This is a genomic window from Bacteroidota bacterium (genome assembly GCA_037133915.1).
GTDB lineage: Bacteria > Bacteroidota > Bacteroidia > Bacteroidales > CAIWKO01 > JBAXND01.
In genome coordinates this window covers 1-114,855 of record JBAXND010000007.1, presented here as the reverse complement: position 1 = coordinate 114,855, position 114,855 = coordinate 1, and the positions used below count along the sequence as shown (strand labels likewise).

Annotated in this window: 73 protein-coding genes; 29 read left to right on the top strand and 44 right to left on the bottom strand. The window is 43.4% G+C overall.

Annotation, left to right across the window (positions count from 1 at the left end; translation table 11 throughout):
* On the bottom strand, positions 1-10,585 hold a 10,585-nt coding region (locus tag WCM76_04175; protein ID MEI6764814.1), incomplete at its 3' end, for a glycine-rich protein.
* Between the two features lie 892 nt (positions 10,586-11,477).
* Here WCM76_04175 and WCM76_04170 point away from each other — a divergent pair.
* The 3 genes from WCM76_04170 (at position 11,478) to WCM76_04160 (ending at position 15,197) form a co-directional block, all read left to right on the top strand.
* Complete coding sequence (locus WCM76_04170; protein MEI6764813.1) at positions 11,478-12,185, top strand: 3'-5' exonuclease; 708 nt, start codon at positions 11,478-11,480, stop codon at positions 12,183-12,185.
* Between the two features lie 107 nt (positions 12,186-12,292).
* Entirely contained in the window at positions 12,293-13,828 is a 1,536-nt protein-coding gene (gene dnaB, locus WCM76_04165; GenBank protein MEI6764812.1) for a replicative DNA helicase, read from the top strand.
* Positions 13,829-14,015: 187 nt separating this feature from the next.
* Entirely contained in the window at positions 14,016-15,197 is a 1,182-nt protein-coding gene (locus tag WCM76_04160) for an asparagine synthetase B (protein MEI6764811.1), read from the top strand.
* 37 nt (positions 15,198-15,234) lie between these two features.
* On the opposite strand, the gene WCM76_04155 is transcribed toward WCM76_04160, so the two are convergent.
* The 7 genes from WCM76_04155 to WCM76_04125 form a co-directional block, all read right to left on the bottom strand.
* A complete protein-coding gene (locus tag WCM76_04155; protein MEI6764810.1) occupies positions 15,235-15,732 on the bottom strand; it encodes a dihydrofolate reductase in 498 nt (165 codons plus the stop codon).
* A 5-nt stretch (positions 15,733-15,737) separates the two neighbouring features.
* Positions 15,738-16,979, bottom strand: a complete 1,242-nt coding sequence (locus tag WCM76_04150) for a hypothetical protein (GenBank protein MEI6764809.1) — start codon at positions 16,977-16,979, stop codon at positions 15,738-15,740.
* Between the two features lie 82 nt (positions 16,980-17,061).
* Positions 17,062-18,483, bottom strand: coding sequence for an MBOAT family protein (locus tag WCM76_04145; protein MEI6764808.1), 1,422 nt, complete (start codon positions 18,481-18,483; stop codon positions 17,062-17,064).
* Between the two features lie 28 nt (positions 18,484-18,511).
* Positions 18,512-19,306, bottom strand: coding sequence for a thymidylate synthase (locus tag WCM76_04140; protein ID MEI6764807.1), 795 nt, complete (start codon positions 19,304-19,306; stop codon positions 18,512-18,514).
* A 50-nt stretch (positions 19,307-19,356) separates the two neighbouring features.
* On the bottom strand, positions 19,357-20,433 hold the full coding sequence (buk, locus tag WCM76_04135) for a butyrate kinase (GenBank protein ID MEI6764806.1): 1,077 nt from the start codon (positions 20,431-20,433) through the stop codon (positions 19,357-19,359).
* Between the two features lie 65 nt (positions 20,434-20,498).
* Complete coding sequence (locus tag WCM76_04130) at positions 20,499-21,407, bottom strand: phosphate acyltransferase (GenBank protein ID MEI6764805.1); 909 nt, start codon at positions 21,405-21,407, stop codon at positions 20,499-20,501.
* Between the two features lie 87 nt (positions 21,408-21,494).
* Complete coding sequence (locus tag WCM76_04125) at positions 21,495-22,763, bottom strand: M64 family metallopeptidase (GenBank protein MEI6764804.1); 1,269 nt, start codon at positions 22,761-22,763, stop codon at positions 21,495-21,497.
* A 143-nt stretch (positions 22,764-22,906) separates the two neighbouring features.
* Between WCM76_04125 and WCM76_04120 the strand changes: the two genes are divergently transcribed.
* Entirely contained in the window at positions 22,907-24,304 is a 1,398-nt protein-coding gene (locus WCM76_04120; GenBank protein ID MEI6764803.1) for a cation:dicarboxylase symporter family transporter, read from the top strand.
* Between the two features lie 69 nt (positions 24,305-24,373).
* On the opposite strand, the gene WCM76_04115 is transcribed toward WCM76_04120, so the two are convergent.
* Positions 24,374-25,972 carry a glycine-rich protein gene (locus WCM76_04115; GenBank protein ID MEI6764802.1) on the bottom strand — a complete coding sequence of 533 codons (1,599 nt, stop codon included), beginning with the start codon at positions 25,970-25,972 and terminating at the stop codon, positions 24,374-24,376.
* A 90-nt stretch (positions 25,973-26,062) separates the two neighbouring features.
* On the bottom strand, positions 26,063-27,682 hold the full coding sequence (locus WCM76_04110) for a PKD domain-containing protein (GenBank protein ID MEI6764801.1): 1,620 nt from the start codon (positions 27,680-27,682) through the stop codon (positions 26,063-26,065).
* 139 nt (positions 27,683-27,821) lie between these two features.
* On the opposite strand from WCM76_04110, the gene WCM76_04105 reads away from it, so the two are divergent.
* Together WCM76_04105 and rsmD are read left to right on the top strand one after the other, a co-directional pair.
* The gene (locus tag WCM76_04105) at positions 27,822-28,691 is read left to right on the top strand and encodes a DUF3822 family protein (protein MEI6764800.1); all 870 of its coding nucleotides are present in this window, start codon (positions 27,822-27,824) and stop codon (positions 28,689-28,691) included.
* Complete coding sequence (gene rsmD, locus WCM76_04100; GenBank protein ID MEI6764799.1) at positions 28,679-29,230, top strand: 16S rRNA (guanine(966)-N(2))-methyltransferase RsmD; 552 nt, start codon at positions 28,679-28,681, stop codon at positions 29,228-29,230. Before WCM76_04105 ends, rsmD begins: the two co-directional genes overlap by 13 nt.
* A gap of 63 nt (positions 29,231-29,293) precedes the next feature.
* On the opposite strand, the gene WCM76_04095 is transcribed toward rsmD, so the two are convergent.
* Positions 29,294-31,807 carry a putative LPS assembly protein LptD gene (locus tag WCM76_04095; protein MEI6764798.1) on the bottom strand — a complete coding sequence of 838 codons (2,514 nt, stop codon included), beginning with the start codon at positions 31,805-31,807 and terminating at the stop codon, positions 29,294-29,296.
* 160 nt (positions 31,808-31,967) lie between these two features.
* On the opposite strand from WCM76_04095, the gene WCM76_04090 reads away from it, so the two are divergent.
* Both WCM76_04090 and WCM76_04085 read left to right on the top strand, forming a co-directional pair.
* Positions 31,968-33,131, top strand: coding sequence for an N-acetylmuramoyl-L-alanine amidase (locus WCM76_04090; GenBank protein MEI6764797.1), 1,164 nt, complete (start codon positions 31,968-31,970; stop codon positions 33,129-33,131).
* A 176-nt stretch (positions 33,132-33,307) separates the two neighbouring features.
* The gene (locus WCM76_04085) at positions 33,308-34,306 is read left to right on the top strand and encodes an MlaD family protein (protein MEI6764796.1); all 999 of its coding nucleotides are present in this window, start codon (positions 33,308-33,310) and stop codon (positions 34,304-34,306) included.
* Between the two features lie 9 nt (positions 34,307-34,315).
* On the opposite strand, the gene WCM76_04080 is transcribed toward WCM76_04085, so the two are convergent.
* Entirely contained in the window at positions 34,316-36,394 is a 2,079-nt protein-coding gene (locus WCM76_04080) for an AIR synthase-related protein (protein ID MEI6764795.1), read from the bottom strand.
* A 194-nt stretch (positions 36,395-36,588) separates the two neighbouring features.
* On the opposite strand from WCM76_04080, the gene WCM76_04075 reads away from it, so the two are divergent.
* The 5 genes from WCM76_04075 (at position 36,589) to WCM76_04055 (ending at position 42,963) form a co-directional block, all read left to right on the top strand.
* On the top strand, positions 36,589-37,854 hold the full coding sequence (locus tag WCM76_04075; protein MEI6764794.1) for a hypothetical protein: 1,266 nt from the start codon (positions 36,589-36,591) through the stop codon (positions 37,852-37,854).
* Positions 37,841-39,769 carry a TonB-dependent receptor gene (locus WCM76_04070; GenBank protein MEI6764793.1) on the top strand — a complete coding sequence of 643 codons (1,929 nt, stop codon included), beginning with the start codon at positions 37,841-37,843 and terminating at the stop codon, positions 39,767-39,769. Before WCM76_04075 ends, WCM76_04070 begins: the two co-directional genes overlap by 14 nt.
* Before the next feature lie 10 nt (positions 39,770-39,779).
* Positions 39,780-40,541, top strand: a complete 762-nt coding sequence (locus WCM76_04065) for an SDR family NAD(P)-dependent oxidoreductase (protein ID MEI6764792.1) — start codon at positions 39,780-39,782, stop codon at positions 40,539-40,541.
* Positions 40,542-40,602: 61 nt separating this feature from the next.
* Positions 40,603-42,390 carry a long-chain fatty acid--CoA ligase gene (locus tag WCM76_04060; GenBank protein MEI6764791.1) on the top strand — a complete coding sequence of 596 codons (1,788 nt, stop codon included), beginning with the start codon at positions 40,603-40,605 and terminating at the stop codon, positions 42,388-42,390.
* A gap of 12 nt (positions 42,391-42,402) precedes the next feature.
* Positions 42,403-42,963, top strand: coding sequence for a hypothetical protein (locus tag WCM76_04055; protein MEI6764790.1), 561 nt, complete (start codon positions 42,403-42,405; stop codon positions 42,961-42,963).
* A 12-nt stretch (positions 42,964-42,975) separates the two neighbouring features.
* Here the strand turns inward: WCM76_04055 and WCM76_04050 are convergent, their stop codons facing one another.
* The 4 genes from WCM76_04050 to WCM76_04035 all read right to left on the bottom strand — a co-directional run bounded on the left by WCM76_04050 (position 42,976) and on the right by WCM76_04035 (position 49,529).
* A complete protein-coding gene (locus WCM76_04050) occupies positions 42,976-46,740 on the bottom strand; it encodes a transglutaminase domain-containing protein (protein MEI6764789.1) in 3,765 nt (1,254 codons plus the stop codon).
* A 301-nt stretch (positions 46,741-47,041) separates the two neighbouring features.
* Positions 47,042-47,644: a ribosome biogenesis GTP-binding protein YihA/YsxC gene (gene yihA / locus WCM76_04045; GenBank protein ID MEI6764788.1), complete on the bottom strand. Its 603-nt coding sequence runs from the start codon at positions 47,642-47,644 to the stop codon at positions 47,042-47,044.
* Positions 47,645-47,696: 52 nt separating this feature from the next.
* Positions 47,697-48,638: a GNAT family N-acetyltransferase gene (locus WCM76_04040; GenBank protein MEI6764787.1), complete on the bottom strand. Its 942-nt coding sequence runs from the start codon at positions 48,636-48,638 to the stop codon at positions 47,697-47,699.
* 12 nt (positions 48,639-48,650) lie between these two features.
* Positions 48,651-49,529: a 1-acyl-sn-glycerol-3-phosphate acyltransferase gene (locus WCM76_04035; GenBank protein MEI6764786.1), complete on the bottom strand. Its 879-nt coding sequence runs from the start codon at positions 49,527-49,529 to the stop codon at positions 48,651-48,653.
* A 194-nt stretch (positions 49,530-49,723) separates the two neighbouring features.
* Here WCM76_04035 and WCM76_04030 point away from each other — a divergent pair, with 194 nt between their 5' ends.
* From WCM76_04030 to WCM76_04020, 3 genes are all read left to right on the top strand, one after another.
* Positions 49,724-52,990 (top strand): T9SS type A sorting domain-containing protein, encoded by a 3,267-nt coding sequence (locus tag WCM76_04030; protein ID MEI6764785.1) that lies wholly within the window; start codon positions 49,724-49,726, stop codon positions 52,988-52,990.
* A gap of 120 nt (positions 52,991-53,110) precedes the next feature.
* Positions 53,111-53,920: a T9SS type A sorting domain-containing protein gene (locus tag WCM76_04025; protein ID MEI6764784.1), complete on the top strand. Its 810-nt coding sequence runs from the start codon at positions 53,111-53,113 to the stop codon at positions 53,918-53,920.
* Positions 53,921-54,049: 129 nt separating this feature from the next.
* On the top strand, positions 54,050-55,996 hold the full coding sequence (locus WCM76_04020) for an ABC-F family ATP-binding cassette domain-containing protein (protein MEI6764783.1): 1,947 nt from the start codon (positions 54,050-54,052) through the stop codon (positions 55,994-55,996).
* Here the strand turns inward: WCM76_04020 and WCM76_04015 are convergent.
* From WCM76_04015 to WCM76_03945, 15 genes are all read right to left on the bottom strand, one after another.
* A complete protein-coding gene (locus WCM76_04015) occupies positions 55,993-56,502 on the bottom strand; it encodes a hypothetical protein (GenBank protein ID MEI6764782.1) in 510 nt (169 codons plus the stop codon). The genes WCM76_04020 and WCM76_04015 overlap by 4 nt on opposite strands.
* Positions 56,503-56,619: 117 nt before the next feature.
* On the bottom strand, positions 56,620-57,270 hold the full coding sequence (gene upp / locus WCM76_04010; GenBank protein MEI6764781.1) for a uracil phosphoribosyltransferase: 651 nt from the start codon (positions 57,268-57,270) through the stop codon (positions 56,620-56,622).
* Between the two features lie 26 nt (positions 57,271-57,296).
* Positions 57,297-58,235 carry a hypothetical protein gene (locus WCM76_04005; protein ID MEI6764780.1) on the bottom strand — a complete coding sequence of 313 codons (939 nt, stop codon included), beginning with the start codon at positions 58,233-58,235 and terminating at the stop codon, positions 57,297-57,299.
* 23 nt (positions 58,236-58,258) lie between these two features.
* Positions 58,259-59,572 carry a polysaccharide deacetylase family protein gene (locus WCM76_04000; protein MEI6764779.1) on the bottom strand — a complete coding sequence of 438 codons (1,314 nt, stop codon included), beginning with the start codon at positions 59,570-59,572 and terminating at the stop codon, positions 58,259-58,261.
* Positions 59,573-59,637: 65 nt separating this feature from the next.
* Entirely contained in the window at positions 59,638-60,882 is a 1,245-nt protein-coding gene (locus WCM76_03995; protein ID MEI6764778.1) for a folylpolyglutamate synthase/dihydrofolate synthase family protein, read from the bottom strand.
* A 44-nt stretch (positions 60,883-60,926) separates the two neighbouring features.
* Complete coding sequence (locus tag WCM76_03990; GenBank protein ID MEI6764777.1) at positions 60,927-61,739, bottom strand: hypothetical protein; 813 nt, start codon at positions 61,737-61,739, stop codon at positions 60,927-60,929.
* Positions 61,723-62,133 (bottom strand): biopolymer transporter ExbD, encoded by a 411-nt coding sequence (locus tag WCM76_03985; GenBank protein ID MEI6764776.1) that lies wholly within the window; start codon positions 62,131-62,133, stop codon positions 61,723-61,725. Before WCM76_03985 ends, WCM76_03990 begins: the two co-directional genes overlap by 17 nt.
* A 66-nt stretch (positions 62,134-62,199) precedes the next feature.
* Entirely contained in the window at positions 62,200-62,919 is a 720-nt protein-coding gene (locus tag WCM76_03980; protein MEI6764775.1) for a MotA/TolQ/ExbB proton channel family protein, read from the bottom strand.
* A gap of 148 nt (positions 62,920-63,067) precedes the next feature.
* The gene (locus tag WCM76_03975) at positions 63,068-63,808 is read right to left on the bottom strand and encodes an energy transducer TonB (protein MEI6764774.1); all 741 of its coding nucleotides are present in this window, start codon (positions 63,806-63,808) and stop codon (positions 63,068-63,070) included.
* 141 nt (positions 63,809-63,949) lie between these two features.
* Complete coding sequence (locus tag WCM76_03970; protein MEI6764773.1) at positions 63,950-65,899, bottom strand: KUP/HAK/KT family potassium transporter; 1,950 nt, start codon at positions 65,897-65,899, stop codon at positions 63,950-63,952.
* 273 nt (positions 65,900-66,172) lie between these two features.
* The gene (locus tag WCM76_03965; GenBank protein ID MEI6764772.1) at positions 66,173-67,264 is read right to left on the bottom strand and encodes a mechanosensitive ion channel family protein; all 1,092 of its coding nucleotides are present in this window, start codon (positions 67,262-67,264) and stop codon (positions 66,173-66,175) included.
* Positions 67,265-67,365: 101 nt separating this feature from the next.
* Positions 67,366-68,433: an anhydro-N-acetylmuramic acid kinase gene (locus WCM76_03960; GenBank protein ID MEI6764771.1), complete on the bottom strand. Its 1,068-nt coding sequence runs from the start codon at positions 68,431-68,433 to the stop codon at positions 67,366-67,368.
* 9 nt (positions 68,434-68,442) lie between these two features.
* Complete coding sequence (gene murF, locus WCM76_03955) at positions 68,443-69,717, bottom strand: UDP-N-acetylmuramoyl-tripeptide--D-alanyl-D-alanine ligase (GenBank protein MEI6764770.1); 1,275 nt, start codon at positions 69,715-69,717, stop codon at positions 68,443-68,445.
* A 67-nt stretch (positions 69,718-69,784) separates the two neighbouring features.
* A complete protein-coding gene (locus tag WCM76_03950; protein MEI6764769.1) occupies positions 69,785-71,263 on the bottom strand; it encodes an SUMF1/EgtB/PvdO family nonheme iron enzyme in 1,479 nt (492 codons plus the stop codon).
* Between the two features lie 36 nt (positions 71,264-71,299).
* On the bottom strand, positions 71,300-72,289 hold the full coding sequence (locus tag WCM76_03945) for a type IX secretion system membrane protein PorP/SprF (GenBank protein ID MEI6764768.1): 990 nt from the start codon (positions 72,287-72,289) through the stop codon (positions 71,300-71,302).
* 303 nt (positions 72,290-72,592) lie between these two features.
* Here WCM76_03945 and porU (WCM76_03940) point away from each other — a divergent pair, with 303 nt between their 5' ends.
* The 4 genes from porU (WCM76_03940) (at position 72,593) to ispF (ending at position 81,798) form a co-directional block, all read left to right on the top strand.
* Positions 72,593-76,462 carry a type IX secretion system sortase PorU gene (gene porU, locus WCM76_03940; GenBank protein MEI6764767.1) on the top strand — a complete coding sequence of 1,290 codons (3,870 nt, stop codon included), beginning with the start codon at positions 72,593-72,595 and terminating at the stop codon, positions 76,460-76,462.
* 64 nt (positions 76,463-76,526) lie between these two features.
* Complete coding sequence (gene porU / locus WCM76_03935) at positions 76,527-80,009, top strand: type IX secretion system sortase PorU (GenBank protein MEI6764766.1); 3,483 nt, start codon at positions 76,527-76,529, stop codon at positions 80,007-80,009.
* Positions 80,010-80,077: 68 nt separating this feature from the next.
* Positions 80,078-81,322: a type IX secretion system outer membrane channel protein PorV gene (gene porV, locus WCM76_03930; GenBank protein ID MEI6764765.1), complete on the top strand. Its 1,245-nt coding sequence runs from the start codon at positions 80,078-80,080 to the stop codon at positions 81,320-81,322.
* Positions 81,322-81,798 (top strand): 2-C-methyl-D-erythritol 2,4-cyclodiphosphate synthase, encoded by a 477-nt coding sequence (gene ispF, locus WCM76_03925; GenBank protein MEI6764764.1) that lies wholly within the window; start codon positions 81,322-81,324, stop codon positions 81,796-81,798. Before porV ends, ispF begins: the two co-directional genes overlap by 1 nt.
* A gap of 658 nt (positions 81,799-82,456) precedes the next feature.
* Here the strand turns inward: ispF and WCM76_03920 are convergent.
* The 5 genes from WCM76_03920 to WCM76_03900 form a co-directional block, all read right to left on the bottom strand.
* On the bottom strand, positions 82,457-83,881 hold the full coding sequence (locus tag WCM76_03920; GenBank protein ID MEI6764763.1) for an AAA family ATPase: 1,425 nt from the start codon (positions 83,879-83,881) through the stop codon (positions 82,457-82,459).
* Positions 83,882-83,902: 21 nt separating this feature from the next.
* Positions 83,903-86,020 carry a ComEC/Rec2 family competence protein gene (locus WCM76_03915; GenBank protein ID MEI6764762.1) on the bottom strand — a complete coding sequence of 706 codons (2,118 nt, stop codon included), beginning with the start codon at positions 86,018-86,020 and terminating at the stop codon, positions 83,903-83,905.
* A 167-nt stretch (positions 86,021-86,187) separates the two neighbouring features.
* Entirely contained in the window at positions 86,188-87,960 is a 1,773-nt protein-coding gene (locus tag WCM76_03910; GenBank protein ID MEI6764761.1) for a hypothetical protein, read from the bottom strand.
* A 117-nt stretch (positions 87,961-88,077) separates the two neighbouring features.
* Positions 88,078-89,232 (bottom strand): SpoIID/LytB domain-containing protein, encoded by a 1,155-nt coding sequence (locus tag WCM76_03905; GenBank protein ID MEI6764760.1) that lies wholly within the window; start codon positions 89,230-89,232, stop codon positions 88,078-88,080.
* Between the two features lie 94 nt (positions 89,233-89,326).
* Complete coding sequence (locus tag WCM76_03900; GenBank protein ID MEI6764759.1) at positions 89,327-90,565, bottom strand: THUMP domain-containing protein; 1,239 nt, start codon at positions 90,563-90,565, stop codon at positions 89,327-89,329.
* A gap of 99 nt (positions 90,566-90,664) precedes the next feature.
* Here WCM76_03900 and WCM76_03895 point away from each other — a divergent pair, with 99 nt between their 5' ends.
* Positions 90,665-90,880, top strand: coding sequence for a hypothetical protein (locus tag WCM76_03895; GenBank protein ID MEI6764758.1), 216 nt, complete (start codon positions 90,665-90,667; stop codon positions 90,878-90,880).
* Here WCM76_03895 and WCM76_03890 read toward each other — a convergent pair.
* The gene (locus WCM76_03890; protein ID MEI6764757.1) at positions 90,877-92,622 is read right to left on the bottom strand and encodes a YfiR/HmsC family protein; all 1,746 of its coding nucleotides are present in this window, start codon (positions 92,620-92,622) and stop codon (positions 90,877-90,879) included. The genes WCM76_03895 and WCM76_03890 overlap by 4 nt on opposite strands.
* Before the next feature lie 196 nt (positions 92,623-92,818).
* On the opposite strand from WCM76_03890, the gene WCM76_03885 reads away from it, so the two are divergent.
* Both WCM76_03885 and WCM76_03880 read left to right on the top strand, forming a co-directional pair.
* A complete protein-coding gene (locus WCM76_03885) occupies positions 92,819-94,057 on the top strand; it encodes an ABC transporter permease (protein ID MEI6764756.1) in 1,239 nt (412 codons plus the stop codon).
* Positions 94,058-94,083: 26 nt separating this feature from the next.
* Positions 94,084-96,435 (top strand): BamA/TamA family outer membrane protein, encoded by a 2,352-nt coding sequence (locus WCM76_03880; protein ID MEI6764755.1) that lies wholly within the window; start codon positions 94,084-94,086, stop codon positions 96,433-96,435.
* Between the two features lie 11 nt (positions 96,436-96,446).
* On the opposite strand, the gene mscL is transcribed toward WCM76_03880, so the two are convergent.
* From mscL to WCM76_03850, 6 genes are all read right to left on the bottom strand, one after another.
* A complete protein-coding gene (mscL, locus tag WCM76_03875) occupies positions 96,447-96,866 on the bottom strand; it encodes a large-conductance mechanosensitive channel protein MscL (GenBank protein MEI6764754.1) in 420 nt (139 codons plus the stop codon).
* Positions 96,867-96,942: 76 nt separating this feature from the next.
* Positions 96,943-98,502 carry an NAD(P)/FAD-dependent oxidoreductase gene (locus WCM76_03870; protein MEI6764753.1) on the bottom strand — a complete coding sequence of 520 codons (1,560 nt, stop codon included), beginning with the start codon at positions 98,500-98,502 and terminating at the stop codon, positions 96,943-96,945.
* Between the two features lie 147 nt (positions 98,503-98,649).
* Positions 98,650-99,261: a hypothetical protein gene (locus tag WCM76_03865; GenBank protein MEI6764752.1), complete on the bottom strand. Its 612-nt coding sequence runs from the start codon at positions 99,259-99,261 to the stop codon at positions 98,650-98,652.
* 112 nt (positions 99,262-99,373) lie between these two features.
* The gene (locus WCM76_03860; protein ID MEI6764751.1) at positions 99,374-104,164 is read right to left on the bottom strand and encodes an excinuclease ABC subunit UvrA; all 4,791 of its coding nucleotides are present in this window, start codon (positions 104,162-104,164) and stop codon (positions 99,374-99,376) included.
* Positions 104,165-104,224: 60 nt separating this feature from the next.
* Positions 104,225-105,400, bottom strand: coding sequence for an SAM-dependent methyltransferase (locus WCM76_03855; GenBank protein ID MEI6764750.1), 1,176 nt, complete (start codon positions 105,398-105,400; stop codon positions 104,225-104,227).
* 55 nt (positions 105,401-105,455) lie between these two features.
* On the bottom strand, positions 105,456-106,136 hold the full coding sequence (locus tag WCM76_03850; protein MEI6764749.1) for a Crp/Fnr family transcriptional regulator: 681 nt from the start codon (positions 106,134-106,136) through the stop codon (positions 105,456-105,458).
* A 145-nt stretch (positions 106,137-106,281) separates the two neighbouring features.
* Between WCM76_03850 and WCM76_03845 the strand changes: the two genes are divergently transcribed.
* From WCM76_03845 to WCM76_03820, 6 genes are all read left to right on the top strand, one after another.
* On the top strand, positions 106,282-106,827 hold the full coding sequence (locus tag WCM76_03845) for a DsrE/DsrF/DrsH-like family protein (protein MEI6764748.1): 546 nt from the start codon (positions 106,282-106,284) through the stop codon (positions 106,825-106,827).
* A 20-nt stretch (positions 106,828-106,847) separates the two neighbouring features.
* A complete protein-coding gene (locus WCM76_03840) occupies positions 106,848-107,099 on the top strand; it encodes a sulfurtransferase TusA family protein (GenBank protein MEI6764747.1) in 252 nt (83 codons plus the stop codon).
* Positions 107,100-107,242: 143 nt separating this feature from the next.
* Positions 107,243-107,671: a hydrogenase iron-sulfur subunit gene (locus WCM76_03835; protein MEI6764746.1), complete on the top strand. Its 429-nt coding sequence runs from the start codon at positions 107,243-107,245 to the stop codon at positions 107,669-107,671.
* 32 nt (positions 107,672-107,703) lie between these two features.
* Entirely contained in the window at positions 107,704-110,451 is a 2,748-nt protein-coding gene (locus WCM76_03830) for an FAD-dependent oxidoreductase (protein MEI6764745.1), read from the top strand.
* Between the two features lie 32 nt (positions 110,452-110,483).
* The gene (locus WCM76_03825) at positions 110,484-112,691 is read left to right on the top strand and encodes a CoB--CoM heterodisulfide reductase iron-sulfur subunit A family protein (GenBank protein ID MEI6764744.1); all 2,208 of its coding nucleotides are present in this window, start codon (positions 110,484-110,486) and stop codon (positions 112,689-112,691) included.
* A complete protein-coding gene (locus WCM76_03820; GenBank protein ID MEI6764743.1) occupies positions 112,688-113,815 on the top strand; it encodes a 4Fe-4S dicluster domain-containing protein in 1,128 nt (375 codons plus the stop codon). Before WCM76_03825 ends, WCM76_03820 begins: the two co-directional genes overlap by 4 nt.
* Before the next feature lie 12 nt (positions 113,816-113,827).
* Here the strand turns inward: WCM76_03820 and WCM76_03815 are convergent, their stop codons facing one another.
* Positions 113,828-114,424 carry a class I SAM-dependent methyltransferase gene (locus WCM76_03815; GenBank protein MEI6764742.1) on the bottom strand — a complete coding sequence of 199 codons (597 nt, stop codon included), beginning with the start codon at positions 114,422-114,424 and terminating at the stop codon, positions 113,828-113,830.
* Positions 114,425-114,855 lie beyond the last annotated feature (431 nt).

Below are 114,855 nucleotides of genomic sequence, written 5' to 3'. Positions count from 1 at the left end.
TTGCCGAAAGGTTAGAGTTTCCGCCGCACCAGATAGTGTCGGGAGAAGCCATAACACTTGAAGGCATAGCCGGCGGAATTACAGTTACTGTAACCGGTGTTCTTGATGAGCTGGTACAGAGCATATTACTCCATGAAATGGTAAGTGTACCATTGCCTGAACGTGCACCTTGAGTATGAGTAATGGCTGAGGAACCTGTAGGAGTAACCCACGAGCTTCCACCGCCGCCGCCACCGTAATAGTAGCCGCCGCCGCCGCCGTAGTAACCACCACCGCCGCCGCCGGCATAATTATAGTAAGCAGCGTTACCGCCGGTACCAAATGAACCATAGGACCCGCCACCATTGGCACCTTGTCCGCCAGATGATTGAGTAGCACCACCACCGGCATAATAAGCGTCGTAAGAACTGTTAGAATAACCGTTACCTGCATTTGACGGACCGCCACCGGCACCACCATTGCACATACCATTGTTATAACCTGAACCGCCACCGGCACCTGCCACGAGAATACGGTCGGAATATGATGTGCCGTTTACGCGGATATCAGTAGCGCCACCGCCACCACCATTAGACCAGGAGTTGTTGGGTGAGCCATATCCACCACCGTTGAATCCCGGAGAATAGGTCTGACCTTGTCCGCCAACATATACATATAATGTTTGTCCCGGAGTAACGGTCAGAGTTGCCTGAACGCGACCACCATAACCGCCAGTATAATAAACTGAACCACCCTGAGCACCGTAAGCATCCACATTAATAGCTGTTACCCCTGCAGGAACAGTAAAAGTCTGCTGGCCTCCATTGTAGTTGAATGTCTGCGAACCTGAATTTAAAGAAACAGCTTCCGCATAATACGTTGTTGTTGAAATCGGGAGAACGTTATAATTTGCACCATTAGAGGTTGTTGAAAGAAGATTTCCGCCTGTAGGAGCATCATACCAATAAATGATGTTGCCAAAACCTGTTGCATTGAGGTTAGCAGTGCTACCGCAAGTTACTGTATCGGGTGTAGCCGTAACAGGAGCGGGCGCGATAAGTGTCTTAACATTCACGGTAACAGCTATCCTTGTGGGATTAGCACATGTACCATTGTAAGCTTCCGCATAATATGTTGTTGTAGAAAGAGGTGCAACATTGTAATTGCTTCCACTGGGAGATGTCCCAAGCATTGTACCACCAGTAAGAGAATCGTACCAACGGATTGTATTACCGGTAGAAATAGCCGAAAGATTAGAGTTTCCACCGCACCAGATAGAATCGGGAGTAGCTATAACGCTTGAAGGAATAACCGGAGGAATTACAGTAAGAGTAACCGGAGATCTGGAAGCACTTGTGCAAAGCAGCGAGCTCCATGAAATAGTAACATATCCGTCACCGGAATTAACGCCTGCCTGGAACGAAGGATTGCTGAGTGTACCAGTCCATGAAGAACCGCCGCCGCCCTGTCCGGCGCCACAGTTACCACCGGCAGCACCACCGCCACCGTAATAACCGCCGCCGCCGCCGCCAACGCCTGCATAAGAGCAGTATCCTGAATTACCATTTCCGCCAACACCGAGAGAACCATTTCCACCTGTGTAACCATAGCAATTTGCATAAGCGCCTGAACCGCCACTATAGAGGCCGCCGCCGCCGCCGCCGCCGCCATGACAACCTGATGAACTAGAGCCGCCATTGGTTCCGCCATCGGAACCACAGAATCCATAACCTGATCCACCGGCACCACCGGCATAATTGGCGCCAACGGTTCCGCCGCCGCCATGTCCAGTAGCAGATGAGCAACTGTAACCATCACCACCGGCACCGCCACCGCCACCGGCAACGATAACACGGTCAGAAAGGTTTGTGCCGCCAATACGGATATCAGAAGCGCCACCGCCGTAACAATTATTAACACCCCAGCCACCGCCGTTGAAACCACTCTGTCCGCCAACAAAGACGTAGAGCGACTGTCCCGGAGTAACGCTAAGGTCGCCTTTGGCTTTACCACCATAACCGGGAGTATGACCATTGCGGCCGGTACCAGCGGCACCAACAGCTTCAATCGTTACCTGAGTAATACCGGCAGGAACAGTAAATGTTTGCTGGCCACCGTTATAGTTAAATGTCTGAGAGCCGCTGAGCATAGAAACTGCTTCAGCATAATAAGTTGTTGTAGAAACAGGAAGAACGTTAAAATTAGCACCGTTGTTAGAAGAACCTAATAATGTTCCACCCGAAGAAGCATCATACCAATGGATTATACTTCCGTAACCTGTAGCTGCAAGATTTGAAGTGCTTCCGCAGATAACCGTATCCGGCGAAGCCGTAACAGGAGTGGGAGCAGTAAGGCTCTTAACATTCACAGCAATGGCAACCCTTGTAGGATTGGCACACGTACCGTTATAAGATTCGGCATAATATGTTGTTGTAGTAAGAGGTGTTACATTATAATTACTGCCACTGGGTGAAGTTCCAAGCATGGTACCACCTGTAAGAGAATCGTACCAACGAATTGTGTTGCCAACAGAAGTAGCAATAAGATTTGAAGAACTGCCACACCAAACTGTATCAGGGGTTGCTGAAAGGTTCGAAGGAACAGTAGGCGGAATTACAGTTACTGTAACCGGTGTTCTTGATGAACTGGTACAGAGCATATTACTCCATGAAATGGTAAGTGTACCATTGCCTGAACGTGCACCTTGAGTATGAGTAATGGCTGAGGAACCTGTAGGAGTAACCCACGAGCTTCCACCGCCGCCGCCACCGTAATAGTAGCCGCCGCCGCCGCCGTAGTAACCACCACCGCCGCCGCCGGCATAATTATAGTAAGCAGCGTTACCGCCGGTACCAAATGAACCATAGGACCCGCCACCATTGGCACCTTGTCCGCCAGATGATTGAGTAGCACCACCACCGGCATAATAAGCGTCGTAAGAACTGTTAGAATAACCGTTACCTGCATTTGACGGACCGCCACCGGCACCACCATTGCACATACCATTGTTATAACCTGAACCGCCACCGGCACCTGCCACGAGAATACGGTCGGAATATGATGTGCCGTTTACGCGGATATCAGTAGCGCCACCGCCACCACCATTAGACCAGGAGTTGTTGGGTGAGCCATATCCACCACCGTTGAATCCCGGAGAATAGGTCTGACCTTGTCCGCCAACATATACATATAATGTTTGTCCCGGAGTAACGGTCAGAGTTGCCTGAACGCGACCACCATAACCGCCAGTATAATAAACTGAACCACCCTGAGCACCGTAAGCATCCACATTAATAGCTGTTACCCCTGCAGGAACAGTAAAAGTCTGCTGGCCTCCATTGTAGTTGAATGTCTGCGAACCTGAATTTAAAGAAACAGCTTCCGCATAATACGTTGTTGTTGAAATCGGGAGAACGTTATAATTTGCACCATTAGAGGTTGTTGAAAGAAGATTTCCGCCTGTAGGAGCATCATACCAATAAATGATGTTGCCAAAACCTGTTGCATTGAGGTTAGCAGTGCTACCGCAAGTTACTGTATCGGGTGTAGCCGTAACAGGAGCGGGCGCGATAAGTGTCTTAACATTCACGGTAACAGCTATCCTTGTGGGATTAGCACATGTACCATTGTAAGCTTCCGCATAATATGTTGTTGTAGAAAGAGGTGCAACATTGTAATTGCTTCCACTGGGAGATGTCCCAAGCATTGTACCACCAGTAAGAGAATCGTACCAACGGATTGTATTACCGGTAGAAATAGCCGAAAGATTAGAGTTTCCACCGCACCAGATAGAATCGGGAGTAGCTATAACGCTTGAAGGAATAACCGGAGGAATTACAGTAAGAGTAACCGGAGATCTGGAAGCACTTGTGCAAAGCAGCGAGCTCCATGAAATAGTAACATATCCGTCACCGGAATTAACGCCTGCCTGGAACGAAGGATTGCTGAGTGTACCAGTCCATGAAGAACCGCCGCCGCCCTGTCCGGCGCCACAGTTACCACCGGCAGCACCACCGCCACCGTAATAACCGCCGCCGCCGCCGCCAACGCCTGCATAAGAGCAGTATCCTGAATTACCATTTCCGCCAACACCGAGAGAACCATTTCCACCTGTGTAACCATAGCAATTTGCATAAGCGCCTGAACCGCCACTATAGAGGCCGCCGCCGCCGCCGCCGCCGCCATGACAACCTGATGAACTAGAGCCGCCATTGGTTCCGCCATCGGAACCACAGAATCCATAACCTGATCCACCGGCACCACCGGCATAATTGGCGCCAACGGTTCCGCCGCCGCCATGTCCAGTAGCAGATGAGCAACTGTAACCATCACCACCGGCACCGCCACCGCCACCGGCAACGATAACACGGTCAGAAAGGTTTGTGCCGCCAATACGGATATCAGAAGCGCCACCGCCGTAACAATTATTAACACCCCAGCCACCGCCGTTGAAACCACTCTGTCCGCCAACAAAGACGTAGAGCGACTGTCCCGGAGTAACGCTAAGGTCGCCTTTGGCTTTACCACCATAACCGGGAGTATGACCATTGCGGCCGGTACCAGCGGCACCAACAGCTTCAATCGTTACCTGAGTAATACCGGCAGGAACAGTAAATGTTTGCTGGCCACCGTTATAGTTAAATGTCTGAGAGCCGCTGAGCATAGAAACTGCTTCAGCATAATAAGTTGTTGTAGAAACAGGAAGAACGTTAAAATTAGCACCGTTGTTAGAAGAACCTAATAATGTTCCACCCGAAGAAGCATCATACCAATGGATTATACTTCCGTAACCTGTAGCTGCAAGATTTGAAGTGCTTCCGCAGATAACCGTATCCGGCGAAGCCGTAACAGGAGTGGGAGCAGTAAGGCTCTTAACATTCACAGCAATGGCAACCCTTGTAGGATTGGCACACGTACCGTTATAAGATTCGGCATAATATGTTGTTGTAGTAAGAGGTGTTACATTATAATTACTGCCACTGGGTGAAGTTCCAAGCATGGTACCACCTGTAAGAGAATCGTACCAACGAATTGTGTTGCCAACAGAAGTAGCAATAAGGTTTGAAGAACTGCCACACCAAACTGTATCAGGGGTTGCTGAAAGGCTTGAAGGAACAACCGGAGGATCAACAGTTACAATAACCTGTGTCCTTGAAGCGCTTGAGCATAAAGTTCCTGACCATGAGATGGTTATTTGTCCATTACCTGAACGTACACCACCATTCATTGTTCCGGCAGTTACTCCGCCGATATATGAGGAGCCACCACCACCGGCGCTACCACTACCGCATGATTCGCCGCCACCGCCGCCATAATAGCCGCCGCCGCCGCCGCTTCCGGTTCCGTAAGAAGAACAACCGTCGTCACCGTGACCACCCTGTCCAAGTGAACCATCGGTCATTTGATCGCCACAGTTGTTACAACCTGAACCTCTTATCCCACCTGAGCTTTGTGTACCGCCTGTAGGCTGTGTACCGCAGCATCCTGCGCCATTACCACCTGTCAGACCACCACCAATACCACCGGCATAAGCTGTCCATGATGAACCTGCAGAACCACCGCCACCGCCACCGGCAGCAACAATAACGCGGTCGGTAAGTGCTGTTCCGCCAAGGCGGATGTCAGAAGCACCACCACCGTAAACTCCCGGCCATGAACCACCGGAACCCGGCACTCCACCGCCATTAAATCCGGCCTGTCCGCCTACATATATATATAAGGTCTGACCGGCAGTAACTGAAAGCGTACCCTGCGCCTGGGCGCCGTAGCCGCCCGGCTGCTGATTATTTGAACCCTGTGCGCCGTAGGCATCAATAGTAATACTCGTAACGCCCGTAGGTACAGTCCAGGTTTGCTGAGATCCGGTATAGGAAAATGACTGAGATCCGGAATTTGCTGTAATTGCTTCAGCGTAATATGTAGTTGTAGAAGCCGGTGTAACATGATAGTTTCCACCGTTCGATGTGGTAGACAATAACGTACCACCGCTTGAAGCATCATACCATTGGATAGCTGTGCCGTATCCGGTGGCTGAAAGGTCTGTTGAGCCACCGCAGTATATTGTTGAGGGGCTGGCTGTAGCTGGTGAAGGTGCAGTAAGCGATTTTACATGAACGGTAACGGCTACCCTTGTGGGGTTCGCACAGGTCCCGTTATATGACTCTGCATAATATGTTGTTGTTGTTGTAAGAAGTGTTACATTATAATTAGCACCACTTGCTGATGTTCCGAGGAGAGTTCCTCCTGTGCTTGCATCATACCAGCGAATCGTATTGCCGGTTGAAGTTGCATTAAGATCTGATGAACCGCCACACCAAGCGGTGTCAGGTGTTGCTGTAACCAGACTAAGACCGGCAGGAGGGTTAACTGTGACAGTAACCGGAGTTCTGGTTGCACTCACACAAAGAGGTATGCCGTATGTGATAATCACTTTACCGTTACCGGAATTATTACCAGCTATATTATTCTGGTTAGTACCGGCATTGTATGAACCGCCGCCGCCACCACCGAACTGGCTGCTTGTAGAAGCACCGCCGCCGGAGTAACCGCCGCCGCCGCCGCCGCCCCAGCCACCACCGTGGGTTCCGCCGCCACCGCCGTATCCGCCGGTGCAATTGTTTGAAGTACAGCCACCGGCTCCACCATTCAGGAATGACTGACCACCGTTGCATCCACTGCTGCACGAAGGACCGTTTTGACCGTTAGATGAGAAACCACCACCGGCACCGGCACATCCAACAGACTGACCACCGTTTCCGCCACTTCCACCAGAACCGCCATTTGCTCCGGAAGTACCGCTGGTCGACGTTGTGCCATCAATACCATTGGTCGGTCCGGAATAACTGGCACCACCACCGCCACCGGCAATAATAAGAGGAGTATTTGTGTTGTCAACAACGAAGGTCCCGCCACCGCCGCCACCATCGTTTCCTTGCGATGGACCTTGCTGACCTACCATAATTGTTAATGTCTGACCGGGAGTAACATTGAAATTGCCACTCATTTTTGCACCCTTACCACCAGTGCCATAACTGCTATTACCGCCCTGTGCACCGTAAGCATCAATATTAATATTAGTAACACCCGAAGGAACTGTCCAATACTGGAGGGAGCCATATTGTCCGGTACTAGTATTATTAAAGGTAGCCGTCAAATTTGAAATTGAAACGGCCTCAGCATAATAAGTTGTTGTCGATACTGGCAATAAATTATAATTCGCTCCGTTTGCCGTCGTCGAAATAAGGTTGCCGCCTGTAGGTGCATCATACCAATAAATAATATTTCCGCTTCCTGTTGCATTAATATCAGTTGTACCACCACACACAATAACTGAAGGTGTTGCGGTTGCACTGCCTGGTGCAAGCATCGAAGAAACAGTTAAAATAACAGATACTCTTGAAGAAGAACCGCAGTTGGAGTTATATGCTTCTGCATAATATGTGGTCGTGGCAAAGGGAGCAACATTGAAGTTAGCACCGCTTGCCGAAGTACCCAGTAATGTGCCGCCTGATGCAGCATCATACCATCGAATTGTATTTCCGGCCGAGACAGCCGATAAATCTGATGACTCACCACAAGCAATAGATGAAGGACTTGCCGTTTCACTGGTTGGAATACTTATTGGATCAACAGTTAACGTTACAGGTGTTCTTGTTGTGCTTGAACACAACGGGAGATCCCATGAAATAGTAACTGACCCATTTCCACTTTTGTATCCAGCAGTCATTGATGTGTTTGTGCTTCCTGAATATGAAGTCCAGCTGGATCCACCGGCACCGCTGCTGGAGTAACCTCCACCGCCGCCATAGTATCCGCCGCCGCCGCCGCCACCCATGCACATTACAGATGTTGGGCCACCGTCTCCACCTGTTCCCAGGCTACCTGCACCCGCATAGGTACCATTATTTTCACCGGCATTTCCGCCGCCTGTTTGAGTACCACCTGTTGGTGCTGTTCCATAAGGAGCAATACCTGAACTACCGGTAAGACCTCCACCATCACCACCAACTCTGTCTCCATATCCGGTTCCACCGCCTCCTGCTGCAACAATAATCCTGTCAGAAAGAGATGTTGTTAATCTGACATCGGAAGCTCCGCCTCCGCCCCAGCCATCGTTTGTCCCACCGCCGCATGGCAGTGCCATTATACTACCGCCGCCATTGAAGCCGCCGCTTCCTGCTCCCGGCCTAGTTGTGGGCTGACCACCAACATAAACATATAATGTAGACCCCGGAGTAACCGGCATTGTTCCAATAGCACGTCCGCCTAATCCGCCATATGCCCCGCCACCCTGTGCACCTTGTGCATCAATAGTGATATTCGTGACACCTGCCGGAACAGTCCATGTTTGCTGGGAACCAGTATACGAAAATGTTTGGCTGTTTACGGCTATTGAAACGGCTTCAGAATAATATGTCGTAGTTGTAAACGGCTGAACATTAAAATTTGCTCCGTCTGCTGTCGTCGCGAGCAAAGTTCCTCCTGATGCAGCATCATACCAGCGAATGAGGTTACCGGTTGAGGATGCTGAAAGATCAGAATAAGCTCCACACGTTATTGTCGACGGTGTTGCACTTGCACTTCCCGGTGCCGAGGGAGTTGTCCCCGCTTGAACCGTAATGCTCTGGCAATTTGTACTGAAACAAGCACCATTGAAGTTTCTAGAATAATATGTAGTTGCTGTAGCCGGACCCGGAGTAACAACAAACGACGAGCCGCTGCCAATGGCACTTCCGGTATTAGAACCGCAAGAGCCATCGAACCAGTATATCGTTCCGCTCCCGGAGGCCGATAAGGTAACATCAACCTGATCGCATGTTGTTAACGGAGAGGCTGACGTACTTGTCGGATCAGAAGGAATTGGGTTAACCGTTACAGAAATACTTCCGCATCCCGTTGACCATTGCGCGTCTGAACTCCTGTAAGACCTGATATAATAAGTACCGCTTGAGGTGGCTGTATAAGTTGTGCCGCTTCCCCGTGAGGTGGATGTACCGCAACTTGTTCCCTGCCAGTACCATACTTCTCCACCAGGAGCCGTACCGTTAGCTGTTATTGTTACCGAACCGCATTGAGGAGAGTTGGATGTAGGAGTAGCTGGGTCGACGGGAGGAGGAGGAACGGTATATGTTATACTAAGGTAAGGAGGATTTGTTGCACCATAACCATAATGAGACATCGTCGTGGCTGTATTACCGGAAGACCAGTTAGCACCGACAGCGGTCCACCCCTGTGAAATCCTATTCTGAACATCGGTGTTGGCATTTGTTCCAAGTGTTGCATTTTTCCATCCGTAATATGCTGATGTGTACCCGAAGTAATAATTGGTAACATAGTAGTCGTTTGCATTGACTGCAGTGGTAACTGCTGATGCAGAGGCAGAGACAGGATCTGTTGCGTTCATGTCATTGAGCCTTGCATATTTGATAGAAGTGCCGCTAGGAGTATAAAAATACGAGTTGAACACTACACTACTGACTGTTGACCCGGCCTGAATAGATGAAATATTAAATTTTGCCCAGGTGTCATAGGTTGTACTAAGAAGTCTAAGTACACCGGAAGTCTTAGCTCCATTAGCGGTTGTTTGATATCCTGTCCACATCGAGGTATTGGATGGATAGTAGCTGGTGGTTGGGTCAATAATTACCGGATAGGTTCTGGAATTATTTTTTAACCAAGCATAAGGTACTGAAATTTTTATTTTGTAATTTCCATTATTTCCATCGGCGGTGATAGCGCCATTTGTTTCGGCAGGACCATCATCAGATTTTGAATTATCAGATACAACCGGGCAGGGATAATTTAAAATCCATTTGCCCTTCTCATCGTAAATATTTATTTCGCGTCCGCTAACGCTTAAAGTCCATGAAGCAGGTATAGAAATATTTTCTTCAATCACCAAAAATTCGGGAGTGAAATCGAGGTTGTCAAAAATGGTTTTATTGGCGAGTAATAAATCCATTTTTCTGCTGTCGTTATTTTGAGTAAAACGAACAGAGATTCCGTTTGCAATTCCTGAAAATGTAATTTCGTTTCCGGAGATGTTTCCGCTCTCGTTCCATTTGTCGGTGAGGATGTGTTTTTGTTCACCACCTTCCCAATAAACAACCGGCGACATCCAGTCGGTAACTTCGCCTTCGGGAAGAACCGTTTTGATACCTGCGCCACCGCCCTTGTAATAGGTCTTAAATTCGTTGGCCGTATTTTCATACAGGTATCCGGGTAAACCCGAATGTGAAAGTATCTCGTTTGAGATATCATTCCACTTACCGTTTTCCAGGTAGTGCAATGAAGTGCCTGATGCAATGCAGGCGGTAATACTCCCGTCACTGTTTTTAAAATGCTTCGACTCTCGTGTACGCAAAGCGGTTATTTCATTATCCGAACCATAGTCGGCATACATCTTTGCGTAGATGTCTTTTGTTTCGGTTCCACGGGCGTCCTGTGAGAAGACGGCCGAAGTATTCCCGAATACGAGAAGCAAGAAAGCTATTGCCGCTGTGTTCATCCGCATGTAATGGCTGAGGTTTGCTCCGATTGAATTCCTTAAAAACGCGAACAGTATTGCGGCTGTCAGCTTCAGTTTAAGAGTAATGGACTTTTGCATATGCTTTATTTATTTTGTAATTTCAAATAATTAGACAAAAACAAGAAGAATCCCATTAATACAGGGGTTTCTTGCTTTTGTGTGTTGCTTTTACTTGTTACAGGTCAATTCATTTGTTCTTTCATCTTTCGTCGGAAATGCGCTGTAGCAAAGGGGCAGAGCAGCGCATTTTTGAATCAGTTTTCGTAGCATCAACTAGTTTATTTTGATATTATGTCGTGAAATAGTAAGCGTTTAACTACAAATTCGTCTATTTAGTTACAAAAGTACTCCATTATAATAATGAATTGTTGAAAATTATGTTAATAAATTCATGTACAATCTTACACAAGCGGTAAATAATAAAATTACATTTTGCCGCCTAATTTGCCTTTGATGAGTTCGGATTATTATCTTAAAATATTGATTTAATAGATAATAGCACTAATTGTTCAATTGAATTAATGCTACTTGTCAATTATTGTTAGTGGGCGATATTACATGCGATTTTTAAAGTTATTAGAAACTTATTAGAAAATTCTAATAAGTTAAAAATGCCCATGACCCAAGTTTGGGCTCTTTTATCCCTTAATCCCCTGATGGTGAAATGGTCATAATTATTTATATTATCATGTTTACTCAACATACAGAGTTTACAGAATAAACATAAATTATGGCATATAAAATGTGCTCGTTCCATTGCAAAATATTCAGGCTATTTATGGGCAAAAATTTCAAGAAAGAATGCCAAATACTGGACAAAAAATTGATAGATTTTCCTGTCAATTATTTATTGTTTTTTGCTATTGTTGTTTCGTAAAAATTAGTCTAAATTTGTTCCGATAATCAGCCATAAATTTGAAGGCTTTTTATAGTCTGTTTTTCTTTCATAAAAAAAATAAAATACAACAAAATGCTTAAATCATTTAACCCCGAAAACATCCTTTTTATCGACATCGAAACGGTGCCTCTTTCACCCTCTTTTTCGATGCTGCCTGCAACCTATCAAAAGTTGTGGGAAAAGAAATCAGCCTTGCTAAAACACGTAGAAGGAGAATCGCCCGAAACACTTTACGAACGTGCGGGAATTTATGCGGAATTCGGTAAAGTAATTTGTGTCTCCACTGCTTGGTTGCACAATGGAATCATTACGTGCCGGTCGTTTTATGGCGATAATGAATTGACACTACTTGCCGCATTTAATAGCTTCCTGAAAGAGTTCTTTGGTAAACGCGAACAGATTCTTTGCGCTCATAACGGCAAGGAGTTTGACTTTCCATATCTCTCGCGCAGGATGCTGATTAATGGTATCGAATTGCCTGCCGGCCTCGATATTGCAGGCAAAAAGCCCTGGGAAGTAAACCTGCTGGATACTATGGAACTGTGGAAGTTTGGCGATTATAAAAGTTATACTTCACTGGCACTGCTTACGGCCGTATTCAATATTCCGTCACCTAAAGACGATATCGATGGAAGCGATGTGGGACGTGTGTACTGGCAGGAGCATGATATTGACCGAATTGCGCGGTACTGCGAGAAAGATGCTGTGGCTGTTGTTCAATTATTTCTGAAATACCAGGGCCGCAACATCATTCCTGCTGAAAGTATTATAATTGCTTAATCATCGCAGCTTCCGGCTAACCCCTTATTCCTGTTGCTTTTGGTCTGTTGATAAAAAAATATCCGAACGGAGGGGTCAGGATTGCAGGGTTTAATTATTTTTGGAATATGGAAAATATGAATGAGGATTCACGCGACGGAGTACGCAAAAAATATAGGAAACAGTCTATCACACAGGTTTTAATAGAACAGGGAAAAGTTCCGCCACAGGCTACTGAACTTGAAGAAGCCGTGCTCGGTGCCCTGATGCTTGAGAAAGATGCTCTGACAAGTGTTATCGACAGCTTAAAACCGGAAGTCTTTTATAAGGAAACTCACCGAATTATTTTTCATGCTATTCATAATCTGTTTAAACGCTCTGAACCTGTTGATATTCTTACGGTAACCAATGAACTTAGGACTTTAGGGGATTTAGATCTGGTGGGTGGTCCTTATTTTATTACGCAGCTTACAAACCGTATTGCATCATCGGCCAATGTTGAATATCACGTAAAAATTATTACTCAAAAGTTTATTCAGCGTGAGTTGATTCGTATATCTAATGAGATAATACGCGATGCTTACGAAGACACAACGGACGTATTTGACCTTCTTGATAAAGCCGAAAAAAATCTTTTTTCGGTAAGCGATAATAATCTGCGCCGCAATTATCAGGACATGCAGACACTGGTGTCTGAAGCCATAAAAGAAATTGAAGCTTCTATAAAAGATGGTGCGCATATGCGTGGCGTGGCAAGCGGCTTTACCGAGCTCGACCGCGTTACTTCGGGTTGGCAAAAATCTGATCTTGTAGTGTTGGCGGCTCGTCCGGGTATGGGTAAAACTGCTTTTGTGCTGAGCATGGCGCGTAATATTGCTGTTGAATACAAGAAAGCCGTTGCGTTCTTTTCTCTTGAAATGTCGGCCATACAGCTTGTAACACGACTGATATCAAGCGAAAGCGAGCTTCCTTCCGAAAAATTAAAAAAAGGAAATCTGAAAAATTATGAATGGGAGCAACTCAACGCCAAGATTAAAGACCTTATTGATGCTCCTTTATTTATAGATGATACGCCCGCACTTTCTATTTTCGAACTTCGCGCCAAGAGCAGAAGGCTGATGCAGCAGCACGGCATCTCACTTATTATTATTGACTATCTGCAGCTGATGTCGGCTGGAAGCGATAATAAAAATGGAAACCGTGAGCAGGAAATCAGTAATATTTCACGTTCGCTGAAAGCTCTTGCCAAAGAATTGAATATTCCTATCATCGCCCTGTCGCAGCTGAGCCGTGCTGTTGAAACCAGGGGCGGCAGCAAAAAGCCGATACTATCCGACCTTAGGGAATCGGGTGCTATAGAACAGGACGCCGATATTGTAATGTTTATCTACAGACCCGAATATTATAAAATATTTGAGTTTGAAGACGGCACACCTACAAATGGCATTGGTGAAATTATCATTGCAAAGCACCGTAACGGGGCGCTGCGCGACGTGAAACTGCGCTTCATTGAGCAGTTCGCAAAATTTGCTGAACTCGACGCGCTGAATGTGGAGATTGATGACAGTATTCCTGCGAACGAGAACTTTTTCAATGAACAGCCAACCACACGGATAGTTCAATCAAAAATGAATTCAGACCAGAACAAAGATGTTCCGTTCTGATTTTTCGCACCCTAAGAAATTTGACTTCCGGGTAAAATTTTGATTAATTTTGTATTGGTCAAATAATTAACCGTGTAATGCGTTCTAGTTATCATACAAAAATAAATTCTCTGTGAAGCGATTTTTTCTGATACTGATTTTCTTTGTTGTAGCCCTGAGTTCACAGGCTTCTTATCTGCTTATCCCCATGGATAAATCGCAGAAAGACCATCTGAAAGCCTATGGAATTGCATACTGGGTGGTTACTCACGAAATAGAGGTGAGCTGGCTGCTTAACTACAGGGGCGGCAGTTTTATGATGAAATACAACAAGCTTTTTGAAGATGAATGCAATGTTCGTGGTGTTTCGTACGAAGTTATTGCCGATGCACAATCAACAGCTATTTTAATGGAGATTGCTGATCCGCAGGTAAACATGGATGAGGTTAAACTTGTGAAAGCCCCTAAAATTGCTGTGTATTCACCGAAAAACAAATTACCGTGGGACGATGCTGTTACGCTCGTTTTAAAGTACGCAGAAATTCCGTATGATGTTATTTATGATGAAGAAGTACTTGCCGGTGACCTGCCTAAATACGACTGGCTTCACATGCACCATGAGGATTTTACCGGCCAGTATGGAAAATTCTGGGCGCAGTTCCGGAATGTTGAATGGTATCAAACGGATGTAAAACTTTCGGAAGAAAGTGCTCACAAATTAGGCTATGCCAAAGTTTCGCAGCTTAAGTTGGCCGTGGTAAAAAAAATCCGCGATTTTGTTGCAGGCGGCGGCTACCTGTTTGCCATGTGTTCTGCTCCCGACAGCTTTGATATTGCCTTAGCTGCCGATGGTGTTGATATTTGTGATGTGATGTTTGACGGAGACCCTATGGATCCTAACGCTCAAGCCAAACTGAATTACGACAACTGCTTTGCGTTTACCGGATTTACAATTTGTAAAAATCCTTATGAATACGAGATCTCAAATATAGATGTAACACACGTTCGAAACATTCCACAAAATCAGGACATGTTCACGCTGTTCGAGTTTTCGGCAAAATGGGATCAGGTACCTACGATGCTTTGTCAGGATCATGAACAGATTATTAAGGGGTTTATGGGGCAGAGCACGGCGTTCAACAAGCAGTTGGTGAAGCCGAATGTATTGATATTAGGTGAAAATAAGTCAGCCGGTGAAGTGCGCTATATTCATGGCGATTACGGCAAAGGTACCTGGACTTTTCTGGGTGGTCACGACCCGGAAGACTATCAGCATTTCGTGTATGACCCGCCAACAGAGCTTAAGCTGCATCCTAACTCGCCGGGCTACAGGCTTATTCTGAATAATGTGTTATTTCCGGCGGCGAAAAAGAAGAAGCAGAAAACCTGATTTGCAGAAATCGAAATGGATGCATTTTAGGGATGCGTCAAATACGTTCGTAAGTGAGAAAAGCGTAACGCAAACCGCTGGCATCGTCAGTTTCAAGAGGTGATTCCTCTGTTAGTTTCCAAAGTTTCATGTCAATTTCAGGAAAGAAAGTATCAGCATCAAAGCATTTGTAAATTCGTGTAATATAGAGTTTGCTTGCCAATGGCATCATCTGCCGGTAAATACTTGCACCGCCAATCACAAAATTTTCATTATCTGAATCGCATTTTTCAATTGCTTCTTCAATGCTCCATGCAATCAGACAACGCGGTATAAGCTCTCCCGGAACATCGCTGATAATAATATTGCGTCTGTCTTTGAGCGGGCGGAATGGTAATGACAAGTAGGTATTCTTCCCCATCAGTACGGTATGCCCGATGGTAATCTGGCGAAAACGTTTAAGGTCTTCCGGAAGGTAACACAACAATTTATTGTCTTTGCCTATGGCACCATTCTCGGCAACTGCAGCAATGATTGAAATGGGTTTGTTTGTCATGTCGTTTATTTTTTCTTCTCTTTTTCGACCATGAATGCAGCATCTTTTTCTATCATTTGCTCAACTGTAATGTCGTTTTCTATAGCTTTTTCACGAATGCTTACCATCCAGTTCGCGTCGTTTCTGATCATGTTTTTGTAATAATTTAAACGGTCATCAGGTGAGGGGCATGAAGGGCCAATATCCGTTTTGTCTTTTGCATAAATCCTGTAAAGATTATCAATAAATCCAAACGAGAAATTGGAAAGATTTGTCTCGGTTGATATCAGCATAATGATATCTTGCTTTTCAACTTCTTGCTGTAAATTAAGCGATGAAACAGGCTTCATTCCTGAGTTATCCATGGGATGGCATTCCCGGTTATAAAACCAGAACGCCCCATCACTAAATAGCTGATGTGTGATTCCGTTTCCGAAGATAGTCCAGTAATAGCTGTCGCCCACGGTAAGCATTTTAGGCTTTATTTTTTCGGGTGTACAATTAAAACGAAGTATTGGATATGCGTACTGCGGATGCGGTAATGGAAACAATAAATTCATCCCTTCAGCCACATCGCAGTCGGTATCGCGTGCGGTATCCGGCAAATCAATTTTTGCAGTAATCATTTCCGGCATGTCGATGTTACGCATTTTCTCAAAAGTATGTATGAGCGTGTCAACGGCAATGGTCATTCCATAGTATGTCCAGTGAATGCCCGGTGGCGACATAAGCGGGTATTTTGCTGTCGGCTTGAGCGAAACAAAGTAGCTGTTCAGGTCAAGAAAGTTCACTCCTAAACTCCTGCAGGTTTGCGTGTAGCATTCGTAGTTTGAAATATTTTTTTTCATGCGATTGTACGGCGATGGAAAATCGTCGGGAAAAAAGCTTGCTTTGCCCGGAGCAAAAACGATGATAAAATCAATTCCCTTTTTTTTCAGAGTGTCCTGTAAGTACTTTGCACGCTGCATTTCCTTTCGTATTCCATCCCTGCCTTTAAACTTGATGCCGAGATATTCTTCGACATAATTGCGTTCGTACAGACAGCCGTTTTTCCCGATAAGTATATCGCGGGTTTTTGCCATATTAAAAACGCTGTAGTAGATTTGATTGTATGCGCGAATAATAAACGGTCGTAGCCCGATATGGTCATTTATATAGCGTTCATATTCTTTCTGGAAGCTGAGATGTTTCCATGATTTAATTGTGAAGACCGGTTCTGCGGCAGGCACAAAATCTCCCTTCAGGGGCTTGAATGTGAAAAGCTCCAATTTTTCCTGAATGTTCGGTAAAATGAACAGCAAACAGAAAAATGCGAATACGCCGGTCTTTATATGTTTTTCAAATTTCACGTCAGAACCTAAAATAAATGAACGGGTTAAACCCGGATGATGTAATGGATCCAATACTGAATAACAGCAGGAATGTGCCTAAAAGAGTCATGAGCAGCAATCCTTTTATATTGTAATTCTTTTCAAAAACACCTGCTTGTATGCGCTCGCCGAATTTGAATGCACACAAAAATGAGAACACTGCAGCAACAACCATGATGGTCCAGAAATCAGGTTTGAAAGTTATCCGGGTTGCATGCATGTCGAAGCAGAACATTTTTTTCAGGTATAGCCCGATGTGTTTCATATTTTCAGCACGGAACAGAACCCAACCAATGAGCGTAAGAAAAAATGTGATGGCGATGGATGGAATTCTGCCAAGTTTTTTCAGCACTTTAATCAGGAACAGTCTATCGGCAATAAGCAATGCTCCGTGGTATCCGCCCCACAACAAAAAGTTCCATGCAGCACCATGCCAGAAACCTGAAATCAAAAAAACGATACTCAAATTAACGTACATACGGGGTATCGAAACTTTGTTCCCACCTAATGAAATGTAGAGATAGTCGCGCATCCAGCGGCTTAGCGACATATGCCAACGCCGCCAGAATTCTGTAATATTCTGTGAAATGTACGGGTTGTTGAAGTTCTCAGGAAAGATGAAACCCATCATGCGTGCAATGCCGATTGCCATATCTGAATAACCCGAGAAATCGAAATAAATCTGGAATGCGTATGCAACAATTCCGATCCATGCAAGGGGCGTAGTAAGGTCGCCACCGTTCAGCGCAAAGATGCTGTCTACCGAAGCACCGAGTACATTCGCGATAAGTACTTTTTTAGCCAATCCAATAATGAAACGGAATAACCCAAGCAGTTTATTGTCGATGGTGTATTGGTATGTTCGTTCTTCAATCTGGTCAGATATTTCGTTGAAGCGGATGATGGGGCCGGCAATGAGTTGTGGGAAATATAAAATATACAGTGCGTAATTCCAGATATTTTTCATGGGCGGTTTTACACCACGATATACATCAATAATGTAACTCATTTCATGAAAAGTGAAGAATGATATTCCTATAGGAAGTGCGACCTTAGTCCACGCAACATGCCTCATTCCTAGCGTTCCAAGCAGTTCATTGAAATTGCCTACAAAAAAATTAGCGTATTTGAAATAGATAAGAACGCCAATATTTAGCGCAATCGCAGAAATCATCAACAAGCGTTTTTTCTTTCCCTCACTTTTGTGAATATAGCGGGCAAAAAGAAAATCACAAATAATAGAGCCGAAGATTACAAAGATGAATAGGGGTGCGCCCCAGGCATAAAAGAACACGCTGGCAGCAAGGGCTACATAATTTTTATATTTTCTGTCGGCAAGAAAATAAAGTGCGAGAACTGCCGGCAAAAAGTATAATAAAAATATGTTACTGCTGAATACCATACGTGTAGTAAGTTTTACAGAGCCCTTATCAAATGGCTATTTCTGCTTTGATGTGCGGGTGAGGATTGTAATCCGATAATTCAAAATCGCTGAATGAAAATGAAAAAATGTCGTTAATGTTTTTGTTTATTTTCATCAATGGAAGTGGACGTGGTTCACGCGAAAGCTGCAACAACGCCTGTTCCCGGTGGTTTGAATAAAGATGCGCATCACCAAGAGTATGAATAAAATCACCTGCTTTGAGTCCGGTTACCTGCGCCATCATCATTGTGAGCAGCGCGTATGATGCAATATTGAAGGGAACTCCGAGAAAAATATCGGCGCTGCGCTGATACAGTTGACAGGATAATGTGCCGTCGGCAACATAAAACTGAAACAGTGCATGACACGGTGGGAGCGCCATTTTATTGATTTCGCCAACGTTCCAGGCGCTTACTATCATTCTGCGTGAATCGGGATTGGTGCGGATGGTGTGCATTACCTCGCTTATCTGGTCGGTAACACTGCCATCGCTGCCGCGCCATGAGCGCCACTGACTGCCATATACAGGACCGAGGTCGCCTTGTTCATTGGCCCACTCATTCCATATCGATACGCCATTATCATTTAAGAATTTAATATTGGTTTCGCCTCGAAGGAACCACAATAATTCATAAATAACAGACCGTAGATGAATTTTTTTAGTTGTTAGTAATGGGAATCCATGCTGTAAAGAGAAACGCATCTGATATCCGAAAACACTGGTTGTTCCCGTACCTGTGCGGTCACTTTTTTCTGTGCCCTGGGCGATTACATGATCAAGCAGATCGAGATATTGTTTCATGAATTGTTCTTCTGATTGTCAAAAATAATCATTATCGCTGAGAACGTCTTTTATATATACTCACGCGGCGTAACCTCGCCGGTGAGCACCATCAGACCATTTAAAGCCAGAGCGCTCATTTCGTCCTCGCCCGGATAAACGTGTGTAGGCGCCATTTTATACACCCGGTCAATGATATCGTTCACGAACCATTTGCTGTTCGCGATACCGCCGGTAATGAGAATGGCATCCACTTCGCCTCTGAGAACAGCGAACATGGCACCCACTTCTTTCGATACCTGATATGCCATAGCTTTAAACACAGCAGTGGCAAATTCATCGCCGGCGATTGCTTTCATTTCTGCATCGTATGCATTGTTGGTGCCCAGAAATGCAACCATACCACCTTCGCCTTTAATCATTTTCATCACCTCTTTCAACGTATATTTTCCGCTGAAACAAAGACGTGCAAGATCTCCGGAAGGCAATGTGCCTGCGCGTTCCGGAGAAAAAGGTCCGCTTCCATCCAGCGCCTGATTCACATCAACTACCTGTCCTTTTCGATGTGCGCCTACGCTGATGCCGCCTCCAAGATGTACTATAATCAAATTCAGATCTTCGTACTTACGCATGATGGATTTGGCGTGACTTCGCGCAATGGCTTTGTGATTCAGTGCATGAAAGATACTGATGCGTTTGAATAGTGGATGTCCCGAAAAACGGGCAATATCTTCGAGTTCGTCAACAACAACGGGGTCTGCTATGTAGGCTTTCGCATCGGGCAACGAACGGGCAAGGTCGTCGGCAATCAGGCCGCCCAGATTGCTTGCATGTTCGCCAAACGGACTATTGATGAGATCGCGCTTCATGGCTTCGTTCACGGGATACACGCCCGAATGAATGGGTTTCAGCAGTCCGCCGCGACCAACAACGGCCTTGATTTTTTCAAGTTTTATGTCGGCTTCAGCCAGATGCTTAAGGATAATATCTTTGCGAAACTGGAACTGGTCGGTAATTTTTTCAAATTGCGAAAGTTCTTCGTTGGTATGTCTGATTGTTTTCACAAAAACCGGATTTGCCGAGTGATAGACAGCAATTTTGGTAGATGTGGAGCCTGGGTTGAGCGCGAGTATTCCTATCGTTTCCATAAAAATGATGAAGCGGTAAGTTTGTAAAAAAAACTCCCGGACAACGGCCCGGGAGGTGAAGCAAATTATTTTGCAATCATCGCGGCAAGCGCGATGGAATAAAGTTTTGTGAGTTCGCTGTCGCCGCGCGATGTAAGAATGGCGGGCACTTTAGCTCCAAATACAACAGCTCCGAGTTCAGACCCGCCGAGTTTGGTATTGGTTTTAAAGAAAACGTTTCCGGCTTCAATATTGGGGAAGAGCAAGCAATCGGCATCGCCTGCTACGGGGCTTACCAATTTTTTAATTTCGCAGCTTTCCTTGTCAATAGCCACATCAATAGCAAGTGGACCGTCGATAACGGCGCCTTTGATTTGACCACGGTCGCCCATTTTTGCAATGATGGCTGCATCTACACAGGCGGGCATTGCGAACGACATTTGCTCGGTTGCAGCTATGAGCGCAACTTTCGGCTTGGGAATATCCAGTGCATGTGCCGTGCGGATCATGTAATTCACCATCGCAATTTTCTGTTTGATATCCGGAGCAGGTATAATTGCAACGTCACAGCAAATCATCAGTTTGTGATACATCGGACTCTCAATCACTGATACATGGCTTAAAATAGCGTTGGGGCTTTCCATCAGACCTTTTTCCTTGTTCAGAATGGCGCGCATGTATTTATCAGAAGTAACAAGGCCTTTCATGAGAACATTTCCTTCGCCTGCGTTGACAAGTTCTACCGCTTTCATGGTGGCTTTCATCTCGTCAGCTTCCTGTACAATCCTGAATTTGTTGACGTCAATTTTATGCTCGGTGCAAACCTGTTTAATGGTGGCTTCATCGCCAACAAGGGTAGCTTCAACAAGACCAAGATCTATAGCCTGGCTGATGGCTCCTATGGTATGTGCATCGTTCGCGTAGGCTGCAACTAATCTTTTGCGTTCCCTGCTTTTGAGGGAATCGAACATTTGGTTTAATTTGGTAATTGGCATTTTTGAATCTCCTTTGGTATAAATTGTTCGTTAATATAAATTAATTTACGTTGTTTATAATTAACATGAGTTAATTACAGAATGCTGCTATTTTGTATAGAAATCAATCATTTTCTGAATTGAAAGTTTGCATACCGGGCAGAAATTATTTACCGATATGGACTTCATGGTGCAGTCATAAGAAGGGCGGTAAACACCTTTGTTTACATAGCCGCCGCCTTCGAATACGCCCACTTTGTTCCGGTATTGATCATCCGATGGTGTCGGAATGGGTGTGTCTTTATCAATCAGGTTTTTCCATTTTTTATCGAAATCAACCATGGTGGTAAGATTGGGATCGGGCGGTTCAACATCAAGGGGATAGAACTCATTGTAAGATGTTTCCGAATCATAGTATTCATCACCCAACCCTGCAAATGCATGCCCGAATTCGTGGGTAAAAACATATTCGCCATAAAGGTTATCGCTGATGGCAATGGCATAGTGATTATAGATGGCTCCTCCGCCGTAAATGCTGGTGTTTACGATGATGTATATTTGATCGTAGGGCGCGTTTGATGCCACATCGCGCAGGTCTTTGTTGTCGCTTGTCATAAGGTAGCGCTCTGTGCCGAATGTATAGAAGCTGGTTCCCACAAGGGTTTTCTTCCATACACCTTTTCCGGGAACATCGGTTCCTGATTCGGGAGAAGGCGCCATTACCATGCGTACGTTGAATTTCTTTTTATTCTCCTTATAGGGCGATGCTTTAAACAGATAGCCGGTAAATTTTTCAGCATCGTTTTTAAATTTGTCCATCTCATCTTTGCTGTATCCTTCCGGAATGATTACAATATCAACCTTTTTATCGGGATCACCGTTATTTAAAATGTCTTTGACAGGATATTCCTGTCTGCGTTCGGTGGAGATGAACATGTTTTTCGGGTCAACTGCATATTCCCACTTCTTTTCCCACAATCCCTTTTTGTTGCGCGTATAAAATTCGCAGCGAATATCTTTTTTAGGAAAAGGACAGACCACGGTTTCCGAAAAAGTCTTCATGGTTAGTTTTGCTTCGTCGGTGGTTTGCCATTCAGAAAATAAGGTTGCGTAAGTGCGCGAATAAATGAGCTGACTTGTGGCAACATCATACACCATGAATTTGTACTTGCCGTAGTCGAAAATATCAATGAGGTTTACTTTTGAGCCTCCCCAGAAAGGTTCCTGTATCAGTTCATCAATGGAGTAAATGTCTGATTCATGATTTCCGGTGTGAAAATAATCGATGCGCAGCGTTTTGTTTTCAAAATAATCTTCAAATGCGGCTTTTGTTGCCGGCGCTGTTAAAACGAGCAGTATGATGAGAAGTTTCTTCATATTTTTAACTAATTGTAAATAAAATTGTTAGATAAAAATGACGGTATAAATATCACTTTGTGAAAATAATAATATTTTACTCATCCAATCAGGCTTTTTAATATTTTTGATGAGAAACAATTTTCTCAATAATTTGCCTGCGGATGAAGATTTCAACAAGAACGTTTTTACTGCTGTTGTTCTCGGTGTTTACCATCGTATCTGTATTGAATCTCCTCACTTTTTACCAAATATTTAATTCGGGTCATATTGTGCTGCTGGTAAGCAGGTGGTGTGCTCTGGCGACGGTGATCTGGTATGCTTTCCGCAAGAACTCTCTCACAACATGGATTCTTGTGAGTATGTTGCTGGGTGCTGAATTTGGTCACGATGTTCCTTCTGTTGCCATTCATCTTCAGGTTATCAGTAAAATTTTCCTGAATTTAATAAAAACAATCATTGCGCCCTTGCTTTTTGCAACACTGGTGGTGGGTATTGCCGGCCATTCTAATCTCAAACAGGTGGGACGCATGGGCTGGAAATCACTGCTTTATTTTGAAATTGTTTCCACGATTGCGTTATTCATCGGACTGGCTGCGATAAACATCGGGAAGGCAGGCGTTGGTGTAATACTTCCTGCAGCCGCTCCGGGAACAGCAATTGCAGACGTTAAAGCGCAAACGACTGAAGACCTTATTCTGCATGCATTTCCTGAGAACATTGCGAAATCTGTTTTTGAAGGTCAGGTGCTGCAGATTGTGATTTTCAGTATACTGTTTGGAATTGCCGTTGCAATGCTTAAAGAAAAGCATCGCAGCCCGATGCTGCGTTTCACCGAAAGTTTGTCGGAAACTATGTTCAAGTTCACAAATCTGGTAATGTACCTTGCGCCTTTGGCGGTTTTTGCTGCCATTGCTTATACTGTGGGGCATATGGGGCTTGGGATATTAGTGAACCTGTTTCAGTTGCTGGCAACACTGTATGTGGCGCTGACCGTTTTTTTGCTGGGCGTATTATTGCCAATAGCGTTAATATTGAAAATTCCGGTGCGTAATTTTATCAGGGCGGTTTCAGAGCCTGCAAGCATTGCTTTCGCCACAACAAGTTCTGAGTCGGCACTGCCGCGTGCCATGGAAGCAATGGAAAAATTTGGTGTGCCACGTAAAATTGTTGCTTTTGTGATGCCGACTGGTTATAGTTTTAATCTGGATGGCACTACGTTATACCTTTCACTGGCAACAATTTTTGTAGCTCAGGTGTCGGGGATTCATCTTCCGTTCGACAGGCAGCTCGTCATCGTACTTACGTTGATGCTTACCAGCAAAGGCGTGGCAGGAGTGCCCAGAGCATCGCTGGTAATATTGCTCGGTACTGCCGCCAGCTTTGGCCTGCCGGTAATGCCTATTTTTATTATTCTCGGGATTGATGAGCTTATGGATATGGCGCGAACTTCCGTGAATGTGATAGGCAACTGTCTGGCTACCGTTGTTGTAGCCCGATGGGAAAATGAATTCGATTATGAAGCTGCGCGTAACTTCAGTGCCGAGAAACTACAGGAATAGAATTTCCAATGGGTGATTTGATAAATCACAAGATTCGCCGCAGCAATTCCATTTTCATTATCAGAACGCCTACCAGGTAATTGTCACATAACCATTCCCTGATTGATATCCCTGTGTGTGGGTTACATTGGTTGCGCCGGGGTCTGTATAACTGCTTCCTCCGCCACCGCCACCGAGTCCGCCACCGCCGCCACCATACCAACCGCCGCCACCGCCGCCGCCGCCGGTAGGTCCGCCACAACCGGTTGAATTGCTATCACCTCCGATACCAAAAGTGCCCGCTGTGGCATTGCATGTGCAGCCCCAGTCGCCTTTGGCTCCACCTGCCGATGGTGTTCCACCTTGCCCACTGGGATTACAGCTGCATAAATTTCCCGGTCCGCCGGGCAGGCCGGTTGTTCCTCCTCCGTGACCACCAATCAGGGCATTTGCCGTGCATCCGTCAGCGCCACCGCCACCGCCGCCACCTGCAACAATCTTGCGGTCGTTTAATGATGTTCCTCCTATGCGGATATCTGATGCACCACCGCCACTGCCTCCTCCATAGTAAGTGTATTGAGGCTCGCCATTTGCAATTCCGCCGCCGTTGTATCCTCCGGGAAGGGCTGAAGAGCCATTTACATCATCGAGACCTGAACCGCCAACAAAAATATTGATAGTGTTCCCGGGTGTTACGGGCAGTGTTGCCTGAACCCGACCGCCAAGACCTGCTGCTGCGCTGTTGCTTCCAATGCCACCCTTTGCACCTGCCATATCAAGGGTTATTGAAGTAATGCAGGTGGGAACAGTCCATGTTTGCATGCTGCCTGTGTAAGAAAATGTCTGGCTCGAATGAGGGCAGTTGCCCACTACAATCTGCTGTGTTGTGGAACTTGAGGTGCAGCCATTCAGGCTTATTGTGAGTGATGCATCGTAGGTGCCCTGTGCATTCCAGACAACAGCCGGGTTTTGGAGGTTGCTCGTTGCCGGTGTTCCGTTTTGAAAAGTCCAACTGTAAGTTGCTCCGCTTATGGAAGGAGTAAAAGTTGTGCTTTGTCCGATGGATGGTGATAAAGGAGTCCAGGTGAATGCAGAGGAAGGGGTTTGGGTAACGTTTACCAAAACGCAGGTCTGACTGCTCGACCCACAGGCATTTCCTGCAATTACACATATACTGCCCGAGGTGGTTCCGAAATCAACGATAATTGATGTGGTTCCCTGTCCTGATACCAGTGTTGCACCGGCGGGCATGGTCCATGAATATGTGGTTGCACCCGGTACCGGTGCGATTGAATATGTAAGTCCTGTTTGTGAAGGGCATACTGTGGTGGAGCCGCTGATGGGTCCCGGAGCCTGAAGTGTGATTGCCGCATTCAGAGCAACCCAATTCGGAAGCGCCGGTGTTCCTGCATTATAATTGAAATTATCGCAATCCAGATTGTAAATCATCAATCCTTTCGCGGGAAGAATTATTGCATTGCGCTGAGCTGTCGTCATTCGCGGAATAAGCATGCCTTTATTGGTGCTTTTTACGTCAAGCATGGCCGAAGTGTCACCCGGAGCGCCTGACGTATTTAATCCGACACCTTGAGCCCTCAATGAATTTGACCAGACTGAAAAAACCATGAAAAAGATAAAAAATGAAAGATTGATTTTTTTTGTTGCTGAACGCTTACACATTTTTATCATGATGATTAAATAATTATAATATTTTATCGCATTGGAATTTATTATGCAAAGTTATACAGAAATATGTTGGAGCAATTCTGTTAATTATCATTACCAGCTTATTGTAACCATTCCATTACCTGTTTGAATACCCGGGCTGTTTGATTGGTTGGTTCCGGTGTTGTAAGAGCCGCCACCACCGCCACCATTGCAGTTTGCGCCGGGACCACCACCCGAATAACCGCCACCGCCGCCACCACCGGCGCAGTTGCAGGCGCCCTGTGCACCACCACCACCGCCATAACCACCATTGCCATTGTATCCATAGTCGCCGCCCCAGGTTCCTCCTGCGCCGCCTGATAGTGGCGTATTACCTCCGGTTGATGTGTTGGAACAACCGCTTCCGGCATTTCCCACTGAATACCAACCACTGCCTCCGCTTGCCCAGTATGAGCCTGTTGCGCTGCTGCCTCCGTTGCCGTTGACACCGGCACCCTGAGTTGCAGAATTTCCGTTCGTTCCATTATTTGAAGTTACACCATCTATTCCGACCCATGTTGACGGTACTCCGTTGCCGCCACCACCGCCGCCGCCGCCGCCGGCAATTATAAGCGGAGTGCTGTTCGAGGTGAGCCAGACAAAAGTGCCACCGCCACCGCCGCCGTCATAACTTGATCTGCTCTCGCCCTGCTGTCCGACAATGATTGATAATGATTGCCCTGCGATTGTTGAAAAATCGCCGCGCATGCGTGCTCCTTTGCTACCTGCCTGAGTAGTATTTCCGCCCTGAGCGCCCCATGCTTCAATAGTTATGGAGCATGCCGAAACTGGCACAGTCCAGGTTTGCACGCTGCCTGTATTATAACTTCCGTTTGCATTAAAAGTAACGGTTCCGTGAGAGCAGCTTGTCACGGTCAGATTATTGGATGTTGTTGTCGATACGCATCCACCCTGATTAACAACAAGTGTAACCGCGAACGTGCCGGTTGAAGCCCAGGTTACAGAAGGATTCTGAACGGTACTTGTACTCGGAGAGCCACCCTGAAAGTTCCATGAATAACCGGCGCCAGTAACGGAAGGTGTAAACGTACATGTTTGCGAAGGTGCCGGGGATGTCGGAGACCACGAGAAGGCTGACGAGGGCGGAGTTGTAATTGTAATTGCAGTACAGGTAGCAGGGCTGTTTCCGCAGTTGTTGGAAGCATATACACAGATGTCGCCGTTAGAAGTACCGAATGTCACCGTGATTGTTGTGCCTCCTTGACCTGATGTAATAGTTGCGCCGGAAGGAACTGTCCATACATATGACAATGCGCCTGGTACAGGCGAAATTGAGTAGATTACACCTGCCTGATTTTGACAAACGGTTGTCTGACCACTGATTGAACCCGGTGCGGATAAGGTGAGCGGCGAATTTACCGGAAGCCAATTGGGCGCTGTGGGTGTTCCTGCATTATAATTGATATTATTGCAGTCGGTGTTGTAAATTAGTAATCCGTTTGCCGGAAGTACGATTGCATTTCTTTGCGCAATTGTCATTCGGGGAATCAGCAATCCTTTCGTAGTGCTTTTAATATCAAGCATTGCAGATGTATCAGAGGGTGCACCAGCGGAATTTATTCCAACACCCTGTGATTTTACCGTTAAACTGAATAACGAAAAATACAGGAAAAATATTGGAATTAAATAGCCACTCTTTCCCCGAAAAATCCTGAGTATATTAGTTTTCATTAGTTACTCCTTTTAAAGTAATTAACTGCGTTTGTTTTCTGTGCAAATATACTGATAATACAAAATAATCATACCTCGCCCTGTTGTGGGTTCGGTATGAACCCTGTTTTATTAGTTCAGATTTACTATTTTTGCAGTGATGACGGAAGATAAAGGAATGAACACCGGTTACGATAAGCTGGTCAAAGCTGAAAATGCTTTGGACTATACCTTGGTGGCTGGTGTTTCTGCCAACAGCTTTTCGTTCTGTATCTTCGATAATTCTTTAAAACGCTTTCTGGCTGCAGGCTCCGAAGTTTTTGACGGAATGCACAACAACCTTCAGCTTGTTGAAAAATTGGAGGCTGTTACCGGTCGCAGGAAGGAGCTTTTAATGGATTACGGAAAAAAGATTCTGCTTCACGAAAGTGAGCGTTCAACCCTGGTTCCATGGCCCTTGTTTGATGAGAAGCAAGCTGATTGCTATCATCATTTCAATCATGTTCCTGACGACGGAGAGCAGGTATGCGTAAATCGTCTGAAGAATCCGGAAGCATATAATCTGTATTCTGTTCCGACAAATGTTGTTGGTGTTATGGAAAACGCATTCGGACCTATGGAAATACGTCATCACTCGGGCGCCTTGACTGAAGGTCTGCTCGGACGGTTTAAAAATGTTCCGGGCGGTGCGGTTACCGTGGTCAATGTAAGGTCATCAGCTTTTGATATTGTTATTATTGAAAATCAAAAACTCCAGCTCCTCAACTCATTTGCTTTCCGGACAGCCGAAGATTTTATTTATTTTTTACTGTTCGTGTTTGAACAGATGAAGCTCAATCCTGAAACGGATGCAGTACTGCTCAGCGGCAATATAGCGAAAAGCAGCCGTTTGTACGAGTTGCTGTATCGTTATATCCGTAACATCGATTTTATTGAACGGCCTGATGCTGCGGAGTACAGTTATGTTTTTGACGAAGTCCCCCAACATTATTATTATCACTTATTTCAGGCAGCCTTATGCGAATTGTAAGCGGAACACACAGGGGGCGGAGGCTCAATCCACCCAACAATCTGCCGGTACGACCTACCACTGATATTGCCAAAGAAAGTCTTTTCAATATTCTGAATAATTATATTGATTTTGAAGAAGTCCGTGTACTCGATATATTTGCCGGTACCGGAAGCATATCATTCGAGTTTGCTTCACGCGGAAGTACGGATATTACTTCTGTTGACAGCAATTTCAGATGCATTGATTTTATTGAGCGGACAGCGGTGCAATTTAAAATGGCCCAAATCACAGCCGTAAGATCCGATGTGTTTAGCTTCTTAAAATATTCTAAAAATCCTTACGATATTATCTTTGCCGATCCACCCTTTGATATGCCCGACAGAGAAAAAATTGTTGAATTGATTTTCAATAATAATCTGCTTAAACCGGATGGTTATTTCATTATTGAACATTCCCGCGATATTGATTTCTCAAAGCATCCGAATTTCTCGGAGATGCGGAAATACGGCAAAGTGCAATTCAGTTTCTTTGTGGCTGCAAACCCGGTTCAAGCATAAATTCTTCAGTACTGCTGACTGCTTACCGCTTGCTGTTAACTGTTAACTAATTATTGTTCACTGTCAGAAAGCATTGTCCCTGAAGTCGGTTTTCTTTGTGAGCTTCAGATCCTGCAGCACGCTTGCTTTCACGCGAATCGTGAGATTATAACTTTTGCGTGCTCCGAAAGGTATCCATTGGATAACCATTTCCCAGCAATGCAAATCGCGATAAATGTTGAGCGAAGTGTATGAAATATCTTTTGCATTGAAATCAAATCCGGTGGTCATACCGAATTTCCATTTACGGGTAATGTTGACATCACCTGTAATCTGCAGCGTTTGAATGGTGTCTTTCACATAACGATAGAGCGAAGGACTGAAGTTGTTCGTGAAGGTAAGGTTGTAAGCCAGATTGATGCTCCATGGGTTTGTATAGTCAACATTTCCGTCAGGATGATAAGTTGTCTGACCACTGCCTTTTGATGTTTTTTTGCTTTTAAAATCATTTGAGCTCAGGCTCCAGTTGAGTCCGATGCTGTATTTTGCTGTTGCACTTCGGAACAGCCGACGGTTCACATCATACTGAAAGGTGTTCATCTTCACACCGCTTGTATCATAATAATACGGATCCCACGAACCGTTATAGATAAGGTCGATGCGTTTGAAAAGCTTGGTGCGTCCCGTAACGTAAAGATTGTCCCAGTTAAGTGAATCGCGTGCAAGGTCGTAAGCTGTGCCAATCGTGAGATTTTCTATCAGGACAACTTTTTTAGTTCCTGTTATTGTGTCTTTTTTTGACCGGACCTTCATCTCGAGATTGTTGGATATCGCAATGTTCACTTTTCCTGATGCACCATCTGAAGGGGTTCCGTAATTACCATTTTCATACACAGAATATTTGCGGGAATGTCCCAGTGTATCGATGGTTGTATATTTATAATAGCCCCAAAAGGGCGTTCCGAAATCAGGCATGTAAGTAAATCCGACACTTGGTGCAATAACATGACGCAATGCTTTGACGGGACCTTTTTTAAACTGGTACATTCCATATAGACGCGTACTCAGCGATGTACTGACATTAAAATCGTGGACCGGAAAAAATCCTCTCAGCGTATCGGTGTTCAGGTAAGCCGTGTCTGTTGACCGCAACCATTGTTTATCGACTTTTTGAAAATACCAACGCTCGTTTAAATTGAGGCTGTTGGTCCATGTAAAATATTTAAGAACTTTTACGTTGCTGCGTATTGGAATGCTGTGCGAAACGCCATTTTGCATTTTTTCGAGGCTTTTCTGAGACAGTATCAGCGAGTCAATGGTGCTGAGCACATTTTGTGCATTCATCATATAACCCACGCTGATATTCTCGTACCATTTAAGGTTGCCGACGCGCTTTTTCTTGCGCAAAGGATAAAAAGTATTTACCGACAGGCTTATGGCGGGCGCAGTCAGCAACACTTCGTGTGTTCCTGTATTTTGTTTATAACCGAGATTAATGCTGAAATTGGCGCGTCCGCGGGCAAGACCGGTCTGGTAGGCAATACTTGATTCGAAATCGTTCGAAAGATAATCGCCGGTTGTTGATGGGTTGTAACGGTTATAGCTGCTTGTACCGGCATTTACATTGGCGCTGAAAAGGCTGTTGGGCCTGGCTTTCGGATCCTGTTGATGTTGCCACCTGATAAAGAAATCTTTTTTCTCTTCATACCCCGGAAGCTTTTTGTCGCCTGAAATATTCACGGCGTAGTTCAGGTTGAGCATGCCGGAATACTTGTATTTTTTTTTGTAATTGGTGAATATTTTGGCCGCCCAGCTACCGCGTGTGTAAATATCGCCACGGAAGGCAATGTCGAGGTAATCGTTTACACCCCAGTAGTAGCCGCCGTTCTCAAAGAAGAAGCCCCGGTTTGCCGATTCTCCGTAAGTTGGCAGCAATATCCCTGAAAGCTGACCTTTTTTGTTGGGGAAAAAGCCAAAGGGTACAAACAGAGGTGTGGGAACATCTTCGATAACGAGGTATGCCGGACCGGTAATAATCTTGTCATCAGGAATTACCCGGGCTTTAAAAAATCGAATCTCGTAGTGTGGGTGCCGGCGATCGCAGGTAGTATAAAGTCCGTTTTTAACATTGGTGGCATTGTCCTCAAAACGCTTTACCAGATTGCCGTGAAGATAACTTTCGCCTTCATGGGTGATGATATCAGAGATAAGACCTTTTTTAGTTTCAAAATTGTATCGCATACTGAGTGCGGTAAAACTTTGAGATCCCTGTGTGAATTCAGGCCGTCCGTATTCTGCGCCCAGAGAGTCATACCGCGTATCGGCAAACAATGTATTTTTGTTGAAATCCAATTCAACATAGGCCGCCTTAAGTGTAATATCGTCGTAATAAATCTCTACATCACGATAGAGATACATTTTTTTTTCGCTGATGTTGAATCGTATTGAATCGCTGGCTTTGTAATTTATTTTTGATTCAATGGCATTTTTGGAGAGAGATTTGCGGATGGAGTCGGTGCTTAAAGTATCAGGAGCTGCACTCACGCTGTCATTTTTTGCTTTAATCGTATCCTGCGAATAGGATTGATGAGGTAACAAAAAAATACAGAGTATGAGAACAAAAAAACAGTGTGCGCGTTTAGTTAATAAAGTGGTTGACAATTTTACTCGTTTAATGGAAATACCTTCGGGCGGTTCATTTATTTTTGTCGCAAACTGAACTCACCAAAGGACAAAACTAATCAAAATACAAACTCTGATGAAACGCATTGTCTTATTTTTTGTTGTAATGAGTCTTGGTATTTTGTTTTCTTTTCGTGCTGAAAAGCCTAAAGGAATTGTGATACGGAAGGTTGTGATTGATGCCGGACATGGTGGTCACGATCCCGGTGCACTAGGTAAATCAGCTAAAGAAAAGGATGTTGCCCTGGCCATCGCCCTGAAGCTTGGTAATTTTATCAAGACAAATTTTCCTGAAATTGAAGTAATTTATACCCGCAAAACGGATGTTTTTGTGGAGCTGTATAACCGGGCAAAAATCGCTAATGAAAGCCACGCCAATCTTTTTATCTCTATCCATTGCAATTCAGCAAAAACAACAACGGTCTCCGGTACAGAAACGTGGGTAATGGGACTGAATAAAAGCGCTGCCAATCTTGATGTTGCTAAAAAGGAGAACAGTTCAATCTTACTTGAAAGCAATTATACCGCTCAATACGACGGTTTTGATCCAAACTCCCCTGAGGCGAATATTATTTTTAGTCTGTTTCAGAATGCCTACCTGGATCAGAGCCTGGAGTTTGCAACGAAAATTCAAAAGCAATTTACAGAACGGGCGGGAAGGGGAAGCCGGGGCGTTAAGCAGGCCGGATTTTTAGTGCTTTATAAAACCACGATGCCGGGTGTTCTCGTCGAAACTGGCTTTATCAGCAATCCTGCCGAAGAGGCTTTTCTGACTTCTGAGAGCGGACAATCAGTCATTGCTTCGGCTATCTATCGTGCATTTAAGCAATACAAAGATATGGTTGACGGCAATCATGGAGCCGAACAGGATAGTGGGACTGAGGAACCACAGGTTCAGGATACACCTCCCCAAGACACGGTGGTGGTACATACCGATAAACCGGTGAAACATGATGCCTCTGCACAGGAAATATTTTTTAGAGTTCAGTTTGCTACATCCTCTAAACAGAAACCCTTGAATTCGCCTGATTTTAAAGGTCTTTCAGAAATAAAAATGTATGTGCAGAACAATGTATTCAAATATACTTCCGGCAATTTTACAACACTTGAAGATGCTGTGAAGCAACAGGCAGAAGTTCAGAATAAAGGCTTCAAAGATGCCTTTGTTGTGGCCTTTCTGAACGAAGAACGCATTTCTCCGTCTGAAGCGGTTAAGCTGCTTTCACAACAAAAAAAATAGGAATTCGCCGACCAGAGCGATTGCCGTGTAACAATATGTTTATCAATATTTAGCACGGTAATAACTGTCTGAATTGTTGCTTAAAACACTTCCATTTTTGAAAAAAAATAGGCAGAATGGATGCTGTAGCAGGTTTTTAAAAATAATTGCTACATTTGCACACCTATATAAGTAAAATGGCATTTAAAATCAAACGGGAAGTTAAGATAGCGGTGATATTTATTATCACACTCGGTCTGTTTTACTGGGGTTTTAATTTTCTGAAAGGCAAGAATTTACTACGGAAGGAACGAACATTTTACGCAATTTACAATCAGGTGAATGGCCTTTCCGAAGCAAATCCGGTGCTCGTAAACGGATATAAAGTCGGTCAGGTTAAGGATATCAATTTTATGCCCGATGGTTCAGGGCGCATCGTTGTTGAGTTTATTGTAACCAATAATGATGTTCGCATTCCGGGCAATTCTGTGGCTAATTTGTTTTCCTCCGATATTCTTGGTTCACGCGCTATCGAAATTAAGCTCGGCAATTCTACCGTGGCTGCACTCAACGGCGATACACTGAATACGCTGGTGCAGTCATCATTGGGCGAGGAGGTGAGTTTACAGATGAAGCCCATCAAGCAGAAGTTTGAAAACGTTATGCTGTCAATCGATTCTGTACTTGTGATTATCCGCAGTGTATTCAATGAAGAAACCAGAGCCAACCTGACACTGAGTTTTGAAAGTATTAAATTCACTATTCAGAATCTGGAACACACGACTTTTAACATAGATACGCTTGTTACAACTCAAAGAGTAAAGTTGTCTGCGATTATCGGCAATGTTGAATCCATTACTTCCAATATTCGGAAAAACAATGATAAAATAAGTAACATCATTGTAAATTTTTCTAACATAAGCGATACCATCGCAAAAGCAAATATTGCGCAAACGCTTGAAAATACTAACAAATCATTGCAGTCTTTTTCGACTATCATCGAGAAAATAAATCGTGGTGAAGGGAGTTTGGGAATGCTTGTGAATAATGACAGCTTGTATAAAAACCTGCAGGGAACCTCATCTCAACTCAACGAACTTGTTGAAGACATCAAGCTGAATCCTCAGCGATACCTGAATTTTTCGGTATTCGGCAAAGGCGGTAAAAAGAATAAATATACTCCGCCCAAAAAGTAATTTCGATTTCTATAATTTCCCTGAGGCTTCCGAATTCATTTCAAATGTTCGGTGCCATGCATCTTTCATGTCTTTGATTGTCCCGAATGAAATGTCGTCAACCCTTACGGCACCTTTGGTAACATGACCCAGCAGTGTTGCCTGAATCTTCGCGTTGAACATATAATCAATGAAGTCCGATTCATTGTCGGCATCAACTGTTACGGCTACGCGGCTCTGTGCTTCTCCAAACAGAAATGCATCTTCGCGAATCTCGGAATCGGTTGTAATATCAAAACCGAGGTCGCGCTGAAATCCGCTTTTTACAAGTGCAGTGAATAAGCCGCCTGTAGAAATACTCTGTGCGGAATTGATTAAACGACTTTGGATCAGGCTGTGCACATGATGCTGCAAAATGAATTCCTTATCGGGATTGAAATAGGGCGGAGGTGATAAAATTACTCTGTGGAAGGTATTTAGGTATTGCGAAGAATTTATATCGTTTCTCGATTCGCCTATTAAGAAAATTACGTCGCCTTTATTTTTAAAACCGGCCTCAAGTCTGCCCGATTTATCGTCAATTATTCCCATCATACCAATCACGGCTTCTGGAAAAACCGGTTGTAATTCTGTCTCCGTTTCTGCTGAGCTGCAAAAGTTAACCTTACTTTCATTAACTACAAGGTTGAATTTACGACAGGCATTATTCAACCCTTTGGTTGATTGCACATATTGCCAGAATTTTGCAGCGTCCTGAATATCTCCAAAGTTCAGGCTGCAGGCAATAGCCTGCGGTTGGCCACCCCTGCATACAATTCTTCTTGCTGCTTCTGCAACTGTGATTTCTGTTCCAATGCGCGGATCGGTATAAACATAACGTGGATTGCAGCAAAGGCTTGCTATAAGTGTTTTTCCCGAATCGGGGATTTGATAGTGAACGGTGTCTGATGCCGGATTAACAGTATGCGGGAGCTCCTGATTCAGATGCGAACAAATATCAGGATGTCCCAACAACAACCTGACAACCGGTCTGAGATCGCCGGGCTGGGGAACGGAATCAATATTAAATTTGCGCGATTTCAGATGGTATTCGGGTTCTTTGGATTCTTTCCGGTAAACGGGGGCGCCACGCCCTGCAACTATTGATACCGCCGGGATATTCACAATCTCTTTCCCATGTGTGTAAATTGTGAGTTGCTCTCCCGAACACAGCTGACCGATTTGAGCATAATTCAATTCCCAGAATTTAAATAGCAGTTCAATTTCAGTTTCACGGTCTTTTTCGCAAACAAGCAACACTGCCTCATTTTGTTTGTTAATAAGCCGTTCAATAGCATCTGTTTCTGTCTGGAAGTCGGAAATTTTCTCTGTGTGAATGCTTATACCACAGCTTCCGTTTGCTGCCATAATTGCGGCTGTATGAATAATGCCGCCATCGTTTACTGACATGATGCCGGTGGCGGCTCCGGTTTTAATTATCTCGTTGATTGCACTCTTCAATTTTGAAACATCGTCGGAGGTATAGGCAAAATACAGAGAATTGCCAACACCATGAGCAATGTTGGTCAGCACGTTGTTGGCGCGCGCAAGCCCCACCGACAGCACGTTTTGCATGGGTATACGCTCATGGAACTGATCAAATTGAAATTCGTAATCAGCATGAAACTCATTAGTTTCCCCATTGATGTCAATGCAATTTTTTAGCTGCGCCTGTGCGGATTTGGATTTTATTGTGCCTAATCTCAACCTGCGGATTTGTAGAATTTCTTTTGCTCCGTTTATCCAGAATCCCGAATAAGCATTCGTTGCATATGGGATTTTATCTGTAGTTCTGATGCTCACCGTGCTTGCAAGTCCTTCGCCAAGGTCAATAAAACCGGTGCTTTTATTTCCCGGCCTTATCAACGTCTGAGGTCCTTCGACCGGGAATCTTTTAACATGGTAAATAGAATTTTTAAAGGAAATACACTCTTGCCACAATGTGGCATACACGCATGTTTCGGCGGAATTGGGCTCACGATGAAGTAATGACTTTACCAGTTCCGTTTCTTCGGATGTCAGTGTCGGCAAATCTTTTGTTGGGTTGACTATTGTCTTATTTTTTTTCATTATTCGCTTCTTCAGATTATCGCAAAGGTAGAAATATTGCACTAAAAGAAGGAGGGCTTTTTATTAATTGCATAACGGGATGTGCTCAAACAGCGTATTTTTTAATTTCATTATCTTTGTGCCGAAAAAATACGACTGTGGAGATTATACTAGCAATATTATATTGTATACTTTTTATCTTTTTGATATACAAATTGAAGTTTTTTCAGATCGACGGTTTTTCTCCCAGGGCCGTTTCGGTTGTATTTCTGATAAAAGTAATCGCCGGTGTAGTTCTTTACATTATCTACAGTCATTATTACACCGACCGCAATACTGCCGATATTTTCAAGTATTTTGACGACAGTAAAGTGATGTATGATACTCTTTTCACAAAACCACGCGACTTCTTTCAAATGATTACCGGCATTGGAAACGATACGCCATATTTTAATCAGTATTATCATCAGATGAATAACTGGTTCAGGGTTTTTGAGAGTAATATATACAACGACAGTCACACAATTATTCGTGTAAATGCCCTGATGCGCGTGTTTTCCCTGGGTTATTATAATGTCCATACGGTTTTCATGTGCTTTCTTTCTCTTACCGGTTTAGTAGCCTTGTATAAATTTTTTGTGCCCTTTATGCGCGACCGCCGGAGAGAACTGTTTTTCGCTGTTTTTTTACTCCCATCAGTTCTTTTTTGGGGCTCCGGTGTTCTTAAAGAAGGAATCCTGATTTTTGGTATGGGTATGCTGATTTATTATACTGATTGCCTTGTGCGCGGTAAGGAGCGTATCAAAAGTTTTCTCTGGCTATTTGCGTCTACAATACTTCTGCTTTACGTTAAATTCTATGTGGTGGCAACACTTTTTCCACTGCTTATTGCGCATGTTTGGTGTGTTAAAACTTCATACCGTCACGCGCTGTTGAAATATGGCGGAGTGCTTTTGATTGCTGCGGTAGCCGGATTAAACCTGCATTATCTGTTGCCACAATTTGATTTTGTTACAATTGCAGTTCAGAAACAGCACGATTTCATTAATCTTGCCAATGAAGTAAAATCAGGCAGTATCATTGGAATGGCGCCGCTCGAATATTCGTGGATAAGTTTGCTCAAGAATACACCTCAGGCATTTTTTAATGTGCTGTTCAGGCCCTTTATTTTTGAATCGGGTTCGCCCTTATTTCTGCTTGCCGGTGCTGAAAATATTATGATTATTTTTATTGCTGTTGTTTGCCTTATCTATGCAAATTTCAGACCGGTCAATAAGGGAATACTGAGCTTTGCTTTGATTTTCGCGCTTTTTACGTTGGCACTTACCGGTCTTATTACACCTGTAATTGGCGCCATTGTAAGATATAAAGTGCCGGCGCTTCCCTTTCTGATTATTGCGCTATTCCTGATATTTGATAAGGAACGTTTTTTAAGACGCTTTCCATTTTTTGAACGATTCTTGAGAGATGATGGTGAATAAAACTTTTTTTGCAATCCTGCTTTTTATAAGCTCATGGGTGAACGTGTTTGCCCAGTCAGATACCATTGATATCAGTGGCGTTGAAGTTCAGGCCGGTCGTGCTTCCATTGTATGGTCGGGCGCTTCAAGGGTGGTGGAAGTTATTACCCGCAAAGAAATTGAGACCATGCCGGTCAGCAATCTCAATGATTTATTAAAATATGCGCTGAACGCGGATATTCGTAAGCGTGGTACCGGCGATGTGCAGGCAGATATCAGCATTCGCGGCAGCTCCTTTGAACAGGTTTTGGTGCTTCTGAATGGCGTCAGTATGAATGATCCGCAAACAGGACATCACAAACTTGATATCCCGGTTGACCTTGCCGATATTGAACGAATTGAGATATTACAGGGTTCGGGTAGCCGGATTTTCGGACCCAATGCCTTTGCCGGTGTTATCAATATCATTACCGGTCATAGTGCCGGACCCAATATTCATACTGACTTGTCTTATGGGAGTTTCGAAACGCTGCTGGGAACGATTGCTTCATCTTTCAGCATAGGAAAATCAAATCATTATATCAGTCTTTCGGGTAACAGCAGTGATGGATTTATTGCGAATACTGATTATGCAACAGCCAAAGCCTATTATCGTGGTGACATTGCCGTGAATAATGGAAAATTAGGTGTTTCGGCGGGCTGGATGAATAAGGAATTTGGCGCACGCGGATTTTACAGCCCCAAATATCCCGATCAATATGAAGCTACCCGAACAGAAATGGGCAGCATTGATTTTTCATATGGTAAACGATTCAAGATTGAGCCTAAAGTGTCGTGGCGCCGTCATCACGACCGCTTTGAATTGTTTCGTAATGAAGCGCCATCATGGTATCGCAATCATAATTATCATATGTCTGATGTTATTGATGCCGGACTTAATCTTTCGTACCAATCGCGGGCAGGCATCAGCAGTGTTGGATTAGAGTATTCCTATGAACATATTTTCAGTAATGTTTTAGGCGTTTTGCTTGATGATACACTCAGCGTACCTCAGGAATCAAAAGGCTTTTTTAATCGTAGTGATGCACGAAAAAATGTTGACATTTTTATTGGGCACGACCTCAGCATTCATCGCTTTTCGGCATCTTTAGGAGTCCTTTTATATTGGAGTGATGCCTTTGGATACAACTACTATCCGGGAATTGATTTGAGTTTACGGGTAGGAAAAAATTCGCGTGTTTATGCTTCGGTTAATAAATCACTTCGACTCCCGTCATTTACTGAATTGTATTATAAAGGGCCTGTAAATATTGGCAATAGCGAGCTTAAACCCGAAGAATCGTGGTCGTGCGAAACGGGCGTCAAATACGCTGAAAAGTTGATAAAGGCGCATGCATCCGTATTCTATCGTTATAGCTTTAACCTTATAGATTGGATACAAACGCCGGGCGAAAAAATATGGCATACTGAAAACCTCACTCGCATCAATACCTGGGGTGTTGAAGCGTCGTTGGATTTTGATTTTGATAAAATATGTGATGAGAATTGTTTGGTGGAACGGCTTCATGCTTCATATTCCTATCTTGATATGAATAAAAATAGCGGGGATTTTATTTCATATTACGTTTTGGATTACCTGCGTCATAACCTTGGAATTACGGCGAACATTCGGCTGATGAAAGATCTGAGCGTGGCACTTGGCGGGCGATATTATTCCCGCGAAGGTTCTTATATTTCTTTTCCTTCAGGACTGGAATCTTCATGGAAGCCTGTGTTTCTGGCTGATGCCGGACTTAAATGGAATTTGAATCCAATTGAATTTAAAGTGGATGCAAACAATATTTTTAATACGGAGTATTTTGATTACGGAAATATTTCAATGCCCGGTTTTAATATTAATTTCGGTTTAGTGTGCAACATAGGATTAAAGAAATAAATACACAATCATGAGAACAGTTTTTATCACAGGCGCTACGAGTGGAATTGGAGAAGCTACAGCGCGGAATTTCGCGGCTGACGGAAATCGCCTGATTATATGCGGCCGTCGTAAAGACCGGCTTGAAACATTGGCAACTCAGCTAAGGAATGAATTTGGAATTGATATACTGCCTCTTGTTTTTGATATTTCTTCTCTTGCCGAAACCCGCGATGCTATTGAAAATGTCCCGGATTCGTGGAAAGAAGTGGATGTTCTTATAAATAATGCCGGTCTTGCCGCCGGATTGAACTTGTTGCACGAAGGCGAAATTGATGACTGGGAACGTATGATTGACACCAACATCAAAGGACTTTTGTATGTAACCCGACTTATTGCTCCCGGAATGATTGCTAGACGACGCGGACACATTATTAACCTCGGTTCCATTGCCGGCAGGGAAGTATATGCCCGTGGCAATGTTTACTGCGCCACAAAGCATGCTGTTGATGGGCTTACTCAGGCAATGCGCATTGATTTCGTTCCTTTCGGTATAAAAGTTACGCAGGTTGCTCCGGGCGCTGTTGAAACGGAGTTCGCCCTGGTACGCCTGAACGGCGATGCGGTTGCTGCCCAAAAAATTTATGCCGGTTATGAACCTTTGCATGCTCATGATATTGCCGGAATTATTCTTTATATCGCCAATTTGCCTGCGCATGTTAATGTGAATGACATTTTGATAACGCCTGTAGCTCAGGCAAATAATCATAACTTTTTTAAAAATGGAATTTAGGAATCTCAAGTTTAAAAGCATTAACTTTGAGTGATATTTAATAAAAAAGCATTTCAATACTATGGAGGATAATATCACACGAATTTTTGATCTGCTGCCGCGTTATCTTAAAAATTTCCCCAAAGAAGATGTTTTTGCCGGAAAGGAAGATGGTGAGTGGATACGTTACAGCACCCGGTCATACGTTGAAATTTCGAATTATATCAGTTACGGGCTTCTGGCACTCGGTGTTCGCAAGGGTGATAAAATAGCTACAATTACCTATAACCGACCCGAATGGAATTTCCTTGATATGGGCATTCAGCAGGTGGGCGCGATACACGTTCCGGTGTACCCGACTATCAGCGAAGCAGATTATAAATATATTCTTACTCACGCTGAGGTTACCTATGTTTTCGTTGCGGGCGAAGATATGTTTCGGAAAATTGAAAATATTCTGCCCGGAATTCCAACGCTTAAAGATATCTACACATTTAAAAATCTACATGGGTTCAAACACCTGAATGAGTTGATACGCTTAGGTTGGCAAAATCAGGTAAAAGACAAGCTGGAGCAGATAAAGGATAGCATTGGCACGCATGATGTTGCCACCATGATTTATACTTCGGGAACAACCGGAATACCAAAAGGAGTGATGCTTTCGCACGCGAATATCATCAGTAATTTTTTAGCTGTTTCACCTATTCCGCCCGTCGGTTCTGAAGGGAAAGCGCTCAGCTATTTGCCGCTCTGCCACATTTATGAACGCATGTTAAACTACATGTATCAGTACCTGGGCATTTCTGTTTATTATGCGGAAAATATGGGTACCATTGCCGATAATATTAAAGAAATTCATGCCGATATATTGGCTACAGTTCCGCGATTGCTGGAGAAGATTTTCGACCGCATTATCAATAAAGGCAGAAAGCTGCCGAAGGTAAAAAGGAAATTGTTTTTCTGGGCTGTTGACCTTGGGTTGCGCTATGAGCCAAATGGTAAGAACGGTTGGTGGTACGGCTTTCAGTTGGGAATTGCGAATATGCTTGTATTTAAAAAATGGCGCGAGGCGCTGGGTAATAATATCAAAGTAATTGTTTCGGGCGGCGCGGCACTACAGCCCAGGCTGTCACGGATTTTCTGGGCGGCTAAAATTCCGGTACTCGAAGGATACGGATTAACAGAAACCTCGCCGGTAATCGCTGTCGGCAATTTTGCAAAAAAAGCAGATTACTTTGGTACCGTCGGACCCATTTTGCCCGGTGTTGAAGTGAAAATTGCTCCCGATGGAGAGGTGCTTTGTAAAGGACCGAATATTATGCTTGGCTATTACAAAGACGAGGAACTCACTCGCAGCATTATTGATAACGAGGGTTGGTTCCATACCGGCGATATCGGTATTGTTACTCCTCAGGGAAATCTGAAACTGACAGGAAGAAAAAAAGAGATTTTTAAAACATCGTTTGGAAAATACATCAATCCCGGGCAAATCGAAGATAAATTCAAAGAGTCGACACTCATTGATAATATTATAGTGCTGGGCGAAAACGAGAAATTCGCGGCAGCACTTATTGTGCCCGATTTCAGTGACTTGAAAGCCTGGTGCGATAACAAAGGTATTGAATATACTACCAATACCGAGATGATTACGCATCCGTTGGTTAAGAAGAAATTTCAACGTGTCGTGGATTATTACAACGGCTCATTCGGTGAGACTGAACAGATAAAACGCTATGAAGTGATGGACAACGAATGGTCAACGTTTACCGGCGAGCTTACACCGACTTTAAAATTGAAACGAAATTACGTCGTTAAAAAATACGAAGATGTGATTCATAAAATGTTTTCAAATGGCAATGGAATAATTTAACACCCGCTGAATATGAATAATAAAATTTTGATTTTAGTAAGTGTACTGCTGCCTGCAATAATGCTGTGCTCATGCGGTGGTGAAAAGAAAAGTGACAATAAAACGGTACTAACTGAGCGTATTCAGTATCCCGTTTTTATTAAAAGTCCCTATGGTGATGAAGGCGACTGGTGGAAAGAAAATATGGAAGGCGCCAAACGTGAAAAGCTGGTGAACTGGATTTTTGAGATGGCTTACAGTGGAAAAATCAAAGCCTACGATTACGACAATAAGCCGCTTACCGTGTCGGAAGTAAAAGCCATCGGCAACCGTCGTGATACCGTTCGCCTCACCCGGCCAAACCCACCTTACGATGAATATGACTCAGTGATTGTTGAGAATTTTGACCGTCGCGATGTGCACCGTATTACGTTTCTTGAAGAATGGTACCTCGACGAGAAAGCACTGACCTTTGAAAAGAAAGTAGTGGGCTTGTGCCCTGCTATTACAATGTACACCGACAGCAGTGAAGTGAAGGGCTATAAACCGATGTTCTGGCTTTACTTCGACGACAAATATCCGGTGAAAGAATAGCTGTTGGTCCTTCTATTTTATAGCTATCTGTTTCCCGTCAGCGCTCACCACTTTCTTGTAGAAATCTGCAAATTCATTTATCTTGTCAAGTGGAATCTTGTCAGTCTTATATTTGAGCTCTCTGGTAGCTTTAACCGTATTTTTTACAACAGCAAAGGTTAGCGTATAGTCGGCTGCAAAACAAGAATATTTGATTGTCTTTGGGGTTTCTGCAAGATAGCGTCCTGCCGGGATTGTAATAGTTATCGTCTCAACGTCAGAATCACCAAAAGCAGCCTGATAGAGGTCATATGGATATTCTCGTTTTTTATTGAAGATAAAATCCTTTGCGTTCGTCTTGGAACCCCATGGCAATGTAAACAGCGAAAGTCCGGTTACCTGCATCAACGCGTTGGAACCGGTATAATCATAGCTGTATTCAACAGTGTCTTTGTTGCTCTTGAGATTTTTAAACTCAAAAGAGTTCAGCTGCACATTAGGGTATTCACCGGTTAGTGCTTCAAGCAGATTTTTTTCCTGCTCTTTTTTGCCAAGGTCACGATACGTAGAGCGTATGCTTGCGGCCCAGGTTCCGGTCTTATAGTTTACTTTAGAGATGTTAAGATCGTTTCCGTCGATGGTGATTTTGGTAATCCTGGAAACAATATTTTGCGCACGAGATTCAGATTTAAACGGTTCAAGTTTTACGTTCGTTCTATCCTTTTCGCTCACAATATCAAGGGCAAGAGCATTGTTCAGGTAGTATGCAACTGTGCCAAAAGGCATGTAATCTGATGTGAGTTCAAGATAATAATTTTTGCCGTCGATGGTGGCGCGAGCTATGCAATGATTGAAATCTATGGATGGCAGCAGCAAATCTTTTTCACCGTTGTCGCGTGTATCAACAAGCATCACTCCGGCAGGCACATCTATTTCGCGGCACATAGCAACGAATAACGTTGACACATCCTTACAATCGCCAATCTTGGTATTTAGTACCGTTGACGCTTTTTGCGGGACGAGTCCGCTCTGCCTGAAAGATACTGAACTATAGCGGATATTGTTCACAATATAGTTATAGATTTCTTTTACTTTTTCGAGTTTGGACAGGGACTCTTTGCCTTCAAATAATTTGCTTACGGTTTCTTTTACTTCAAAATCTGATTTTGCCTTTGTGGATGAAATATCATAATACCAGTTTGAAACAAAGTTCCAGTCGGGGAACGACGAAACGTATAATATATCTGCGACATCCGAAAACTCCGGCATTTTATCTTCATACTTTATAGATGGGCTGTTCTTGCTTTCCCAGGTGTAAAGGTTGAATTCAGTGAGCGCTTTAAATGTGCTTGGTATCTCTTTATTCGAAAAGCGTGTTTCGAATTTTATCTTTGGTGCAATGAGCAGGCTGAATTTAGAGTCAAGGATAGGCGACCCGCAAGAGAACCGGTGATAATCGTAAAAATAGGGGTACAGCTTGCCGGTCAGGTAATTCTCAATCTTGTATTCAATGTGAATAGCATCTCCCGGTTCGAGGGAGGTAAATACAACCTGCGTTTCATTGGTCTCAGCTTGCACCTTACCACCATTGGCTTTCATTACTTCAACTTTTTCAATAATTAAACGCTGCATGTTGGTTTTGCCTATGTTGTAAGTCTTCCATGAATCAACGCCATCGCTGTTAAAAACTTTTACAATTAAAATATGTCTTTCTTCTGACGTTCCTTCGGCGTACACCACTTTTTCTTTACTGTTCAGCAGTATCAGACTGTTGTCTTCGGGCCATGCATTTGCGTCAGGTGCATTTTTATAGATAGCTTCCGCATCTGTTTTTTCAAAATAATCGAATACTTCTTTATCACCTTTGATTTTTCTCAGGTTCTTGCGATTCTCATAACCGTTGGGCATGAATTCTATTGATTTCTCATAGGCATCAACGGCGTCTTCCGTTTGGGCTTTATTCTCATATACTTTGGCTAAATCAGCCCATCGCGATCCGGCAAAAGGCATGAATTCAAGTGTTTTTTTATACCACTTTTCGGCCTCGGTATATATTTGCAGACTAAAATAAATATTGCCCATTATCCGGGTATAGTTTGAATTTGAGGGATTCATCTGCACCAGTGTTGAGTATATATTCACACCTTCCTGAACCATCCCTGAATTAAAATAATCACCGGCAAGCTCTTCCATTACATCATTGCGGTAATGTGTTTTCAGATACTTCTTCAAAAGAGGAATCCCTGCTTTATAATTTTTTTGTGATTTTAAAATGGAATGCTTGAAGTCGACAAAAGTGTAATTATTGGGAAATTTCTTGTAAGCCTCGTCAATCATTTTTGTGAGGTTTTCCTGCTCATTTTTTAGTGCCGTAAGCTCTATCCGTTTTTGAAGCGTGGTTTCGTCTTCGCCTGCAATTTTCTCCAGCTTATCAAGGTATTCACTCGCTTTGATATAATTTTCCTTGTCTATTTGCTCTTGATATAGCAGTAACAGCGACAGGTAGCTCTCCGGGTCATTTGCTTTAAGCCATTCCAGCGCGGATGATACATCGGTATAGTCTTTTTCGGAATCATAAACACTGATGAGCTTATACAAAACATAACTGCACTTTGGAGCAATTTCCTTTGCCTTCAACAGTACCTTGCGCGCCTCATACGTCTTTTCACTGTGCAGATAGGTCACCGAGAGCAGCAATTGCCCAAGTAAGCTGTTGGGTTGCTTCTGAACATAATCTTTGAAATAGCTTTCCGCAAAATTCTCAACTTTTTCCACTTTTGTTTCAAGCGATTTATAATTTTTGTCGCGAGTGTCGGCTTTGATATCAGGAATTGGATTTCCGCTGTCATCTGTTATCCTTACCATGAAATTAAAGCGTTGAATATCGCTTGCGCCAATCTGAAGCAGCAGGCGGTTATTGCCTTTATTCAATTTTAGCTTCACAATGTAAGTGTCCACATCGTTATTGCGTTCTTCCACTTCGGAAATTACAAGCTGGTCATTGAGCCATGCTTTTACTGACCCCGATGTTCCTATACGTAATTGTACTTCCTTATCTGAAGCGCATTGAAGAAAGGTCTGAGCAAAAACTATGGCGTCATCCGCAAAGAAGTAGTCCGTGAGGTCAACCCAATTATCCTGACGAACTTTTGGTAAGTCGAACCATCGAATTTCAGCATTGTACTTATTCTTGAAAACCTTGTCTTCATTGGGGAAAAGAATCGGGTCATAAGACTTGTCAAATCCGCAACCCGACATGTTTTCAAAACTTCCGGTAGCCTGCCACTTTGTTATTGCACCCATTTTATCGAATTCGGCCTGCGATTCTTTGAATTTGCGGATGTTGCGATAGTACCACCCCAAAGTTGAATGTGCCATGGCCCTGATTGTGCCTTCTATTTTTGGATTCTCGGCCACTTGTTTAATGAATTTTTCTTTTGCGGGATTTGCAGAGCTGAGGCCAATATCTACAAAAGTATTCCATAACGCATATGTATAGGGATACGGATCGGTAGACAGGTTATAGAAATTTACAAATTCTGTGAATGACGTTTTATCATCGGCAAAATATGATGCCACCAGCGCCAGGCCCAAGTGTGCCTCTGCGGCCGAACCCGGATCAGCGGTGGCTTCTTTGAATTCTGTTCGGGCATCATCAAGGTCATTGATACCGAAACTGCTCCATCCTTTACTCAGCGACGATTGAGCTTTTGCCGGATTGACAGTTAAAATAAATGAGATGAGCAAAGCGCTTAAAACGATTTTTTTAAGGCGTGGAGTGTGTTCAGTATTTTTCATAAATTCCGTTATTTAAGTGTTAATGGCTGCTTTGATTTGGGAGGTAAACACATTGTTTTAAATAATAAATTAATGGATACGCTATTTACGCTGTAACTATACTATACATTTTGTTGAATGTAAGTCGCTGAAATATAATAGTATAAAAATAGCGTTCGTGGTCAGAAAACGTTTGTCTCTGACCATTCAACGCAAAAATATAAATAATATGTAAAATTACAAAATAATTGCAGGTTTATTTACCTATACGGCAATAAACTGCTTTTCGGGAATCCCGATTCGATTGGAATGCAGCGGTTTATTATTGTCTGAAAAGTTGATTTGTATCCTCAATATATTTCAGGATATCTTCTTTTGCCTTTTTCTCGGTGGCAGAAGAAACAAAAATAGGCGGAAGTTCTTCCCATTCGGTAAGCAGTCTGGTTTTATAAGTTGTTATTTTACGGCTTAGTTCGAGTGGTTTTAATTTATCTGCTTTCGTAAAAACAATTACAAACGGTACCTGATTCTCACCCAGCCATTCTATAAATGAAAGGTCTATTTCCTGCGGCTCGATGCGGCAGTCAACCAGATAAAAAGTACATACAAGGCTCGGTCTTAATCCCAGATAGTCGGTAATCATCTGGCTCCATCCACTGCTGAGCTTTTTCGATTTCTTTGCATAACCGATGCCCGGAAGGTCAACCAGATACCACTCGTCGTTGATGATGAAATGGTTGATAAGCTGCGTTTTTCCCGGCGTTCCTGATGTTTTTGCAAGACCTTTTACATTGGTGAGCATATTTATCAGCGACGATTTACCTACGTTGCTTCGCCCTATAAAGGCATATTCCGGAAGTTTGGGTGGCGGACATTTTTTGAAATCCGTACTGCTTAAAATATACTTTGCTGTTCTGATGTTCATAAAATATCCTGTCGTATTAGTAGCATAAATATTGGAACGCTCCGGTTACCGGCTATTCTCGTGTTGAATCTTTTTGGTAAGTAACCAGATGACGTTCTTTTTTGGTTTCATAAATATCGCCAATTGTAACAAGCAATCCTGTTTCTTCTACAAGCCCAAAACCATCGTTAATCGCTGTTCCAAATATCCGCATGGTGGCGGTTAAATTCATGTAAGCATTTATCAATGGCGGTATCGCTTCATTGTACTCACGCAGGGTATGAATGAGCAGCTTATAATCAGCTCCGTAGTTTCCGCCGTTGAATATCTTTTCCAGTTTCTCCATATCCGTTTCCATTTCCACGGCTCTGATGGGAGTGCCCAGATTATCCTTATCCGGAAAATATTTATACAGAAAGTAAAGGATGATGTCACGCGCCTGTCTGTTAAAATGAGGATACATGGTCATCTTACCAAAAAAGTACTTGATTTCCGGGTTCTCTACAATCAGCGCCCCGAGGCCGTCCCAAAGATTATCCAGAGAAAAAAGTCCTTTGCGGCCATTTACCATGGGCTGATAATCGGGCTGCACAAATGAACGACCTAATTCAATAGTGTAAGGCGCAAAATCGCGGGTAAAGCGTTCGCTGAGGCGAAAGAGTTTTGATGTGGCGCAATCAGGTGAACCATCGGGTAATTTGGGTGCCTGCCCAACATTGGTGAAACGGTATCCGCCAATAATTTCAAGATTGCGCGGCTCCCATACAATAAGTTGTTTGCTCGGGTTTTCGCGGGTGTCAAAATGGTCGATATCCATTGATTTGCCCGTGCCACCACCGGCTCTGCGAAAGGTAACTTCGCGCAAGCGCGCTATTTCGCGCATCACATTGGGCGAATTATGATGGGTAACAATATAAATTTCGTTATGCCCTTTATTGGTGCGGCGCACAAACCTTGAATCGTTTAATTCTTTTTCCAAAAGCGCCTTGTCAACCGGCGGGATAATATTTTCCATGTTCAGTAGTTTTTAGTATGGAAATTGAGATGTTGGATTTTCGCGCAATGAGTAAACGTAATCTTTAAGTTTCGATGCCCATTCGGTGTCATTGAAACGTTTGTCGAATAATGTCCATGGAACAGGTTTGCCAAAAATGATGTTTACGGACTTTATTTTTTGTTTCATCATTTCGCCCGGCAAATAAATCATTTCAATATTTTGCTTGATGCCGCTTTTTTTCCTGAAGTTCGCAAAATTGTAAAAGAAGGATGAATTTTGTCCGTCAATAAGTGCCGGAATAATATCGCGTTTGTGTTTTCGTGCTTTGGCAATCACGGTTTTTTTCCAGTCAAGATCTTTAATAACACCTTTTTGCTTGCGCGAAACAAGTCCGGCAGGAAAATAAACCATCATCTTGTCTGATGCAAAAGTATCTTCAATGATGCGGATATTTTCTGAATTGCTGCCGTGTTTATTGATAGGGATGAAAAGAGGAGCAAGGTTCTTCAGATTCATTAATATATCATTCACCGGAAACACAATTTCTTTACGTACTTTGCCCGCTTCATGCAATAATGCAATTCCATCAAGTCCGCCAAGCGGATGATTTGAAACAATGATGCCACGGCCCTCAGCCGGAATATTTTCGCGACCGATAACTTTCACTTCCTTCGTGAATTCCTGAACAATGGCTTCCACAAAATCTAATCCTACCTTGGTCTTGTTACGGTCAATAAAATCATTGATGAAATCCTGACAGATAATCCGCTTGATATAATTGACTATAAAACGCGGAAGAAATTTTGCCAGACGCGGATTCTTACTCCTTATAATTTCATCGATATCTATGAATTTTTCAGTAGCATTGGCTCCACTGTCTGAAATTATATTCTCCTTTTTATCGCTCATACGCATTACTTCATAAACGCTGCAAAGTTAATCATATTTTAAATGCATTTTAGCAGTTGATTTTTTATGTCAAGCCCTTGTATTCTTCTGTTCGGCAATAAAAAGTAATTTATACCTAATTATACTTTTATTTATGTTAAATAGTAGTAAATTTGCCTCTGAGAAGACAATTAGTATCCATAAAACCTAAAATCATGAAAATCATTACCAAATTAGTACAATTGTGTCTGGTTGGTGCGCTTATTACCTCTCTTGGGTTTGCGCAGGGCACAAAAGTAAAGAACGTAAATGCGTCGTTGGGCACTGCTCATATGACACAGAAAATTGTTGATATGTCGCCAACAATGGGCAATTTTGCAACACCCGGTGGCATGAAAGCATTGTTTGATCTTCAGTTTCAGTATAACATTGCAGGCCCGGTCGGTACTGCTGGTATTGAAACCGATGGTCAGTATTTTTATGTTACCAAATGGAGCGGTAACCAGTTCTACAGATTCGATATGTCTGGTGCACTGGTCGATAGTTTCAGCATTGCCGGTGTAACCGGTGTTCGTGACCTTGCTTATGACGGTCAGTATTTCTATGGCTCTGCAACAACCAATGCCATCTATCAGATGAATTTTACTGCGCATACGCTGGTTTCAACCATTACAGCTCCTGCTGCAGTTCAGTGCCGTCACATCGCTTATGATCCTATCAGCGATGGTTTCTATTGCGGTAACTGGGCAACCGATATCTGGCTGGTGAGCAAAACCGGTACTATTACCAGTACTATTCTTGCTGCTACACATGCACAGACGAATGTTTATGGCTCAGCCGTTGATACATACACTCCGGGTGGTCCTTACCTCTGGCTGCTCGAACAAGGCGGTGCAAATGCAAATACACTGGCACAAATTGATCTCGCAACAGGCACACCAACCGGTACTACCTTCGATGTAGCTCCGCTTATCACCGGTATCACACTGGGCAGCGATATTGCCGGCGGATTATGCATTGCAAACAATGTTGTTCAGGGCACTTCATCGTTAATCGGCGTTGTTCAGAATCTCTCAATCTGGGGTCTGGAACTTGCTTCAACTACATATCATCCTTATGATTTTGGTATGACTCAGCTTATTCACCCTTTGAGCAGCGACAGCCTTACCAATGCTGATTCTGTAAAAATTAAAATTCATAATTTTGATACGCTGAGAAGATGTTGTGTACCTGTAAGCTATGTTATTGATGGCGGAACTCCGGTTACCGAAACAATCTCCGACTCTGTTGACGGTGGTGCTGATTATATTTACACATTCACTACAACCGCCGACCTTTCAATGCCGGGTCATGTTTATGATTTTATGCTTTATACTGCAATGGCAGGTGATTCAAATTATGTGAATGATACTATTTTTGCTACTGTTAAAAATATTTGGGATGTAGAAGCAACTTCTATTGATATGCCTCCTGTTGTTGGCGTTGGTCCGGTTGCTCCACTTGCAACATTTACAAATAACGGTACACTTGCCACTTCATTTGATGTTACCATGAATATCACCGGTGGTTATACATCAACCAAGCAGGTTGTCAATCTGGCACCGGGCGCTTCACAGCAGGTTACCTTCGATTCATGGACAGCTGCTCTTGGCAACTATACCATCAGCATCGAAGCTGTACTGGCACAGGATTCAGTTCCCGCCAACGACACATTATCACAGCCCATAAGTGTTCAGAACCTTATCAAAGCTTTCTGTTATGTTGCTTACGATCCCATTACCTCCGTTATGGGACCTGCCGTTACGTATCTTCAGGCTCCGGGTACTGTAAACATCCTCGCCGACCAGTCAGCACAAAATTATCTTTATGGCGGCACATGGGGACCTTATAATAAATGGTATGGTGCCGTTGCAACAGACAACACTTTTATTACCATTGATACCCTTACCGGTGCGCGCACTGTTATTGGCAACATGGGAGCAGCTATTCTTGGAATGGCCTATGACTTCACCACCAATAAAATGTATGGTGTAGGTACTGATAATGTAAATGCACAGCTTTATACAGTAAACCTTGCAACCGGTGCTGTTACTCTTGTTGGAACAAGTGCCGCCGGAGTTTTTATCAATCTGGCCTGTGATGCCGCTGGCAATTTGTTTGCCGTGAATGTTACAGATGACAAACTTTACTCCATCGACAAAGCAACCGCTGCCGCTACTGAAATTGGTGCTATTGGTTTTGATGCCAATTTTATTCAGGGTATGGATTTCGATCGCAACAACAACGTTCTGTATATGGCTGCATATAACAATACTACACAGCAGGGCGAAATGAGAATCGTTGATGTAAACGATGGCACCAACACACTTATCGGTCCGTTTTTGAATAAAGCCGAGATTGTTGCTCTTGCTATTCCGTATTCACCTGTTCTTCCTTCACAGAATGTTGGTGTTTTATCTATTACCGCACCTACAAGCAGCTGTAGCCTTGGAAGCGAAACTGTTGAAGCCGTTGTTATGAATTTCGGCGCTGATACAGCAAATAACTTTGATGTTGCTTACGAACTTGACGGTGGCACTGCAGTTACATTTACTGTTACTACTGCTATTGCTCCGGGCGCAACTCAGACAATTACTTTTGCAACACCGGGCGATTTCTCTGCATTGGGTAACCATAACATTGTTGCTTATACAAGCCTTACCGGCGATACCATTGCTATAGATGATACTGCTACATTAACCGTTTCTAATATTACCCCGAAATCAATTCCTTATTCAGTTGGTTTTGAACCCGGCGAAGACCTTACCGGTGCCAATATTTTTGACGTGAACAATGATGGTTATACATGGGGTCTTGCTACAACAGGTGGTAACACCGGCCCGTATTGCCTGCAGTATTCATACAACTCAGCAGCCGCTGCAAACGATTGGTTCATTTCTTCCTGCATCGATTTTGAAGCCGGAAAAACCTATAAGCTTTCATTCTTCTACAAAGCACAATCAGCTAGTTTCCCCGAAAGTGTTGAAGTGAAATTCGGAACTACTCAGGATCCTGCTGCAATGTCAACAGCTATTGTTAGTGTTCCCAGTATTACTGCGATAACATACACCGAGTCGGTTTCTACATTCACAGTTCCTTCTGATGGTGTTTATTATGTTGGTTTCCATTGCACCAGCGCCGCTGACGAGTGGATACTTTCCGTAGACGATATCAACCTTACTGTTGACTTGTCGGATATCAGCGAAAATGCTGCTCCTGCAATCAATATCTTCCCGAATCCTGCTAAGGATATTCTGAATGTAACCGCTGGCGAAAATATCCGCAGAATAACTGTTACCAATGCTCTTGGTGCTGTTGTTTTTGATGGTGCTATGGATTCCAGAAATTACATCCTCAATACTTCTGAATTTAATTCCGGTTTATATTTTATAAAATGTGAAACCGAAAACGGAAGAATGATTTCCAAATTCATGGTTAACTAAAATCGTGAATCTGAATAAAAAAAGGTCGGGCTTTCCCGGCCTTTTTTTTATATTAAAATAGCTGACTGTATTTATAAAAAACAGTACTTTTACAGCCTAAAACCTAAAACCTATTACTGTATGAGAAAAATTACTCTTTTTATTATTGCTGCATTATTTGCAGTTGCTGCTAATGCTCAGAACATCGTTGCTGACTCAAGTTTTGAAGTGGGCTCACCCAGCACTGCATGGCACGAATATTCAACAAATTTCGGTACACCTCTTTGCGATGCGAATTGCGGTAACTGTGGCGGTCCCTGTGCTCCTCACAGCGGCTCTTGGTATGCTTGGTTCGGTGGCGTTGCCGCTGTTGAAGAAGGCGAATTATCACAGCTGGTTACCATTCCTTCCGGTACAGTTGCTAATTTAAGTTTCTATCTCATGATTCCCATCGGAGCTACTGCTGCTCTTGATACTTTTGAAGTATGGTATGGTACTCACAAGCTTTTTCAGGCAACCAATGCTGATACTACCTTATATGGTACCTATACTAAAATTGATGTGTCCATGACCCCGTACCTGGGAACAAGTGATTCATTGGTATTCTATGCCAGTTTCACCAGCGGCGAATCAACCAATGTTTTAATTGATGACATCAGCTTACACACTGCATCAGGTTCAGGCCTTGTTGAAAATCATTTGCTCGAAGGCATTGAAGTTTATCCGAATCCTGCTACTGAACATGTTTACGTAAACGTGAATTCACCAAAAACAGTGGATATCAACATCTCAATGTATGATATGAATGGAAAACTGGTTATCACAGAATCATATCCGGGCGTTGACTCTAAAAAAATTGATGTGAATACAAGCAACCTTAGCCAAGGAACATATTATCTCGTTGTGAATAATGGCAGCGAAAACCTTAGTCATAAGATTGTTGTTGAATAATTAACTTACTGCAAACTCCTGCAATCTGTTGCCGGAGAAAAAGCAAAAAAGCCGCCATCACTGGATGACGGCTTTTTTTGTTACTTTTGCGGCTGATTCAATTTACCTGAATAACCTTCTTACGATATCATGATTTCTGTAAACCAACTTTCCGTGCACTTTACGGGCGAATTCATTTTCGATAATATCTCTTTTATTATTAATGACCGTGACCGGATTGGGCTTGTCGGGAAAAATGGTGTGGGAAAAACCACACTGCTCAATATTATTGCCGGAAAACTCGAACCCGAAAAAGGCAGCATCGCGTTTCCGTCAGGGAGTACGGTTGGTTATCTGCCTCAGGAAATCATTACCAACAGCAAGCGCTCTGTGTACCGCGAAGCCATGACTGCTTTTGATGAAGTGCTGAAGCTTAAGAAAAAGATTAACGAATACTCCGAACAAATAACCAGCCGGGAAGATTATCACTCGGAAAGTTATCTTAATATTATTGATAAACTAAACCGTGCTAACGAGCGGATAAACCTGCTTGGAGGCAATACAATTGAAGCCGAAACCGAAAAAGTACTGCTTGGTCTTGGGTTTGAGAAGGAGGATTTTGACAGGTCTATGTCGGAATTCAGCGGTGGATGGCAGATGCGTGTAGAACTTGCAAAAATTTTATTGAGCCGTCCTGATTTGATGATGCTCGATGAGCCTACAAACCATCTTGATATTGAATCTATTCAGTGGCTGGAGGGTTTTCTGGAAACATACAGCGGCGCAGCTATTATTGTATCTCACGACCGGGCTTTCCTGGATAATGTTACCAACCGTACCGTTGAAATTTCTTTCGGCAAAATATACGATTACAAAGCTTGTTATTCAGATTATGTGTTGCTGCGCGAAGAACGTATGGAGCAGCAAATGGCTTCTTACAACAACCAGCAAAAACAGATAGAGCAGATAGAGCGATTTGTAAACCGATTTCGCTATAAGGCAACCAAAGCCCGTCAGGTTCAGTCACGGCTGAAAATGCTCGATAAAATTGATAAGATAGAAATCGACGATTTTGATACTTCTTCCATAAAGTTCAGATTCCCGCCGGCACCACATTCCGGGAAGATTGTGCTCGAAGTGCAGGATATTTGTAAAAGTTATGGTGAACGACTTGTGCTGAAAGATTTGGCTTACACTGTTACCAGGGGCGAACGCATTGCTTTTGTGGGACGAAACGGCGAAGGCAAAACCACTATGGCCAAAGTAATTATCAATGAGCTCGAATATACCGGAAAAATTAAACTTGGTCAGAATGTTACTATCGGTTACTATGCGCAGAATCAGGCCGATTTGCTCGATGGTGACCTCACGGTGTTTGAAACCCTCGATCATGTTGCTACCGGTGAAATGCGTACCAAAACACGCGGTCTGCTCGGGAGTTTCCTTTTTGGCGGCGATACCATCGATAAAAAAGTTAAGGTGCTTTCGGGTGGCGAAAAGTCAAGACTGGCGCTTGCTAAAATGTTGCTGTTTCCGGTCAATTTGCTGGTGCTTGATGAACCCACAAATCATCTCGACATGCAGTCGAAAGATATTTTGAAAAGTGCCCTGCTTAAATTTGACGGTACATTGCTTATTGTGAGTCACGACCGTGATTTTCTGCAAGGGCTAACCAATAAGGTTTTTGAATTTAGGAATCAAACCATACGACAGTTTCCGGGTGATATTTATGATTTTTTGGATGCGCGACGCATCGATTCCCTTAAACAACTTGAGCAGGTTGCAAAAGCACAAAAGCTGGCAAACAGCGAAGCGCGCCCTTCCGATAGTCGCAATCAGTATGAAAAGAAGCGTGAGTCGGACAAAGAATTGCGTAAAATAAAGAATAGAATCTCGAAAATTGAAGAAACCGTTGAGAAGCTGGAGCAGCAGGTGAAAAGTATTGATGAAGCTTTAGTTGATCCTGCAAAGTACAAAGAGATTATCAACGACCCGGAGTTTTACGGTAACTATCAGAAACTTAAAAAGCAACTCGAAGAGGAGCTGCGTGATTGGGAAAATCTGAATCTTGAACTGGAGCGTTTTCAGTCGTCCTAAAATGTGAAAAAGTAGATTGTAGAAATACTGAACGACCAGAAAATAATGGATGCCGACAGGTACAGCAAAATGTTTTTATTTCTCGAATAGTATTTATTTGCCAAAAAGGCGCCAATAGGTATTGAAAGCAGTATTGGTGTGAGTATAACAATTCCGGCCATTCCGTATTTGCTTCTGATTTTTACGATGAGTTTATTTTTCCATGTAAAAATTTTCTTTCTTTTATTAGTATGCTTTTGCTGATTTTCATGAGTCGCTTCCGGCACAATAAATAGTGCTTTCACTTTAGGACGAATGATGCGGTATAGCCTGATAATTCCACCACTCAAATGATAAAAAAAGAAAATGCCTGCAATACCTCCGGCAGTAGTAGCGCCAATAGTTTGAAAATAATTTAAGCCTGATTCAATCGACAGAGGCGGGGCAAAAATGAATTTTATTCCGCTCATCAGTACTACCTGAACCAATTTATAAGCGAGATTCGATTTTAGAAGTATGAGCAGCATAGAAGTAAAACAGCGATTCAGCCGAAAAATTGCTTAAAAATGATGCAATTTATCAGCCAGCCAAATATTCATTCAGCGCACGTATTTTGAATAAGTACAATGGAAACTGCAATGCAATTACAGTTTTACACCGAAAGCCAGATCGCCGGCATCGCCCAAACCGGGTACGATATAGGCCTGAGCCGTGAGTTCATCATCAACAGCACCTGCCCAGAGGGTAACGTCTGCTGCCGGTAAGTGCTTTTTAAGGTATTCAACACCCTGAACACTGGCAATAATTGTGACTATGTGGGTATGAAGCGGTTTGCCTTTTGAAAGAAGTTCCTTATAGGTCAGCACCAGTGATGAACCGGTGGCAAGCATCGGGTCACACAATATCAGTGTGCGATTTGTAAGATCAGGACTGGAAACATACTCTACTTTGACGTCAAACTGTCCGTCGGGATAATGCAGCCTGTAGGCTGAAATAAATGCATTATCTGACCTGTCAAAAACATTGAGCAGCCCCTGATGAAGCGGCAAGCCTGCACGAAGTATGGTTGCAAGCACCGGATAGTTTTTTATAACAGGCATTTCTGCTACGCCCAAAGGTGTGATGATTTCCTTTTTTTCGTATTCAAGAAGTTTGCTGATTTCATAGCCGAAAACTTCACCTATGCGTTCACAATTTCTTCTGAACCGAAGAGGGTCTTTCTGAACATCCACATCTCTTATTTCAGAGATATACTGGTTCAAGACCGAAGTTTTTTCACCAAGCACATTGACCATGTCATTCGATTTTATGTTCTGCTAAATTAATTTTTTTTCAGCATACGACGCCATTTTATTACATATTTTGCAATTTTTGGGAGCCGGTCAATTATAACGCGATGATAATACGTTTCTTCAGAGCCGAAGCTCTTATAAAACCGCGCGAGATTTTTATTATCCGAACCTTCAAAATCCAAAAGCATCTGCCTGTCAGCATAAGCAGCGATTTGATTATTTAAAAGCTGTGGTATGGCTGCGTTCTCTTTTGCTTCTGCGCCTGCACCGCTGAACAGAAAAATGATTCGTTGACCGGTTTGAATAAAAAAAGCGCCGGCAATCAAAGTGTTTTTATCATCACAAACACCCGTAATAAATCCTGCACCACGCTTGATGCTTTCCTTCATTAAGTGAGTGAGTACGGCGTAGTCCTGTTCACTGAATTTGTTGAGCTCGGCACCTTTGTTATGCTTAAAAAGGGTTACAAGCGCTTCTGGAATTACAGCATCGGTTAGGTCGTTTCCGGAAGTTACGGCTTTGCGTAAGTTGCGTTTCAGGTTATCCGAATATCCCGATTTTATTTTTTCGAAGGGTGTGTTTAATTGAAGCTCAGTATTCGTTCGCCTTGTATATGAAAGTGTAAGTTCACTCACAGCATTCGTGCTGTTCAGGTTTATTTCGGCATATTTGAAGGATTCCGGAATAGCATTGAGAAACGCAGCTGTTTTCGCCGAACCAACCGTAGCGGTTGAAAAAATGCCGAGTTGTTGAATGAAGTAAGGCGGATAAATATATTTTATACCTCCTTTTTTGCGCCAGGGCAGCGGCATTACTGCTGAATAATCATCTTCCACAAGTGCGTCCCACTGTTCGCAGGCAATATCAAGATACCACGACAACGCATAGGCCGGGCTCATTGCGGCGTTTTCAATGCAGCAATCCCATTTACGTTTGTCGAGGGCACTATGTTCGATGTAACGAATCAAAAGTTTATGGTTGTTTTATTTTTTTACGAAAGACTGTTTGCCATTTCGGTCATTTCACGATACACATTTCTCCAGCCGGCCCATTTTGCTGAGGTTCCAAGAGATTCATTATGAAAGATGGTGATAAAAGTTCCGCCTACGGCAGCAACTTGTTTCATGATTTTTTCGATTACGGGCAGCGCTTCGGCGGCAGAAATATTCAGGTAATCTTTCATGCTGCCTTCCATAATGGCAAAGGGATGTATCCTCAGTTTTGTTTCCCTTTCTTCCACCAGGTCATAGAAGAAAAACGATGAGCATAGTCCTGCTCTGAAACCTATGTCTGATGCAAATCCCATGGAATAATCATCGATGATGCCGGCAGCGATGAAGTTCCTGTAGGTGTCCGGGAATTTCAACTTAATAAAATGCTGTCGCGCTTGTGTAATGGGTTCTCCGATGACACCTTCAATCCGTATAATTTCTTGTTTAATAAGCTCCGGCTTTTCTGTGGATTGCCATGACGGATGAATGCCGATTTCGGCAAGGCTGTTTATTTTTCGAAGCAGGGAAGCGTATGGCTCTGTTTCAGGCGCAATGCTTTTGTCATATTTTCCCCATGTACCCGCATGTATGAAATAATTGGCACAGAGACCGTATTGCTCCTGCAGTTCAAACATGAATTCATAACTGTCGTAAGGATCTGCTTTATTACCCTGGAGTACATCGTAGCGCTCTTTCAGGTTCCGGAAGTTCCCTTTGAGTAAATCCTTTGCTGCGGCGGCCATACTGCGCGTATTTCCTTTATAAAGGTATGAGTAGGCGATATCAATATCATAGGTAGGTACAAATCTGAATTTACGATGCGGACCGGGAATTTCAGGATAGTTGTTTTTCAGCGTGTCGCGAATAATTGCAGCCCATAAATTTACAACAGGTAGTTGCAGAAAGCCTTGCTGATGGGCAATTCCGGCAGCAGCTTCAAAACGCCCCAGCTTGTCTGCCTTGTAAGGAAGATATTCTTCATAGCGCGTTGCCATATAAAAAGCTGCAGCAAAAGGATCGAACGGCAAGGCCGAGCTTGCATCGTATAAAGGAAATAGTACTGCCGTGTTTTTATAGGTTGAAACTTCAGTATCTAATTCCTGTATTCCCGTTGATTCAAGCAATCCCGATGATTTAAAGAAAACTTCATCGCTTATTTTATGTGTGCCGTATGAAAATTTATGTCCCGTATTTGCGGCAAATTCCTCTTTGTTTGATGTGATGCAGAAATCAATATCAAGCAGGTCTTTGAAAATAAGCCTGAATGTATAGTCGATTCTGTTCGTATGATTGGCGACAAATATCGTGAGCATCAGCAAGCGGATATTATGATATTCAATGGTAAAAATACAGATTATTAGTCATTATTTTTTATTTATCAAACGACTTCTGCAACAACGAATGTGCTTCCTCCGACAAATATCAGGTCATCTTCACCCGAATGTTGCCTGGCGGCTGAAAGTGCCATATTCACCGTCTCATATGCTTTTCCGTTGAGTCCTGCTGCCAAAGCCTGCTTTCTCAGCATCTCAGCATCGCGTCCGCGTGGAATGGAAGGGCGGCAGAAATAGTAGGTCGCGCGGGGTGGAAGTAATTTTAAAATTTTTGTGCTGTCTTTATCTTCGAGCATGCCGAAAACGATATGCAGTTTATTACAGGGCGTGGCAGCAAGTTGTTCGGCAATGTACCGTATGCCGGCTTCGTTGTGTGCCGTATCGCAGACTGTGAGCGGCTTCCGCGAGAGTACCTGCCAGCGGCCTTTAAATCCCGTATTCCGTATTACCTTACGGAAACCATACTGTATGGCCGTTTCGCTGAGACGTAGCCCTGCTTTATTCAATTCGGCTACTGCCGCGAGCACCGTCTGAACATTTTTAAGCTGATAATATCCTCCAAGTGGACAGCTTAATTGAAGTGCTTCGCCGGTTTGCTTTGAGACAACAATCATATCAAGCCCTTTGCCTACAAAGCTTTCACGCTTCAGCGCCTCGTAACAGGTGTCGGCAAAAACCAGTTCACCGGAGGTCGCTTTTGCCTTCGCTAAAAAAACTCTTTTTGTTTCTTTCTGTGTTTCACCAATAATAACCGGCATTCCGGGTTTCATGATGCCTGCTTTTTCTGCTGCTATTTTGGCAAGCGTATCGCCCAGAAACATCATGTGATCGTAACTGATGTTGGTGATAATTCCTAATATCGGGTTCAGTATATTCGTCGAGTCAAGACGCCCGCCCATTCCCGTTTCTATAATGGCAATATCAACATTCTTATTACGGAAATGCTGCATGGCCATGCAGAAGGTTAATTCAAAAAATGAAGGTTTAAAGACTGCGTATTCCTTCTCGTAATTCTTCATGAAGGATACTACTTCGTTTTTGCCAATCATACTCCCGTTCACTTTAATCCGCTCTCTGAAGTCTTTGAGATGTGGTGAGGTGAACAGTCCTGTTTTATAGCCTTTTTCCTGAAGTATTGATGCAAGCAAATGTGAGCAGCTTCCTTTGCCGTTAGTACCTGCTATGTGTATCGATTTGAATTTTTCTTGTGGATTGCCCAGCTGTTCGCACATCCGGTAGGTGGTTTCCAGTCCGGGTTTATACGCACCTGCCCCTATGTGTTGAAACATAGGAAGCTGTTTGAACAGGAAATCAATTATTTCGCTGTAACGGCTCAATTGAGGTTGATGAAATTGTAGGTGATGGTTCCTTTCTGTTCTTCCGGAGCATCGGCCTTAACATCAAAAGTGGCTTTGAGCGCGGCATCTGTCGCAAGTTTCCATAAGGATGTGTTGGTGGTAGTGGTTCCGCGCCCTCCGGCAACTGCCTTGGTCACTTTTCCTTTTTTATCTACCCATATAGAAACAACTACGGTGCCTTCTTCTTTAGAATTATAAACCGGTTTGGGAAGACTTTTTACAGAGCGTCCGTTCAGCGAAAAGGAAACACCTTTTCCCTTGCCGGGTCCATCGCCCGGACCGTCGCCGGGTCCGTTGCCTGTACCGTTACCACCCCCTGTGCCGCCGCCGGTACCGCCGGTACCTTTGCCATTATAATTCGAAGAGTTTTTATTCCCGTCTTTTTTACCCTGATCGCCTGTGCCGCCTTTTTCACCCTGACTGCCACCGTCTTTCTTTCCTTTATAAATGGCGGCCTGATTTATATCTTTATTGTTATTGTCCTTACTTTCGTTAATCGCGCTTGTTGCATCGTTGTCTTGCGTAAGGACATTATTATTACTCGAAGAAGGAGTGAAATCAGGCATGGAGATATTGTCTGTCTGTATATCGCCAAAACCTGTTTCGGAAGTTCCGAGGTTCACTTCGATTCCAAGTCCGCCGCCACCGCCGCCTTCGGGCCAGGGTGGAATAGGAGTGTAGAAAAAGATGAAATAACACAGCAGGAATAGCAACGAATGCACCAGCATTGTTCCCACCACCGCTATGATGTTGTATTTCCGCTGTTCGATGTTAATTTGTTGTGCCATTGGTTGTTTTTGTTGCGAGAATCATTCGTATCTGAAGTTTATTCCCGATTTCAAGCAAATTCACCAATTCCTGTATCGGAAGCGTATTGTCGCAACGCAGGACAACAGTGGCATCCGTTGATTTCTGCAATTCTGCTTTCAAAGAGTTTTCAATCTGGTCAAAGGCAATTGGCTTATTGTTTACGTAATATGCCAGGTCTTTGGTTACACTAATTTGAATTTCTTTTGTCCGTATTGCCTGAGAATGCTTTGAATTTGGAAGCGATAGCTTAATAACACTGGGGTTAAGCAGGGTGGACATAATCAGAAAAAACAACATCAGAAAGAACATGATGTCATTCATTGAAGAAGTACTGACCTCTGCTGTAATATTTTTTTTGCGCCTCAGATTCATTGTAATTTCTTTTAATTATGCCTTGCCGGCGATGAACGTATTCACTTCCGGCATCGTGAATATGTATTATTTCGAAGGCTCCTGCAACAGATCAATAAACTCCATGGCGTTGTATTCCATTTTGTGAACGGCTTTGTCAACCATGATGTTTAACCAATGATAAAACACAAATGCAATAATGCCTACAATAAGCCCGCCTGCACTCGAAACCATTTTGGTATAAAGACCTGCGGATACACTCGAAATACTTACATCGCCCGCCAGTGATATATCATAGAATATCTTGATAACCCCGAGTATGGTTCCGATAAAACCAAACATCGGTGCAATACCGGCAACAACGGCAAGTATAACAAGATTTTTTTCCAGTTTATATACTTCGAATTTACCGACAATCTCAACCGATTCGCCAATCTCTTTCAACGGTCTGCCAAGACGCATCAGTCCTTTTTCTATCATGCGTGCAATGGGTTTCTGTGTATTACGGCAAACTGAAAGTGCCGAATCAACGCGCCCTTCGTGTATCAGGTCACGGATGTTATTCATGAAACTACTCTCGTCTTTTCCTGCTTTGCGGATGGTAATGTAGCGCGAGATAAAAATGTAAATGGCAATGATCGAAAGCAGCAAGATCGGAATCATAATGATACCGCCTTTCGATATAACATCGAGCAACGACATGGCTTCCACTTTTGGCGCTGTTACCTGGGGTTGGTTAATAGCATTGGCTACAGTATCCTGTGCTACGCTTCCCGGCTGTGTAATCTGCAATAATATCCCTAACATAGATTTTTCATTTAGTCGTTAAAATTAGGTATTCCAAAAGTAGTGGGTTTGCGCGCTATTTCTTTTTTTTAACACACCGCTGTTAATATAAACTCTGTGAATGCTCAGTTTATTGTTATTGGTTAAACGTTCTGGTCGGGGAAGTGCCTCAGGTTTTGGCACTCAATACAAACGTGAGAGGTATTATAACCTGCACCCGTACGGTATTTCCGTTCTGTACTCCCGGTATCCATGCGGGCATGAGTTTCAGCACGCGCACGGCTTCTTCGTCGCATCCCGAGCCAATTCCTTTCAGGATTTTTATATTTGACAGGCTTCCGTTTCGCTCAACAACAAAAGAAACGTATACAGATCCCTGAATTTTATTTTTTCTTGCCGCCGCTGGATACATAATGTTCCTTTGCAAAAAACTCATCCGCTCTTTTTCTCCTCCGGGGTATGATGGCGGCTGTTCTGCAAATAAATAAATCTGACCATCGCCGCCGCCGTTACCGTTACCGTTTGAACTTCCGTTTCCTTTACCGGTGGTATCTCCGGGATTATCGTTAAACAGGGTAGTGGTAGTTTGCTTGGTTATTTTACTGCTGTCAACAACAACCGGAATGGTATTGCGCTCATCCTGCGGAATGGACTGGGGCGGCGGACCGGAATTTTCATTGTATTGAACCACCAGACTCGTATCTCCTTTTCCTCCTGCATATCCTCTCATGGAATATATCGTTTCACTCAGGAGCAGATATCGCAGAAAAATGCCGAGAATAATTACTATAAATGTTATACTGCAGACCAGGATGGATATTCCGACAACGCGGTTATAGGCTTTACGAAGCGCATAGGCTCCGTAAGCTTTATTCCGTTTATCAAAAATAATATCATCCATGTTGTTCATGAACAATTACTTTTTTCTGTATAGCAAATGTATAGGATTGTTCTGAAAGTGCTAACGCAATATTCGCGTTTTTGTTTTCAAAAGATAGACGAAGAAGTCACATTTGTCTGTTATCTTTCGTCTTTTATCGTATGTCTAATCTCAGCATTTGGCTCTTCTCAGGTTCACTTTGCCCGTGCGGGGCAGCGAAAGTGCTACCTTTTCAACAATAATATTGCTGGTGTCGAGTCCGTAAGCGCGCACTTCAGTGATGCCTATATTTTTAAGTATGGTATAGACATCCATGATAAACTGGTCGAACCATGGGAAATCAAAGTCGTAATTCTGTATGCGGTCAATGATGATATAGCGGAAATCGCCCATGATACCATGCTTTTTAAGCGATGGATAATTGGAAACAAGGTCAACTTCATGATGAGCAATCATTTCATCAATTACCTGCTTAAAGAATAAATTAATCCTGGGCTGCACTTTAAATCCGAGCCTGAAATCAACTTTTATCAGTGTATCAGGTATAATGTGTGTAATCTTGTATTCCATGGTGCGCGGCTCATCCAGAATGTCTATATGTATCAGCCAGTAAAGGTCGGCACGTTTGGGTTGCTTGTTAATGATGGATGTAATAATCTTTGATTCTACTTCCGTTGTTTTATCGGCACGCGTGAGATACACAAGATTCGTGGCGTATTTCGGAACGGTTTCGTCTATTTTCAAATCCTTCAGGATATCCGCGTAAGGCGCTATTTTGATGAATTCAATAAAACGGTTTTTCAGCATACGGCCTTTGTACCATACATACATTATGAAGAGCAGAATGCCTGCTATTACTACCGTTACCCAACCTCCGTGAATGAACTTGTTCAGATTGGCCAGCAGAAACGAACCTTCTATAATCAGATAGGTGGCAATAAACGGAACCGTGATGTATTTCGGAATCTTATGCTGCAGAAAATATACGGCCAGCAGGCAGGTCGTCATAAGCATTGTAATGGTGATGGAAAGTCCGTAAGCGGCCTCCATATTGCTCGATTTCTGAAAGAAAATAATAACGAGCATGCACGATACCCATAGAAACGAGTTTATCGTCGGTATATAAAGTTGTCCTTTTATTGGTGTCGGATATTTTATTTTAAATTTCGGCCAGAAGTTCAGCAATATAGCCTCATTGATGATGGAGAATGAACCGCTGATAAGTGCCTGACTGGCTATAACAGCCGCTGCTGTTGCCACGCATATCCCCGGTATCAGGAACCATTGAGGCATGATGGCGTAAAATGGATTCACCGCATGAATATCCGGAATGTTATGCGTAAGCAGCCAGGCACCCTGTCCGAAGTAATTCAGGATAAGGGTGGTTTTAACAAAAATCCAGGTTGCCCTGATATTCTTTATACCGCAATGACCAAGGTCGGAATACAGTGCTTCGGCCCCTGTGGTACACAGAAATACGGCTCCCAACAACAAGAAACCGCTTGGGTAGGCCGATAATAATTTATAGGCGTAATAAGGATTCACGGCTTTGAGAATCACCGGGAAATCTACAATATGCGATAAGCCAAGCACCCCCAGCATTGTGAACCATATAAGCATAATCGGACCAAAGGATTTTCCGAGCAGGTCGGTGCCGAATTTTTGTATCAGGAATAAAAAGCAGATGATGCCCAGTGCAATGGGCACGGTAGGAATATTAGACCTGACCATATCCAGACCTTCAACGGCAGAAACTACTGTAATTGCAGGAGTAATGATACCATCGGCAAGAAGCGTGGCGCCGCCTATAATTGCAAAGACAAAGGCCCAGCGTGCCCGTTTTCTGATAAGGGCATACAAGGCAAATATGCCGCCCTCACCTTTATTATCGGCACGAATAGTTACAATGATGTATTTTACCGTTGACTGGAAGGTCAGCGTCCAGAAGATGCACGACAATCCGCCATAAATAAGTGTAGGTGTGATAACAGTGGAGTTCGAAACAATGGCGCGCAGCACATACAGCGGTGACGTTCCCAGGTCGCCATAAACAATACCAAGGGTAATGATGAATCCGGCGAAGCTGAGTTTGGAAAGTGCGTTATGTGTTTTTGCCTGCATTAAAAATGATTATAACGAAAATAGTTATTTGTTATCTTCCTTAATTGAAATTTGAACAGGAAAATCTGAATTACGGACAGCTCGAGTTACCTGAAGCACGCAGGAGATGAAGGATGTAGCCGTTGTTTGTATAACAGAGTCTGAACATGGTATTTTTTTGTCAGGGCGCAAATATAAATGCTTTTTCATGCCGTATTACAAAAGTTCAAAAATTAACTGACCTTATACGGCAAAGGTGAAATAATGTTGTGCCACAACACTATTATATTCAAATTATTTCCCGATAGCAAGCATGGGTGCGGCAAGCTCCGCCTTGTTACGGCGCACAATTTCCAGAATATCGAAGTTCACAGCCTGCTTCACTTCTACATAAACATCCCATTCGGTAGATTGAATAAAGTAAAGCACCATCATTTTAATAGTATTGTTTTCAATTTTATCGAATTTGATATTGGTATCTCCAACCTTTGGATGGGCAGAAATGGCTTTTTCCAGCTCCGCTATCATGGTTTTGATGGTATCGCGGGGAGTTGAAGGCGCAAAATACAGCGGCTCCATAACTCTTTGCATGCTTCGCTGGGTAATATTGTCGAGTTCGGAGTCAATCATTTTTTTGTTGGGGATAGACATATAGGTTTTATCGAGTGTGCGCAGGCGTGTACTTCTGAATCCTATTTTTTCTACCGTACCCGTGAAGTTGCCAACCTTAACCAAATCGCCCACCATAAAGGGTTTATCAAGAAATATGGCGAAAGACCCGAACAGGTTCTCCAGTGTTTCTTTGGCGGCCAGCGCAACCGCCAGTCCTCCGATACCCAGACCGGCAATTAAAGAGCCGATATTAATCATAAACACCGAGCCAAGAATCACAAAAATACCCAGAATCACCACCAGAATTTTCAATATATCCACGGCAAACGGAATGAGCTGGTCGTTGAGTTTATTATCCTCTTTTTCTGCCTTTTTCATGAATATCATTCCTGAAAAATCAACCACCCTGAGACACAACCAGATAATAGATGAAATCAGCGTTATCTCATAAATACTGATGAGCACCATACGCAATCCAAATTCGCTGCGCGGCAACAGATGCCAGTTTTGAGGAAATTCAATGCGGTCACAGGCCAGATACACAAAAATCAATATAATAAACAGCCGCATCGGCTTTTTAATAAGGTGAAAGAATTTCTGTACGCCAATTTCAGCCGCCTGTTTCCTGAAAAATCGGTACAATAACCGGCTGATAAGCTTGCTCAGCAAATGAGTGAACGAAGCACCCAGAATAAGGATTCCGACAAACCATAAATAGGTCTCAACGGTATTTCCCAAATAAGTACGCTCAAGTATCTCAATGATGTTATCCATTTTCAATTATTTTTTCTACAATTCTATTTATTTTCAAATTGCTCCGCCATAGGCGGACAGGCTTGTTGAATTGTTACCTATTACCTATTACTTATTACTTATTACCTATTACCTGAATATACCGCTCCTCCGCAACTGTCTGCTCTGGCGCCGGTAACCGAGCTCAGGCCGTTATTTTCATTGCGCCATCGCAGCACTCCCAGAAATGCAAAGATAAGTGCTTCCTTAAATTCAACAGTGAGAGCATCGGGTACGATAATTTGTGCATTGCTATGAAACCGTATTCGTTCTACCAGAAAATTATTGTATGCTCCGCCTCCCGTTAACAGCAGCTTTCCGTTGCTATTCCCGGTCACGGCTGCACCTATTTGGGTTGCAATATGCTCAACAACGGTCGCCATATTATCTTCAAGCCTGCGCTTTGATTCGTGCAGCATGGGCAAAAACTCAGCACAAAGCCATTCCCGTCCAAGTGATTTTGGTGGTGATATTTTATAATAGTTCAGCCCATTCAATGCATTCAGCAGCTTTTCGTCGATGCGGCCCTGCCTTGCAATGTTGCCGTCGTTGTCATATGCTTTACCCGATGACTGGGCAAGTTCATTCAATACTATGTTTGCCGGGCACACATCATAAGCCAGCCGTTTGCCTGATTTTTCATATGATATATTTGCAAAACCGCCTATATTCAGGCAATAATCAAAATCTGAGAACAGAAGTCGGTCGCCCATTGGAACCAGAGGTGCGCCCTGTCCGCCCAATGCAACATCCATGCTTCTGAAATCATTGATAACCGGCAAGCCGCACTTTGCAGCAATGGCAGCTCCGTCGCCAATTTGAGTGGTAAACCCATTTCCGGGCTGATGAAAAATCGTATGCCCGTGAGAGGCAATAAACAATGGTTTGAGCCGGTGTGTTTCAATGAATGATGCCACCATTGAGCCATACAGCCTTCCAAGTTCGTTGTGAGTCTTTGCCAGATCCAATGCACTGCCGGTTTCCAGCTGTCGTAATTTTTCCGGCCATCCCAAAGGGTAAGGGCAGGTCACGGCTTCTATAATTGCGTAATGCCATCTGTTTTCGTTGCAGCGGAATTCACAGTACGCCAAATCAACTCCATCAAGCGATGTGCCCGACATGATTCCTATAACGTGGTAAAGCTGTTCCATGGAATATTATTATAATGCCGGAACGGCCTTTTCGAGCCGTATTCCGCGCGAGCCTTTTACCAATACCGAATAGCCGCTTATAGGGTGTGTCTGTAACCAGACAAAGGTATCATCAGAATTTGCAAAACAATGCCATTCTTTATGCTCACATACAGCACTGAATACCGGTCCGGTGAGCAATACAAGGTCAACATTCATGTTGGCAACGATGTTTAAAATGCCGCGGTGTTCTGCTTCTCTGGTTTCGCCCAGTTCCAGCATATCTCCGAGCAGTAATGCCTTCCGGATTCCGTCCATGGCATTAAAGTTTTCCAGTGCCGCTTCCATACTTGTAGGATTGGCATTGTAGGCGTCGAGAATCACAAAATTGGTAGCCGTTTTCAGCAATTGCGAACGGCTGTTTGAAGGTGCATATTCTTCTAATGCCGACACTATTTCCGTTTCCGGCACACCGAAAAAGCATCCCACAGCGATGGCCGACATGATGTTCTCAAAATTGTATTTTCCGGTCATCCGGGTGTTAATTTCATATTCATCCCACTGTATTTTGAGAACAGGGTTTGAATCAATAATTGAACCCCGGTAGGCAGCATCTTCGCCTGTTCCGTAAGTAATACGTTCACAGTTTTCCGATAACCCAATCAATAGCTCATTCTGCTCGTTCACGAACAAAATACCGTCGTGATTTCTTACATATATATATAGGGCTTCTTTCGTCCGGATAATATTTTCGAAGCTGCCGAAGCCTTCAAGGTGTGCTTTACCAATATTTGTGATAATCCCGAAATTAGGATCTGCCAGTGTGCATAGTTCCGCAATCTCGCCGGGGTGGTTGGCGCCCATTTCTATAATTGCAATTTCAGTGTCAGGGTGTATACGCAGCAGGCTTAACGGAACACCGATATGGTTATTGAGATTCCCAACGGTAGCGCTTACCTTGAATTTACGCTCAAGAACAGCTTTCACAAGTTCTTTGGTGGTAGTTTTTCCGTTGGTGCCCGTAATGCCAAGTACGGGTATATTCAACTGCATTCGGTGATGAAGGGCGAGTTGCTGCAGTGTCAGCAGGGCATTAGGGGTATGGATAAATCCTTCGCCGGTGAGTGTCGCGTCTTCGGTAATTACAAAGGCAGCGCCTTGTTCAAGGGCTTTGGTTGCAAATGTGTTGCCGTCGAACGTATCGCCGCGAAGGCAGAAGAACAGGCATCCCTTTTCGATACTGCGGGTATCGGTGCATACTGTGGGATGGCTAAGGTAAACGTGATACAGGTTTTCAATCGTCATATTAAGGGAACTTAAAAGAAAACCCCATCTATTGCTAAATGGGGTTTAAATATGTTGTATTCAGATTTTAGTAATTGCCGACAGGACTACCTACCCTGGTCATGGCACATCTAAAGCCTATAAAATCAGTTTTTTGGTTTTCGTCAAGATACCTGCGGGTACCTGGGCTGAGCCAGTATGCGCGGTCTCTCCAGCTGCCACCTTTGTAAACTCTGGCTTTATCATTAATCATAGAATGATTGCCATAGTCATAAACAGGATTGGTAGCTTCATTTTCGTCAACAGTTGTCCAGTCACCGGCGGTGTTAATGGTTGTTGTATAATCGCCGTCGATATAGTTTCTGTTGTCCGATTGTCTGTAGTTGCGTCTGTTTGCCGATTCTTCAACGGTAACATCGCGCATTTTAATACGGCCAAGGCTGTCTTTATCTTCCAGCAGTCCGTCAACATCGCGAACCTGAGTCTGGAATTGATTACCCCTGAATGGTCTGAACTCGGAAAAATCTTCAAGACTTAATGGTCTGTAAACATCCATTACCCATTCGGCAGCGTTGCCGCCCATGCCATAGAGTCCATAATCATTGGGCCAGTATGCGTAAACGGGAGCTGTAATATCGGCAGCATCGTTGAGGTTGCCTGCAACACCCATATAGTCTCCGCGGCCTCTTACAAAGTTACCTGTAAATTCGCCAAGGTTGTTAGAACGGTCGTTCCGGAGAATATGTCCGTTCCACGGATAAATTCTTCTCTCAAGAATACGTTCGTAAATGGTATTACCAATCAGACCAAGTGCTGCAAATTCCCATTCGGCTTCAGTCGGGAGGCGATAGCGCGGCAAAAGAATTCCATCTTCCATCCGTACTTTACGCGTTCCGGTACCATTGGGGTTAATATCATAAAGGTCGTTTTTCACAACACCTTCATATTGTCCTGCTAAATAAGCATCTGTGTTGAAGTTTTCTTCGTTCTGCTGGTTCGGGTCCATTTTCAGGATGCCTTCCCTGACAAGAATATATTCATTTACGCGGTCGGTACGCCAAGCGCAATAGTCAGTGGCCTGAACCCAGCTAACACCAACAACTGGATATTCGCGGTATGACGGGTGACGCAGGTAATACTCAACCATCGGCTCGTTATAAGCCAGACGCTCGCGCCATACCAGTGTATCGGGAACACTTTTATTATATACTTCAGGATAGTCAACGCCGAAAACCCTCTTTAACCAATACAGGTATTCGCAATAGTCAAGGTTGCGAACTTCGGTCTGGTCAAGATAGAATGAGGAAACGGTTACCCTTCTGGGGATGTTGTCCCATTCGTACATCACATCCTGTTCTGTGCGACCCATCACAAACGTTCCGCCTTCAACCAGTACAAGACCGGGTCCGGTTTCCTGCTCTTCGTAAGGTACAACTTCAAAACCACCGTTCTTAGGATTGTTATACTCCCAGCCGGTAGTGCTTGATGCTTCTTTTTTGCAGGAGGAGAAGATCATGACAGCACCCGCGAACAGTGCCAGATTTCTTATTATTCCGCTATATTTCATAGTTGTATTATGATTTCCTGGTTCAATAATTAATAACTAAAAGGACGGGCAGTTTATTGCACGGGCCTTCTTTCTTTCGGGTTTGCAGTTAAACTGAAGTGCAAACGAAACTTCGTGTGCGCCCCCGGTAGCATTTGTCAGTTTCGACACGGTGAGGTCATAACTGTAACCGAGTTTGAACATACTTGCCTGAATACCTGCCATAAAAATGAATGCATCAGCATTTTTGAAATTCTGACGGAACCAGATTCCACCTACAAACGGGAAACGGTTGAAATACACGCCATAATTTATTTGCTGGAAATTTTGCTGTTGCATGAATAAAATATTCGGAGAAATGGTAGGACTGTCGTAATTATGTCTGCGACGAATCTTTTTAACAAGGTTGATAACACCGCCTGCATGAACGGTGAATTTTCTCGGTATGCGGCTCAGGCTGATAAAGCCTTCGTCGGGCTTGGTAAGATGGTGAACGGCAAAACCTGCAAAAAAGTTTTCGCCATAACCAAGCACACCGGCGCTAAAATCGACGTTGCGTTTTACAAGCGTTCCGGGTTGAACTTCATTGGTATTATAAACGAATCCCTGTCTGTTGTTAATCTGATCGGGGAACGTCAGCTTTTCCCAGTCTAAATGTTTTTGGAAATATGTCGCTTCAAGGGCTGCTTTCATGGAGAATGAGCGGCTTATCTCGAGACGGTAGGAGTACATGGCTGAAAAAGTGGTGGTGTTCAATACGCCTTCTCCGGCACGGTCTGTATTCAGTAAAAAGCCGATACCGCCGGATATTTTCTCAATGTGCTGGTCATAAGAAGCATTATAGGTTACGTACGTACCCGATATCTTCGGCCATTGATCTCTGAAATTCATGATGAGGCGTGGACACATTGACGTGCCTGCAAAAGCCGGGTTCAGATACAACGGATTCGCATAGTATTGCGAAAAATGCGGATCCTGAGCAAACGTCAGCTTCCCTGCAAGCAGGAGTAAGATTAGTGGTAACGCCCGTATGTATGATTTTCTCATAAAGATGTTTTTTTATAACGCCAAAATATTATTTTAATTGGCTGATGGCATCTTTTTTTCTGTAAAATATCAGCTTCCCTAAAACAATATGCTATTCAAATTTCCGTTACTTGCTTACTTCTGTTTAGCAAAGATAATATTATTATATTTTCTATGCGCTACAAAAATAAGATTTTTTTCAGTTTATACTTTAAAAACGTCCGAATGTTACAAAATATTACTAATTATTTAATTATTACCGTTTCTTTTGGCTGCTGTTTTATACTTTTGCCATAAATACCTTGTAATGCAAATCCTTGATTAATGAAGTTACGACCTTTCATAATAGTTTTTGCCTGCTTGCTGTTTTCAGGCATTATTGCTTCCGGGCAAGATGCCAAGATGCAGACGATTGTTTGGAAATCGCCACGAACAATCACCATCTCGGAAATTTCTGCCGCAAGCTTTCTGAATTTTGAAGGAGCTGTGTATGCCGATGACTCCGGTCTTCCGTGGTTTTTTCAGGAACTGCCGGGGCAGTCAGGCGGCTTTTTGCCTGAAGCAGCTATTTCAGATGCTGTTTTTAAACCTTTAAGTGCCGAAGAATTGTCGGTGATGAATAAAACGGCTTCAATTCAATCAACGATTGCTGTTTCAACAGAAGTTGTATATGAAAAGAAAAAGGCGCATACGGTGGTAAAATTCATTCCATTACGCCTGAATCCGGCAAACGGCACGCTTGAGAAACTCGTATCATTCCGTTTGCAGATTGGACCGTCAAAAACACCCGCTCCGTTTACACAAAAAAAATCACGTGTTTACGCATCCGCTTCTGTACTTAAAAATGGCAGCTGGTTTAAGTTTAAAGTGTCGGCCAACGGCATCTATAAAATTACATACAATGACCTCCAAAAAATGGGTATGGATGTGTCGGGAATTGATCCGCGGAACATTCGGATATACGGTAATGGCGGTCAGATGCTTCCTGAAAGCAATGCCGCCCCCCGCTTTGATGACCTGGCTGAAAATGCTATCTATGTGGCAGGTGAAGGCGACGGAAATTTCGGCCCGAACGATTATATATTATTTTATGCAAAAGGAACCGCAACCTGGAATTACAGTGGCACAGGCAATGAGTTCAGGCACCAGATTAATAAATATTCACAAAAAGCAGTGTATTTTATTACACCGAGCCTTGGTGCCGGAAAGCGAATCACTACGATTCCTTCTTTATCGCAATCCCCTAATTATTATGTCCATACATTCAATGATTTTGACTTTCACGAAAAGGATTCGCTCAATCTGATAAAATCGGGACGGGAATGGTATGGAGAAGCATTTGATGTGAAAACATCCTATTCGTTCAACTATGGTTTTTCCAATTTGGCCGCAGGCTCCAGAATGCTGATTCGTTCAAATGTAGCCGGACGTGGTGTGGGTATTTCAACTAATTTTAAATTGTATGCCAACGGGAGTCTGGCATTAACGCAGCTCATTCCGGCTGCCTCTCCCGATTATACATCTGCCTACGCGCTTGTTGCCGACGATACGATTTCTGTTCCGGCAACGTCTTCACTTAATTTGAGACTCGATTTTTATAAAGGCGGCTCAACCACACCCCTTGGCTGGCTCAATTATTTTGAAATTAATGTACTTCGCAATCTGAGTTTTACTATTGGTCAAATGGATTTCAGAAGTGCTGCTTCCATCGGAAAAGGTGTCAGTGAATTTTCAATTTCCGATGCGCCGTCCAATATTGAAGTCTGGGATGTTTCGGATTTTGTGAATCCTAAAATTATAAATGGTAGCATGGCCGGTAATACGTATTCATTCCGTGTAAATACCGATAGCCTGCACGAATTTGTAGCCCATGATGGCAGCGGATTTAATACGATTGAAGATGGAACGGCTATGGCAAATCAAAATTTGCATGGTCTGGGGCAGTACGATATGGTTATAATAACCTATCCCGCGTTTGAGAGCGAAGCAAACAGGATTGCACAGTTGCACGCTGACCTTGAAAATATGACAGTGGCCGTTATTCCCGTTGATTTGGTTTATAATGAATTTTCTTCGGGGATTCAGGACATAACCGCAATTAAAGATTTGATGAAAATGTTTTACGACCGTGCCGGTTCTAATACGGCATTGTTGCCAAAATATCTGTTGCTTTTTGGCGATGGTTCCTTTGATTATCTTGACCGTATTTCAGGCAATACCAATTTTGTTCCGACATTCGAAAGTTGGAATTCTCTTGAACCAACGGCGTCCTATCTTACGGATGATTATTATGGCTTTTTGGATGACACCGAATCGGGTTCCTATGGCGGACGGCTCGATATTGGTATCGGCCGTATGCCGGTGAAGGATTTGGAAGAAGCCCGCAACTGCGTTGATAAATTGTACCGTTATACGGCCCGTCGCGACCTTGCAACGCAGACTCCTGTGTGTTCGGGCTATTCGACCGGCGTTTCAAATCTGGGCGACTGGCGCAATGTGATTTGCTTTGTGGCCGATGATTCGGATAAATCTGGCGAGCATTTCCTTGAAGAATCAGATAAAATTGCTGAAAATATTGATACTGTTTACCCCAATTACAACCTGGATAAAATATATTTTGATGCCTATGTTCAAGAGTCAACTCCGGGCGGGCAACGCTACCCTGATGTTGAAACGGCTATCAATCAGCGTGTGGATAAGGGTGCACTGATTATTAATTATATCGGGCATGGAGGCGAAATCGGCTGGGCGCACGAACAGGTATTGGGTATTGCCGATATTAACAAATGGAGCAATATTTACAATATGCCACTTTTTGTTACTGCAACCTGCGAATTCAGCCGCTTTGACGACCCCGGGCGTTCTGCTGCCGGCGAATATACGTACCTGAATCCGAACGGTGGCGCTATCGCACTTTTCACAACAACACGCCTCGCATTTTCAGGTTCAAATGCAGACCTTAATACCATATTTTTTAGTAATGTCCTTAAAAAAACAAGCGGAAAATATCCTGCCATGGGCGACGTGGTAAGAAAATCAAAGAATGATTATTCATGCGCATCTGTAATCAGCAATTTTGTGCTGCTGGGCGATCCTGCTATGAGACTGGCCTACCCCGAATTCAATGTAATAACGTCAACAATAAACACACATCCGGTTGGTGGAACAGATACCATTAAAGCAATGGCCAAAGTAACGGTAACGGGCTACGTAGAAGATAACGCAGGCAACAAAAAAACTGATTTTAACGGGATTATTTATCCTACGGTGATGGATAAGCGCCTCAAAGTAACTTCAAGAGGAAATGATGCCGGTTCTCCGATAAATTTTTTCATGCAGAAGAATAATATTTACAAGGGTAAATCGAGCGTGGTAAACGGCGATTTTACCTTTAGTTTCATCGTACCGAAAGATATTGCATACAATTTTGGAAAAGGCAGAATCAGTTATTATTCTCAAAATGGTACCACTGATGCCAATGGTAATTTTGAACAGTTTATTATTGGCGGAACAGAAAGTTTTACCAATACTGATAATGGCGGTCCGTCGATACACTTGTATATGAACAACGAACGGTTTGTGTCAGGCGGATTAACCGACCCGAATCCATTACTGTTAGCGATTGTCAGCGATTCGAGCGGCATCAATACGGTGGGCACCGGCATTGGGCATGATGTATCTGCCGTGCTCGACGAAAACACCGATAAAACAGTCGTATTAAACGATTATTACGAGGCCGACCTGAATACATACAAAAGTGGACGGGTCAGATATCCTTTCTCAAAGCTTGCCGTGGGCTCGCATTCATTAAATTTTAAAGCGTGGGATGTGTTCAATAATTCTTCCGAATCAAGCCTCGATTTTGTTGTGGCAGAATCGGCCAGTCTGGCATTGAGCCACGTTTTAAATTATCCGAATCCTTTTACTACCTATACTGAATTTTGGTTTGAACACAATCAGCCCTGTTGCGGTCTGAGTGTGCAGATACAGATATTTACCATCAGCGGAAAGCTGATAAAGACAATCAACGCTGCTGTTCAGACAAACGGTTTCAGAGCCGATCCCATACCCTGGGATGGCACTGACGATTTTGGTGACCCGATTGGCAAAGGTGTGTATATATATAAACTTAGCGTTCGCGGAAACGACGGCACGTATGCAGATAAAATTGAGAAGTTAGTAATCTTGAAGTAGCCAACGCATCCGGTGCTTGAACCCGTTACAATTTTTACTACTTTTGAACTGTCAAATCTACCCTATGAAGTACGGGAAAACCATACTTAATGTATTGCTTATATTAATCCCTGTGGCGCTCTTTTCGCAGACTCAGCCGATTAAGGGCACGCCCGGATCTTCCATAACTCTGAAACGGACTTGGGCCACAACTTCACTCTTTGCTTCGGGCGATTGGTTTAAAATCTCCATTCCTAGAACCGGCATTTATAAAGTTTCATATTCTGACTTGCAAAGCCTGGGCATGGCGCTTCCGGCGAGTTCGGATAAAATTCGACTGTTTGGAAACGGAGGAGCGATGCTTCCCGAGCTGAATGGTAATTATCAGGCAGATTCCCTGAACGAAATTGCCATTTCCGTTTATGACGGGGGCGATGGCAGTTTTAACAGTCCATCCGATTATTTTATTTTTTATGCGGAAGGAACGGAGCTTTGGAAATACGATTCGGTCAAAACCGTATTTACTCATACGCGTCACGATTATTCTGATGTCTCCGATTATTTTATCACTGCGGGCACACAGGCCGGAAAAAGAGTTGCTGCCTGTCCGGCAGTCGGAATTGCTGCAACTGACACCGTCAGCACATTTAATTACTATGATGTGCATGAACTCGATTCCGTGAATCTTCTCAAATCGGGAAGGCTTTGGCTTGGCGAATGTTTTGCCGAGGATACGGTATTAAATTTAAATTTCAGTGTTCCCGGTATTGTTGATACCTCAAAGGTAAAGATAAGGCTGAGTCTGATGGCCCGCTCTATGGTGAACTCATTGTTTACATGCACAGCCTATGACACAACGGTTCAGGCTATGATTGCCGGTGTTGACCCTAATCTGAACTCCGAATACGCCCATAGTGCTGATTTTATTTTTTCTTGCAAACCGGATACCTCCCTGGCTGCAATAAGCCTGTCGTACCAGAAACCGGATGATGCCTCGCTCGGATGGCTCGATTTTGTTGAGATTAATTGCTTGAAAGCACTTAACTTTACCGGGGGGCAACTTGCTTTTCGCAGAGTCAATACCGGGATTGTGCCGGTGTCAGAATTTCGGCTTAACGGATTTCAGTCGGGACTTCGTGTCTGGAATGTTACGAATGCCGCCAATGCAGCAGAAATATCTTATTCACCAATCGGCAATGAAGCCGTTTTTAAAGCATACACCGATTCATTGCAGCAGTTTGTAGCCTTCGATGGAAGTTTGTTTTACTCTCCGATGCTGCTCGGGAAAATCGCCAATCAGAACCTGCATGGAATGCCGCAGGCCGATCTCATTGTAGTAAGCCATCCCGATTTTCTTGCGCAGGCGAATATACTGGCCGAATATCACCGCAATACTGACGGATTAACTGCTGTGGTTGTAACTCCTGAGCAGATATACAATGAATTTTCGTCGGGAATGCAGGATGTTTCCGCAATCCGTGACTTTGTTCGCATGTTCTACGACCGCGCCGACGGCGATTCCGTTTCAGCGCCCAAATATCTTTTATTGTTTGGCGATGGCTCTTATGATATGAAAAACCGCTTGCCGGGAAACACCAATTTTATTCCTACTTACCAAACTATCAACTCTACAGTGCCTACGGCTTCTTTTGTTTCAGATGATTATTTTGGATTGCTTGAACCGGGTGAAGGACCTAATGTAACCGGCGATGTTGATATCGGAATCGGCCGTTTGCCTACCGAATCTTTGAGTGAAGCAAAAATGCTTGTTGATAAAATATTATCATACGACAGTCAGGTTGATCTTTCGCCCGATGATGCACCGCCTTTTACATTGCCGACGCCGGTTTCCAATTATAGCGACTGGCGAAATACTATTTGTTTTGTAGCTGACGACGAAGATAACAATCTTCACCTTTCGCAGGCCGAAGGACTTATTGGCGCGGCTGATTCCGTTTCTGATGATTTTAATTTTGATAAAATATATCTGGATGCCTTTAAACAGGAGAATACACCGTCGGGAGCCCGTTATCCGGATGTAAATGCTGCCATCCATAACCGTATTGACAAAGGTGCGCTTATTGTGAATTACACCGGTCATGGCAGCGAATCGGGCTGGGCATCCGAAAATGTACTTTCTATTCCCGAGATAGGAGAGTGGAACAATCGCTACAACCTGCCGGCTTTTATAACGGCAACCTGCGAGTTCAGCCGTTTCGACAACCCACTGCGGCGTTCGGCAGGCGAATTCATTTTGCTGAATCCGCATGGAGGCGGGATTGCACTTTTTTCTACTACCCGTGTTGCTTATGCGCATTCCAACGAAGTAATCAACCGCAAAATAATTAAAAGCGCCCTTAACAGCACTGATGGCAATTTCCCGCGAATGGGCGATGCCATTAAGGATGCAAAACGTGCATGCGGCCCCGGTGTTTACATGCAAAATTTTATGCTTTTGGGCGACCCTGCTTTACGATTGGCGTATCCCGATTTAAAAGTCGCAACAACAATGATTGACGGAAATGCAACAGACAGTATTCCGGATTCGCTTTTGTCAGGTCATCAAATTACGGTTCATGGTGCCATCATGGATTATTCGGGGGCAGCAGTAACCAATTTCAATGGCTATGTTTACCCCACGGTATTTGACATCCCGTGCAATTATTTAACCCTTGCCAATGACCCCTGGAGTTCGCACCAGTGGTTCAAAATTCAAAATAAAATTCTTTATAAAGGACGTATCAGTGTTGTAAACGGTGCATTTAGCTTCACTTTTGTTGTGCCCGAAGGAATTTCATTTGGAAGCGGTAATGCACGGATTAGTTATTATGCAAAATCTGCGGGACGCGATGCCCGTGGAGTTTATGAAAAACTTAGTTTTTTCCACGACAGCATCGCAAATGCCGATAATGCAGGTCCCGATATAACGTTGTTTTTGGACAATACGGGATTTAAGTCGGGCGATATTACCGGCGACAGCCCTGTTCTTTTGGCAGGTTTGTATGATACGAATGGTATTGATGCTTACGGCACCGGTCTGGGAAGGGATATCACGGCCGTTCTTGATGAACGATATGAAAGTACGATTGTTTTAAATGATTATTATCGTCCCTCTGCTGATACATGGACCGGCGGAACACTTGCATTCCCATTTTTCAGCCTCTCGTCCGGAAGGCATAAAATAAGGTTGCGCGCATCTGATTTATTGGGTAATACTTCTGAAGCCTTTACGGAATTTATTGTTGCCGATGCGTCTAAACTGGAGCTGGGTAAAATTTATAATTTCCCTAACCCGTTTATTTCATACACCGATTTTTATATAGAACACAATCAAACGCTGGCTCCGCTCGATGTAATTATTACAATATTTGATAGTCAGGGCAGGCCGGTGCGAACTCTTAAAGCCGCTATTGACAACGGCGATAATAAGTTTTTTACCGCACGTTGGGATGGCTCGAATGATTATGGAAGTAACCTTCCGCAAGGTTTATACGTATATAGCGTGAAACTTTTGGATAATCGGGGTGTACACCTCGAAAAATCCGGCAAACTTATTATTTTGAAGTGAGGCACAATATAAATTTACTTTAATCGTTATCTTTGCATTCTGTAAACCTAATTATCTGTTATTCAAAAATGAGAAAAAATATTCTGGCATTCTTCGTAGCGCTGATAGCTGTTGTTCCGGTTTTCGCGCAAGGCTCACAAACTAGCGATATATTAAAAAACAAGGTCAATACTATCACTACTGCCGTCCCATTTCTTATGATTGCCCCCGATGCACGCAGCGGTGCACTTGGTGATGCAGGCGTTTCTTCATCGCCCGACGCGAACTCCATGCATTGGAACCCGTCAAAATATGCTTTTATTGACAAGGATTTTGGTGTGTCAGTTTCATACAGCCCCTGGCTACGCGGTTTGGTGAACGATATTAATCTGGCCTATCTTGGTGTGTATAAAAGAATCAATGAAAGGCAGACACTGGCAGCATCACTGCTGTATTTCTCTCTTGGTAATATCACCTTCACCGATGAGATTGGAAGCACAATAGGCTCATTCAAACCGAACGAATTTGCTGTTGATGCGGCGTATACTTATAAATTCTCCGATAATTTTTCGGGAGGAATAGCGCTCCGTTATATTTATTCAAACCTTACCGGAGGAATTTATGTGGCAGGTGCTGCTTCAAAAGCCGGACAGACCGGTGCTGCCGACGTTTCCGTGTATTATCAGAAACCTTTTAAAATGGGTAAAATGGCATCGAAGTTTGCCTTTGGTGCCAACATTTCTAATATTGGTGCGAAAATATCGTATACCGAAAATCTTGAGCGTGACTTTATTCCTATCAACCTGCGGATTGGTCCGTCGTTTTTGATGAATTTCGATAAATTCAACTCACTTGCCGTGATGGTTGATTTCAACAAACTGTTGGTTCCCTCGCCTCCGGTTTATCAGCTTGACAGTACAGGAAAATATATGTATGATGTTAATGGCAATAAAATAATTGCTCAGGGCAAAGATCCTAATGTGCCTATTGTTACGGGTATGTTGCAGTCGTTTTACGATGCACCGGGTGGCTTCTCTGAAGAACTGAAAGAAATTACCTACTCTGTAGGTCTGGAATATTGGTATGATAAACAATTTTCTGTCAGAGGAGGTTACTTTGCCGAGCATGCTACCAAAGGAAACAGAAAATATTTCACTTTAGGCGCAGGCTTACGCTACAGCGTATTTGGTCTCGACTTCGCATATCTTATTCCTATTGAGCAGCGCAATCCGCTCGAAAACACACTTCGCTTTACGCTCTTGTTCAACTTTGATGCTGTTAAAGGCAACAACAACGGCGATGGCGAAAAGAAGGGGAAAAAATCCAAAGACTAATGCCGATTCGCATCGGGTTCGGGTCTGATACCCACCGGCTTTCCGATAAGCGCGATTTTATTCTTGGTGGAGTGAAAATTCCGCACACTATGGGTTTGCTGGGGCATTCCGATGCCGATGTGCTTATACATGCCATTATTGATGCGCTTTTAGGTGCTGCCGCTTTGGGCGATATAGGCGCGCATTTTCCGGATACCAATCCTGAATATAAAGACATTGACAGTACTGTATTGCTAAGCTATACAGTAAAACTAATCAGTGAAAACGGATATACAATCAATAATGTAGATACCACAGTAACACTGGAAAAGCCGAAACTGGCGGCCTATATTTCTGCCATCAGGCAATCACTTGCAGAGTTGCTGCTGATTCCGTTGGGCAATGTGTCAGTCAAAGCAAAAACTTCTGAAAAGCTCGGCTTTATCGGTCGCGAGGAAGGTGTGACGGCTTACGCCGTGGTGTTGCTGGAAGGTTAACCTTTTCTTGTCTTAGAGGATTTACGTGTAATTACGCCATCATGTTGATTACTTGCCGGAAGCAAGGTATAATGCAGATGAGTACCGTCCTTTTTTGTTTTGCGCACTTTTTCGAAATACCTCGTAAATCCTTGCGATTATGGTATACTTTTTAACTTTGGGAGTTCTGATGCATGAAACGAAGTTATAATATGTTCCTTTCTTTGGCACCACCCAAAGAAAGGAACCGAAAGAAAAGTCTCCGCTGCATAAAAATTTCTGTGAAAGCTACGGTTCATTATCATCACGCAACCCAAGCCGTCCGAAACAGCACAAATGGACTCTATATAATAGAAGTTTTGTGCATTCGGACTTGAGGGTTGCTTACACAGACCCGCCCTTGATAATAAACCTTGTTTCACGTACGAAATTTTTATAATGCGGGTCACGCTATTAAAAAAGTAATCAGCAAAAACTGATTTCCGAAGGAAAATAAAGCGTTTTGGAACTTTTGGGCGCAAAAGTTCAAAGAAAAAAAACACTGTTGGGAAGGCTAGCGTGTTCATGGGCTGTCAACGAAAATTGATCGCAGGCAATGATGTGTAAAGCTATGTAGCTATGGGTGTCCTATTTTGGAACAGAGGAAATGAGTTTCGTAACCATTCACATATGCCTTTTCTTAATCAATAAAAAACAGCTCGTTGAAATTCACAAGATATACCTTTCCCGTTGCACGGGTAAGTGCCGTGTAAAGCCATTGAAGGTATTCGGCATTCAGCATGTCTTCTTTAAAATACCCCTGATCAATAAACACCGTGTTCCATTGTCCGCCCTGAGTTTTATGGCAGGTGAGGGCGTATGAAAATTTTACCTGAAGCGCGTTAAAATAAGGGTTTGTCTTGACCTTTTGTAGACGCTTGAATTTTGATGCAGTGTCTTTGTAATCCTCAAGAACTTCTGCATACAGCCGTCGGTTTTCGGTCCAGGGCAGGGCAGGAGATTCGGATGTTATGGTATCCAGCAGCAGCTTGACTTCAATTTCAGGTTCGTCGGGATAATCAACAAGCCGTGCTGTTACATCGGCAAACTGAAAGCCGTACAAGGTTTCGGTTTTATGGATTCGCATAATCTCCATGATATCACCGTTGGCAATGAAGCCTGCCGCCGATGTTTCCGGCAGCCAGAAATAATTATTCTTCACCACCATGATGAAATCGCCTGCTGCAATATCCGATTCATGAAACAGAACACGCGACCGTATCTCACGATTGAAAAGGTTCGCACGTTTATTGGACCGGCAAATCACCACTGTACCCGATTTGTCATCATTTCCAAATTCAGTATTCAGAAGCTCTTCGAGTTCGGCACCTCCAATCCTGACAATATCCTTGTGTTCGCCAATTCTGAACAAAGGCAAACTGATTTTGTTTTTCTTAATTGCATTACGCAGCAGTGTTGCATTGGCGAGTATTCCCGAATCGGAAGCCTGCCTTACCACATCACTCAATTCAAAAACTCCTGCCGTAAGGTCAAAGGTGCGCTTCATATAGGCATGTTCAAGCGCGGGGCTTTCCTGCTGGCCAACAGGTGGCAATTGTGCCGTGTCACCTACCAGCATCAGGCTGCAGTTCTCGCCACTGAATACGTAATCTATAAGATTCTCAAGTAGGTTATAACTGGCAAATAATTCACCGCCTGATGATTTTGTGTCAGTTGCAATCATAGATGCTTCATCAACAATGAACAGCGCGTTGCGATGCAAATTGAGTTGTCGTGCCATTACTACAGAACCGTCTTTGGCAGTGCTCACCCTGTATATTTTTTTATGTATGGTGAGCGCCTGTTTGCCTGAATATCCGCTGAATACTTTTGCCGCTCTGCCTGTGGGAGCAAGCAGCACCGCTTTTTTCCCGATAAGGTGAATCATATTCACCAGCGCACTCACTATAGTGGTTTTACCGGTGCCGGCATATCCTTTGAGTATGAATACCGGGTTGTGTTTATCTGTTTCCAGGAAGCGTGCGAGGTTGGGTATCAGGGTTTCCTGACCGGGCGTAGGCGTGTAGCTGAACTGTTTTCGTATGAGTGCTTCTGTGCGTTCCATCTATGTGTGCTGAGTGCAAAGTTAAAATTCTGCCACAAATGCACCGGAGTTTATTACGGAATAGCAAGGAACGCTCGCTTTTTTGCATTCGTTTTGCCATTGTCTCGCTTTTTTGTTTGACACAGCGGAGCACAGTATTATGAGGCCTGGCTCATACTGCGCAAGGATTTCATTCATTTTTATATCAATATTGGCTGTGATAAGAAGGTAATCGATTTTTATTTTTTTTGTGTTGGAAGTGCAGCTGTTGAGCAGTGCAATACGCTTGCCGCAGAAATTCAGAAAATTATTTCGGCAGTATATGGGTTCATTATCGGGGAAATTTGTTGTGACTGATTGAAGCGAACGTATTTGTTTTATGCCCCGATGCCAGCGGTTTCCCTGTATGCTGAAATCCTGCTTAGACGGGTCATTGATAAGACCTGTATCGGCTATAAAGTAAGTCGTGTTTCCATGAATAAGATCGGCACCGGCACTTTTAGCGACGCTGTAAACAATCATTGCACGTTGAGTATGGTGAGCATAATTACGCCATGTAAAGGAACACGCCAGACCAATGAATAAAATGAATGTTGCCGCAAGTAGGTTGTTCTTCTTTGACATAAGCCACATGAACAGCAGTACAATGGCGGCATACAGCATTACCATTTCAAAGGTGTTTATTACGAGTCCTCTGGATACCGCGTGCGGAAGGCTTTCCAGGTGGTGAAGCATAGTGTTCATTAACCAAATAAGCCATGACGTAATTTTTCCGAGCCAGGCGGAAAGCCAGGGGAAAAACGAACATCCGACAACGCCCATTCCGCAATATATAATAACTGTTGATAATGGAACAGCAATGAGGTTTGTTGCAAGAAAATAATTCGGAAACTGGTGGAAGTAGAGTAATGCCAGTGGAAACGTGGCGAGCTGCGCGGTAATTGACACCGCAATCAGTGACCAGATTTTTTCAATCAGTTTATATCGTGGTCGCCATAATTTATATATGGGTTCATAGATGGCGACAATACCAATTACGGCGAGGTAGGAGAGCTGAAAGCCTACATCGGTAATGAAATATGGATTTACTATGAGCAGGCACAGAATGGATGCGGCCAGTGTGTTATAAATGTTTGACTGCTGCTGTGTTACCCTGCCAATAATGATAAAACTGAAGGTTGCTGCGGCGCGGAGTATGCAGGGCGAAAGTCCGGTAATCATGGCATAGAACCATATAAATGCCAATAACAGCAAGCCTTTTAGTATTCTCAGGTATTTATTTTTGTCGAGAAAAAAGAGCAACAGATTCATCACCACGAACACAACGCCGACATGCATTCCCGAAACACTCAGAATATGTATGGCACCAGTTCCTGAGTAATCTTTCATCAGCTCAGGGTCGATTTTGTCGGTATAACCAATCAGCAATGCACTGATAACGGCATATTCGCGTCCTGCAAGGTTGTTGTTTTCAAAAATAGAAAGCAGTCTGTCGCGTGCACTGTACGATAATTTATAGATGGGATTCGTGTGCCCACGACTGAGCATGCGCCACTTATTATTACGGATGTAAACCTGATGATACACACCTTTGCGCGCAAGATAGCTTTTGTAGTCGTACTGATAGGGATTTTGCGGCGGGGCAACTTCCTTGAGCGGTGCATCTGCCAAAATGATGTCACCGTATTTCAGCTGTTCAGCCATGCTGTCTTTTGCAACATAAGCGATGGCATTGCACTTGATAACGTGCCATTGAAGTGCTTTTTGCGGACCGTTACTATCGCTTATCGCCAGTAATTCAACCACTGCCTTGCATGATTTTTCCTTTACGGATATCGGCTCTGTTATGCGCATCGCCAAAAAGCGGGATTGCTCGCTGATTTTTTCCGGGAAACCGGCGTTGAATTTAGCGGTGCGCTGCATCGTTATCTCGAATCCGCACAGCAAAAAGAAAATGGTAACTGCAAGGCCGAATATCCAACGCTGTCGATACTGCACCCATTTGTAGGCAAACAATGAAAACAGGCCGCAAAAAAACGCGAGCACAATAAATACCGCAATGTGAATATGAAACGACCTGTCCATGCTTAAAGCGGCACCCACACCGCCGATAAACGGAATGAGCACGCGGAGCAGGGGAAACCTGTTCCAGTGTATCATAGATTCTCTTTTTTGTTGTAAAGATACGTTAATTTAAATTAACGGGCGTTAATATGCATAAGCACGAGAATGTCGGATATTTTCGCTCTTTGTTATTTGAAATAGGGATGGAAGCTGTAATCAGAGTGTCAATACTGCGTTCAATAATAGTTTTAATAAGACTGAAATCAGGGCTTCGGACCGAGGAATTTTATCCGGATATTTTTAAGCACATCATGTTGGTTTTTGGAGCACAGTTTAATCTCAAGTGTTTTTTCTGCTGTATCGTTTATAACCGGAAGCTCGTAATTAAACACGCCGGTTTGCCATTCGCCTGTATTTTTCTCGCAATATGAAATAAAATAGGGGTCGTACCAGTAATAATTTTTTCCGATGGCGGTATCATTAATGCTTACCAGGACTTTGGCATTGTTATCCGCGTCAAATCCATTATCGGCCTTAATTTGTAAAATACTCGCCTTATCAAACTGCGGAAATTCTTTGGATTTAAGTTTGTAAATCAATTTCTCGGTATTGACAGGAGCATCAGCACTGTCGATTCTGATTTCTTTCAACGTCTGAAAAGCGTCGTCGGCAATACTTCTTTTCCACAACCATCCTCTGAACCGTGTGTCTGTCCTTAAAAATACTTTTTTGTATTTTGAATAATCCATTTCATACCAGTGCAGTATGAAAACTTTATACTGGTATGTTTGGATGATGTTTACAGGAATCGTTATCAGGCTGATCAGGGCAATGATTACTTTCATAATTGTTCCTATACCATTGAGAAATATTGCAAACAGAATGAAGAACACCGCGTAAAAGTCGATGTAGGCTCTGAGTCCGAAGCTGGAGCCATAGTACCAGTTGTGCCATGATGCCAGTACATAAGTCAGAATCAGGAAGAATGCCAGCCAGCTCAGAAGCTGATAAAACAGCCGTTTGTATGCCAGCCAGGCGAGACCGAAGAGTGAAATAATCAGTACAGGAGTGTAAACAAACAAGCCTTTCTGGAAACTAAACAGTACGTTGATGATTTCGGGATGTGCGAAGTTAAATCCTTCGCCCTGATAGGAGTATAATATAAAACTTCCCGTTTGTGCGTACCAGGCCAGACACTGAATAAAAACTACGGCAGCAGCTGAAAGAATCCCGATTGCAAGTGCTGCCGGCTTTTTAAATAAACTTCTCATGCCTGCTTTAAATACGGCAGAAGAACCGGCAAGAAAAGGGATGAAGAGTATGATGATAAAGTTAATCTGTCGTAAAATTATGATTAATCCGAGCATCATACAGGCTAAAATAATATCGCGTGCGCTGTGGCTTTTAAAAAATGATTTGACAAAATACGAAAAAACCATTATGGCAAACAAAGAGTAAATATGACTGAATGCCGCGTCATAATTGGCGTAATGTGAAACCCCCGTAGCAAATACTAACAACAATTGCATCAGGGCGATTACCCAGATTTTAATATCAAAGAGTTTCAGTGTTTTCTTTAAGAAGAACAAACTAAGGAAGAGATAAAAAAGGGCAGCTACTCTAACGCCTCGCTGAAACGGCATTTGAAAGCCATCGTTAAAATTTCTTTCTAAGGTAGCTGTTTGACGTGCTGCAATAAAAAATGGCAGCTGCAGCAGTGCGGTTCCACAGGTATACTTATTTACCTTGAAGTTTCCGTAGGGCACGTAACCTCCGAAATTATCGACACGTTTGTACAACAACGGATTTTTATCTGTCGTTGCATTCTTACGGATAAAATCATGATGTATAAAAATGGATGGCAGGTAATCATAATATCCAACGCCGTCGGCATTTATGTTGTTTTCCGGTTTTCCGATATAATTATTAATCACCACCATAAAGCTCACGATAATCATGACTTCAATAAGGATGGTTTTAATAAACGACCATGATTTTTTAAGTATCCGACCCGGAATATTTTTCAGAGGTTTCATATTTTTTTATTGCAAACCGGAATGCGAAGCCTGATTCCGGCATGAGTCTTTGCAATATTACAAATATTCGTTGAGATATGTAACGGGTGTAAAAGGATGAGATTTTATGATGTGGAATTATTTGCCCTGCAGGGATTCGTAGGGAACGATATCCACATCTTTGTAATAAAAACGGATGATGTCGCGGTAGGTATATCCAAGTTGCGACATACGCATGGCGCCTTGTTGGCTCAGTCCAACGCCGTGTCCGTAGCCCCGTCCTTTGAAAACAATTTCGCTGCCCTGTTTTGATATAGAAAAGAAGGTAGAGCGCAATCCAAGGTCGGCGCGAATATTTGCCAATGGAATGCTGTCTTCAAAATAGACCATACGCACGGGTTGCTGGAAGTTGAGTGCTTTACGCTTCATTACCGAGTCGTTCACAGGGTAGTTGTATTTGTGCTGAAGATAATCGAGCCACTCGGTTACGGGTTTTCTCTTTTCCCAATAGGCACCGGGCATTGCAAGTGAAAACGTGTCCTGTACCGAGCGCAGGTAGGAGGTAGGTATTTTCCAAAGGTCTTCTGAATTGATGGTTTGTCCTCCGGAGTTGGAATGGAAGGCTGCCGAAATCATGTTTTTGTCTTTGTCAACGATAACGTCACCGGCGGTTTTGTAGGTTGCAGCAAGTATTTCAACGCTTTTACAACGGCCGGAATATAGCTGGCAATGCACGCTGTCGCACAGATTGAAGCCATCTTTGATGTGCTTTTTCATGTTGTTAAGAGCATACGTACGGCATGTTGTTGACTGTACCAAAAAAAACTCTGCGTCTTTGGCTGAGCCCCCGCCTTCGCTCTGAACCACGCCCGATACGTAACCTTCGAGTTCGCAGTGATTGATGATGAGAAATGCGCCGTTTACTACGCTTACGCGGATGTCATCATCATAGGTACGTTCTTTGGCAGTGGTATTGAGTGGTTTGATTTTGATGGCGTTAATCATTCCGTCGCCTGTAATGGCGATGGATGTGAATTTTCCCAATGTTTCGCCATTTCTGATAACGGCAACTTTTTCACTATCAGCTTTCAGTGTAACGGATCCTGTTTTAAGAACATCGGCTATTCGTGTGTCGTTTTCGAATAAGACATATTTACCGATTATAGGTGTAATCGTGAGGGATGTGATGCGGAATCCTGTGTATATCTTTACATCCAGAAAGGTTTCCTGCGCTTTTGAAATGTTGCAAATAATAACAAGCAGTAATGCGGCAATAAACGGGATTCTTTTCATCAGTTCATGCGTATTCGTGGCACACGAAGCGCCGTTAGTAAGAGTGACAAATATAAATAAAATCTGTAGAGTGAATCAAAAATTGATGTCGGTTCTATTCCTGACCCAATTCTTCAGTTTGACCTTCACCTTCAGTTGATTCAGTGGATTCTGGCAATGCCGCTTCATTATACTTAGTTTTTTTGCTTCCTTCGTAAACAGAAAAACATGCGTACCGGCATTCGAGCGGACCGTTGTAAAGGGTCATTTTTTTTGTTGGTTTCAGACCAAGAAATTTAAATGCATCGAGCCCTGATGAAATAATCCATGCATCATAGCCGTTGCATTTTTTCTTCAGAGTGTCGCCCATGCTTTGGTACAGCGCAACCAGATCTTCTTCCTGCATACGTTCGCCATAAGGCGGATTGGTAACAATGATACCGGGTCCTTCAGGGAAGTCGAAATCGGCCATGGCCGTGTGATGCAGTTCAATGTCGCGGTGAAGCCGTGCATTTGAAATATTCTTTATAGCGTTGTCAAGAGCCGGTTGTGAGTTGTCGGAACCGTGTATTTCGCAATCGCTTTCGCAGATTTTCGCATTTTCTTCGTCCACTATTTTTTCCCAGAGCTCTTTGTCGAAGTCGTTCCAGTTCATGAATCCGAAGCTGCTGCGATAATAACCTGCAGGAATTTTCTGGGCTATCATGGCCGCTTCGGTAACCAGCGTACCTGATCCGCACATGGGGTCAAAGAAGTTACACTGTCCGTGCCATCCGGTGAACATTATCAATGCGGCACCCAATGCTTCGCTGATGGGAGCGGGGCCTTGTGCAATGCGGTAGCCGCGTTTATGCAGCGATTCGCCTGAACTGTCGATTGACAGGGTTACCTTGTTGGCTGCCAGATGCAGGTTGATGCGGATATCGGGATGGTTGGTGTCAACCGAGGGACGCTTTCCGCAATTATCGCGGAAATGGTCGGCAATAGCGTCTTTCGCTTTAAGGGAAACATACAGGGAATGCGTTAGCACTGACTCATGTACAAAGGAATCGATGGCAAAGGTCTGCTCCAGTGAAAATATTTTTTCCCATGCCAGACTGTATATCTGTTTGTAAAGGTCTTCTTCGGTTTCAATATCAAAAATAAAAATAGGTTTGAGAATGCGAAGAGCTGTACGACAGGTGTAATTTGCCCGGTAAAGGTGCTCGGTAGTGCCGCTGAAGGCAACCGCACGTTTCAGGATTCTAATGTCTGTTGCGCCTGTAGCGGCGAGTTCGCCGGCAAGCAGTTCTTCTGTTCCGGCAAAGGTTTTAGCGATGAATTCCGTAGTGGTATCAGTTATAATGTTGTTCAATGTGATAGTTTTTGCAAAGATAGACTGAATTTACGAAGCGGAAAAGGTGAAGGTTGAAATAAAAATTTCGCTATTTTTGTATCGAAAATATACGTGTCCATGAGAAAACTGTTTTTTTTAGCATTTACCGTTCTGGCTGTAACTGTGCTGGTTTCGTGTAAAAATGATTGTAAAAATTGCCGTTGGGTAACATACGAAGACGGTGTGAAAATCAGCGAGGACAGTCCTGCAGAGTATTGTGGCTCACAGTTGAATAATGTTGACGGACAAACTGCTACTGTGGGGAATCGTACCACCGTAATGGTGTGTAACTAACGTTTTCCGCGAAGAAAGTACATATTCATCATTCCTTTTCCTTTTACGTGAAGACCTTCACGCTTTTCCATAATGAATGCGTCTTTTATTATGCTGTAAGTTGGTTCAGATACATTTATCATCATAGGTTCTGAGTGGCTTTCCATGCGTGATGCCGTGTTGATAGTGTCGCCGAATACGTCGTAAATATATTTTTTAACGCCCACAACGCCCCCTACAACATCACCGGAATGAACACCAATGCGCACCTTCCATTTTATTTCCGAAGTTTCATTCCGGTGGTTCAGATAGTCCAGAATATCCATGGCAGCTTGCGTCATTCGCTCGGCGTGACGCGGGTTTTCGACCGGCATTCCACAAACGGCGAGGTATGCATCGCCTATTGTTTTTATGCGTTCGCAACCGTTTGTTTCCATGATATTGTCAAAGGCGGTAAATAACTCATTCAACTCGTCTATGAGGCGCTGAGGGCCGTATCCTGATGAAACTTTTGTAAATCCGACAATATCGGTAAACATTACGGATACATTATGAAACACTTGTGGGTCGGTGCGCCCCTTCATTTTCAAATCGTTGGCCACACGCACCGGCAGAATATTCAGCAGCAACCGGTCTGATTTATCTTTTTCAAGCTCAATGGCAGCATTTTGCGCCACAATAAGCCTGTTTTTCACCTCAAGTTCTCTGTGCGCCTGTTTTTTAATGCGGTATGCACGCCAAATAAAGTATCCGAGTATAATTATTAAAACAAGCAATGTGATAAATAACGCCAGCGCGAGGCTTTGAATATGAATCCGTTCAAGCTGCTGAACCATGGCTGTTTTTTGGTCCTGAATTTTTAATTCCTGACCGGAAATTTCATCAACCTGCTGTTTCAGAATGTTTTTTTGTGCGTCAATTTCCTGATTCTGCGAATCAAGTACCAGTGTTTTATTGCGTAATACTTTTTGCTGTTCAGAAATGTCGGTAACCAGCGAGTACAGTCTGTTTTTCTGAAAAAGTATATCGTTGTTCTGCTGGTCTATTCTGCTTTGTTTTTCAACAATCTCATCATTCATTCCCTTAATCTGACGCACCTTTTCATCAATTTCAGCTTTTTGTTTTTCGATTGTTGCCTGTTGTTCCTCAACAATCTGTTTTTCTTTTTGCAGTGCCTGATCGGTCTTCTCGTAAAGTGCTTCCCAATCGGAAGGTGTATTTACAGAAAGAGCCAGAAGTGCCGGTATTACTGTTAAATCCTCTTCGTATAAGCGGTCTTCATTAATTTCAAAACGCTTCTTTCCATCAGACATTATGAAGTTAATCATTGATTTATGATATTCATAGTTTTCGCTGATGAGCAAGGTGCTTGTTCCTTTGATAACTCTGAGCACCTTGTCTATATCATAATTACTTTCCTTATTCAGGTAAAGCGCCTGCACGGGTATTATTTCCGAATAACTGGTGAATAGCAATATCTTCACAGGCTTACCGTTTATTTTTACCCGATTCGCCAATTTTTCCAATTCATATACAAGGGCTGAATCTCTTGCCAGCACGGCAAATTTCATGGTGTCTATTTCATATGCTTCTGGCCAGGTAACGTATCTTGTAATATCGAAAATATATTCCGCCCGGGATTTATTGTCAAAGCTGTTCTGGGCATTGCCTGTTTTCATGGACAATACCCATGCAGCAGCAAAAAGAATGAAAACGGAAATACGAAAAATGTGCTTGCCCACTGCTGTTATTTTGAACCGCAAACCTACATCATTTTTTTGTAAAATTCAAAGAATGCCACCATTAGCAGCATGAAAAGAAGTTACAAAAAGTAATTTATGAAATTTGTTTCTGACCATTGCGTATTAGCAAGCTGATATGCATTCTTTTTTACTATTTTTGTTCGGTTATAACAGAATCAATCTTTTTGCGTTGTAGCAGAAAGAAAACCGAACATCAATGGCGTTACTGATTGCCGAGAATCTTCGAATTTCGCTGATATCTATTAAGAGTCAGCTGTTGCGCGCCATCCTGACGATGCTGATTATTGCCTTTGGCATCATGGCTCTGGTTGGGATACTCACTGCTATTGAATCAATTAAAGGATCTATTAGCAGTAACTTCGCAAGGCTGGGTTCGAATACATTCAGCATTCGTAATCACGCCATGCGTTTCCATGGTGGTCCTGAGCAGAGCCGCATTGATTACCGGAATATTTCATTTAAAGAGGCTCAGGAATTCAAAGAGAAATTTGCATTTCCGAGCGTGATTTCAGTATTTACACATGGCACGCATACTGCGACGCTGAAGTATGAATCTGAAAAAACGGATCCGAATATTGCAGTAATCGGCATTGATGAAAATTATTTGCTTACGTCCGGTACCGAGATTGCCGAAGGCCGTAATTTTTCATCCCGAGAAGTTCGCGATGGTTCATATGCTGCAATTATCGGCACCGACATTCAGAAGAAAATTTTTCCGGGCAACGTCAGCCCTCTGGATAAAACGATTTCAATTGGTCCATATAAATTCAAAGTGATTGGCATTTTGAAGTCCAAGGGCAGCAGCATGGGGTTCAGCGGAGATAAGAATTGTTTGATTCCGCTCACCAATTTGCGGCAATATGTTTCCGGTTCCGAACTTTCGTTTACTGTTAATGTAATGGTCAACAATACCCAATCCATGGATGTTGCTATTGGTGAGGCAACCGGATTGATGCGCATTATCCGGAAAGTTCTTGTTGGAAATCCGGCAAATTTTGAAATTGAAAAAAGTGATAATCTGGCGCAGATGCTGCTTGGCAACATACAATATGTTACTTTGGCGGCAACCATCATTGGCTTAATTACATTGCTCGGCGCAGCCATTGGTTTGATGAATATCATGCTTGTTTCTGTAACCGAGCGCACCCGCGAGATTGGAATCCGAAAAGCGATGGGAGCCACCAGTCAGGCCATTCGCAACCAGTTCCTTATGGAGGCGATTGTAATAGGGCAGTTGGGCGGATTGTTAGGAATTATTCTGGGTATTTTGGCCGGTAATTTAATGTCGTTGTTGCTCGATAGTGCTTTTGTTGTGCCATGGCTTTGGATATTTTCGGGTATATTGTTGTGTATGGGCGTAGGATTGGTGTCGGGTATTTACCCGGCAATGAAAGCCGCGCGCCTCGACCCGATTGAAGCATTACGGTATGAATAATTTGTAGTAATACTCCTTTCAATCTGATGAAGCGAAGCCTCTTCCGTATAACCTTTTTACTGCTTGCTGCTTTCGGAGTGGTTTCATGCAATCCTGCCAGAAAACTTGCATCGGGTGAGTATCTTCTTGTGAAAAACACCCTGAGCGTTGATAAAAATAAACCGTCACCCGACGAATTCACGGGGTTTATCAAGCAGGTTCCGAATCATAAAACCTTCGGGCTGTATTTTAATCTCAGGGTTTATAATATGGCGAAACCCGGAAAACGCGACAGTAAATTCAAACGGTGGCTGCGTAATACCATTGGTGAACCGCCCGTAATACTGGACACGACACTGCATGATAACAGCGTAAAAATGATGAGGCAATACCTCGATAATCATGGATACTTTAACTCACAGGTAAGCAGGGAATTTGAGTATAAGCCAAAGAGAAAAAAGGTAAAAGTACATTACAGTATTCATGCTGCCGAACCATATTTTATTCGTACCGTCAAATACAATATTCCGGACCCTGAGATTTATAAAATTGTCTCCGGCGGACTGAGTGCCAGTAAAATAAAAACCAATGTAATTTACAATACCGATGATATAGATGCCGAACGCGAACGGCTTACACGCGCATTATTGAATGAAGGCTATTTTTATTTCTCTAAGGAGTATATCAGTTTTGAGGTAGATAGTGCGTTGAATTCACACAAGCTTGACCTTACATTATCAATCGCTAATCCGGTTGTCAGGTTAGCTGAATTTCCCGATTCGCTCGCTCCCGGAAAGCACGTGCAGTACCTTGTAAACAGAGTATATGTAAATACAAACTACAGTGTTCGCAGTAATGAAACCCTTCCTGCAGATACTGTATGCGTGGTGATACCTCACCGGCGTAAAGACAGACCACCCAAAGTATATTATTTTATCTATCACGGTAAACTTAAAATCAGACCAAAAAGCGTTACGCAATCTGTGTATATTGATGCCGGATGGAATTATGCCGTCAATGATGTGGAACGAACATTCAGGCAGTTGAGCGCTATCCGGATGTTTCGCTATGTGAATATTCTTTTTAATGAAGTACCTGATTCAACGCGCAAATTAATTGACTGTTCCATTTTGCTTACCAGGGCGCCGCTTCAGGCGTTCTCTGTTGATGTGGTTACAACGAACACCGGTGGAGAACTTGGTCTGTCAACAGGTTTGATTTACGAAAACAAGAATTTGCTGCGAGGTGCTGAGGTATTTAAAATTCGGGTTAATGGAGCTGTAGAAATCCAGAAACTAAATTTCGGCAGCAAAACAGATCCGGCTCTTAAAAAGCTTCCTTTCTTTAACACCATTGAGTATGGCATTGAAACAGGTATAGCGTTCAATCGTTTTCTGATACCCATTCCGCAGGAACGGTTTTCAAAATCATTCAGACCACGCACATCCATCAACACAGGGTATAATTATCAGAAACGACCTGATTACACCCGTTACATTGTGAAAGGGAGTTTTGCCTATGAGTGGAATGAATCTGATTATAAATCGCATATTTTTACTCCTTTTGAGGTGAATATGGTGAAGATTTTTCCTGACAGCACCTTCTCCGCTAAAATTGAAGCGCTTCAGGACCGTATTTTAAAAAACAGTTATAAAGACCATTTGATAACTGCACTGAAATACAGTTATATTTACAATACGCAGCAGTTAAACAAGGTGTCTGATTTTATTTATTTCAGAACCGACGCAGAACTCGCAGGACTTTTGTTCTGGGCTTACAGTTATGCCAAGGGTGAGCCGGGCAGTTATTCGGTAAGTGATATTCCGTATTCACAGTATGCGAGACTGTATACTGATTTCAGGTTTTATCATATGTTCGATGCGAAGAATACACTGGTTTGCAGGGCTGCTGCGGGTATTGGTTTTCCGCTCAATAAATTCAACACACTGCCGTTTGAGAAAAGTTTTTATATGGGCGGTGCCAACAGTATGCGCGGTTGGCGCCTGAAAACGCTGGGACCGGGCGCCTACAAATCGGTCGATACAACCCTCCTGCAATTTGACCGCACCGGAGATATTGGGTTAGAAGCCAATCTGGAGTACCGTTTCCCAATATATAAAATTTTGAATGGCGCTATTTTTCTGGATGCCGGCAATATATGGCTGCGCAAAAAAAGTGATAATTTTAAAAATGCGGAGTTCAACGTACAGAAGTTTCTTGGGCAAGTTGCGCTGGATGGTGGCTTGGGCGCTCGTCTGAATTTTGGTTTTTTCGTGGTACGTCTCGACGGGGCAGTAGTTCTCAAAGACCCCGCCATGCCTGAAAAACAACGCTGGATGTGGGACAACTCAAACAGGTTGCTCGTAATCGGAAACCTTGGAATCGGTTATCCTTTCTAACAATAACACACCTACTTTTTTTCTTTCAGCGTATCGCGGATTTCTTCGAGCAGTTTTTCGGAAGCTGTTGGTGCTGCTGGTGCCGCGGGAGCAGTTTCCTGTTTCTTTTTAAGTTTCATCATAGCTTTTACCACCAGAAACATGGCAAATGCAATAATCAGAAAATCGAATAATGTCTGAAGAAAATTCCCGTAATTCAATGTTACTGCTGGAATAGCTTTGCCTGCCGCATCAACCGCTCCGGCCTTGATAATGAACTTCAGGTCGGTGAAATTCACACCTCCGATAAGAAGCCCGAGTGGAGGCATGATGATATCGGCTACGATGGATGAAACAATTTTTCCGAAGGCACCGCCAATAACGATACCGACTGCCAAATCAACGATATTGCCTTTTGAGGCGAAGTCTTTAAATTCATTTACAAATTTCATATTATTACCGGTTTAGAATCAGTGTGTGCATTGACAAAAATAATAAGAACCTTCTTAATATTTATAATAATTAATATCAGTATATCAGCGTTTCCACACATTTGTCTGCGCATCGTTCGCCGTCGATGGCTGCTGATACAATGCCTCCGGCATAACCGGCACCTTCACCACAGGGGTATAATCCTTTTATTGAAATATGCTCAAGTGTTTCAGAATCTCTTGGAATACGCACCGGCGATGAAGTGCGCGATTCGGGTGCAAGCACAACGGCTTCTTCCGTAAGATAACCTTTCATAGCTTTTTCGAATTCTTTAAAACCTTCTTTCAAAGCCTGATGAATGGGGGCAGGGAAGATACTCTTTAATTCAACTGAAGTAATTCCCGGTTTATAGGACGTTTCCCGCAAGTTTAGTGATTGCTTGCCACTGACAAAATCAACAAGCCGCTGGGCCGGCGCTTTCTGTGTTTTGCCTCCCTCGTGCCAGGCTTTTTGTTCTATGCTCTGTTGAAAAGCCATAGCAGCAAGTGCTCCCTGACTCTCAAACTGCTTAAAATCTCCGAGATTCAGTTCTACAACAACGCCTGAATTTGCATAAGGCATATCCCTTCGTGATGGCGACCAGCCATTGGTCACAATTTCGCCATTTTTTGTGGCACATGGTGCAATTACACCACCCGGGCACATGCAAAAAGAATACACGCCACGGTTGTTGATTTGCCGTACAATATTATATGACGAAGGAGGCAGAAACAGTCCTCTTTCTTCTTGCTTATACTGAATTTTATCAATGATACTTTGCGGATGCTCAACTCTTACACCCAGCGCAAATGGTTTAGCAATGATTGCGATTCCTTTGCTGTGAAGCAATTCGAACATATCGCGTGCCGAATGTCCGGTTGCCAGTATAAGTTTTGTGGCATTAACAATCGTTCCGTTATGAATTTTAACGCCGGCAACCTCATTGTTTTTGATAATAATATCCGTTACTCTTGAATTGAAGTGAACAATCCCGCCGTGCGCAATAATACATTCACGGATATTTGAAATGATACCCGGCAATTTGTTCGTTCCAATATGCGGGTGTGAATCAACCGTAATTTCTTTTGTTGCGCCAAATCCTACTAAGAGCTCGAGTATGCGGTTTGTTTCACCACGCTTTTTTGACCGTGTATACAGCTTGCCGTCTGAAAAAGTTCCTGCGCCTCCTTCGCCAAAGCAATAATTAGAATCCTCGTTAACAAAGCCATCGAGGTTGATTGCTTTTATATCGGCAACCCTTGATTTTACGTCTTTTCCACGTTCAATAATGATGGGCTTCAGACCTTTTTCAATACACTTCAACGCCGCAAAGAGTCCTGCAGGTCCGGCACCCACAATAATTATTTCACGGGCATTTGTTACGTCTTTATATTCGGGAAGCACTACGCTTATTTCCTCAAAGTCTTCATCAATGTAAACGTGGATTTTTAAATTAATCTTAATCGTTCTTTGTCTGGCGTCGATTGATTTTTTAATGATTTCAATATGCCGTATTTCCTCAATATCAATACCTGTTGTTTCCGCAACATGCATTTTTAATGCATCAGCGTCTGCTGCAGTTTCAGGTGAAACCTGTATTTGAAATTCTTTGTTCACGATGTGTATTTTTTGTAAAGAAACGAATTTATTGCTGATAAAAAAGATGCCTGCTTCATTTAGCAGGCATCTTTAGTTTATTAAAATCAGTACTTGAATTCTTGACTTTTTAAAGTTGAACCGATAAACCGGTTGTAACATGCGACTTTATTTTACCGCTTTCGCAATAAGTTTACCAATAGTTCTGCCTGTATTTCCATAAGCAATACTGATACGCAATCCGATGTCATAATTAGCATACGAAAACGCTTCGCCCTGGCATTTGTCAATGGTTACTTTTGCAAGTTCAGAGCCGCTATCATCTACAAGTGTTATAATTGTGTTTATCCATGTAGGCTTTTCTGCATAGCTTATACCTGTGTATAATCCGGGTTCAATAACCAGTGTTTTTACAATCAATTTGTACCTGGCATCTGCAGCACCTTCGCTTGCGGTTATTCCTTTTTTACCGATAACGCTATTCAGGTACTTGAGAAATTCAGGTTGATACCTGTTCGTGCGATCATCTTTCCATTTTGTAACCCATGCATCGCCATCACCTGCTTTCGCTTTGTTTTTCGCTTCAATGGTTCTTTTTATGTAGGCATCTTCGTTTTCCTTTCCAACGGTCATTCCGTCGTAATTGAATTCAACATTCAGCGATGTTTGACCTTTCAGACTGGCAAAGCTGCCTGAAACTACTTTTACTTTTTGGGCATTTACACTCGTACCCAACAGGAGACATAATCCTGCAACCAGCATAAATTTTACATTTTTCATAGGAAGATAGTTTACGTGAATATTGATATTAATTCGACTTCATGCTCACAAATATATGATAAAAATGGGCGAATTGAACTTGAGAGATATCATTTTTGTGAATTAAAATATCTCAGGACGCTGATATCACGTATCCGCCATTCTGACCTCCGGCAGGACCAAGTTCAATAATGTAATCGGCATGCGCCATTACTACTTCATCGTGGGTAACACAAATGATGCTTGCACCTCGGTCAATAAGCTCATCAAAAAGTAAAAGAAGATGCAGTGTATCTTCAGGATGAAGTCCGCCGGTTGGCTCATCCAGCAAATACAGCATTTTATGCGATTTTGCACCTGACAGTCCGGCAACAAGTTTGAGCCGCTGCAATTCTCCTGCCGACAAGGTATTCATAGGTTGCCCGGCAGTCAGATATCCAATCCCGGTGCGTTCGGCCATCATTAAAATTTTTGAGACCTGACTCCTTGCTTTGGGCGAAATGTTTCTTTCCAGAAACTTAGCTAATTCGGTAAACGGAAGTTCAAGAACGTCGGCAATGCTGAGGTCTTCTATTTTAATTTTCAAGATTTCAGACCGGTATCGTTTGCCTTTGCAGGTCTCGCACGTTACCTGTGCGTCACTCCAAAAATCCAGACTCACGTTCGTGTTACCGCTGCCTTTGCAATCGGGGCATTGCCCATCGCGCGAAAGAAATGAGAACGCCGATTCTTTGAACCCCGCTTCTTTTGCGGAAGCAGTTGCTCCGAATATTTTTTTCAGAGAATCGGCAATTCCTAACCATGTAGCCGGTATCGACATGGCGCTGCCCACAGGAACGTCCTGTTCAATTAGTAATAAATCGTCAAAATTTTCAAACCCTTTGACAGACGAGCAGTTTACGGCTTTGCCTGCATTATAACTATTATATATTACTTCAGATAGAAGGCTCGTCTTGCCGCTGCCGCTTACACCGGTAATGGCTATTAATCCCCGTGAAGGAATCCGTACATTAATATTTTTTAGATTGTTGGCATAGGCGCCTTCAATGGTTAAACCATCAGGCAATTGCCGAGATAGCGTCAGGGCCGATTCTATGATTTGGTTCATTCGGTCTGTGACATCGGCCGGCAAACCTGAATAAATAATTGTTCCTCCTGCCTTACCTGCCGAGGGGCCAAGTTCAATAACATGCTGTGCTGTATCCAAAAGTGCCGGCGACATCTCAACCATCAGTACGTTATTTCCATTGCTGTTCAAACTTTCTATCAGCTCACGCATTCGCAAGATATCCTTACGGTGAAGCCCGAATGATGGCTCGTCGAGTACATACGTGATTCCTGTGATTGAAGAACGCATGAGTGCGGCAAGTTTCAAACGTTGGAATTCTCCTCCCGAAAGGCTTGATACCAATCGTCCTAAGCCTATATACCCAAGTCCTGCTTTAACCAGTGATTCGAGTCGTGGTACTATTTCAGTAATAAAGCCATATGCTGTTGCACGCTCCGCATCGCTGCTGAAGCAATTTGCAAAATCTTTCCTGAACCATGGTATTGCCTCATCCGCTGACCAGGAGCATAGCTGACCGATATGTACAAAGCCAATCCTGAAAATCAGTAATTCGGGTTTTAACCGATTGCCATCACATACCGGACAGATTTTTTTGGTCATCAAATGCATCATTGCATCACCCCGATGACCGTCATGCTTGCGCTCATATTCGGTGTTGATGTGTCCGCAAAAGCCCGGCCATTGGGCTTTCATGTTATGTGTACCCTCGTGACTGCCACGTTTGTATTTCCATTCTACCTCAAAAATTTCGTCGTCGCAGCCATAGAGTGCAAGGTTTCTGGCTTCTGAAGTTAATTGCAAGAATGGCAGACTGAAATCGAGGTTGTGCACTTTTCCGACAGCAAGAAGCGTATGAACATATTGTCCGTAAGGGTCACCATAAAACTTTCCTGTGATTGTGCCGTCAAGTGCACCGGCAATAATCGGAAGTGTGGCATCGGTAATCAATTTATTTTCATCACACACAGTGAGTAGACCCAAGCCTTTGCAAACCGGGCATGCGCCTTGTTCATTATTGAAAGAAAAGGCCGATGATAATTCCATTCTATTGCCTGTCAAATCTTTGCCAAGTCGGCTGTAAAGCAGCCGGTACAAATCATACAGACCGCTGTAAGTGGCAACTGTTGAGCGGGGATTTTTCAAGGGATTTTTTTTCTGGACGCTGATAGCGGGCGTAAGTCCGTTGCAGCTATCAAGTACCGGGTTCCCGGTTTTCCCGATGAACTGCCTGACGTATGACGAAAGTCCGTCCATGAACCTGCGCTGACTTTCTGCATAAAACGTATCAAATACAAGCGATGATTTTCCGCTTCCCGAAACACCTGTAACTGCCGTTATGGAATTGAACGGTATTGAAATGTCAAGATTTTTCAGATTGTTTGTACTTACGCCATGCAGACTCATGGCTTCATTCGTGTTAAAAATATTTTTCTTGTTATTATTATATTGGTCAGAATTCCCTTCAATATAAGCTTTTAGCGATTTCCCCGTCAGGGAAGATGCGCATTCAATAACATCTTGTGGAGTGCCTTCAATTATCAGATTTCCGCCATCGTCTCCTCCTCCGGGACCCAGATCAGCAACCCATCCGGCACGGAGTATGAAATTAGGGTCGTGTTCGATTGCGAGAACTGTGTTCCCTTTATTCACGAGTTTTGTGAGCGCATTTATAAGTACTTCGGTGTCGGCCATATGAAGACCGGTGGTTGGTTCATCCAGAACGTACAGAACATTCCCGTTTGCCGGACGTGCCAGTTCCGAGGCAAGTTTTACGCGTTGTGCTTCACCACCCGAAAGTGTCGTGGAGCGTTGACCAAGTTTAATATAACCAAGTCCTAGTTCAATAAGAACAGATGTAATGGCGACTATTTTCTTTTGATCGTTGAAAAATTCATGCGCTTCATCAATTGATAATTCAAGAATTTCAAAAATATTTTTTCCATTATACTTGATATCAAGAGTCTCTTCAGTAAAGCGTTTCCCATTGCATTCTTCACAGGGGACTTCTATGTTGCCCAAAAAGTGCATGCCGAGCTGCTGTGTTCCGGCGCCATTGCATGCATCACATCTTCCTCCTTTTACAACAAATGAGAATTGCCCTTTTTTGAATCCTTTTTGTTTGGATTCGGGAAGCGCCGCGAGCAGGTCGCGGACATAATCGCTCAGACCCGTATAAGTTGCAGGATTGCTGTTGGGCGTGCGGCCGATGGGCGACTGGTCGAGGTGTATTACCTTACGAAAATCGCCGGTACCACCTGATTTTGCCGGAATAATTGTTTCAATCAGAAATCCTGCAAGACTCGATTTTCCGCTACCTGAAACGCCTGTCAATACGTTGAATGTGTTAAAAGCGAAATGGACATTGATGTGCTTCAGGTTGTTTTTATCGGCATCGGCTATTTCAAAAAATGTCTTATTTTTTGCTGTCGTATCAGCTTCAAATCTATGCGGATGTTTGAGGAACTGTGATGTGATGCTTTTCGGTATAAGCACATTCAGAAAATCTTTTGCAGGTCCGTTGTATAATATCTCGCCCCCTTTTTCGCCCGGCCCCGGTCCGATGTCTATAATCCAATCGGCAGCATGCATGGTTTGTTCATCGTGCTCCACCACAATAGCGGTATTACCATTATTCACGAGCTTACGAATCACACCAAGCAATTTATGATGATCAGAAGGATGCAGTCCGGCACTCGGCTCGTCAAGCAAATACAGTACATTGCGCAATCCCGTTGCCACCTGATTTCCCAATCGTATTCTCTGTGCTTCACCTCCTGAAAGACCTGTAGATTCGCGGTTCAACGTGAGGTATCCAAGTCCGAGTTCACAAAGTCCCTCGCTGCGTCGTATAATAGCTTCTACTACGGGGTCGGCAACTTGTTTATCTGTTACCGGAATGGAAAACGAAGAGAACCATTGATGTATTTGCTGCAAACTCATGGCGCTGAAATCGGCTATGCTTAATCCCCACAGCCTGAAAGAAAGTGCCTGCTCATTCAGCCTTTTACCATAGCATGAAGGGCAGGTAAATGAGCGCACAAAGCGCATAATATTCGGATTGCGTTCTCTTCGCAGAATTTCTTCCATCACCGGAAGAATGCCTTTGTAAAATTCTTCAGCTCGGGGCTTGGCTGTAATGCCCGTCCACCGTAACCTCGATTCCAGCGGGTGCTTACCGAATAATACTTTAATTTTTTCGGAACCGTACCACACTATATTTTTTTGCTCGTCCGTAAGGTCGTGCCAGGGAATGTCAACATTGAATCCTTCGGCACGACACACTTGGTCAAGCACCGGCAGGGTTACCTGCGAATAAATGATATAGCCGTTTGGGGTGGAAAGCACGAGTGCGCCTTCGCGCAGGCTTTTGGTTTCGTCGTCTACAATGAGCTCGGGATCAATATGGTCTTCAACGCCGAGCCCTTTGCAAACCGGGCAATAGCCTTTGGGCGAATTGTATGAGAACAGGCTGCGGTCAGCTTTCGCACTAAATGTGGCTGATGTTCCTAACCGTGCAAATAACAAGCGTAAATAATCGTTAATTTCCGTTAATGTACCTACAGTTGAACGCGGATTGCGAACGACAGAATTTTGATTTACAGATACTACGGGGAATAGACCTTGTATGCTGTCGGCTTTTGGTTTGCTTAGCTTTTTTTCGGACTGATAATTTCCACCGGTAAAATGATCGATAAAAAGTCGTTGTCCTTCGCGGCTGATAACATCGTGAACAAGGCTTGATTTACCGCTTCCGGAAACGCCGGTAACTACAATGAGCCTGTAATGAGGAATGCGTAAGTTTACATTCTTTAAATTATTTTCGCGGGCACCTTCAATAATGATCTCTCGTTGCATTATGTCGCAGCATTTGTTGCGAAGATAATCAAAGGTTTTTTATGTGCGAATAATAAGAAATCAATAATTTTTTCCAAGTAATTTTTCGAGATGGTGATATTCGATTCCGTATGATTTTTTAATGTTACGAATCATTTCAGAAATATCTTTTTTAGGTAGATTTCCGGCTTTTTTAACTCCGGTAATCATTAGATTTTTAGGCGTATGTTCAGTAGAAATGAATTCAAAAACTTTTGTTTTATAGCCGCAGTCTTCCATAATCAAAGCGCGGAGTCCGTCGGTAATAAGCTCTGCCTGCCGTTCTTCAAGTATGCCGTGTTTGAGCAGTGGTGCCATTTCATTATTTACGCTGAATTGTTTCCTGATTTGTTTCTGGCAGCATGGTGCAACTACTATCAGCGATGCCCCGGCAGTTATACCTTTCCAGATGGCTTCATCCGTAGCAGTATCGCAAGCATGCAAGGCAATAAGCACATCTGCTTTTTTCAATTCCGTTGATTCAATGCTCCCTTCGGTAAAATGCAAACCCTTGTAATTGCAGGCTGTTGCTATAGAATTACAATAGGCAACAAGTTCTTTTCGGAATTCAACGCCTGTAATATTTACCTTGACTTTCAGAAAATTAATAAAATAATCATAGAGTGCGAATGTAAGATATCCCTTGCCGGATCCCATATCCATGATTACAGCATTTTCAGGGAGGTTCAGGTTTTTAAATTCAGCATCAAGCACTTCAATGTATTTATTGATTTGCCTGAATTTAGCCGTCATGTCTTTTTTTAATGTCCAGTCGGAACCTGTAATTCCGAGTTCGCGCAGGTATATGTTATTTGTTGTTTCAATGAAACTCTTTTTTTTGTGATCATGTTCAAGCTCGGGAAGCGCTGTATTTGCTGCTTTTACTGTTTTAAGTCCGGTATTTCCTTTTTGATTCCTGACAAATTGCACGGTTTCCGTTGCAGTAAAAAGATCGGCATTGTAAAAATCATTGGTCAGAAGATTCAATATTTCTTCAATCCCTTCTTCTATTCCTAAATTTCGAGTTATTTCCCTGGTCGGATATTGGTATACAAAAGACAACCTGAGTCCTGCACTTATCCGCACCAGCGTAATTCTAACTCTTGTTGTCTCAAGGTTCTTATTCCTTTTTTTTGCAATGGTGAGTTTTGCAAGTTTCTGTGAAGTTGCTGCTTCTTTTATTTTTTCAATGAAAATGCTAAGATTGTTGTTGTCCATTTATAGAGAGTAAGGGTGTCAGGGAAGGTCAATATATTTTTTCGGATAAAGATTTTTAGCCTTTTTCGCTGATTTGGTTCAGGCGTTCTCGGTTGCAGATTTTAATGTCTTTGGCTGTCATTTCTATAATTCCGTCATTAGCAAATTCGGTGAGCACTCGACTTACGGTTTCTCTTGACGTTCCTATCATATCTCCAATCTCACCTCGGTTAAGCGGAAAGTTGAATTGCTCACTTTCATATAATTTATCGGAAAAACATATCAGTGTTTCTGCCAACAAACCGGGAATTTGTTTTTGTGACTGGCTGGTGTATCGTTGATAATCCAGCAATTCGTTCCTGCATAGTTCGGCAATAATCTCGAAAGCGAATTTTCCGTTACTGAAGATGAAGTTCCGAAAGAGGTTGCTGTCGATAAAACAAACCGTTGTATCTTCAATAGCTGTTGCCGAGAACTGATTGATTTTATCGCCGAATGTGGTCGGAATACCCAGATAGCTGGGCGCTTTTATAAGTCTTAGAATTTTATCATGCGCGGGTCCCGACCGATGAAGTTTTGCAATCCCCTTCTTGAGATAAGTGACGTTCAGCGAAAGTGCTCCTTCCTTAAAAATAATTTCGCCTTTTTTGAATTTTACCTGCACACTGTTATTTTCAAGAACTTCGAATTCTTCGTTGCTGAGGTTGCGTGCAGCGGCCGATTTAATCTGACAATCCTTGCAATTGTGTTTTTCCATTTGGTTAACGGTCTTGTACAAAGGTACTAAAATATTTGTGAGGTGTGATGAATATCACAGCAGGGTATGCTTTATCGCACGGTGGTCTTTGTTTTATGAATAACAAGCGGTAATACTTTTGTGTTGAATCTAAAATCAAAAAACAATGGACAACGAAATGGATCTCAAAATACAGGAATTGGTAAAGAAAGTCGGGAAACTTGAAAAAGGCACCAAAGATCAACTTTCTATGGTAGTATTCTCGGGCGACCTCGATAAAATCCTGGCGGCAATGATTATTGCTACCGGTGCTGCTGCCTATGATATGAAGGTCAAATTGTTTTTTACTTTTTGGGCAACGGCTGCCTTGCGCGATCCGGGTAAAAAAGTTGCCGGTAAAAATTTTATGTCGAAAATGTTTGGAATGATGCTGCCTAAAGGCAACAAAAAACTAAAACTCTCGAAAATGAATATGATGGGAATGGGCACTTCCATGATGAAAGGTTTGATGAAGAAAAAAAATGTAGCATCGCTTGAGCAGATGTTCAAAACCGCCGGCGAACTGGGCGTTCAAATCAATATTTGTGAAATGTCTATGGACTTGATGGGATTTAAAAAAGAAGAAATGATGGATTATCCGCATATGACAATTTGCGGTGTGGCCACCTTTTTAGCCGATGCAAGTGAAAGTAAAGTTCAATTATTTATATAATCAATAAAGGAGAAATTATTATGACAACAGAGGAATTGAAATCAGTCGAAGCCAAACAAATTGTGGATGCCCGTGGTACTGCATGTCCGGGTCCGCTGCTCGCAGCAAAAAAAGCTATTGGTGATATTGAATCCGGAGACGTAATGGAAATACTTTCATCCGATGAAGGTACAAAACACGACATTCCCAGATGGTGCGAGAAAATGGAGCACGAATTTTTAGGTATTGTTGAAGAAGACAGCTATTCTAGATTATTTCTGAAAAAAGCATAAATCAGCTCTCGAAATCTTAGCTATTTCGCTGGGCATAGAATCGGCATGAGTATTTTTTTCAATGCGGGATAACTGCATTGAAATTAATCATCACCTATTACTTATTACCTTTTTCTGTATCATTTAAAGTCATAATAAACATTATGAGCGAACCCAACCACAGGCCTAAAATACTGGTCTTTTCAACAGACAAGATATCTGACCCGGGCATTGACCAGGCCGGACTGAGAAAGATTCACTATTCACCTGCAGTATACGTGATAAGCCTTCCATGCTCATCAGGCATCAAGCCAAAATGGATATTGCATGCGCTGGAACGTGGATTCGACGGCGTATTTATTGCTGCTGACGGTCATGAATGCTCTTACAGCCCTAAATGTGCCGAACATACGAATACCATCATTACCGACTCCCAAAAAATAATGAAGGAGCGCGGAATCAACCCGAAGCGCATTAGAATGGCTGCTATTTGCTCTGTATGTGCCGAGCCCTTTGCCAGTCACATGGATAACTTCAGCCGCATTCTGAATGAAATTGGAAGCATATCCACAGAAAAATATGTTGCGCAATAAGAATTTGCCGGAATATAATCACAATAAGAATCATGGCTAAAAAAGTAAATAAGTACGATGCACTCGTGATAGGTGGTGGCATTGCCGGACAGGAAGCTGCTCTGAGCCTCGCCGACATGAATTACCAGGTGTTGCTTGTGGAGCAGGGATTATCCATTGGCGGTAAAATGATACAGCTTAGCAAAGTGTTTCCTACGCTTGATTGCGCTGCCTGTATCACCACACCTAAAATGTCGGAAACGGCCCGCCATCCTAATATTACACTGATGCTGAACAGCGGAATTGAAGGCATTTCAAAAGTGAATGGTCATTTTGAAGCGGGCATCATCAATAATCCGCGGTATATTATTCCCGAAGCATGTACCGGTTGTCAGGAATGTGAAGTCGCTTGCCCTGAGGTGCGTTCCGACGAATACAATGCCGACCTTGCCGGTCGTAAAGTAGCATATATACCATTCAGCCTGGCGAATCCACGCATTGCAACCATTGACCGCAAAGATGTTTCGGCGCCCTGCATCAACGAATGTCCCGGTGGGGTTAAACCATATGGTTACATATCACTGGTGCGCAACGGTCAGTATGAAGATGCCATGAAGCTGCATCTTGAAGATATTCCGTTACCGGGAAGTCTTGGCCGCGCCTGTTATGCTCCCTGCCAGAATGAATGTACCCGTTCAAACCTCGATAATGCTGTTGATATTCGAAACATCAAGCGATTTTTTTCTGACGGGTATTATGCATCACACCCTGAACCTGCAGTTCTGCAGAAAGCCGAATCAACGGGTAAACGGATTGCTGTAATCGGCTCCGGACCGGCCGGTCTCACTGCTGCTTATCATCTTGCGTTAAAAGGTCATTCGGTTCAGATATTTGAAGCTGCAGCTGTTGCAGGTGGCATGCTTATGCTCACACTTCCTGAATATCGTCTTCCGAAAACCATTGTGGAACGGGATATTAAAAATATTACTGCTCTAGGTGTAGAAATTGTTCTGAACAAAAAAATTGAGAATATTGCAGCTTTGCGCGATGACGGTTTCGACAGCGTTTTTATTTCCGTTGGAACACATGAAACAAGCCGTCTCGATGCTCCCGGTTATGACCTGGACGGCATCGTAGGTTGCCTCGATTTTCTGCGCGAGGCGAATATTGGTGAAAAACTTGATTTGCGGGGTAAAAAGGTGATGGTGATTGGTGGCGGAAATACGGCTATTGACGCATCGCGCACTGCCCTTAGGCTGGGTGCTGCTAAAGTTGATGTTGTGTATCGCCGCAGCCGGCAGGAAATGCCTTGCTTTGAACCTGAGATCAGAGAAGCCGAAGAAGAAGGTGTGAACTTACTGGTGCTGCGCAATCCGGTTAAATTCATTGGTGATAACGGGGTGGTGAAGAAAGCGGTGCTTGTTAAAATGGCACTTGGAACTCCCGACGAAAGCGGCCGTCGCAGGCCCGTTCCCGTTGATGGTTCGGAATATGAAGTTGAGGTGGACCTTGTTATTGGGGCTATCGGCCTGCAGCCTTCCACATCCGGATTTGCATCGCAACTGAAATTGAAAAAGAACGGTACCATTGCCGTAAATGATAAAACGTTGCAGACTGAGGAGCCTTCCATCTTTGCAGGTGGCGACAGTGTCAGCGGCGCTTCAACAATTATTGAAGCAGCAGGGCAGGGCAGAAGAGCTGCGTTTTACATGGATAAATTTCTCCATGGCTTCAATCCCGATGAGTTTGAATCGGGTGATAAACTCCCGGCAGTAGATAAAAAAGAAATTCTTAAGAAAGCGCCGGTATCAAAGCTGCCTGCATTAAAAAGTAAATTGCGCTCTGCAAATGTGCGTGTGCATGATTTTAAGGAAGTTGAACTTACTTATACCGAAGAAGAAGCCAAACGCAGTTCTGCACGCTGTCTTGATTGCAGCAACTGCCGCGAATGTCATCAGTGCGTTTCCGCTTGCCCTGCAAATGCTATTGATTTCAGTCAAAAGAAAGAAGTTGTTGAAACCATTGCAAAATCAGTCATCATCACTACCGGTTATAAATTATTTCCACCATCCGGGAAACCCGAATTGGGTTATGATAAATATCCCAATGTGATTGACTCCATGCAAATGGATAGATTGATTGCTCCCACAAGGCCGTATAATAATGTGCTGCGTCCGGGCGATGGCAAGGTGCCCGATAATATTGCATACGTATTATGCACCGGTTCGCGCGATTCGAGTATTGAAAATATGCCCTGTGGCTCCGACTGTGCCAACAATCCCATCTGCTCGCAGATATGCTGTATGTATTCCATAAAGCAGGCGCAGCTGCTTATGGGCGCGCTGCCCATGGCCGACATCACAATCTATTACATTGACATCAGAGCGTTCGGAAAAGGCTATGAAGAGTTTTTTCAGCAGTCGAAGTCAATGGGTGTAAATTTTGTGAAAGGAAAAGTGGCGAAGATTCGCGAGAAAGATTCCAAAGGCGATCTCATTTTGCGGTACGAAGATGTTGCTACGGGAACCGTCAAAGAAGCAAAGCACGATTTGGTGGTGCTTTCGGTAGGCGTAGTTCCGAATAAAGGAATTCCGGGAATGTTCACCAATCAGAAGCTGGAACTGGATGATTATAATTTTGTGAAACAGATGCAGGAACTCACAAACCCATCAATCACCAGTATTGACGGAGTTTTTGTTGCAGGCGCTGCCTCCGGACCTAAAGATATTCCCGACTCCATACTTTCAGCAGGATGCGCTGCATCTGAAGTGGCGGGCTATTTATCGGCTTTATCAGAATAAATTTTTGTACAGAATAAGTAAACAAAGCGTGTATGAAAGAGCGAATAGGTGTTTATATATGCCACTGCGGTGGAAATATCTCTGATTACGTTGATGTTGAAGAGATAGGTAAAATGCTTCAGGGCGAAGATGGCGTTGTGATATCAAAAGATGTGATGTTTGCCTGTGCCGATTCCAACCAAAAGGCGATGGTTAATGACATTAAAGAGCATCACCTGGATGCGATTGTTGTTGCGTCCTGTTCGCCTAAGCTGCATTTACATACCTTCAAGGGCGTTGCTGCGCGTGCCGATTTGAATCCTTCAAATTATGTTCAGGTTAATATCCGGGAACAATGTTCATGGCCACATTCCGATCAAAAACACGAAGCATCAGTAAAAGCGGTCGGGCTCATCCGCGCCGGAATAAAGCGTGTGTCGCATTCGGAATCTCTTGAAAATATCGAGATTCAGGTGAAACGTGCTGTCCTTGTTGTAGGGGCCGGTCTTGCCGGAATGCGCTCTTCTGTTGAGTTGGCACGAATGGGTAATGAAGTTTACCTTGTAGAGAATGATTATTTTGTGGGTGGTCGGACAGCTCAGCATGGCTCACTTTTTATGGGCGGAAATGATGGCAAAGAACTGGTGGCATCGATGTATGCAGAAATGAGGAAACTTCCCAATATTACCATCTTCACCGGTTCAACAATTGAAAAAGTATCAGGAAGCATCGGTAATTTCAGTGTTGATATAAAAATCAATCCGCGCTATATCAATGGCAAATCTGAACGTGCGGATGTTGAAAAAGCGATGGATGAATGCTCTGTAATGGTACCTGATTTGTTCAGACATGGAATCTCAGAGCGCAAAGCTATTTACAAATCGTATCCTTCTGCATGCCCAGATGTTCCTGTAGTTGACGTTGACGCTCTGAAAAATGAAACTGCTTTTCTCGAAAAATATGCGAAGGTTATAGACCTGAACCAGCAGCCCGAATTGCTGAATCTCAGCACGGGCGCGGTAATCGTTACTACGGGTTTTGATTCATACATTCCTAAGCAAGGAGAATATCATTACGAAAATCATGAAAATGTGATTACGCTGCCTGTCTTTTTGCAATTGATGGAACAAAATGGGGGAGTTCTGCAGTACGATGGTAAACGCGTGAATAAGGTTGCTTTTATTTATTGTGTGGGCAATCGTCAGGCAAAAGGCGATAATAAATATTGTTCCAGAACCTGCTGTTCATCGACCATGCAAGCTAGTCTTGTATTGAATGAGAAGTTTGAGAATATTACAAGTTACCACGTTTACAGAGATATCAGAACATACGGAAAGCAGGAGATTTTATTTGAAAAGGCTTCGAAACAAGGCGATGTATTTATACGTTTTAATGAAAAAGATCCGCCTGTTGTGGATTCTGACAGCAAAGGTCTGCTGATAAAAGTGAAAGATCACCTGACCTCTAAAATGGAACTTGAAATTCCTGCGGATCTGGTTGTGCTTGTAACTGGCATGGTGCCACGGGCTGACAGCCTTGATATTTCTGGTAAATTTAAAATTCCTGTGGGCAGTGATAAATTCTTTAACGAGATACATCCTAAGTTAAAACCGGTCGAAACCGTTATTAAAGGTGTTTATATTGGTGGCGCCTGTCAGGGTCCGAAGAACATTACCGAATCCTTGCAATCCTCTTTATCGGCTGCTGCCAAGGTGAATGCACTGTTGAAAGGCGGTTCGGTTTCACTCGACCCGATTGTCGCATCGGTGAATGCGAATGCTTGCCTGTGGTGCGGAAAATGTGCCGAAGTATGTGAATATTCTGCTATTCGGGAAATTGAATCATCCGGAAAACACATTGCTGCCGTAAATCGTGCTACCTGCACCGGCTGCGGAATATGCGCTCCTGTTTGCCCGACAAATGCCATTGAAGTAGCTCAATATACGGATCTGGAAATTGAAGCAATGATTGATGGCTTTACAGAAAAGGCCGAACTCGCGGTGCATTCAGAAAAACAAGAAGAAGTGACAGATAAGAATGCCGTAACCATGAAAGAATATCCTCAGCTGTGGAAAAGTATTCTTGGCGTGATGAACGGCGGCAGAAAAACAATTCCTGAGGTTGCTGAAGCATTGAATATGAAAACCGATTCGGTTACATGGCAGATGATGACCATGAACAAATACAGCATCATAGTCGCTGACGGACTTGATAGCATGGAAGTATATTACTATTACAAAATTAAAAATTCCCAATCATGAGAAGGGCCAGACCTGAGTTTGCATCGGAAATTGTAAAATACGGTGCAAAGGATTTTAAGGCGTGTTATAACTGCGGCACGTGCACTGCCATCTGCAATCTTACTGATAAAAACGCAAACTTCCCGCGTATGTTCATCCGTTACGGAGTATTGGGGCAAACAAGTGATATCAAGCAAAGCAAAGAATTGTGGATGTGTTATGCCTGTGGCGATTGTTCTGTAAACTGTCCGCGTCAGGCGGCTCCGGGCGATTACATGGCTGCAATGCGTCGCTACGCAATTGCGGGTTTCGAACCTACAGGACTAACCGGAATGATATTTAAAAGCAATATCTTTTCGTTATTTATAACACTGTTTTTAGCATTCATTCTTGGCTTTTTCCTGATGACTCTCAAACCCGAAATGGAAATTGCACGCTGGATATTTGAATGGCTGCCCTATGCTGTCATTCATACAATGGGTCTTGTGATATTCAGTTTTACCGGGCTTTCCATGGTTTGGGGTTTAATCAGCATGACTATGGCGCTGTCTAAAAGTGTGAAAAAGGATGTGAAGCAGAAAAATGGTTTTTTTAAAACGCTTTCTCTTGTAGGACGTGAACTAACCGCCATGAAACGATACCGCGATTGTGATTCAGACGAAGGTTCATTCTGGAATGACAAGCCCTGGATGGTCAGACCGTGGTTTGTACACTGGTCTATCATGTGGGGATTTTTAGGATTGTTGCTTGCAACGGTGTTGGACTTCATGTTGAAAGATCCGGCTACGGATATGTGGCTTCCAAGCCGCCTGTTAGGCACTGTTGCCGGACTTATGATGATATACGGAACCAGCCTTGCTATTTACTATCGTATCAAAAAAATCGCCCGTTCCTATCAGGAAACCAAAATGGCTGACTGGCTGCTGCTCATTTTTCTGTGGCTTGCAGGATTTACCGGCTTCTGGCTGGAAGCTGCAGTATTCTTCAATTTGAGCAATATGGCAAATCAGGTGGTATTTATGATACACACCATTATTTCAATGGAATTGGTGCTGCTCTTTTCTTTTTCTAAGTTTGCACACGCCATATATCGCCCATTAGCACTGTATTTTTACAGCCGGACAAATGTTTCGTTGAAGAAATAGTAAAATATTATTCTATTTATTTTTTGCAAATAGGCGTACCACGCTTGCTTTCCCTTCGTGGTAATTGCCTTCCTGCAGGGTTGTTTCAATGGTCGCCAGCTCAAGAATATTCATGTCCGACAAAATTTCTTTGAGCTCTGATTCGGAGAAAAGCATGGATGCATCTCTCGGCCCGCCTGAGTTGAACTTTGTCTGCTCTTTCGAAAAGCCTTCCAGAATAAGCATTCCGCCGGGTTTAAGGAAACTGAATAGTTTTGAATAGTATTGCGCCCTTAATTGAAAGGGCACGTGTGCGTAGATGAGCGCCAGTGCATCAAATGAATGTTCCGGATAATCGGCATCTTCAAATTCCGCAATATCATAAGTGATAGTAACATTCTTGGTTGCCGCAAGTTTCAGCGCCTTTTCGCGACCGACGGTGCTTTGATCAAATGCAAAGACGTCCCAGCCGAGCGTTGCTGCATACACTGCGTTACGGCCTTCACCTTCAGCGGGCAAAAGTATTTTTCCTGCTGCTAAGGATTGCAGTTTTTCTTTGAGATACTCATTCGCTTCCGTGCCGTAGATGTATTCTTCAGAGGCGTAGCGTTCATTCCATGTTTCATCCATGATGGTTGTATTTTTTACTGATAACTGATTTTGGTCACTGATAACTGTTAACTGTTAATTGTTTGCTGAAAATTGTTTATTGTTCCTTTTTCTCTGCTGACTCTGTCTTCTATTTTTTTTCACTTTCGGCTCTTGACTTACGACTCACGACTTACGACTCACGACTTAATTTGCGACTCATGCATTTTCGTCACATTTTCTACTCATTATCCGTGAGCCGCCAATCTCTATTCATTCATTCCTTCTACTGACCTTAAACCCCTCCGGGGTAAATAAATTCTTCTGATTCTGTCTTCTTTTTTTTTCACTTACGACTTACGACTCACGACTTACGACTTAATTTGCGACTCGTGCATTTTTGTCACAATCAAAACGTATTATCCGTGAGCCGCCAATCTCTATTCATTCATTCCTTCTACTGACCTTAAACC

Bases quoted from the DNA above. Each gene is read 5' to 3' on its own strand.
- WCM76_03980 (MEI6764775.1), bottom strand. From the start codon at position 62,919: ATGTTAGGGATATTATTGCAGATTACACAGCCGGGAAGCGTAGCACAG.
- WCM76_04155 (MEI6764810.1), bottom strand. From the start codon at position 15,732: ATGACAAACAAACCCATTTCAATCATTGCTGCAGTTGCCGAGAATGGT.
- WCM76_03960 (MEI6764771.1), bottom strand. From the start codon at position 68,433: ATGGAACAGCTTTACCACGTTATAGGAATCATGTCGGGCACATCGCTT.
- rsmD (MEI6764799.1), top strand. From the start codon at position 28,679: ATGCGAATTGTAAGCGGAACACACAGGGGGCGGAGGCTCAATCCACCC.
- WCM76_03830 (MEI6764745.1), top strand. From the start codon at position 107,704: ATGGCTAAAAAAGTAAATAAGTACGATGCACTCGTGATAGGTGGTGGC.
- WCM76_03820 (MEI6764743.1), top strand. From the start codon at position 112,688: ATGAGAAGGGCCAGACCTGAGTTTGCATCGGAAATTGTAAAATACGGT.
- WCM76_03905 (MEI6764760.1), bottom strand. From the start codon at position 89,232: ATGAAAAGAATCCCGTTTATTGCCGCATTACTGCTTGTTATTATTTGC.
- WCM76_03990 (MEI6764777.1), bottom strand. From the start codon at position 61,739: ATGGCACAACAAATTAACATCGAACAGCGGAAATACAACATCATAGCG.
- WCM76_04130 (MEI6764805.1), bottom strand. From the start codon at position 21,407: ATGCCAATTACCAAATTAAACCAAATGTTCGATTCCCTCAAAAGCAGG.
- WCM76_03850 (MEI6764749.1), bottom strand. From the start codon at position 106,136: ATGGAAAAACACAATTGCAAGGATTGTCAGATTAAATCGGCCGCTGCA.
- WCM76_03965 (MEI6764772.1), bottom strand. From the start codon at position 67,264: ATGGATAACATCATTGAGATACTTGAGCGTACTTATTTGGGAAATACC.
- WCM76_04110 (MEI6764801.1), bottom strand. From the start codon at position 27,682: ATGAAAACTAATATACTCAGGATTTTTCGGGGAAAGAGTGGCTATTTA.
- WCM76_03970 (MEI6764773.1), bottom strand. From the start codon at position 65,899: ATGCAGGCAAAAACACATAACGCACTTTCCAAACTCAGCTTCGCCGGA.
- WCM76_03920 (MEI6764763.1), bottom strand. From the start codon at position 83,881: ATGGAACGCACAGAAGCACTCATACGAAAACAGTTCAGCTACACGCCT.
- WCM76_03855 (MEI6764750.1), bottom strand. From the start codon at position 105,400: ATGGACAACAACAATCTTAGCATTTTCATTGAAAAAATAAAAGAAGCA.
- WCM76_04040 (MEI6764787.1), bottom strand. From the start codon at position 48,638: ATGGAAAATATTATCCCGCCGGTTGACAAGGCGCTTTTGGAAAAAGAA.
- WCM76_04070 (MEI6764793.1), top strand. From the start codon at position 37,841: ATGATGGTGAATAAAACTTTTTTTGCAATCCTGCTTTTTATAAGCTCA.
- porU (MEI6764766.1), top strand. From the start codon at position 76,527: ATGAAGTACGGGAAAACCATACTTAATGTATTGCTTATATTAATCCCT.
- WCM76_03915 (MEI6764762.1), bottom strand. From the start codon at position 86,020: ATGATACACTGGAACAGGTTTCCCCTGCTCCGCGTGCTCATTCCGTTT.
- yihA (MEI6764788.1), bottom strand. From the start codon at position 47,644: ATGAACATCAGAACAGCAAAGTATATTTTAAGCAGTACGGATTTCAAA.
- WCM76_03825 (MEI6764744.1), top strand. From the start codon at position 110,484: ATGAAAGAGCGAATAGGTGTTTATATATGCCACTGCGGTGGAAATATC.
- WCM76_04035 (MEI6764786.1), bottom strand. From the start codon at position 49,529: ATGAGCGATAAAAAGGAGAATATAATTTCAGACAGTGGAGCCAATGCT.
- WCM76_04060 (MEI6764791.1), top strand. From the start codon at position 40,603: ATGGAGGATAATATCACACGAATTTTTGATCTGCTGCCGCGTTATCTT.
- WCM76_04080 (MEI6764795.1), bottom strand. From the start codon at position 36,394: ATGAAAAAAAATAAGACAATAGTCAACCCAACAAAAGATTTGCCGACA.
- WCM76_04055 (MEI6764790.1), top strand. From the start codon at position 42,403: ATGAATAATAAAATTTTGATTTTAGTAAGTGTACTGCTGCCTGCAATA.
- WCM76_04065 (MEI6764792.1), top strand. From the start codon at position 39,780: ATGAGAACAGTTTTTATCACAGGCGCTACGAGTGGAATTGGAGAAGCT.
- WCM76_04020 (MEI6764783.1), top strand. From the start codon at position 54,050: ATGATTTCTGTAAACCAACTTTCCGTGCACTTTACGGGCGAATTCATT.
- WCM76_03950 (MEI6764769.1), bottom strand. From the start codon at position 71,263: ATGAAATATAGCGGAATAATAAGAAATCTGGCACTGTTCGCGGGTGCT.
- WCM76_03865 (MEI6764752.1), bottom strand. From the start codon at position 99,261: ATGAAAAATGTAAAATTTATGCTGGTTGCAGGATTATGTCTCCTGTTG.
- WCM76_04025 (MEI6764784.1), top strand. From the start codon at position 53,111: ATGAGAAAAATTACTCTTTTTATTATTGCTGCATTATTTGCAGTTGCT.
- WCM76_03860 (MEI6764751.1), bottom strand. From the start codon at position 104,164: ATGCAACGAGAGATCATTATTGAAGGTGCCCGCGAAAATAATTTAAAG.
- WCM76_04125 (MEI6764804.1), bottom strand. From the start codon at position 22,763: ATGAAGAAACTTCTCATCATACTGCTCGTTTTAACAGCGCCGGCAACA.
- upp (MEI6764781.1), bottom strand. From the start codon at position 57,270: ATGGTCAATGTGCTTGGTGAAAAAACTTCGGTCTTGAACCAGTATATC.
- porV (MEI6764765.1), top strand. From the start codon at position 80,078: ATGAGAAAAAATATTCTGGCATTCTTCGTAGCGCTGATAGCTGTTGTT.
- WCM76_04015 (MEI6764782.1), bottom strand. From the start codon at position 56,502: ATGCTGCTCATACTTCTAAAATCGAATCTCGCTTATAAATTGGTTCAG.
- WCM76_04000 (MEI6764779.1), bottom strand. From the start codon at position 59,572: ATGCTCACGATATTTGTCGCCAATCATACGAACAGAATCGACTATACA.
- WCM76_04030 (MEI6764785.1), top strand. From the start codon at position 49,724: ATGAAAATCATTACCAAATTAGTACAATTGTGTCTGGTTGGTGCGCTT.
- WCM76_03885 (MEI6764756.1), top strand. From the start codon at position 92,819: ATGGCGTTACTGATTGCCGAGAATCTTCGAATTTCGCTGATATCTATT.
- WCM76_03985 (MEI6764776.1), bottom strand. From the start codon at position 62,133: ATGAATCTGAGGCGCAAAAAAAATATTACAGCAGAGGTCAGTACTTCT.
- WCM76_04105 (MEI6764800.1), top strand. From the start codon at position 27,822: ATGACGGAAGATAAAGGAATGAACACCGGTTACGATAAGCTGGTCAAA.
- WCM76_04050 (MEI6764789.1), bottom strand. From the start codon at position 46,740: ATGAAAAATACTGAACACACTCCACGCCTTAAAAAAATCGTTTTAAGC.
- WCM76_03845 (MEI6764748.1), top strand. From the start codon at position 106,282: ATGGACAACGAAATGGATCTCAAAATACAGGAATTGGTAAAGAAAGTC.
- WCM76_03895 (MEI6764758.1), top strand. From the start codon at position 90,665: ATGAGAAAACTGTTTTTTTTAGCATTTACCGTTCTGGCTGTAACTGTG.
- WCM76_03815 (MEI6764742.1), bottom strand. From the start codon at position 114,424: ATGGATGAAACATGGAATGAACGCTACGCCTCTGAAGAATACATCTAC.
- WCM76_03975 (MEI6764774.1), bottom strand. From the start codon at position 63,808: ATGAACAACATGGATGATATTATTTTTGATAAACGGAATAAAGCTTAC.
- murF (MEI6764770.1), bottom strand. From the start codon at position 69,717: ATGACGATTGAAAACCTGTATCACGTTTACCTTAGCCATCCCACAGTA.
- porU (MEI6764767.1), top strand. From the start codon at position 72,593: ATGAAGTTACGACCTTTCATAATAGTTTTTGCCTGCTTGCTGTTTTCA.
- WCM76_03880 (MEI6764755.1), top strand. From the start codon at position 94,084: ATGAAGCGAAGCCTCTTCCGTATAACCTTTTTACTGCTTGCTGCTTTC.
- WCM76_04090 (MEI6764797.1), top strand. From the start codon at position 31,968: ATGAAACGCATTGTCTTATTTTTTGTTGTAATGAGTCTTGGTATTTTG.
- mscL (MEI6764754.1), bottom strand. From the start codon at position 96,866: ATGAAATTTGTAAATGAATTTAAAGACTTCGCCTCAAAAGGCAATATC.
- dnaB (MEI6764812.1), top strand. From the start codon at position 12,293: ATGGAAAATATGAATGAGGATTCACGCGACGGAGTACGCAAAAAATAT.
- WCM76_04115 (MEI6764802.1), bottom strand. From the start codon at position 25,972: ATGATAAAAATGTGTAAGCGTTCAGCAACAAAAAAAATCAATCTTTCA.
- WCM76_04170 (MEI6764813.1), top strand. From the start codon at position 11,478: ATGCTTAAATCATTTAACCCCGAAAACATCCTTTTTATCGACATCGAA.
- WCM76_03835 (MEI6764746.1), top strand. From the start codon at position 107,243: ATGAGCGAACCCAACCACAGGCCTAAAATACTGGTCTTTTCAACAGAC.
- WCM76_04160 (MEI6764811.1), top strand. From the start codon at position 14,016: ATGGATAAATCGCAGAAAGACCATCTGAAAGCCTATGGAATTGCATAC.
- WCM76_03910 (MEI6764761.1), bottom strand. From the start codon at position 87,960: ATGAAACCTCTGAAAAATATTCCGGGTCGGATACTTAAAAAATCATGG.
- buk (MEI6764806.1), bottom strand. From the start codon at position 20,433: ATGGAAACGATAGGAATACTCGCGCTCAACCCAGGCTCCACATCTACC.
- WCM76_03945 (MEI6764768.1), bottom strand. From the start codon at position 72,289: ATGAGAAAATCATACATACGGGCGTTACCACTAATCTTACTCCTGCTT.
- WCM76_04145 (MEI6764808.1), bottom strand. From the start codon at position 18,483: ATGGTATTCAGCAGTAACATATTTTTATTATACTTTTTGCCGGCAGTT.
- WCM76_03840 (MEI6764747.1), top strand. From the start codon at position 106,848: ATGACAACAGAGGAATTGAAATCAGTCGAAGCCAAACAAATTGTGGAT.
- WCM76_04140 (MEI6764807.1), bottom strand. From the start codon at position 19,306: ATGAAACAATATCTCGATCTGCTTGATCATGTAATCGCCCAGGGCACA.
- WCM76_04120 (MEI6764803.1), top strand. From the start codon at position 22,907: ATGAAGATTTCAACAAGAACGTTTTTACTGCTGTTGTTCTCGGTGTTT.
- WCM76_03995 (MEI6764778.1), bottom strand. From the start codon at position 60,882: ATGTTTCAACACATAGGGGCAGGTGCGTATAAACCCGGACTGGAAACC.
- WCM76_04085 (MEI6764796.1), top strand. From the start codon at position 33,308: ATGGCATTTAAAATCAAACGGGAAGTTAAGATAGCGGTGATATTTATT.
- ispF (MEI6764764.1), top strand. From the start codon at position 81,322: ATGCCGATTCGCATCGGGTTCGGGTCTGATACCCACCGGCTTTCCGAT.